This is a genomic window from Pseudomonas sp. Irchel s3b6 (genome assembly GCF_900187415.1).
Taxonomy (GTDB): Bacteria; Pseudomonadota; Gammaproteobacteria; order Pseudomonadales; family Pseudomonadaceae; genus Aquipseudomonas.
Genome location: NZ_FYDM01000006.1, coordinates 112,896 through 226,679 on the forward strand (window position 1 = coordinate 112,896; position 113,784 = coordinate 226,679).

Sequence of the window (113,784 nt, forward strand, 5' to 3'; positions counted from 1 at the left end):
AAGGTTTTCAGGTGGCCGGTGAGGGCCGCCATGCGGGTCAGCATGTCGTCCAAAGGTTTCAATGCTTTGTAGGCATCATCGACCCGCCCATGCTCAAGCAGTAGGCGCAAGGTTGCCAATTGCATGCGCTGAGCGGTCAGCGGCTGGTTGATTTCGTGGGCCAGGGCCGCCGACATCTGCCCCAACGCGGCGAGTTTGGCCGACTGCACCAAGCCGTCCTGCGCGGTGCGCAGGTCACGGGTGCGCTCTTCGACCAGGCGTTCGAGTTCTTCGCGGCTGCGCTGGCGCAACTTGGCCAAGCGCCAGCGCTGACTGAGAAACAACAGCAGGAACACCAGGGTCAGCCACAGTCCGGCGGCGGCCAGCCCCGCGTTACGCAAGTCCTCGAACGTGACCTGGGGGCGGCGCAACAGGTGCAGGGTCCAGCCTTCGGTGCTCAGTGGCAGTGACTCCCACAGGTACTCGGCCGAACCCTGCGGGCTATCGACACGGGCCAGGTAGCTGTTGTCGTCAAACCGCCGGATCATTTGATGGGCCAGCGGGACGAGCGCTTGCTTGTCGTACTGGCGCGTGGCCTTGAGCTCGGCACGATCGGTGTCCGACAGGGTTTCCAGCAGGCGATAGCGCCAGCCCGGCTGGTTGGCGATAAACACGATGCCGCGGGCATCGCTTACCAGCAGCGTGTCGGTGCCCTGGCGCCATTCGCGCTCCAGTTCCGGAAATTCGAGCTTCACCACCATGGCGCCGAGAAACTCGCCGCTATCGTTGGTGACCGCACTCGACAAAAAGTAGCCGGGAATCCCGCTGGTTACACCCACCGCATAGAAGCGCCCGGTACCCTGGCTGCGAGTTTGGCTGAAATAGGGGCGAAAGCCGTAGTTGTGGCCGACGTAGCTGCTGGGCAAGCGCCAGTTGCTGGCGGCCACCGCAAGGCCGGTGCGATCGAGCAACTCGAGGGTGGACGACTCTGCCGCGCCGTTGATTTTTTCGAGTTTGCGGTTCAGTGATTCCTGTTGCTGCGCACTCACCGGGCCATCCAGGGCCGAACGCAGCTCCGGGTCCAGTGCCAGTACGGCGGGCAGGGCGCGGTAACGTTCGATCAGGGTGTGCAGGGAGTTGGCGTACAGCGCCAGTTGCTGATTGGCGCGCTCGGCGTCGTCTTCCTGGGCCTGGCGCTCGGCGTGGCGCATGGCAGCGCTAGCCATCAGGACGGTGCCGGCAACGATGAGCAGGATGTAGAGCGTCAGGCGCAGGGGGCGAAAAAGGGTCGGCATGCTGTTGGCACAGGCTACAGGTTCGGGGTGCGCACGATAGCATGCAGTGCTCCATCAGCACTTGACCGAAGTCGCTGGAGAACCATTCAGAAACCTTTGCCTGGTTGAAAGGCTATTGATGTGTTGGAACGGATTGAGTCCTGAGGTGGGTTTACACCGAAACTGCCTGGGAAAACGCAACAAGACCCTGTGGGGTGACGGGGCTACAGAGGCGCATAAAAAAACCGCGCTGTTTTTGCAAACAACGCGGCTTCCTTGTTCCAGGGGTTAAGTGCTTCTTACTGCACTTCTACCGCCAGGCTTTCACTGATTTTCTGCTGCCAGATGGCCGGGCCGGTGATGTGCACCGACTCGCCCTTGCTGTCGACCGCAACGGTCACTGGCATGTCCTTGACGTCGAACTCGTAGATGGCTTCCATCCCCAGCTCGGCGAACGCGACAACGCGGGACTTCTTGATCGCTTGCGCCACCAGGTAAGCCGCGCCGCCCACGGCCATCAGGTAAACGGCTTTGTGGTCCTTGATCGCCTCGATGGCGGTCGGACCGCGCTCGGATTTGCCGATCATGCCCAGCAGGCCGGTCTGGTCGAGGATCTGGCGGGTGAACTTGTCCATCCGAGTGGCCGTTGTCGGGCCTGCCGGGCCAACCACTTCGTCGCGCACCGGATCAACCGGGCCGACGTAGTAGATGAAGCGACCCTTGAGGTCTACCGGCAGGGTTTCGCCCTTGTTCAGCATCTCGACCATGCGCTTGTGCGCCGCGTCGCGACCGGTGAGCATCTTGCCGTTGAGCAGGACGGTTTCGCCCGGCTTCCAGCTCTGTACTTCTTCCGGGGTCAGGGTGTCGAGGTTGACGCGACGGGCCGACGGGCCGGCTTCCCAGACGATTTCCGGGTAGGCGTCCAGCGGTGGCGCTTCCAGGGACGCCGGGCCGGAACCGTCGAGCACGAAGTGCGCGTGACGGGTCGCGGCGCAGTTCGGGATCATGCACACCGGCAGGGACGCGGCGTGGGTCGGGTAGTCCATGATCTTCACGTCGAGCACGGTGGTCAGGCCACCCAGGCCCTGGGCGCCGATGCCCAACTGGTTGACCTTCTCGAACAGCTCCAGGCGCATTTCTTCAATGCGGTTCTGTGGGCCACGGGCCTTGAGCTCGTGGATGTCGATGGATTCCATCAACACTTCCTTGGCCATGACGGCGGCTTTCTCGGCGGTGCCGCCGATGCCGATGCCGAGCATGCCTGGTGGGCACCAGCCGGCGCCCATTTCCGGGACGGTTTTCAGCACCCAGTCGACGATCGAGTCGGACGGGTTGAGCATGGCCATTTTCGACTTGTTCTCGGAACCGCCGCCCTTGGCCGCCACGTCGACTTCCACGGTGTTACCCGGGACGATCGAGTAGTGGATCACTGCCGGGGTGTTGTCCTTGGTGTTTTTACGAGCGCCCGCCGGGTCGGCGAGGATCGAGGCACGCAGGACGTTTTCCGGCAGGTTGTAAGCGCGACGCACGCCTTCGTTGATCATGTCGTCCAGGCTCATGGTCGCGCCATCCCAGCGCACGTCCATGCCCACGCGGACAAACACGGTGACGATACCTGTGTCCTGGCAGATCGGGCGGTGGCCGGTGGCGCACATGCGCGAGTTGATCAGGATCTGCGCGATCGAATCGCGGGCTGCCGGCGACTCTTCGCGCAGGTAGGCCTCGTGCATCGCCTGGATAAAGTCCACGGGGTGGTAGTAGGAAATGAACTGCAGGGCGTCAGCAACGCTCTGAATCAGGTCGTCTTGCTTGATCACGGTCATGAGTCGCGCTCCTCTAAAAGACGGGAACATTTAATAAAGGTGCTTGCAGTTGGGGTGCATCGGTCGGCTGCAAACACCTTTCAAGGCACGCCGGGGTTGCTGGCGCGACGCTAAAAAGGCGCGGCAGTATACCGCGCATCAAGGCCGGGCACACCCGCCGGCAGTCAAACGAAGGTCGCATGCCTGGATCGCGGGGGCGAGGGGGGGGCCTCGAAAATTGAATGGTCATTTTCGAGCAGCAACACTAAAGTGACAGCAGGCCTTTTAGGGTAGGACACTCTTATCAGCCATCCTCTGCACGGTGAGTCAACGATTGGCCCATAACGCGATCCAGAGTCTTTTGCTCAAGCGCTTTATTCTGGCGACGGGCACGTATGCGCTGGCGTTACTGCTGCTGTGGCTGGCCGTTCTCAGCGGGCATTACCAAGGCTCTGTACTGGGCGCGGTGATCGGCACGGTGTTGGTGATGGCCTGTCAGTCGCTGCTGTTTACACTGTTCTATACCGGGCGCAACCTGCGCTTTGCCGATCCCAGCCTGACTGAAGTCCAGGTGCTGCTGGGGATCGGTTGGCAGAGCTGGCTCATCGCCTACCTGGACTCGGCCCGTGGTGCCTTCCTGGTGTTCTACGTCCTGATTCTATTGTTCGGACTGTTCCATTTGCCGCGCCGAACGTTTGTCCGCTGTGCGGCCCTGGTGTTCTTCAGCTTTGCCGGCATCAACCTCTGGGAAGGTTATCACTTTGAGTTGGCGGACCCGACGCTGGCGGCGCTGCAAGTCTGTGTACTGTTTATCGTGCTGGTCTGGCTGGCGCTGTATGCCAGTTATGTTCAGGCCTCGCGCCTGCGCATGCGGCAACGACGATTTGCCTTGCAGGCGCACCAGGACACCTTGCGCGGGATGATGCGCCAGCTCGAAGACCTGGTGGCCACCGATGAGTTGACCGGGTTGTTCAATCGACGGCATTTTCTGCGCCTGGCGACCCGCGAACTGCAGCGCATGGAGCCTGGCGTCGCGCATGGCCTGGCGCTGATTGACCTTGATCATTTCAAACGCATCAATGATCTCCACGGTCATGCGGCCGGCGATCAGGTGTTGCAGGCCTTCGCCGCTGTCGCCACCGCCTGTCTGCGCGATGGCGATGTGGTGGCGCGTTATGGCGGAGAAGAGTTTGTGTTGTTGCTGCCCGATTCTGATCCCGAACGCCTGACGACCTGTTGCGAGCGCCTGCGCGTTGCTTTCACCGGCGTCGAGTTGGTCGGCCTGAACGTGCGGGATTTGAGCCTGTCCGCCGGCATGACCCTGCTTGAGGCGGAGGAGGATCTGGACGACGCGCTGCACCGCGCCGACCAGGCGTTGTATCGCGCCAAGCGCGATGGCCGTAACCGCTGCGCCGCGGCTTGGGAAAGTGCCGATGCCTGAGTTGCGCGTGGGCGAACAGCAATGGACGGTGGCGGCTGGCAGCAACCTGCTCGATGCCTTGAACCGCAACGGGATGCAGGTGCCTTACAGCTGTCGCGCGGGCAGTTGCCATGCCTGCCTGGTGCATTGCCTGCACGGCGAGGTCAGTGATCGCCGACCGGATGCGCTGAGTGCGGATCAGCGCCAGCGAGGCTGGCGGTTGGCCTGCCAGTGCGAGGTGGTCGATGATCTGCAGGTGGCGGTGTTCGATCCCGTGCGCGACGGCTTGCCTGCCGTTGTCCAGGCCGCAGACTGGCTGAGCCCCACCGTCCTGCGCCTGCGCTTGCAACCCGAGCGACCGCTGCGTTATCAGGCCGGGCAGCATCTGGTGCTGTGGGCCGGTCAGGTGGCCAGGCCCTACTCACTGGCCAGCCTGCCGCAGGAAGATCGTTTTCTCGAGTTTCACTTGGATTGCCGCTTGCCGGGGGCCTTCAGCGATGCGGCGCGTTTGCTGAAAATCGGTGACCCGATCCGCCTGGGTGAGCTGCGCGGCGGTGCGCTGCATTACGATCCCGACTGGCAAGCCCGACCACTCTGGCTACTGGCCGCCGGCACAGGACTGGCCCCATTGTTCGGGGTGTTGCGCGAGGCATTGCGCCAGGATCACCAAGGCCCGATCCGGGTCATTCACCTGGCCCATGACGCCAGCGAGCACTACCTGGCCAAACCCTTGGTGGCGCTGGCGGCGAGCCGTGAAAACCTTAGTGTCGAACTGCTGACGACGGCCGAGCAGTCAGCGGCTTTGGCGCAATTGCGCCTTGTTTCCCGGCAGACCCTGGCTTTACTCTGCGGTCACCCTGACAGCGTCGACGCCTTTGCCCGGCGCCTGTACCTGGCGGGGCTACCGCGTAATCAACTGCTGGCCGATGTGTTCCTGCCCCGTGGTTGAACGCTGATTTTCTTTTCATGAGATTCACCATGACCGACGCCATTTTGATAGAGCGCGAGCACGGCCTGCTGACCTTGCGCCTGAACCGCCCGGACAAGAAAAACGCCCTGACCCGTGCGATGTACAGTCAGTTGGGCGAAGCCCTGCAGCAGGCTGACGCCGATCCGCAGATTAAGGCGATACTGATTACCGGCAGCCACGAGTGTTTTACCGCCGGCAACGACATCGCGGACTTCATCCAGGAGCCGCCCAGCGACCTCGACAGCCCGGTGTTCCGGTTCATGCGCAGCCTGCTGGAATGCCGCAAGCCGGTGGTCGCCGCCGTGGCCGGTGCCGCGGTGGGCATTGGCACGACGCTGCTGCTGCATTGCGATCTGGTTTATGTCAGCGCGGATGCCAAGCTGCGCATGCCATTCGTCAACCTGGGGCTGTGCCCCGAGTTTGGCTCAAGTCTGATCCTGCCGCGACTGCTCGGCCAGGCCAAAGCCGCCGAACTGTTGCTGTTGGGTGAAAGTTTCAACGGCGAGCAGGCTGCCGCCTGGGGCATTGCCACCCAGGTATTGCCGAACGCAGAGGCTACCTTCGCCAAGGCCCGCGAGATGGCGTTGCGTTTCGACAAGCTGCCACCGGAAGCGGTGCGCATCAGCAAGCAGCTGATGAAAGCCCCCGACCGCGAACGGCTGCGTGCGGTGGTCGAGGAGGAGGGCAAGTTGTTTGTCCAACGGTTGCGCTCGCCGGAAGCGATTGCCGCGCTGTCGGGGTTTATCAACCGACATTGAGTTTGCGGTGGCTGGACTTGCCCGCGATGAGGCCCGATCAGGCAATCCGTTTGTTGGATCAGAAAGCAAAAAGCCCCGCCATTCTCATGGCGGGGCTTTTGTTTTTCAGCAACCGATCACTCAGACCATCTTGTCGCCAACGTGCAGGATCTTCATGCCGTTGGTGCCGCCGATGGTGTGGTAGCTGTCGCCCTTGGTCAGGATGACCCAGTCGCCTTTCTCGACCACGCCACGTGCCAGCAACTCGTCGATGGCGGCCTGGCTGACTTGCTCAGGCGGCAAGGACGCCGGGTCGAACGGTACGGTGTAGACGCCGCGGAACATGGCCGCGCGGGCCTGGGTTTCGCGGTGCGGGGAGAACGCGTAGATCGGTACCGAAGAGCGGATACGCGACATGATCAGGGGGGTATAGCCACTTTCGGTCAACGCGATGATCGCCTTGACGCCCGGGAAGTGGTTGGCCGTGTACATGGCGGCCAGGGCGATGCTCTGGTCGCAGCTTTCGAACACCTTGCCGATGCGATGGCTGGAGGTTTTGCTGGTCGGGTGCTTTTCGGCGCCGACACAGATGCGCGCCATGGCTTGCACGGCTTCCAGCGGGTACAGGCCCGCGGCACTTTCGGCCGAGAGCATCACGGCGTCGGTGTAGTCGAGCACGGCGTTGGCCACGTCGGACACTTCAGCACGGGTCGGCATCGGGTTCTGGATCATCGACTCCATCATCTGGGTCGCCACGATCACCGCTTTGTTGTGACGGCGTGCGTGCAGGATGATCTTCTTCTGAATGCCCACCAGTTCGGCGTCGCCGATTTCCACGCCCAGGTCACCACGGGCCACCATGACGGCGTCGGACGCTTTGATCAGGCCGTCGAGGGTTTCGTCGTCGGCCACGGCTTCGGCGCGTTCGATCTTGGCCACCAGCCAGGCAGTACCGCCGGCTTCGTCGCGCAGTTGACGGGCGTACTCCATGTCGGCGGCGTCACGCGGGAAAGACACGGCGAGGTAGTCGACCTGCATTTCGGCGGCGAGCTTGATGTCGGCCTTGTCTTTTTCAGTCAGGGCCGGAGCGGTCAGGCCACCACCACGACGGTTGATCCCTTTGTGGTCCGACAGCGGGCCGCCGATGGTCACGGTGCAGTGCAGTTCGGTGGCGGTGGCGGTATCAACGCGCATCACTACGCGGCCGTCGTCGAGCAGCAGCTCATCGCCCACGCCGCAATCCTTGACCAGGTCCGGGTAGTCGATGCCGACCACTTGCTGGTTGCCTTCGGTCAGCGGATGGCTGGTGGAGAAGGTGAACTGATCACCAATCTTCAGCTCGATGCGCTTGTTGGCGAACTTGGCGATGCGGATTTTCGGGCCTTGCAGGTCACCCAGCAGGGCAACGAAGCGGCCGTGCTTGGCGGCGAGGTCACGGACCAGTTGGGCGCGAGCCTTGTGCTCGTCGGGGGTGCCGTGGGAGAAGTTCAGGCGGGCAACGTCCAGGCCAGCCAGGATCAGCTGTTCGAGAACTTCCGGCGAGTTACTGGCCGGGCCAAGGGTGGCGACGATTTTGGTACGACGGACGGACATGCAAAGACTCCTGAGTTCAAGCGCTGAGTGAGGCTACTATGCTGCGAAGTTGTAGTCATTGTTCGTTTGCACTACTTATCGCTTTCTTTATTGAACAAGCCGCACTGAAGATTTTTGACGCCGGGTCGATACAGAGCTCAAGACAGGAGAACCCCCATGCGATTCGTGCTCATAGCTGCCCTTGCCCTCAGTGCCGTGGGTTGCACCCGTTGGTCGATGGACCATCACCTGAACACCGCCTACCGCGCCTATGACGCCGGCAACTGCGAGCGTGTCATGCTCGAACTGTCCCAGGTCGACCGTGACAGCCGCGCGCGGCGTTATATTCAGCCTGAGGTATCGATGCTGCGCGGGCAGTGCCTGGAACGTCAGAAACTGTACGTCGACGCCGCCCATACCTACCAGTTCATCATGGCCCAGTATCCCGGCAACGAGTACGCCTACCGTGCCCGCGCACGGCTGGAGACCCTGCAGTCGTTGGGCTGGTATCCAGCACGAAGCAGTGCCAGGAGCACGCCCGCGCCTCTGTGATGTTGATTATCATTTGAAGGCTGGTCGTGCGCCGTCCTTGAGCTAGTATTCGATCAAGACGTTTGGAGTATTCTCCCTGAATGTCGTTGATACCTGTGAACGGCAGAGGTCATGCGAGCACCTCGATAGCAAGGGTGTTCGCCCCCGGAATCAGGCACAGCGAGCCAGCGATGCGGGCTCGTTGCGAAGCATTAATGCGACCCTGCCCAAGGGTCCTGGCAAAGCGATACCCAGCATGTTCACAGAACGCCGGATCGAGCGGCACCAGTTGCCGTGTTTTCTGAAAGTATTCAACAGCGTCACCGACAAGCCCATGGGCTCTATCGGCAGTGTCTGCGAAGACGGGCTGATGCTCATCAGCCAGTTGCCGATGATGGTGGGCGCGGTGTTTGATTTGCGCTTGAAGATCCCAGTCAGCGACGGCGTCGCGCAGGTGATCGACCTGCGGGCCTGTTGCTTGTGGTGCCATGAAGATGCGACGCCCCATCATTATGATGCCGGGTTCCTGATAGAGCATGTGCCGCCTGAATATGGGCAGCTGGTGAGTGCCTTGCGGCACTATTTCAGCTTTTATCCAGTGTCGGCATCGGTGTGATGTTCAGCTGTCATGAGGGTCGGTTGCTTCGCCCGGGAACGAGATAACTCTGTCTGACAAGGTGTTGGCGATAACGGCTTGAATGACAAGATGACTGGTCGGCGCAGCGCTTGAGCGCCTAGACTTCGCCGGTCTCAAGTTCAGGAACAGCCCGTGACCTCCATCTTCTGGTACGACTACGAAACCACTGGCATCACACCGCGCTGCGACCGACCGCTGCAAGTGGCCGGTATTCGCACCGATTTCGACCTCAATGAGATCGATCAGCCGGTCAACCTCTATTGCCAGCCCAGCGACGACATCCTGCCTCACCCGGCGGCGTGCGTGATCACCGGGATTACCCCGGGCCGGCTGGCCGGTCAGGGGTTGTGTGAAGCCGATTTCATGACCCGGGTTCATGGGCAACTCGCGGCCCCCGGAACCTGTGGCGCTGGTTACAACACCTTGCGCTTTGACGATGAAATGACCCGCTACAGCCTCTACCGCAATTTTTTCGATCCCTATGCGCGAGAGTGGCAGGGCGGTAACAGCCGTTGGGACCTGATCGATGTCGTGCGTGCAGCCTATGCGTTGCGCCCGGACGGTATCGTCTGGCCGCAGGAGGATGGCCGCGTCACGTTGAAACTCGAGCGCCTGACAGCCGCCAATGGCATCGACCATGGTCAGGCCCACGATGCATTGTCCGATGTTCGCGCAACCATTGCCCTGGCGCGGTTGATCCGGGACAAACAGCCCAGACTCTACGACTGGCTGTTCAAGTTGCGCAGCAAGCAGAAAGTCATGGATCAAGTTCGTCTATTGCAGCCGATGGTGCATATTTCCGGACGCTTTTCGGCTGCCCGCAGTTATGTGGGGGTTGTCCTTCCACTGGCCTGGCATCCGCGCAATCGCAATGCCTTGATTGTCTGTGACCTGCATCTGGATCCGCAGGGGTTGCTGGATCTGGACGCCGAGACCTTGCGTAAGCGCCTATATACCCGTCATGAAGACCTTGGCGAGGGTGAGTTGCCGGTGCCGCTCAAGTTGATTCAAATTAACCGTTGTCCGGTGGTGGCACCGTTATCGGTGTTGCGCGACGAGGATCAGCAACGGCTGCAACTGGATATGGCGTTGTATCAGGCACGGGCGCTGCGGCTAAGTGACGCACAGACACTATGGCGAGACAAAGTTTCGGCCATTTATGCCCGTGATGATTTCTCGCCGAGCGAGGATCCCGAGCAACAGTTGTACGACGGCTTCATGGGTGATCGGGATCGACGTTTATGCGAGCAAGTCAGAGCGGCCGATCCGCAGCAATTAGCACAAGAGCAATGGCCGTTCGATGATGAGCGTTTGCCGGAATTATTATTTCGATATCGCGCACGCAACTTCCCCGATACGTTGAGTGCGTCGGAGCAAGAGCGCTGGAAATTATTCTGCCAGCAACGATTGTCGGACGCTCGATGGGGTGCCCCCAATACCTTGCAGGACTTTTATGAAGCGATAGGGCAATGGGCGCTTAGTGCCACGAATACTCAGCGCCAGGTGCTGGATGAGTGGCGTGAGTACGCAGACAAATTATGCAAACGTTTGGGTCTTTGAAAACACGCCATGAAGCCGGCGAATGCCGGCCATAAAAAAACGCCAGCATTCGCTGGCGTTTTTGATGTTCGCAAGTGAACCTGCGATACGTGTCGAGGCTTAGCCCAGCAGGGTCGCCCAGCTTTCAACCACGTCACCGCCCCACTTGGCTTTCCACTCTTTCAACGTTTTGTGGTTGCCACCTTTGGTTTCGATGACTTCGCCGTTGTGCGGGTTTTTGTATTGTTTAACCTTGCGAGCACGTTTGGTGCCGGTAGTTTTGACTGCGCCGCGTGGGGCTTTAACTTTCGATTCCGGATCCAGCAGGGCGATGATGTCGCGCAGGGATTTGGAGTATTCGCCCATCAGGGTGCGCAATTTGCCTTCGAATTCCAGCTCGGTTTGCAGTTTGTCGTCTTGGGACAGGTTCTTCAAACGGGCCTGCAGCTCTTTGATTGCTTCTTCGGTGGCGCGGTATTCGTTGATCAGGGACATGAGGATTACCTTATGTTGGTCGCTGAGTAGCGGGGAGACAGTGGCGCAATAATAATCAGGGTGTTTCATCAAGTAAACATTAAAGCAAACTTTAATTTGCGGTGATTAATGTCAATGGCATGAAAAAATGACTGAGAATTAAACTTCTGTGGGGAGGGTTACAGTTATTCACACAACCATTTTTGTCTGTTTTTCAAAGACGCCGGCATCGGATTCGAGCATGGAAAACCGGCTCGATTAGGCCCGACCACGGGGCGGGCACATCTCGCGATTGTTCGGGAGTACTGCAGTTTTGCTGCGTAATCGCTAGAATGGCGGCCTTTGCGAAGTTCTGGAGTTCTCCCCCCATGCGCACTTTTCGGCTAGTGATTGCTTGCCCGGACCGCGTCGGCATCGTTGCTAAAGTCAGTAACTTTCTGGCGTCACACAATGGCTGGATCACTGAAGCGAGCCATCACTCGGACAATCTCAGTGGCTGGTTCTTCATGCGTCACGAAATTCGTGCCGATTCGCTGCCATTCGGCCTTGAGGCATTCCGCGAGGCGTTTGCGCCGATTGCCGAAGAGTTCTCGATGGACTGGCGCATCACCGACACCGCGCAGAAAAAACGCGTAGTCCTGATGGCCAGTCGTGAGTCCCACTGCCTGGCAGACTTACTGCACCGCTGGCACAGCGACGAACTGGACTGCGAAATCGCCTGCGTGATTTCCAACCATAACGACCTGCGTAGCATGGTCGAGTGGCACGGTATTCCTTATTACCATGTGCCGGTTGACCCGCAGAACAAAGTGCCTGCGTTTACCGAAGTCTCGCGCCTGGTCAAACAGCACGATGCTGAAGTCGTGGTGCTGGCGCGCTACATGCAGATCCTGCCGCCTGAGCTGTGCACTGAATACGCACACAAGGTCATCAACATTCACCACAGCTTCCTGCCGTCGTTTGTGGGGGCCAAGCCTTACCACCAGGCTTCGATGCGTGGCGTGAAGCTGATCGGCGCCACCTGCCACTACGTCACCGAAGAGCTGGATGCCGGCCCTATCATCGAGCAGGACGTGGTTCGCGTCAGCCACAGCGACAGCATTGAAGATATGGTGCGCTTCGGCCGTGACGTCGAGAAGATGGTGCTGGCCCGTGGTTTGCGTTATCACCTGGAAGATCGCGTGCTGGTGCACGGCAACAAGACCGTGGTGTTCTGACCGGACGCGGCGGTTGTAAAGACAAGGGCCTGAGCGTTCAATCGCTTCAGGCCCTGATCGTTCCCTCGCTCTGCGTGGGAATGCAGCCTGTGACGCTCTGCGTCACTCGGTCTGGGGGAGGCAGGGAAAATGACTGATCCACTGGATAAAGCAACCGCCAGGGCACCCTCGACCCTGGGTGAGGGGTGTTTGAGTCGTTACGACCCGGATGAGCTGAGTGTCGAGGACGGCACCGAGTTTCCCGGTGCCGCCGAACTCTGGGAGCAGTTGCAGGAGGTGTCCGCGCCGACGACTGCTGGCACGGACTTGCCGACAAGCAAGCCCTGAAGGGCCTTAAATCCGGAAGCTGCCGACCAACTGCTTGAGTCGCGCCGCCTGTTGTTCCAGGTCGGAGCACGCGCGCAAGGTGGATTGCAGGTTTTCCACGCCTTCCTGATTCAGGGTGTTGATCTCGGTGATGTCCATGTTGATGGACTCCACCACGGCGGTCTGCTCCTCGGTCGCGGTGGCCACCGACTGGTTCATGCCGTCGATCTCGCCGATACGCAACGTGACGCTGTTCAGGCGTTCACCGGCCAGGTTGGCGATCTCTACACTGTCCTGGCTATGCCGCTGACTGTCTCCCATGGTGCTGACCGATTCGCGAGCGCCGACTTGCAACTCCTCGATCATGGTCTGAACCTGTTGTGCCGACTCCTGGGTGCGGTGTGCCAGGTTGCGCACTTCATCGGCCACCACCGCAAACCCGCGTCCGGCTTCACCGGCCCGTGCCGCTTCGATGGCGGCGTTGAGCGCCAGCAGATTGGTTTGCTGGGAAATGCTGGTGATCACTTCGAGAATCTGCCCGATGTTCACGGTTTTGCTGTTCAGCGACTCGATATTGGAGCTGGAGGCGCTGAGCATGTTCGACAGTTGATTCATCGCCGCGATGCTACGGTCGACCACTTGCTGGCCGTCTTCGGCCAGGCTGCGGGCGTCGCTAGCCTGGTGCGAGGCTTGCGCCGCGTTCCGGGCGATTTCCTGGGCGGCGGCGCCCAGCTGATTGATCGCGGCGGCCACGCTGTTGGTACGGCTCGATTGTTCGTCTGAGTTGAGCATCGAGGAGTTGGAGGCGCTGACCACCCGCAAAGCGACTTCGTTGACCTGTTCGGTGGCCGACGAGACTTCGCGGATCGAGCCGTGGATGCGTTCGACAAAACGGTTGAAGGCGTTGCCGAGCTGGCCGAATTCGTCCTGGTTCTGGATGCTCAGGCGGCGGGTCAGGTCGCCTTCACCGTCGGCAATGTCCTGCATGGCGCGGGTCATGACGTGCAGCGGCTGGATCAGGATACGGATCAGCATGCCCAGCAAGGCAATGATGATGGCGACCGCGATCACCGTGGCCACGATCGCCGAGGCGCGGAAATCGTTGAGCATGGCGTAGGCTTTGTCCTTGTCCACCGACAGGCCGATGTACCAGTTGACCGATGGCAGGCCTTTGATGGGGGTGAAGGTGACAATGCGCGTATTGCCATCGACCTCGACTTCGGTGAAGTCGCTGCTGATGCGCGGGGTGTTATGTGGGAAGGCCTCGGTGAGGGACTTCATCACCAGGGCTTTGTCCGGGTGCACCAGGATCTTGCCGTCGGCGCTGACCAGGAAGGCATAGCCCATGCCGTCGAAGTCCAGGGCCTTGAGGTTGTCGATCAGGGTCTGCAGGCTCAGGTCGCCCCCCACGACACCCACGCTTTTACCGGCTTTTTTCGAGGCCGTGGCGATGGAAATAATGGTCTGGCCGGTTGCCGCATCGACATAGGGTTCGGTCAGGGTAGCCATGGGGCTGTTTTCAGCGCCTTTGTACCAGGGGCGAACACGCGGGTCGAAGCCATCCGGCATTTTCACGTCCGGGCGGATGGTGAAGCTGCCACCGGCGTCACCCAGGTAGGACGCCATGAAAGTCGACGTCAGGGCTTTCTGTTCCAGCAGTGCGGCAACCTGGGTGTCTTCGGCGTCGATGGCGATGTTCTGGGCCAGGTTTTCGACCAGAAGAATGCGCCCGGTCAGCCAGGTCTGGATGTTGCTCGCCGTGACATCGCCCATTTCATGCAGGTAATTGTCGAGGTCCTGGCGAATCGCATTGCGCTGCAGGTAGTCGTTGTACAGCGTAAATGTGGCGAACGCGGCAATGACGATGAGGGCGGCGGCAAGCAGGATTTTGTGGCTGAAGCGCAGATTTTTATTCATGGCTTGTGGTGTCCGCTAAGGTCTTATTGTGTGGGGCGTGTTGCGATAAAAAGCGCGCAAAATAGGCGCTGGTTCACGTAAGTTGATATTTCCGTCTTTCCTTAGGGAATTATCGGACCTGATTTTCAGTCTGGTCTCTCGCTTATCTCTATCGGCTGTGTAGGACCAAAGCTTAACCATGGGTGACAAAATGCCTGACTCATTGCAACTCGTTATCGGTGCAGACCTGAAGGGGCAACCGATTGCCCAGGCGATGCGCCTGGCAAATCGCCACGGCCTGGTGGCCGGTGCCACAGGGACCGGGAAAACGGTCACCCTGCAACGCTTGGCTGAGTCCTTCAGTGATGCCGGCGTGGCGGTATTTGCCGCGGACATCAAGGGTGACTTGTGTGGGCTGGGGGCTGCGGGCAATCCACAGGGCAAGGTGGCCGAGCGGATCGCCGGCATGCCGTGGCTCGATTACTCGCCCGCGGCCTATCCGGTCACGCTGTGGGATATCCATGGTCAGTCCGGCCATCCATTGCGCACTACCTTGAGTGAAATGGGGCCGTTGCTGTTGGGCAGCCTGCTGGAGCTGACCGACAGCCAGCAGTCGGCGCTCTATGCCGCGTTCAAGGTGGCGGACCGCGAAGGGTTGTTGTTACTGGACCTCAAGGACCTCAAGGCGCTGCTCAATCACCTCAAGGACAATCCCGAGTTGCTGGGCGATGACGCCGCGCTGATGACCACCGGCTCGAGCCAGGCGCTGTTGCGGCGCCTGGCGACGCTGGAACAGCAGGGCGCCGAAGCGCTGTTCGGTGAGCCTGCGTTGCAACTGCAAGACATTCTGGCGCCCGCCAGCGATGGTCGAGGGCGGATTCACCTGCTCGATGCCAGTCGCCTGGTGCACGAAGCGCCCAAGGTCTACGCGACCTTTCTGCTATGGCTGCTGGCCGAGTTGTTCGAGCAATTGCCGGAGCGCGGCGATGCCGATAAACCGCTGCTGGCGCTGTTCTTCGATGAGGCGCACTTACTGTTCGCCGACACCCCCAAGGCCTTGCAGGAGCGCCTGGAGCAGGTGGTGCGCCTGATCCGCTCCAAAGGCGTCGGCGTGTACTTCGTCACCCAGTCACCGGGCGACTTGCCGGATGACGTGCTGGCGCAACTGGGGTTGCGTATCCAGCACGGCCTGCGGGCATTCACCGCCAAAGAACAGAAATCCCTGAAGGCAGTGGCCGATGGCTTCCGGCCTAACCCGGCATTCAGCGCCCTTGAGGTGCTGACGGAGTTGGGGATTGGCGAGGCACTGGTGGGGACGCTGCAGGACAAAGGCACGCCGGAAATGGTCCAGAGGGTCCTGGTGGCACCGCCGCAATCGCGGATCGGGCCGTTGAGCGAATCCGAGCGCGCGGCCTTGATCACCAGTTCACCGTTGGTCGGACGGTATGACAAACCGATCGATCGAGAGTCGGCGTATGAAGTGCTGATGGGGCGCAAGGGCCTGGCGCCCGACGCTGAGGCCGAGGCCGTTCCGGGCAAGTCGGCTGCGCAGGAGCCGAGTTTCACCGAACAGGCTGGCGAGTTCCTGGGCACGGCGGCCGGGCAGGCGCTGAAATCCGCGATGCGTCAGGCGGCCAACCAGTTGGGGCGGCAACTGGTTCGCGGTTTGATGGGTTCGTTGCTTGGCGGCAGCAAACGCCGTTGACGGCAGGCACGGTCTTCTAGTGTGGGAGCTCGCTCCCACAGTATTGGATTCCGAGATCAGCTTTTGGGTTTGGCGTGAGCCGCCAACCGTTCCAGCGCTGCCCGCAGGCTGGGATCGCTGATGCCGTCGGCGGTGGCCTGGATGGTGGCCGCGGCATCGGTCGACAGATCCATGGTGTGGCCGGCCGCCCCGTGCTGCACGGTAGGCGGTTGAACCTTGAACAGAATCCGCGTCAGGCTGGCGAACTCGTCGAAGGCCTGCAGTTGCCGTTGCAGGCGTTTTTGCTGATAGCGCAGGCGGGTGGCCCAGTGCCCGTCGGTGACGATCAGCAGCAAGCTGCCTTCGCGCCAGGACGCCACATGACAGTGTTCACGGGCGGCCGGTTGCAGTTGGCTTTCGAGCAACCGTTGCAAGTGACCCAAGCGTTGCGCGTGACCAAGGATGGCTTTTAACGGTTTGGCTTCGCGTAGCAGAACGGCGGGTGCTCTGGCCGTAAGAGGGCGAAATGCCATGATCAGACACCTGAAGTAACAGAGCCGCCATGGTAGCAGAAAGCACGGGAAGCACTCGCCCCATTGCTTTGTTGGCGCTTTACTCATTAAATCAATGAGTAACTTCTGCCTTGGGTGGCTTGAAGTTCAGTAAAAAGCCCTTATTTTAAGTGAGCCCCCTCACAGCGCTGTGCCAGCATCGTGGAATAACGCCACTTTCCTCACCACCGTTTCCGGGTAGAATGCTCGTTCGCATGCGGCCATGAGGGCTGCTCGGGCGACTCACGGGGCCGCCCTCCATCCCTTTAGTGTGGAAGATCCTGCCGATATGTTTGCGCCTTTGTTAAAGAAACTTTTTGGAAGCAAGAACGAGCGTGAAGTCAAACGCATGCTCAAGACGGTGCAACTCGTCAATGCCTTCGAAGAGCAAATGGTGGCCCTTTCGGACGATCAATTGCGTGCCAAGACCGACGAATTCAAGGCCCGCATCGCCAAAGGGGAAAGCCTCGACAAGCTGTTGCCAGAAGCCTTTGCGGTAGCCCGCGAAGCCGGCAAGCGCGTCATGGGCATGCGCCACTTCGACGTTCAGTTGATCGGCGGCATGACACTGCACGAAGGCATGATTGCCGAAATGCGTACCGGTGAAGGCAAGACCCTGGTGGCGACACTGGGTGTTTACCTCAACGCGCTGTCGGGCAATGGCGTGCACGTCGTAACCGTGAACGACTACCTGGCTCGTCGTGACGCCAACTGGATGCGCCCGCTCTATGAATTCCTCGGTCTGACGGTCGGCGTGGTCACGCCGTTCCAGCCGCCGGAAGAGAAGCGTGCCGCCTACGCCGCCGACATCACCTACGGCACCAACAACGAATTCGGTTTCGACTACCTGCGCGACAACATGGCGTTCAGCATGGAAGAAAAATTCCAGCGCGAACTCAACTTTGCCGTGATCGACGAAGTCGACTCGATCCTGATCGACGAAGCCCGTACCCCGCTGATCATCTCCGGTCAGGCCGAGGACAGCTCCAAGCTGTATATCGAGATCAACAAGCTGATCCCGCAACTGGAGCTGCACGTCGAGGAAGAGGAAGGCGTCGTCACCAAGGCCGGTCACTACACCGTTGACGAGAAGACCCGTCAGGTCGAGCTCAACGAAGCCGGTCACCAGTACATCGAAGAAGTACTGACCCGCATCGGCCTGCTGGCTGAAGGCGAGAGCCTGTACTCGGCGCACAACCTGAGCCTGCTGACCCACGTCTATGCCGGCCTGCGTGCGCACAAGCTGTTCCATCGCAACATCGAATACATCGTGCAGGACGGTCAGGTAGTGCTGGTCGACGAGCACACCGGGCGTACCATGCCGGGCCGTCGTCTCTCCGAAGGCCTGCACCAGGCCATCGAGGCCAAGGAAAACCTGAACATCCAGGCCGAAAGCCAGACCCTGGCGTCGACCACGTTCCAGAACTACTTCCGCCTGTACAACAAGCTGTCCGGCATGACCGGTACCGCCGACACCGAAGCGTTCGAGTTCCACCAGATCTATGGCCTGCAGGTCATGGTCATTCCACCGAACAAGCCGCTGGCGCGTAAAGACTACAACGACCTGGTGTTCCTCACCGCGGACGAGAAATACGCCGCCATCGTTGCCGACATCAAGGAAAGCATGGCTGCGGGTCGCCCGGTTCTGGTGGGCACCGCGACGATTGAAACGTCGGAGCACATGTCCCGTCTGCTCGAAAAAGAAGGCATCGAGCACAAGGTCCTGAACGCCAAGTTCCACGAAAAAGAAGCCGAGATCATTGCTCAGGCCGGTCGTCCGGGTGCCCTGACCATCGCCACCAACATGGCCGGTCGTGGTACCGACATCCTGTTGGGCGGTAACTGGGAAGTGGAAGTGGCCTCCCTGGAAAACCCGACACCTGAACAGATCGCCCAGATCAAGGCCGATTGGCAGAAGCGTCACCAGCAGGTGCTCGAATCGGGTGGTCTGCAGGTCATCGCTTCCGAGCGTCACGAATCGCGCCGTATCGACAACCAGCTGCGTGGCCGTGCCGGCCGTCAGGGTGACGCCGGTTCCAGCCGCTTCTACCTGTCGCTGGAAGACAGCCTGATGCGCATTTTCGCCTCTGACCGGGTGAAAAACTTCATGAAGGCCTTGGGGATGCAGCCTGGCGAAGCGATCGAGCACCGCATGGTGACCAACGCCATCGAAAAGGCCCAACGCAAGGTTGAAGGCCGTAACTTCGACATTCGCAAGCAACTGCTTGAGTTCGACGACGTCAACAACGAACAGCGTAAAGTGATCTATCACATGCGTAACACGTTGCTGGCCGCCGACAACATCGGTGAAACCATCGCCGACTTCCGTCAGGACGTGCTCAACGCTACCGTCAGCGCACACATTCCTCCGCAATCGTTGCCTGAGCAGTGGGACGTTGCCGGTCTGGAAGCGGCCCTGGAAAGCGACTTCGGGGTGAAGCTGCCCATCCAGCAATGGCTCGACGAAGACGATCACCTCTACGAAGAGACCCTGCGCGAGAAGCTGATGCAGGAGCTCATGGCGGCGTACAACGAGAAAGAAGACCAGGCGGGCGCCGAAGCGCTGCGCACCTTCGAGAAGCAAATCGTTCTGCGCGTGCTGGACGACCTGTGGAAAGACCACCTGTCGACCATGGACCACCTGCGTCACGGCATCCACTTGCGTGGCTATGCCCAGAAAAACCCGAAGCAGGAATACAAGCGCGAGTCGTTCGCCCTGTTCTCCGAGCTGCTGGATTCGATCAAGCGCGACTCGATCCGTGTGCTGTCTCACGTTCAGGTTCGCCGTGAAGATCCGATCGAAGAAGAAGCGCGTCTGCGCCAGGAAGCCGAGGCACTGGCTGCACGCATGCAGTTCCAGCACGACGAAGCCCCTGGCCTGGAGCAACCGGAGTTGATCGGTGAAGAGGTCGATGTTGCCCTCGCCACCGCACCGGTACGTAACGAGCAGAAGCTGGGTCGCAACGAGCTGTGCTACTGCGGTTCGGGCAAGAAATTCAAGCATTGCCACGGGCAGATCCAGTAAAGCCCGTTTCATACGCTGAAATACCCGCGCCGCGACCGGCATCAGCCGTCGCGGCGTTTTACCATTCAAAACACCGTCGTGGCGACGGTGCAGACATCACCTATTGAGGAGCGCATTCATGGCTGTTGGTCTTGGTCCTTTGCCAACGTTGCACCCGGTTGCCGGTTTTGAACTCGGTATCGCCTCGGCTGGCATCAAGCGTCCCGGGCGCAAGGATGTTGTGGTCATGCGCTGTGCTGAAGGCTCGACCGTTGCCGGTGTGTTCACGCTGAACGCCTTTTGCGCGGCACCGGTGATCCTGGCCAGGCAACGCGTGCAAGGCCCGGTGCGCTACCTGTTGACCAACACCGGCAACGCCAATGCTGGTACCGGTGAGCCGGGCCTGGCCGCCGCCGAGCGCACCTGCGCCAAGCTGGCGGAACTGACGGGTGTCGATGCAAGCCTGGTGTTGCCGTACTCCACGGGCGTGATTGGCGAACCGCTGCCGGTCGAGAAGATCGAAGGCGCCCTGCAAGCGGCGCTGGACGACCTGTCGGAAAACAACTGGGAAGCCGCGGCCACCGGGATCATGACCACCGACACCCTGCCCAAGGGGGCGAGCCGCCAGTTCCAGCACGAAGGCGTAACCGTCACCGTGACCGGCATCAGCAAAGGCGCCGGCATGATTCGCCCGAACATGGCGACCATGCTCGGCTACATTGCCACCGACGCCAAGGTCTCCCGCGAGGTGTTGCAGAACCTGATGCTGGACGGCGCGAACAAGTCGTTCAACCGCATCACCATCGACGGCGATACCTCGACCAACGATTGCTGCATGCTGATTGCCACCGGCAAGGCCGCGTTGCCGGAAATCACCACCGCCGAAGGTCCGTTGTTCGCGGCGCTCAAGCAGGCAGTGTTCGAGGTGTGCATGGACGTGGCGCAGGCCATCGTGCGTGACGGCGAAGGTGCCACCAAGTTCGTCACCGTCGAAGTCAACGGCGGCGGTAATCACCAGGAATGCCTGGATGTCGGCTACACCGTGGCACACTCGCCGTTGATCAAGACCGCGCTGTTTGCCTCCGATCCGAACTGGGGCCGCATCCTGGCGGCTGTGGGTCGTGCCGGTGTGCCGAACCTGGACGTGAGCAAGATCGACGTGTTCCTGGGTGAAGTGTGTATTGCCAGCCGAGGTGCCCGTGCGGCGACCTACACGGAGGCCCAAGGCTCGGCCGTGATGCAGCGTGAAGAAATCACCATTCGTATCGAACTGGGTCGCGGTGATTGCAGCGAAACCATCTGGACCACCGACCTGTCCCACGAATACGTGAAAATCAACGCCGAATACCGGACGTAATCACGCTTGGATCGTGTCGCCCCAATCGCGAGCAGACGGAGCGCCGCCTGCTCGCGATGGCGGTTTGTCAGTCGCTAACTAGACTGGCATGTTTCCTACTTCAAAAGGTCCCGAACATGAGTTATCACCTGATCATCGGCGACAAATTGCACTCATCCTGGTCCCTGCGCGCTGCACTGGCCCTGGACCTGGCCGGCGCCAGCTACACCGAAGAGCTGATCAAGCTCAACCAGCCCGATACCCGCGAGCAACTGCTCAAGCATTCGCCAACCGCCAAGGTTCCCTTGCTGAAAACCGAGCACGGCACCATCGCCGACTCGCTGGCCATCGCCGAATACCTGGTCGAACGTTTCCCGAGTGCCAGTCTCTGGCCCAAGGACATCGCCGCCCGTGCCCAGGCGCGTTCAGCCTGTGCGCAAATGCACAGCGGTTTCTTTGCCATGCGCGGCAACATGCCGTTCGACCTGAGTCGCGACGCACCGCTGTCGCCGATGCCGCCTGAAGTGAAGACGGAAATCGAGCGCATGCTGGCACTGTGGGCCGAATGTCGCGCAGCCTCGAGTGAAAGCGGTCCGTTCCTGTTCGGTGAGGTGAGCCTGGCCGATGCCTTCTTCGCACCGATTGCCGTGCGCCTGCGCACCTATCAGGTCGAGTTGCCAGCGGTCGATGCGGCGTATGTCGAGACGATTTACCAATGGCCAGCCTTCAAGGTCTGGCAGAAAGCCGGTCTAGAGGAAGCAGGGCGGTGAAACGAGTTCATGTAGCGGCAGCGGTCATCCGTGATGCCGGTGGCAAGATCCTGATCGCTCGGCGTGCTGATGCCCAGCACCAGGGTGGATTGTGGGAGTTTCCCGGCGGCAAGGTCGAGGAGGGCGAAGCCGTGCAGGTTGCGCTGGCCCGCGAACTGCACGAAGAGCTGGGGATTGTGGTCACGGCAGCACGACCGCTGATCACGGTTCACCATGACTACCCGGACAAGCAGGTGTTGCTGGATGTCTGGGAGGTCTCGGCGTTTACTGGCGAGCCCCACGGCGCTGAAGGCCAGCCATTGGCCTGGGTGACCGGGCGTGAGCTGGGCAGCTACGAGTTTCCGGCTGCCAACCAGCCGATCGTCGCGGCGGCCCGTTTGCCGAGTGAGTACCTGATCACCCCGGATGATCTGGAAACCCCGATGATGCTGCGAGGTATCCAAAAGGCCATTGCTGGTGGGATCAAGCTGATCCAACTGCGCGCGCCCAACGGCTACGATCCCAAGTATCGCGATCTGGCGGTGGATGCGGTGGGGCTGTGTGCCGGCAAGGCGCAACTGATGCTCAAGGGGCCGTTCGAGTGGCTGGGCGACTTCCCGTCCGCGGGTTGGCACATCACGGCGGCTCAGTTGCGCAAGTACGCCAGCGCCGGGCGTCCACTGCCCGCGTCGCGCTGGCTGGCGGCGTCCTGCCACAACGCTGAGGAGTTGAGCCTGGCCGAACAGATGGGAGTGGATTTCGTCACCTTGTCGCCGGTCCAGCCGACCCAGACTCACCCCGATGCAGTACCGCTGGGATGGGAACAGGCCTCACAGCTGATTGCCGGGTTCAGCAAGCCGGTGTTTCTGCTGGGGGGAGTTGGCCCTGCCGAACGGCAAAAGGCTTGGGAGACAGGCGCACAGGGCGTGGCGGGGATCCGGGCGTTCTGGCCTGAGGCTTGAATACGCGGTCTGATCGTTCCCACGCTCCCGCGTGGGAATGCATCCCGTGACGCTCTGCGTCACATCCAAAGCGGACGCGGAGCGTCCGTGGCGGCGTTCCCACGCAGAGCGTGGGAACGATCATCAAGTCTTGGGTTTTGCCGCTGCCTGCCAAAGAATCTCGGCAATGCCTTGGCGCTTGGCAATCAACCGTGCCGCTACAAACAACAAATCCGACAAGCGATTGATGTAGGCCAGTCCCACGCCGGCCAACGGCTCGACAGCATTCAAGTGCTGGCAGCGGCGCTCGGCACTGCGGGCCAGGCTGCGGCAAACATGGGCCTGAGCGATCAGCGCCGAGCCACCGGGCAGAATGAAATTCTCCAACGGCCCCAGCTCTTCGTTCCAGGCATCGATGGCCACTTCCAGGCGTTCGACTTCCGCCGCATTCAGCGCTTGATACACCGGCATCGCCAGTTCGCCGCCCAGGTCGAACAAGCGGTGCTGGCAAGGCTCCAGCACGTCGCAGATCTCTTGCAGGCCGGGATGGGCGCGACGGCTTTCGGCCAGACCGGCCAGCAGCAGCCCCAGTTGGCTGTTCAGTGTGTCGACTTCGCCGATGGCCTCGACCCGTGGATGGTCCTTGGGGACCCGGCGACCATCGCCAAGCCCGGTTTCACCTTTGTCGCCGGTGCGGGTGTAAATCTTCGACAGGCGAAAACCCATGCTTAGCGCTCCAGTTGTCTGAGTTCGTGGGGGGCGAGCGGGGCGCTCGCGACTAATGGCAGGCGCAAGGTAAAGCAGGTGCCCTGGCCCAGGGTCGATTGCACTTCCATCTGACCCTTGTGGTTGTTGGTGATGATGAAGTACGACACCGAAAGCCCGAGGCCCGTGCCCTGGCCGATTTCCTTGGTGGTGAAGAACGGTTCGAAGGTGCGCTTGCGCACGCTCTCGCTCATGCCGATACCGTTGTCCTCGACCTGGATTTCTGCCCACGGCGGGTTCAGCCGCGTGCGCAGGATGATTCGTCCGGGTTCGTGGTCGTCCTCGCGCTGGTGGATCGCCTGGGCCGCATTTTTCAGCAGGTTGAGCAGCACTTGTTCCAGCTCGTTGGCGGTGCCGGGGACAGGGCCCAGTTGCGGGTCGAACTGACGAACGATGGCCTGGCCCTTGAAGTCGAAGCCAATGGTCAGGTCGAAGTCATTGCTGGCGATCTCCACGGCCTGGTCGATCAGCGCCGGCAAGTCGCACGGCGCCATTTGCCGGTTGCTGCGGCGGCTGAAACTGAGCATATGGGTGACGATCTTCGCCGCCCGGGCGCCGGCCTGCTGGATGCCGTCGAGCAATTGCGGCACTTCGCGGCTTTGCAGGTACTGATTGACGCTGTCCAGTTCCAGGCTCAACTGTTCGGCGGTTTCGATGTTCTTGGGCAGGTCGGCGGACAAGCGCCGGCGAATGTTCTGCACGTTGTGCAGGATAGCGCCCAGAGGGTTGTTGATCTCATGGGCCATGCCGGCCGCGAGGCCGCCCACCGAGAGCATTTTCTCCGACTGCACCATCATTTCTTCCAGGGACAGGCGCTGGGTGATGTCGTCGATCCGGATCACCACGCCGCGTCCGGCACCGCCCATCAATGGGTAAAAGGTCAGCGCGTAGTGTCTGGCTTCCTCGTCACGGGTCCAGGTCACGCGTTCGATCTTGACCACGCTGTGCTGTTCGACGGTCTCCCGAAGTTGCGGCAGAAACGGCTTGAGCGGTTCAAAGGCGAGAAAAATCGGCTGGTTCAAGGCCTCATCCAGGCGTGTGCCGGACAGGGCGCTGGCTTCCTGGTTCCACTGGGTCACGTACAGCTGTTCATCCAGGGCAATCAGGGCTGACGGCATCGAGTCGATGATGCTGTTGAGGTAGTTCTGAAAGCCCGTGAGCTTCTTCTCGATCTTGCTGCGCACCTGGACTTCCAGCTCCAGCTTGCGGTTAGTGTGACGGGTTTCTTCAGCCAGACTCTGGGCCTGGTCGTAGGCGGCCTGGGAGTCGTCGCGGGCGCGCTTGAGTTGCTGCTCGCGGGCTTCGATGCGCGAGAGCATGGTGTTGAAGGCTTCAGCGAGGCTGCCGATTTCGTCGTGGTTACCGCGAGCGGCACGCAGGGCGTAGTTTTCTTCGCGAGTCACCTGCCGGGACAGTACTTCGAGCTGATGAATCGGTTGGGTAATCAGGCGTTTGATCTGCTGGGCAATCAGCATCCACAGCAGCACGCTGAAAATCAGGATCCCCAGGCTGGCTGTCAGGGTGCCGGTATAGAACGCGACCGGCAACTCACTGCTGGCGACCAGCAGCAGATGGCCGGGGGCCTGGCCCGGGCGTGGCAGTGTGATCAGTTGATTGCTGCGAAACTCCGTGGCCTGCCAGGTTTCGATGTGCCGAAAGTGTCTGGGCAGTTCAAGCGTGTCGCCATGCTGCACCTGGGCCAGGCGCTGGCCTTTGCCGTCGTAAAGGGCCGCTGCCCGTAACGGGGTGTAGCTGTTGAGCTCGTTGAGCAGGTTTTCAGCGTCTTGTGGCGAATTCAATGACTGGCTGGCAAGCGCCGGGTTGGAGACCAGCCGGCCGATGGTCTGCAGGGCTTGCGGTGCCATGCTTTCCTGGGAAATCCAGTAGGCGGCGCTGATAAAGGTCAGGTTGGCCACCAGTAACACGGTGATCAACAGCACCAACAGGGCGGCCAGCAGTTTCTGGCCGACCGGAAGGTTTTCAAGGCGCTGGCGCAAAGGCATGGGGGTCGTCGCTAAAGAAGAACAAGAGGCCAGCGTAGCCGCTGCTCAGTCGCTGGGCAATCCACGGGTGCGCAGGTGCGCAATCAAGCGTTGCTGGAGTTGGTTGAGGTGCGGTAATACCAATTGATGCCGCGAGGCGACAACGCAGGCATAACCCAGCAGGTAGCTGATTTCGGTCCGGCGCTGGTTGGCCACATCCTGGTACATGGATGAGTAATTGGCTGCCGTCGCCAGGATCACCCGCTCGACTTCCTGCTGCAGGTCGTGGGCAGCGGCGGGCTGGCCGCAATGTTCCAGCAACGCGCTCAGCTCGGCGCACAGGGTGGCGACTTCGCAATGGTGCTGTTGCAAGCCGCCGTTGCGGCAATCGTGCAGGACGGTCAGCGGATTGATCGCGCAATTGAGTGCCAGCTTGCGCCAGAGTCGAGTCAGGATGTCCGTGCTCCACTCATGAGGGATGCCCGCCGCGCTCATGTCCTCCAGCCAGACCGGTGCCATCGGTTGACGGGCGTCGCCTAGCCAGGTGTAGCCGTGGCCGGCGAACACCACGCGCCAGTCGCCATCGCGAAAGGCGCCTTCGGTACTCGAGGCAAAAATGCAGCGAGCATGAGGAACGCGCGCGGCCACGGCATCCTGGCTACCCAGGCCGTTCTGCAGCAGGATCAATTCGGCGTCGGGTGTCAGGCGCCTCGCCAATTGCGCCACGGCGCCTTCGGCATCGTAGGCCTTGCAGGCGACCAGCAAGCGATCGATCGGGCCGACGCGCTCGATGGTGGTCGCGGGGATCGCATAGTGCTGCGCTTCACCTTGCTCGACCAGGGTCAATCCACCTGCTGCCTGATAGGCCTGCAATCGCGCGGCATCGCGCAGTATCAATTGCACGGGGAGCCCGGCCCTTGCCAGGCGCGTGGCCCACAGGGTGCCCAGGCTGCCGGCGCCGAGGACGTGCCAGGTAGTCGACATCAGTTTTTTGCTCGGATTGGCAGGCGCATGTGAGGCTCGCAGCGTAGAAGGGGAAAGACCCGTTATAATCAGCGCGGATTTTAACCGCAAGCCAGGCGTGCTCCATCTTTATTGCGCGCGCCCTTTTTTACTGGAGAGACTACATGCCGTCGTTCGACGTGGTATCCGAACTGGACAAACACGAACTCACCAACGCGGTCGAGAACGCCGTCAAGGAACTCGACCGTCGTTATGACCTGAAAGGCAAGGGCAGCTTTGAGTTCAAGGAAAAGGACCTGACCGTCAACCTGACCGCCGAGGCCGGCTTCCAGCTGGAAGCGATGATCGAGATCCTCAAGCTGGCGCTGGTCAAGCGCAAGATCGATGTGCAATGCCTTGAGGTCAAAGAGGCCTACGCTTCCGGCAAGCTGATGAAGCAGGAAGCCGTTCTCAAGGAAGGCATCGACAAGGAGCTGGCGAAGAAGATCGTCGCTCACGTCAAGGATGCCAAGCTCAAGGTCCAGGCCGCCATTCAGGGCGAGCAGGTCCGCATCACCGGCAAGAAGCGCGACGACCTGCAAGAGGCCATCGCGGCCTTGCGCGGCAAGGAATTCGGCATGCCGCTGCAGTTCAACAACTTCCGCGACTGATCAGTCTTCGGGGGAACCTCTCGGCGTTATTGACGTCCGAGGCCCAAGCAACGGCAGAAATGATCGAGCCTCGAGGGGCATGATCTTTCTGCTGCTTGGTTTTTATGTGCCGGGTAGCCGGGAATCAGGAGAGAAAATATGGATTTGAACGCTGAAGTGGACAACCTGGTGAAGGCTTCCCAGGCCTGGATCCCGATGATCATGGAATACGGCAGTCGTGTGCTGCTGGCGGTCGTGACACTGGCCATTGGCTGGTGGCTGATCAACAAGCTGACCCACAAGGTTGGCAAGCTGTTGGCGCTGCGCAATGCCGATCTGGCCCTGCAAGGGTTCATCAGCAGCCTGGCCAACATCGTGCTCAAGGTGCTGTTGGTGGTGAGTGTCGCGTCGATGATCGGCGTTGAAACCACCTCGTTCGTGGCCGCCATCGGTGCCGCGGGTCTGGCCATCGGCCTGGCCTTGCAGGGCAGCCTGGCGAATTTCGCGGGCGGCGTGCTGATTCTGTTGTTCCGTCCGTTCCGCATTGGTGACTGGATTGAAGCCCAGGGCACGGCGGGTACCGTCGACAGCATCCAGATCTTCCACACGATTATTCGCACCGGCGATAACAAGACCGTCATCGTGCCGAACGGCGTGCTGTCCAATGGCATCATCACCAACACCAACCGTCAGCCTACCCGCAAAGTAGTGTTCGACGTTGGCGTGGACTACAACGCCGATTTGCAGAAGGCCCGTGCGGTGCTGCTGGAACTGGCCAATGATGCGCGTGTACTGGCCGACCCTGAGCCAGTGGCGGTGGTTTCTACCCTGGGCGATAGCTCGATTACGCTTTCGCTGCGCGTCTGGGTGAAGACGGCGGACTATTGGGATGTGCTGTTCCACTTCAACGAGCACTCCCGCGATCGCCTGAAAGGGGCGGGTATAGATATTCCGTTTCCACAGCGTGTGATTCGCATGGTTCAGGAAACCGCCTAATACATCGGCTGGGTGCTCGGCGTTGTAGAACGAGTATCAGTGTTTGACTCAAGGGGCCAATTGGCCCCTTGAGTGTTTTTACAAAGCGGGAAGCTTAATAGTGCGCTAACTTATTATTAGCTTGCTACTAAATGTTCCGCGGCACTTCCTTTGTTTGCAACTGTCATCAAACAGTAACAAAAAAGCCCCTCACCTTATTCGGGTGAGGGGCTTTTTAGTTGAGCCAGGCTCTAGACGCTATTGAAAGCCGCTGATTACAAGATGCTCAGAGGGTATTCAACGATGATACGTACGTCGTTGTTGTCAGCCGTGTACTCTTCGTTGTAAGCGGTGTTGGCGCGGTAGATGGCGCTACGCAGACGCAGCGACAGATCCTTGGCCGGACCTTCCTGGAACACGTACTTGGTTTCGAAGTTGAACTCGTGCTCCTTACCTTCGGTACCGGAATCGGTCTCGATGTTGTCACCGTAAACATAACGGCTCATGAAGCTCAGGCCTGGTACGCCGTAGGTGGCCATGTTCAGGTCGTAGCGACCCTGCCAGGATTTCTCTTCACGACCGATAAAGTCGGAGATCTGGATGGAGTTGGCGACGAAGATCGTGCCATTACCGTCAACGCCGTACAGGTAGTTGGTGTCGCCGGACGACTGCTGGTAACCCAGGGTGAACTTGTGTGCGCCGAGGCTGTAGGCAGCTGCCAAGCTCCACAGTTTGTTGTCCTGCGCGCCGTACAGCGCCTGGCCCTGGTCCTTGGTCTTGTACGCGTTCAAGTCGAAGTTCAGCGATTGATCTTCGTTGATCGGCAGGGTGTAGTTGGCGTTGATGTACTGCTTCTTGAAGTAGTCTTCAACGTCGGATGCCGCGATGCCTGCCACGAAGTTGTCGGTGAACTGGTAGGTGGCGCCAGCGATGTTGGCGCTGGTCAGGCCAGGGTTGCCTGCACCGTTGATGCTGTCCTTGCCCATGCCGGTTTGCGAGCTGAGAGCGGTGAAACGACCTGCACTGACTTCCAGGCCTTTGATCTCTTTGCTGGTGAGGTAGGTACCCTCAGCAACTTCTGGCAGCAAGCGGCTGTCGTCGGTCGCGAATACCGGGCTGGCAACGAACTGGCGGCCGTACTTCAGGGTGGTGTCGGAGAGGCGGAACTTGACTGCGGCACCGGATTTGCCTTGTGCGTCTTCAGGTTCGCCAGCGCCGTTGCGGGCGAACATGCCGTTGCCGGAGCGACCTTCACCGCCATCCAGCTTGGCGGTACCCATGACCATTGCGTCCACGCCTACGCCGATGAGGCCTTGAGTGAAACCGGATTCGTAGGTAACCAGTTCGCTGATACCGGTGTCCTGACGATAGCCGCTTTTGTAGCCGCCACCGGACTTGGCAATGTTGCCAGCACCGTTCCTGAAGTCGCGGTTCATGTACTCGATACGAGTCTTGGCATTCAGACTTTGGTCTTCAATAAAGCCTTTGGCTTCGTCCTGAGAGGACGCGATTGCGAACTGCGAGGTGCCTGCTGAAACAGCCAGTGCGATCATGCTCCACTTCATCACGCGCATCGTGATTTGCTCCTTTGGTTTTTTTGAAGAGTTCTGCCGTCCCACCTGATTTATTATCTGGGCGGCTCTTTCTTTTTGTGTCGGCGCAAACTTATATCACGCCGACAATGTTGGCGATACTTGCGCTTTCATCCTTTCTGCATCTGTACGGGCCTGTCGCAAAATGCTCGCTCGAGGTCGTAATTCTGCAAATTCTGTGCATTCGGACCGACAACTTCAGCGTTGTTTGGCAAGGCTTGGGTGTCAGAAAAAAGAGTCCTTGTCCCGCACTTGAATCTCCTTGGGCTACCTTGCCGCTATTTTTTTATGGCCTAAAGGTTTCCACTTCCGGTGGACGCCTTATAGACGATGTGGGAATGAATGCAACAAACGTGCACAAATCGGCTTTTCGTTCCCTGTTTTTTCAGAAACCATTGTCCTAGTGAGCAAACCCTCGTGAATACAGGGCTTTTAAGGCCCAGTTGTTGATGCTTGACTCCCAGGCAGTTCTGGTGTTGCACCAAGATTGGGCAAAGTATTCAGCACAAAATGTTACCGGTTCACCCTTTCAAGTGAGTAAACGGCGGATGCTTGAGGGACTCAGCGTAGACGCATTTCAGATTCGTGCCGCAAAAACTCTGTAAATTTTAATCAGGTCAGCGAGCCAGAGGGCTTGGGCTCGGGCGTTTGCCCGCGATGGACGGGGAGAGTGGTCGACCTGGAGCCTGTACGTCCGTACCGGATTGGTGCGTGGGAAGGTGAAATTGTTCCGTGGTGGGGCGTAGTTGTGCGCGGCTGGTTCCCTCGTGAAGTGACCTTGGTCGAGGGGGTGACATTGGTCGTGAACCGCGCCCGGTTCGCGGGTATGCTGGTCTGGTATGGCATGCGCCGCAGTCTCGAAGGCCGGGCGTTTGGCAAAACTCATTGAATATGCGGGAGTGTGTGCGGTGTTCGCTTTAGATCCACGACTTGAACAAGACACCCTGCCGATCGGGGACTTCCCTCTCTGTCGGTTGTTGTTGTCCAACGATTCGAATTACCCCTGGTTCATCCTGGTGCCGCGACGGGCGGATATCAGCGAGCTGTTTCAACTGGACAGTCAAGACCAGGCGCAGTTGTGGCGAGAAACTACAGGACTTGCCGAGTTGCTCAAGGACTCGTTCGATGCCGACAAGTTGAATGTCGCGACCTTGGGCAATGTGGTCAGTCAGTTGCACATGCATGTCATTGTACGTAAACGCGAGGATGCGGCCTGGCCAGCGCCAGTCTGGGGCAAGCACCCGGCCAAGCCTTACACGGCCGAGCAGGTGGCGGTGATTCGAGAGCGGTTGCGTTTGGTGTTGACCGATGATTTCACGTTTCTGGAGGGTTGAGTCATGAGCCTGGAAGAGCGCGTTATGGATCTTGAAAGTCGTCTGGCTTTCCAGGACGACACCATTGAGGCGATGAACGACGTGCTGGTGGCACAGCAACGGGTCGTGGAGCGCTTGCAGTTGCAGATGACCGCGTTGCTCAAGCGGCAGGAGGAAATGGCGGGGCAGTTTGAGTCCTTTGAGGAGGAAGCTCCGCCGCCGCACTACTGAGTATTGCTGTGTGCCGCCTGTCGGCGGGCAATAAAAAAACCGCGAGCAGCCTGGCTGCTCGCGGTTTTTTTTAGCGTGGTCGCGTGGCTGGAATCAGCGGCGCGGTAACGCTGCGATCACATCCTCGGCTTGCAGGCCTTTATCCCGGTTCATGACCGAGAACTCCACGCGCTGGCCTTCGACCAGGACACGGTGACCTTCGCCGCGAATGGCGCGGAAGTGCACGAAAATATCATCTCCCGAGTCGCGAGAGATGAAGCCGAAGCCCTTGGAGGTATTGAACCACTTGACGGTCCCGGTATCGCGGTTGGTCATGTCATAGTTTTGATGAGTGGCGACTGCTGGCGAGGACTTGTAGAAGCTGACGGCCAGATGCAGTACTACCGCAACCAGGGCGACGATAAGGCTGAACAGGACGGCGGGATGACCGCCAATTTCCGGCATGGGTGCCAGAAGTGTCAGGGTTTGCAGGACGACAGTGAGCACCAGCAAGGCGCTGACCAGATTTTGCAGTTGCTGACGAACGCCTTTGCTCCAGTACGGAATCACCGGCGCGAGGGTCAGGTTGAGCAGGCCGAAGAACGCCAGGTACAGCGCGTCAGGTTGTTGCAGGTAGGGTATGGCTTCGGTTCGCAGGCTAGGGATAAAGGACAACAGCAAGGCTGCTGCGCCCGTTAGCAGGTGGACGATTTTCAACATTTTGATTGACTCACGTTAAGACGGATCGCAAGGAAGAGCTGATTGAGCGCGGTTCGCTTCTGAACAATGGGAGGCGTTGGACACGCGCCCGCTATCAGCCTATGCACGGCACGCCAGAAAAGAGCGGCAGTGACACATCGCCTATTTAACAGCAAAGACCGTACCTTCTCAAATCAGCGCGGGCGGCGTGTGACGAAGGGCGCGGAGCAATCTGCGCGGGAGCTGTACCCAGTGCCGCCTGAACGCTTGTTCTAGAGGGTTTTCCCGGTTTTTGGGGGGCTTGAGCGGAGTGCCGTCAGCCAATCCGGAATAGGGGTGGCAATCTGTCGCGGGAGGGGGCGTGAAGCGAGTCTGCGAGCTGCGGGGGCTCTTGCTACAGTGGTAGCGCACCTGTGGAATGGATTCATCACCATCAAGGGGAAAGGCATGGCCATTGATATCGGTATCAGCGAGGCAGATCGCAAGTCCATCGTTGACGGGCTTTCGCGACTGTTATCGGACACGTATGTACTTTATCTGAAAACCCATAATTTTCACTGGAATGTGACGGGGCCGATGTTTCGCACCCTTCATTTAATGTTTGAAGAGCAATATAACGAGTTGGCACTGGCGGTGGATCTGATTGCCGAGCGTATTCGTGCACTGGGTTTTCCGGCACCGGGCGCATATTCGATCTATGCGCGTCTTTCTTCCATCAAGGAAGAAGAGGGCGTGCCAAGTGCCGAGGACATGATCAAGCAACTTGTCCAGGGGCAGGAAGCGGTCACTCGCACCGCGCGAAGTCTGTTTCCCCTGCTGGATAAAGTCAGTGACGAGCCCACGGCGGACCTGCTGACGCAGCGCATGCATGTTCATGAAAAGACCGCGTGGATGCTACGGTCGCTGTTGGATAATCAGTAGTCGTTCGTTGGCTGATGGCGTCCTGCGGCGCCATCAGTGTTTTCCGCTCTCTGGGGAGGGGGGGCGATCCTGATCGCTTGCAACGCTTTTACGTGCGTGGATATTGAATCTCCCTGCGTGCCTGTTCTGTTTTATAGATGAACTCAGGGCCGTATCTGTATTCCCCTTTCTTTAGTTGGTTTGTCCTACATGTGTGGTTATAAAAGCATCTAGAAATACCGGTCGGCTTGCGCTTATATAAGGGAACGGATTGTTGTTTCTGTTATGGAGCTAAGGCAAGGGAGTGTCGAGGGTATGGCTCGAGTATCGGGGCGGGGTGCAAGTGAGGTTGTCAGGTTTCCAGATATAAGGATTGATCCCTTTGTTCGGGAGTTTGATATGGGGTTGGTGCGCCCGTTGTCGCGATCGGTTCGGTTGAACGGATTCGCGACGTGCTTGAGATTGGAGCAGGTCTACTGGGATATTCTGGCCAATATGGCAAGGCTCAATGATTGTTCGGTAAGCGCACTGCTTTCTTATGTCGATCGGGAGGTGCACCTACGTCATGGCGGTGTGAAGAATTTCAGTGGGTTGGTCCGGGTGGTGTGTGTTGTGCACAGCTTGAGTGAGGACGGCCATCACCCGCGGTGATCGGTGGATTGCCGGTCTGGACGGCTCCGTGCTCAGGCGCCTGCCGGTGGTAGACCCGACTGAGCGCGTGCCCGTACAGCGTTACGGCTGCACAGGCTCGATTTAATGGATATAATCCCGCTCTTTGCCGCGAAACCGAATGTTTACGCGGGAATTATCTGATTGCCGAGACAACCCCATGCCGATGTACGACTATCAATGTGCTTCCTGTGGTCATCAGTTGGAAGCCATTCAGAAGATCAGCGCAGCACCGTTGGTCGACTGCCCTGCCTGCCAGGCACCCGAACTGAAAAAAATGCTGTCGATGCCAGGCTTCCGCCTGAGCGGTACCGGCTGGTACGAAACCGACTTCAAGACCGGTTCGAAGAAAAATCTGGCTGGCGGCGACAAAGCTGACTGAGTTGAACGACACACCGGGCTCTTGCATTATCTGACGCTTCATTCAAATGCAGCGGTCGGCAAGACCTCCCATCGAATTTCGAATTACGAGAAGTGAAACCACTACCATGATGCGCAGCCATTATTGCGGCCAACTGAACGAAAGCCTGGAAGGTCAGGAAATTACCCTTTGCGGATGGGTCCATCGTCGTCGTGACCACGGCGGGGTGATTTTCCTCGATATCCGTGATCGTGAAGGTCTGGCCCAGGTGGTGTTCGATCCGGATCGCGCCGAAACCTTCGCCGCCGCTGACCGCGTGCGCAGTGAATACGTCGTCAAGATCACCGGCAAGGTGCGTCTGCGTCCGGCGGGTGCCGGCAACACCAACATGGCTTCGGGCATGATCGAAGTGTTGGGTTATGAGCTGGAAGTATTGAACGAAGCGGAAACTCCGCCGTTCCCGCTCAACGAGTTCTCCGACGTTGGCGAGGAAACCCGCCTGCGTTATCGCTTCATCGACCTGCGTCGTCCGGAAATGGCCGAGAAGCTGCGCCTGCGTTCGCGCATGACCACCAGCATCCGCCGCTACCTGGACGAGAACGGCTTCCTCGATGTCGAAACGCCGATCCTGACCCGTGCGACGCCTGAAGGCGCACGTGACTACCTGGTGCCGAGCCGTACTCACGCGGGCTCCTTCTTCGCCTTGCCGCAATCGCCGCAGCTGTTCAAGCAACTGCTGATGGTTGCCGGCTTCGATCGTTACTACCAGATCGCCAAGTGCTTCCGCGACGAAGACCTGCGTGCCGACCGCCAGCCGGAATTCACCCAGATCGACATCGAAACCAGCTTCCTTGATGAAAAAGACATCATGGGCCTGACCGAAGGCATGATCCGCAACCTGTTCAAGGAAGTGCTGGGTCTGGAATTCGGCGAATTCCCGCACATGACCTGGGAAGAGGCCATGCGTCGTTACGGTTCCGACAAGCCGGACCTGCGTAACCCGCTAGAACTGGTTGACGTTGCCGACCAACTGAAAGAAGTCGACTTCAAGGTGTTCAGCGGCCCGGCCAACGACCCGAAAAGCCGTATCGCTGCTTTGCGCGTTCCGGGCGGGGCGAGCATGCCGCGCAGCAAGATCGACGACTACACCAAGTTCGTCGGTATCTACGGTGCCAAGGGCCTGGCGTACATCAAGGTCAACGAGCGTGCCAAGGGCGTTGAAGGCCTGCAGTCGCCAATCGTCAAGAACATCCCTGAAGCCAACCTCAATGTGATCCTGGATCGTGTTGGCGCGGTTGATGGCGACATCGTGTTCTTCGGTGCCGACAAGGCCAAGATCGTCAGCGAAGCCCTCGGTGCGCTGCGGATCAAGGTCGGTCACGACCTGAGCCTGCTGACGTGCGAGTGGGCACCGATGTGGGTGGTCGATTTCCCGATGTTCGAAGAGAACGACGACGGCAGCTTCACCGCCTTGCACCACCCGTTCACCGCGCCGAAGTGCACGCCAGAAGAGCTCGAGGCCAATCCGGCAACCGCGCTGTCCCGTGCCTACGACATGGTGCTGAACGGTACTGAGCTGGGTGGCGGTTCGATCCGTATCCACCGCAAGGAAATGCAGCAATCGGTATTCCGCCTGCTGGGTATCAGCGAAGCGGAACAGGAAGAGAAGTTCGGCTTCCTGCTCGACGCCCTGAAATACGGTGCGCCACCGCACGGTGGCCTGGCATTCGGCCTGGACCGTCTGGTGATGCTGATGACCGGCGCCCAGTCGATCCGTGAAGTGATCGCCTTCCCGAAAACCCAGAGCGCGGCTTGTGTCATGACTCAGGCACCGGGTCTGGTGGATGCCAAGGCGTTGCGCGAACTGCACATCCGTTTGCGCGAACAGCCGAAGGCTGAGTAAGGCTTGATCGCCGTGGCGCATCGCTGGATGCACCACGGGGTGTCAGAGCAGATTACGTTGCCCGCTCGCCTTCCAGGGCGTGCGGGCATTGTTTTTTAAGAGAATTCGGAGCGAGTTATGGCAGGTCATTCCAAGTGGGCGAACATCAAGCACCGCAAAGAACGTCAGGATGCCAAGAAGGGCAAGATTTTCACCAAGTGGATTCGTGAGCTGACTGTCGCGGCCCGTCAGGGTGGCGGTGATCCGGGCTCCAACCCGCGCTTGCGGCTGGCGCTGGACAAGGCCCTTGGCGCGAACATGAGCCGCGACATCATCGATCGTGCCGTTGCCCGTGGTGCCGGCGCTGCCGACACCGATGACATGGTCGAGCTGAGCTACGAGGGTTACGGCCCGGGTGGCGTGGCTGTGATGGTCGAGTGCATGACCGACAACCGCAATCGTACCGCTGCAGCAGTACGCCACGCGTTCAGCAAGTGTGGCGGCAATCTGGGGACGGACGGCTCGGTGGCGTACCTGTTCGAGCGCAAGGGGCAGATTTCCTTCGCCCCGGGCATCGATGAGGACGCGCTCATGGAGGCGGCGATGGACGCCGACGCCGATGACGTTGTGACCAACGAAGACGGCTCGATTGATGTGTTCACCTCGTTCGCCGGTTTCTATGCTGTGCGTAACGCGCTGGAAGCAGCGGGTTTCAAGGCCGATGATGCCGAGATCGTGATGTTGCCGACCACCAGTGCCGAACTGGACCTGGAAGGCGCCGAGAAAGTCCTTAAGCTGATCGACATGCTTGAAGACCTGGATGACGTGCAGAACGTCTATTCCAACGCGGACATCCCCGAGTCGGTGGCCCAACAGCTCGGTTGATGCGCCCTTTGTAGAAGCGAGTGTGCTCGCGATGAGCCCGAGAGCGGCGCGCTGATTCAAGTGATCAGCGTTATCGTTAACGACCATCGCGAGCACGCTCGCTCCTACAGGGGAGGCTGGTGTCTTGCTACAGTACTGTGGACTCGAGACGTACTTTTCCTATAACCCGCAGGCGTTATGACTTTAATTCTTGGTATCGACCCCGGTTCACGCATCACCGGTTATGGCGTGGTGCGCGATACTGGTCGTGGCTGCGTGTATGTGGCTTCGGGATGTATTCGTACCGGCAGCGGCGAGTTACATGAGCGGTTGCAAATTGTTTATCGCGGCGTGCGCGAAGTCATCCAGACTTATGGTCCAGTGACCATGGGCATCGAAAAGGTTTTCATGGCGCGTAACGCCGATTCGGCCCTGAAGTTGGGGCAGGCGCGTGGCGCTGCCATTGTCGCCGGGGCGGAAGAAAGCCTGGAAATCGCCGAATACACCGCGACCCAGGTCAAGCAGGCGGTGACCGGGACCGGCGGGGCGAATAAAGAGCAGGTGCAGATGATGGTCATGCACATGCTCAAGCTCACCAGCAAGCCGCAAATCGACGCCTCGGATGCCCTGGCCATCGCCATTTGCCATGCCCACACCCGGTCCAGCCTGTTACCTCATGGCTTGGGCACTGCTCGCAGTCGCGGCGGTCGTCTTCGTCTGTGATCTGATAGCATCGGCGCACGTGTTTTTTTCGTTGAGCGTTTTGCGCCTGTCCCGTCGGCGATCACGCTCACTTTGGTACCCGAAAGCCAGATCTGGCCAACGCTTAAGGATTTGAAACGTGATTGGACGTTTACGCGGCACCTTGGCTGAGAAGCAGCCGCCGCACCTGATTCTGGATGTAAACGGCCTGGGCTATGAGCTGGAAGTGCCGATGACCACCCTGTACCGATTGCCGTCGGTCGGTGAGCCGATCACCTTGCACACCCATTTGGTGGTGCGCGAGGATGCCCAGTTGCTCTATGGTTTTATCGGCAAGCGCGAACGTGACTTCTTCCGTGAGTTGATCCGCCTCAATGGCGTGGGCCCGAAGCTGGCGCTGGCCTTGATGTCGAGCCTTGAGGTCGATGAGTTGGTGCGCTGCGTCCAGGCGCAGGATACCTCGGCGCTGACCAAGGTGCCGGGTGTCGGGAAAAAGACCGCCGAGCGATTACTGGTGGAACTCAAGGATCGCTTCAAGGCCTGGGAGACCGTGCCGAGCATGTTCGCGCTGGTGCCGAACCAGCCGGATGCACCGGCGCCGCTGCACAGTGCTGAAAACGATGCGGTCAGCGCGCTGATTTCCCTGGGTTACAAGCCGCAGGAGGCCAGCAAGGCGATCGCGGGGATCAAGGAGAAAGGCTTGAGCAGCGAAGACCTGATTCGTCGTGCCCTGAAGGGAATGATCTAAGTGATTGAAGCTGATCGTCTGATTGCCGCCACCGGTGGCCCGCGTGAGCGCGAAGAAGTCCAGGACCGGGCGATTCGTCCGGTCAGCCTGGCCGAGTACATCGGCCAGCCAACCGTTCGCGAGCAAATGGAGCTGTTTATCCAGGCTGCCCGCGGGCGTAATGAATCCCTGGACCATACGCTGATCTTCGGACCGCCCGGGCTGGGTAAAACCACGCTGGCCAACATCATCGCCCAGGAAATGGGGGTGTCGATCAAGAGCACCTCCGGGCCGGTGCTAGAGCGGCCGGGCGACCTGGCGGCGCTGTTGACCAACCTGGAGCCTCACGATGTGCTGTTCATCGATGAAATCCATCGCCTGTCGCCCATTGTCGAGGAAGTGCTGTACCCGGCCATGGAGGACTTCCAGCTCGACATCATGATCGGTGAGGGGCCGGCTGCCCGTTCCATCAAGCTCGACCTGCCGCCGTTCACCCTGGTGGGGGCGACCACGCGCGCGGGGATGCTGACCAATCCGTTGCGTGACCGTTTCGGTATCGTCCAGCGTCTGGAGTTCTATAGCACGGCGGACCTGGCGACCATCGTCAGCCGTTCGGCCGGCATTCTCGGGCTGCCGCTGGACCCGGAAGGTTCTTTCGAAATTGCCCGGCGAGCACGTGGCACGCCGCGTATTGCCAACCGCTTGTTGCGTCGGGTGCGCGATTTTGCCGAAGTTCGGGCCAAGGGGCATATCACCAAGCCGATTGCCGACCTGGCGTTGAACCTGCTGGACGTCGACGAGCGTGGCTTCGATCATCAGGACCGGCGCTTGTTGCTGACCATGATCGAGAAGTTCGATGGCGGACCGGTGGGGGTGGACAGCCTCGCGGCGGCGATCAGTGAAGAGCGGCACACCATCGAGGATGTGCTCGAGCCGTACCTGATTCAGCAAGGCTATATCATGCGCACGCCCCGTGGCCGGGTGGTCACGCGGCACGCGTATCTGCATTTTGGATTGAACATTCCGTCGCGCATGGGTGAGATGCCCGTGGCAGACGAGTTTCTGGATGCAGTGGACGATTAATAAACGGTCTGCGCCGATTTTTTCGGGTTTTGCGCTGTCCCAAGTGGCTGCGAGACCCTTCTTTGCCAGGAAAGGCGCAGAAGTATGAAAAACAGTTGCCTGGCGGATTGGCAACCTGAGGAGTAAGCACTAGAGTATGCGCGCGCAAAACGGGCTAGAGCCATTCGCACATCGTTGTCGCGTTTATTACGAGGACACCGATGCCGGCGGCATCGTGTATTACGTTAATTACCTCAAGTTTATGGAACGGGCTCGAACCGAGCGGCTTCGTGAGCTGGGCTTTGCCCAGTCGCAGCTGGCAGGTGAGGACCTGTTGTTTGTCGTGCATTCCAGCGAAGCGCGCTACCACGCGCCGGCGCGACTGGACGACGAGCTTCTGGTAAGTGCGCAAGTAATTGAATTGAACCGCGTCAGCCTGCGCTTTAAACAGCAGGTCAGGCGTGCCGCGGATAATGCACTGCTCTGCGAAGGGCAGTTTTTGGTGGCCTGTGTGCGCACCCATAGTTTGAAACCCCGGGCCATTCCCGAAGCTCTACGCGCGGCTTTTGCCGGCGAGAGCGGCGCGGGTACACACTCAGAGCAGGAGATAAAGCGTGGAAGCTAACGTCGTCGACCATTCCTCCATGTGGAGCCTGGTCAGCAATGCCAGTATCGTTGTGCAACTGGTAATGCTGATCCTGGTAGCCGCATCGGTGACCTCATGGATCATGATCTTTCAGCGCAGCAACTTGCTGCGTGCCGGTCGACGTGCCCTGGAGAGCTTCGAGGAGCGCTTCTGGTCCGGTATCGACCTGTCCAAGCTGTACCGTCAGGCCGGCAGCAATCCGGACCCTGATTCGGGCGTGGAACAAATCTTCCGTGCCGGCTTCAAGGAGTTCTCCCGCCTGCGCCAGCAGCCGGGCGTTGACCCGGAAGCGGTCATGGAAGGTGTGGCCCGTGCCATGCGCGTGGCCATTTCCCGCGAGGAAGAAAAGCTCGAGCAGAGCCTGCCGTTCCTGGCCACCGTCGGTTCCGTGAGCCCGTACATCGGTCTGTTCGGTACGGTCTGGGGCATCATGAACTCGTTCCGCGGCCTGGCCACTGCCCAGCAAGCGACCCTGGCCACCGTGGCTCCAGGCATCGCCGAGGCATTGATCGCCACGGCGATCGGTCTGTTCGCCGCCATCCCGGCCGTTATCGCGTACAACCGTTTTGCGGCGCGCAGCGAAACCCTGACCAGCCGTTACTACACCTTCGCCGATGAGTTCCAGGCGATCCTGCACCGTAAAGTGCACACCAGCGAAGAATAAGCAGGTATTTCCCAATGGCTTTAATCGCTCGAGCTCGCAAAAAGCGCAAGCCGGTTGCCGAGATGAACGTGGTGCCTTACATCGACGTGATGCTGGTACTGCTGGTCATCTTCATGGTGACCGCGCCGATGCTCAATCAGGGCGTGAAGGTTGATCTGCCCAAGGTTTCCAGCGAAGCCTTGCCGCAGGACAACAACACCCAGGTCCTGACCATTTCGATCAAGGCTGACAAGACCTATTACTGGAACCTTGGCAGCGAAGTCGACACCGACAAGCAACAGGACCGGGCAATGACCCTGCCGCAGATGACCGACGCGGTGACCAAGATCATTCGCGCCGGCACCGAAGGCGGCAAGCGCACCCAGGTATTCATTCGCGGCGACAAGACCGTCGACTATGGTTCCGTCATGGGCGCCATGGGTGGGTTGCAGAAAGCCGGGGTCGGTAACGTTGGCCTGATTACCGAGGCGCCCTGATGCAGCAACAGCGAGAGCCAACAGCCTCGGAAAGCTACTTCTGGCCTAGTGTCTGGGCGATTGCCCTGCACATTCTGGTGTTTGGCATGCTGTTCGTCAGTTTTGCCTTTACCCCGGAATTGCCGCCGGCCAAGCCGATCGTCCAGGCGACCCTGTACCAGTTGAAATCGAAAAGTCAGGCGACCACCCAGACCAATCAGAAGATTGCGGGTGAAGCGAAGAAATCCGCTGCGCGCCAGACCGAAGTCGAACAGATGGAGCAGAAGAAGGTCGAGCAGGAAGCGGTGAAGGCTGCGGAACAAAAGAAGGAAGAGGCGGCTCAAAAGGCCGAGGAAGCCAAGCAGGCCGACGAGTCGAAGAAAGCCGAAGAAGCGAAGAAGGCTGATGAAGCCAAAAAAGCCGATGACGCGAAGAAGGCCGCCGAAGCCAAAAAGGCAGAAGAGAAACAATTGGCTGATATAGCCAAGAAGAAGTCCGAAGAAGAAGCCAAGAAAGCCGCTGAAGAAGAGGCCAAGAAAGCGGCCGCTGAAGCAGCGAAGAAAAAGATAGTCGAAGACGCGAAGAAAAAAGCCGCGGAAGACGCCAAGAAGAAAGCTGAAGCTGAAGAGGCGAAGAAGAAAGTCGCCGAAGATGCGAAGAAGAAAGCTGCTGCCGATGCTGCGAAGAAGAAATCGCAGGAAGCGGCACGTAAATCCGCCGAAGAGAAAAAGGCCCAGGCCTTGGCTGATTTGCTTTCCGACACGCCGCAGCGCCAGCAGGCCTTGGCCGATGAGCAGGGCGATGAAGTCGCGGGCAGTTTCGACGATCTGATTCGTGCTCGGGCAGCGGAAGGCTGGGCTCGTCCTCCTTCGGCACGCAAGAACATGACGGTCGTGCTGCAAATTGGCATGTTGCCAGATGGCACGGTGACTTCGGTCAGCGTGGCCAAGTCCAGTGGCGATGGTCCGTTCGACAGCTCGGCTGTGGCGGCGGTCAAAAACATTGGTCGTTTGACGGAAATGCAGGGAATGAAGCCAAGCGACTTCGCTCCCTATCGTTCATTCAAGATGACATTCACACCTGAGGATCTAGCCTTGTGAGAAACCTTCTTCGAGGAATGCTTGTCGTTATTTGCTGCATGGCAGGGATAGCGGCGGCGGATGAAAAAAACATTCTGGTCACCAGCGGTAGTGACCGGGCAACCCCGATTGCAGTCGTGCCGTTTGGCTGGCAGGGCGGTAGCGTCCTGCCGGATGACATGGCGGAAATCATCGGTAACGACCTGCGCAACTCGGGTTACTACTCGCCGATTCCAAAGCAGAACATGATCAGCCAGCCAACCCAGGCCAGCGAAGTCATCTACCGCGACTGGAAGGCCTTGGGCGCCCAGTACATCATGGTCGGCAGCATTGTTCCGGCGGGCGGTCGCCTGCAGGTGCAGTACGCCCTGTTCAACGTCAATACCGAGCAGCAAGTGCTGACCGGTAGCGTGTCGGGCGGTGTCGATCAGCTACGCGACATGGCGCACTACATCTCGGACCAGTCGTTTGAAAAGCTCACCGGCATCAAGGGCGCGTTCTCCACGCGTCTGTTGTACGTCACGGCCGAGCGTTTCTCCGAGAAGAACACCCGCTACACCCTGCAACGTTCGGACTATGACGGTGCTCGCGCGGTGACCCTGCTGCAATCGCGTGAACCGATCCTGTCGCCGCGTTTCGCGCCCGATGGCAAGCGCATCGCTTATGTCTCGTTCGAGCAGAAGCGTCCGCGTATCTTCATGCAGAACATCGACACCGGTCGTCGTGAGCAGATCACCAACTTCGAAGGCCTGAACGGCGCGCCAGCCTGGTCGCCAGACGGTTCTCGCCTGGCGTTCGTGCTGTCCAAGGACGGCAACCCGGACATCTATGTGATGAATCTGGGCTCGCGCCAGATCACTCGTGTCACGGCAGGTCCGGGCATCAACACCGAACCGTTCTGGGGCAAGGATGGTTCGACCATCTACTTCACCTCCGATCGCGGTGGCAAGCCACAGATCTACAAGACCAGTGCCAGTGGCGGCGGTGCCGAACGTGTGACTTTCGTCGGTAACTACAACGCCAACCCGAAACTGTCGGCCGATGAAAAGACCCTGGTGATGATCCATCGTCAGCAAGGCTTCACCAATTTCAAGGTGGCTGCCCAGGATTTGCAGCGCGGTAGTGTAAAGATACTCACTGATAGCACTCTGGACGAGTCGCCTACTGTTGCGCCCAACGGCACCATGGTAATCTACGCCACCCGCCAGCAGGGCCGGGGAGTCTTGATGCTCGTGTCCATCAATGGACGCGTAAGGCTCCCACTTCCTACCGCACAAGGCGAAGTCAGAGAACCTTCCTGGTCCCCTTACCTGAACTGACGCGGCGCAACACGTATTACATAACACATTGGGGTTCATTAGGAGTTTCACGATGGAAATGCTGAAGTTTGGTAAATTTGCTGCGCTGGCTCTGGCCATGGCTGTAGCTGTAGGTTGCTCGTCCAAAGGCGGCGACAATGCCGGTGAAGGCGCAGTAGATCCAAACGCTGGTTACGGTGCTAACACTGGTGCTGTTGACGGTTCCCTGAGCGAAGAAGCTGCTCTGCGCGCAATCACCACCTTCTACTTCGAATACGACAGTTCGGACCTGAAGCCAGAAGCCATGCGCGCTCTGGACGTTCACGCCAAAGACCTGAAAGCAAACGGCGCTCGCGTTGTTCTGGAAGGCAACACCGACGAACGTGGTACTCGTGAGTACAACATGGCACTGGGCGAGCGTCGTGCGAAAGCCGTTCAGCGCTACCTGGTACTGCAAGGCGTTTCCCCAGCTCAGCTGGAACTGGTTTCCTACGGCGAAGAGCGTCCAGTTGCTACCGGCAACGACGAGCAGTCCTGGGCTCAAAACCGTCGCGTCGAACTGCGTAAGTAATTCGTCATGCGAACGTGCCGTCGTGCTGTAACTGTCTTGGCTCTCAGTCTCGCGCCGCTTGCGGCGTGGGCTGCGGTTCCTGTGGTCGATAACGATTCCGGTTATAACAATAGCGGGAGCAGTTATCCGCCTGCAGGTTACGGTACGAGCGGCGCCTATGCCGGGGGAGGGGTTTCGACCCCTGTCTCGGCACAGGGCGAGCTGTTCAACCAACTGCAACAAATGCAGGAACAGATCGCACGCCAACAAGGCGTGATCGAAGTTCTGCAAAACGATGTTGCGCGCATGAAGCAAGAAAGCCTGGAGCGATACCAGGATCTTGATCGGCGTATTGGAACCGGCGGTGCATCCGCTGCGGCTCCTGAAAATTCTCCAGCCGGTGGCGATGCCGCCGGTGCAGCGGCAGGCGCGGGTGCTGCAACCCAGGCGCCAGCGGCCAGCAGTGAACCGGGTGATCCGGCGAAGGAAAAGCTCTATTACGATGCAGCCTTCGACCTGATCAAGGCCAAGGACTTCGACAAGGCCAGCCTGGCGTTTACCGCATTCCTGCGCAAGTACCCCAACAGCCAGTATTCGGGCAACGCCCAGTACTGGTTGGGCGAAGTGAACCTGGCCAAAGGCGACCTGCAAGGTGCTGGCCAGGCATTCGCCAAGGTCTCGCAGTTGTATCCCAAGCACGCCAAGGTGCCGGATTCGCTGTACAAGCTGGCTGATGTAGAGCGCCGCCTGGGTCATACTGACAAGGTCAAGGGCATTCTGCAGCAGGTCGTTTCCCAGTATCCAGGGACTTCCGCCGCTCAGTTGGCCCAGCGCGATCTGCAGCGCATGTAAGGTTGTTTGACCGGCTTTACAAGAAATCCGCGCTTGCCGCGGGTTTTTTCGTTAGAATTCACGCCCTTTTTAGAAACACCGCTTTTTGGGATCTGCGCGTTGGCGGGGTTCCATCAAGTGCCTGACGGAGGCGGACAGCCTGTTTAGCTGTTACGCCCGTGGCGACTATGCAAGACACATTGAGAATTACCGAAGTTTTCTACTCGTTGCAGGGTGAAACGCGGACTGCCGGGCTGCCCACCGTATTCGTGCGCCTGACCGGTTGCCCATTGCGTTGCGGTTACTGCGACAGTGCCTACGCGTTCAGTGGTGGCACGGTTCGATCCCTCGACGACATCCTCGAGCAGGTTGCCGGCTTCAGGCCCCGTTACGTCTGCGTGACCGGCGGCGAACCCCTGGCGCAACCCAATGCCATTCCTTTGCTCAAGCAACTCTGTGATGCCGGCTACGAGGTGTCGCTGGAAACCAGCGGCGCCCTGGATATCAGTGCGGTTGATCCACGGGTCAGTCGCGTCGTCGACCTGAAGACCCCGGGTTCCAAGGAAGCGCACCGTAACCGCTATGAGAACATCGAGCTGCTGACCCCCAACGATCAGGTCAAGTTCGTGATCTGCTCGCGGGAGGATTATGACTGGGCGGTGTCCAAGCTGATCCAGTACGGCCTCGACCAGCGTGCCGGTGAGGTGCTGTTCTCGCCGAGCCATCACGACCTGAATGCACGCGACCTGGCGGACTGGGTTGTCGCGGACAACCTGCCGGTGCGCTTGCAATTGCAGCTGCACAAATATCTTTGGAACGACGAGCCGGGGCGCTGAGATGACTGAACAACTGAATCAAGTAGAAAAACGTGCTGTCATTCTGCTGTCCGGCGGGCTGGACTCGGCGACCGTTGTGGCCATGGCCCGCGCTGAAGGTTACAGCTGCTACACCATGAGCTTCGATTATGGCCAGCGTCACCGTGCCGAGTTGCATGCGGCCGAGCGTGTGGCGCGCGATCTGGGCGCGGTCGAGCATAAAGTGATCGGCCTGAACCTGAACGGCATTGGCGGTTCGGCACTGACTGACAGTTCCATCGACGTCCCTGAGGCGCCGAGCGAAGGCATTCCGGTGACGTATGTGCCGGCCCGCAATACCGTATTCCTTTCGTTGGCGCTGGGCTGGGCCGAAGTGCTCGGTGCGCGGGATATCTTCATTGGCGTCAACGCCGTGGACTACTCCGGTTACCCGGATTGCCGTCCCGAGTTCGTCGAAGCCTTTGAACGCATGGCCAACCTGGCGACCAAGGCCGGGGTGGAAGGGCAGGGCTTCCGTATCCAGGCGCCGCTGCAGAACCTGAGCAAGGCGCAAATCGTTCAGGCCGGCGTCAAGCTCGGCGTCGATTATGGGCTGACCGTATCCTGCTATCAGGCGGACGATAACGGCCGTGCCTGCGGCAAGTGCGACAGCTGCCGCCTGCGCGCGGAAGGCTTCGCGGCGGCCGGGATCAGCGACCCAACACCTTATTTTTGAATTATTTTCAAAAAGGTGTTGAATAGTCCTTAAAAATCAGTATTATACGCGCACCACACAGCGGGTCGTTAGCTCAGTTGGTAGAGCAGTTGGCTTTTAACCAATTGGTCGTAGGTTCGAATCCCACACGACCCACCATATTTGGCGGTTTAGAAAATCCGGAAGGCCCACGCAAGTGAGGATTTCCGGGTTTTTTTTTGCCTGCGATTTGAGCGGATGCCGTCGAAGGTGTTGCGCTGCGTGACTCAGGTCAGAAGGGTCTTTTGCATGTCGGGGATATTCTGTAGCCTTGCCCGGCTTCAATGTTGTCCGTGCCTGATGACTACTCACTCTCCCGGCGGTGCCCCGAAAGGTCCGGAGCCGGGTGTATACTTGACTCTCGCGCGAAAGCGCCCGCAGGTCTTGCGATCATGACGCAAATTTCCGAACGCCTTCTTGTACAAGCTCACCTCGATGCCAAGCAGCCCAAGCCGCTGACCGCCGAAGAGCAAGCCCATTACCGCAGTGCCATCGCCGCCGAGCTCAAGGCTCAGGACGCGGTGCTGGTTGCCCACTTCTATTGTGACCCGATCATTCAGGCCCTGGCCGAAGAAACCGGTGGCTGCGTTTCCGACTCCCTGGAAATGGCCCGCTTCGGCAATGCACACCCGGCCAAGACCGTAGTGGTGGCGGGCGTGAAGTTCATGGGGGAGACGGCGAAAATCCTCAACCCGGAAAAGCGCGTGCTGATGCCGACCCTGGAGGCGACCTGTTCGCTGGACCTGGGGTGCCCGGTAGACGAGTTCTCGGCGTTCTGTGACCAGCATCCGGAGCGGACGGTGGTGGTGTATGCCAACACCTCGGCAGCGGTGAAAGCGCGAGCGGACTGGGTCGTGACCTCCAGTTGCGCGCTGGAAATCGTCGAAAGCCTGATGGACAACGGTGAGACGATCATCTGGGGCCCGGACAAGCACCTGGGCACCTACATTCAGCGCAAGACAGGCGCCGACATGCTGCTTTGGGACGGTGCGTGCATCGTTCATGAAGAGTTCAAGGCCAAGCAGCTGGAAGACATGAAGGCGCTGTACCCGGATGCGGCCATCCTGGTGCACCCGGAGTCGCCAACGGCGGTGATCGAGTTGGCCGACGCGGTGGGTTCCACCAGTCAGTTGATCGCAGCGGCGCAAAGCCTGCCGAACAAGACCCTGATCGTGGCCACCGACCGCGGCATTTTCTACAAGATGCAGCAGCTGTGCCCGGACAAGGTGTTTATCGAGGCGCCTACGGCCGGCAACGGCGCGGCATGCCGCAGTTGCGCGCATTGCCCGTGGATGGCGATGAACACCCTTGAACGCACGCTGCAGTGCCTGCGAGAGGGTTCAGGCGAGATCTTCGTCGAGCCGGCGCTGATCCCCCAGGCGATTCGCCCGCTCAAGCGCATGCTCGACTTCACCGCGGCTGCGCGGATGAAGCTGGCGGGTAACGCCTGATCGTCTACTTTGATCGCCTGGTAAAAAAAACGCCCCGATGGTTCGGGGCGTTTTGGTATCTGGCAGATCACTTTTTCTTCTTCGGAATCCGCACCAGCTGGCTGTTGGAGTACATGTCGTGCCAGCTGCGTTTCTGTTTGTCGAAGAGCATCCAGAAGAAGCCCAGGCCGACGCACAGCAGTGACGCAATCGAGACCACAAAGCGCAGCAGCGCCTGCCACAGGCTGATGGCCGAGCCGTCGGCGTTCTGCACACGGATGCACCAGACCTGCATGCCCAGGGTCTGGCCGGAATAGGTCCAGAACTTGGCGAAGAAACCAAACAACACGAACAGCAAGACGGTGGAGAGCAGAGGATCGCCGTCCAGTGCGCCGGCATCGGTCAGGGCGCGCATCCGCTCTTCGCCGATGATTGCCATCTGGATCATCTTGTACACGCCGCCTGTGACGATCAGCAGGGCGGTGCACAGCAGGAAGTCGTAGAACATCGCTGCCAGGCGACGGCCCAGGCCGGCGATGGGGAATTCACCCTGGGGGCTGAGCAGGTGTTTCGACATGGAATGGCTCTCGACTGATAAAAAGAAGCCATTTTACGGAATTGCGCGCACAAAAAAGCCCCTGATGTCAGCATCAGAGGCTTTTTAGTAACAGAAGATCAGCCTTCTGCTTGAACTTCGTCAGCTTGCATGCCTTTTTGGCCTTGCACAGCGATGAAGGTCACTTTCTGGCCTTCTTTCAGGCTCTTGAAACCGTTGCCCTGGATGGCACGGAAATGTACGAACAGATCCGGGCCGCTTTCTGGAGTGATAAAACCAAAACCTTTTTCGTCGTTAAACCACTTGACGGTGCCGCTCTGACGTTGGGACATTTCTTATTTCCTATGACGCAAAAATTGATGGCAGCCTCTTTCTCATGAAAGAGTACTGGGGCTGGTTGCAGGAAAGTAGAAAGACGTAGAACGGGTGTAGCAAACTTGTTGGCTACTGCCCAGGTCACGATTCCAAGCGACCCATGCAAACACAGTGAACAAACTCTACGCCAACTACGAGAGAAAAAACAAGCCCCCCTGTAAGCCTTGTTCCGCCGGGCTTGTGGCGGGTTCGTCGGGTTTTCGGCGCGGCTTGATCGATACCGTTGTTCACATGTTTTCGAACGTTATAACGCAAGTTCATTATCGAAGCTTAGAGTCAAACGTTTGCACTGTTTTATGGCGGTTGCGTGACAGATTAGTGCGTTGTTACGCAACCGCGTTACTTATTGGAACAGTCAATCAACCGCGGTAGTAGCGCTGCGGAACAAATGGCATTTTGCTTACAAGCAAAGGCACCTTTTTCCCACGCACGATCGCCCAGACTTGGGTATCGAGTGCGATGTACGCACTGTCCAGGTAACCCATCGCCAAGGGACCACCCAGGGTAGGTCCGAAGCCGCCACTGCAGACGCTGCCGATGATCTCGCCCGCTTCGTTGACGATCTCCGCGCCTTCGCGCACCGGTGTGCGTTCCTGAGGCAGCAGGCCGACGCGTTTGCGGCTGACGCCGTTCTGTTGCTGGGCAAATACGCTTTCAGTCCCCGGGAAGCCGCCGGCACGGGCACCATCGGCACGCCGAGGCTTGGAGATGGCCCACAGCAGGCTCGCTTCGATCGGGGTGGTCTCGGTGTTCATGTCATGGCCGTAGAGGCACAGGCCGGCTTCCAGGCGCAACGAGTCGCGGGCACCCAGGCCAATGGCGGCGACTTCCGGTTCGGCCAGCAGGGCGCGGGCCAGGGCCTCGGCATTGGCGGCGGGTACGGAGATTTCAAAACCATCTTCGCCGGTGTAGCCCGAACGGCTGACAAAGCACTCGACACCCAGCAAGGTCACGCGGGCGAACTGCATGAAGGTCATTTTCGCCACTTCAGGGGCCAGGCGGGCGAGCACGGTCACTGCGGCCGGACCTTGCAGGGCGAGCAGGGCGCGCTCTTCGAACAGCGGCTCGATGCTGCACTGCCCGCCGAGGTATTTGCGCAGGTGCGCAAGGTCCTGGTCCTTGCAGGCGGCGTTAACCACCAGGAACAGTTCGTCGTTACCGAGGTTGGCGACCATCAGGTCGTCGAGGATGCCGCCAGCTTCGTTGGTGAACATGGCATAGCGCTGCATGCCCACGGGCAGGTCGATGATGTCCACCGGCACCAGGGTTTCCAGGGCCTTGGCGGCCTGGGCACCGGTCAGGCGGATCTGGCCCATGTGCGAGACATCGAACAGGCCGGCCTGCTCACGGGTGTGCTGGTGCTCCTTCATCACGCCGAGCGGGTACTGCACCGGCATGTCGTAGCCGGCGAAGGGCACCATGCGGGCGCCGAGTTCGATGTGCAGTGCGTGCAGCGGGGTTTTCGACAAGTTTTCGGTGGACATAGACAACTCCTGGAAAATGTACTGGGGCAGACGGGTATGCCTCAGCACTCGATAATGTTGACCGCCAAACCGCCACGGGCGGTTTCCTTGTATTTGCTTTTCATGTCGGCGCCGGTCTGGCGCATGGTGCGGATGACCTTGTCGAGGGAGACGAAGTGCTGACCGTCGCCACGCAGGGCCATGCGTACCGCGTTGATGGCTTTGACCGAACCCATGGCGTTGCGCTCGATGCAGGGCACTTGCACCAGGCCACCAATCGGGTCGCAGGTCAGGCCAAGGTTGTGTTCCATGCCGATTTCGGCGGCGTTCTCCACTTGCTGGACACTGCCGCCCAGCACCTCGCACAGGGCACCGGCGGCCATGGAGCAGGCCACGCCGACTTCACCCTGGCAGCCGACTTCGGCGCCGGAGATCGAGGCGTTTTCCTTGTACAGGATGCCGATGGCGGCCGCCGTGAGTAGGAAGCGCACTACACCGTCTTCATTGGCGCCGGGGATAAAGCGCATGTAGTAATGCAAGACGGCCGGGATGATCCCCGCTGCACCGTTAGTGGGCGCGGTCACCACGCGCCCGCCGTTGGCGTTTTCTTCGTTGACGGCCAGGGCGTACAGGTTCACCCAGTCCAGCACGGACAGCGGGTCGCGCAGCGAGGACTCCGGGTTCTTGCACAGTTGCCGGTGCAACGCCGCCGCGCGCCGCTTGACCTTCAGGCCACCGGGCAAAATTCCTTCGTTGCGACAGCCGGCGTCGACGCAGTCCTGCATCACTTGCCAGATGTTCAGCAGGCCCGCGCGGGTCTCGGCTTCCGGGCGCCAGGCGCTTTCGTTGGTCAGCATCACCTGGCTGATGGACAAACCGTAGGTGCTGCAATGACCCAGCAGGTCCTTGGCGCTTTTGAACGGGAAGGTCAGGGGCGTGGCGTCTTCGACGATGCGGTCGGCGCCGGCGGCGTCTTCGTCGACCACAAAGCCACCGCCCACCGAGTAGTACTCGCGGCTGCGGATTTGCAGGCCGGCGGTATCAAAGGCGCGAAAGATCATGCCATTGGGGTGATAGGCCAACGGCTTGCGGATCATCGCCAGATGGAGTTTTTCATTGAATTCGATCGGGTGCTCACCGAGCAGGTTCAGGCGCCCATTGCTGCGGATGTCGTGCAGGCGGGCGGCTATGTTCTCGGTGTTCACGGTGTCCGGGTGTTCACCTTCCAGGCCCAGCAATACCGCCTTGTCGCTGCCGTGGCCTTTGCCGGTGGCGCCGAGCGAGCCGTAGAGCTCGACTTTGACGCAGGTGGTGTCCTTGAGCAGGTTCTCCCGACGCAGGCCTTCGACAAAGCGTGCCGCGGCGCGCATCGGGCCAACCGTGTGGGAGCTGGAGGGGCCGATGCCAATCTTGAACAGGTCGAACACGCTTAACGACATGGTTGTTCTCCGGTTTCTTGTTATGAGGATCGACGCAGATCGATCGTTCCCACGCTCCCGCGTGGGAATGCAGCCCGTGACGCTCTGCGTCACAAAGCCGACGCCGAGCGTCCTGAGAGGCATTCCCACGCAGAGCGTGGGAACGATCATTGTGGTGGTGATTTAAGCGTAGCTTTCGATCGACGGGCAGGCGCAGATCAGGTTGCGGTCGCCAAACACGTTGTCGACGCGACCGACCGGTGGCCAGTACTTGCCTTCGATCAAGGACTCCACCGGGTACACCGCCTGTTCACGGCTGTAAGGGTGCGACCACTCGCCAACGATTTCCGCCGCGGTGTGCGGGGCGTTCTTCAGCGGGTTGTCGTCCTTGTCCAGGGTGCCGTTTTCCACCGCACGGATTTCTTCGCGGATGCGGATCATGGCCTCGCAGAAACGGTCCAGTTCTTCCTTGGATTCGCTTTCGGTCGGTTCGATCATCAACGTGCCCGCCACCGGGAACGACATGGTCGGGGCGTGGAAACCGAAGTCGATCAGGCGCTTGGCCACGTCATCGACGCTGATGCCGCTGCTGTCCTTGAGCGGACGCAGGTCGAGGATGCATTCGTGGGCCACCAGGCCGTTGCTGCCGGTGTACAGCACCGGGTAGTGCTCTTCGAGGCGACGGGAGATGTAGTTGGCGTTGAGGATCGCCAGCTGCGAAGCACGCTTGAGACCGGCACCACCCATCATACGAATGTACATCCAGGTGATCGGCAAAATGCTCGCGCTGCCGAACGGTGCTGCGCAGACCGCGCCTTCCTTGCGTTCCATGGCCGCGTGACCCGGCAGGAACGGGGTCAGGTGGGATTTCACGCCAATCGGGCCGACGCCCGGGCCGCCACCGCCGTGAGGGATGCAGAAGGTCTTGTGCAGGTTCAGGTGGGATACGTCGCCGCCGAACTTGCCCGGGGCGCACAGGCCGACCATGGCGTTCATGTTGGCGCCGTCGATGTACACCTGGCCGCCGTTGTCATGAATGATGCCGCAGATTTCGCGGATACCTTCCTCGAACACGCCGTGGGTGGACGGGTAGGTGATCATCAGCGCGGCGAGGTGTTCGCGGTGCTCGATGGCCTTGGCGCGCAAGTCTTCGATGTCGACGTTGCCACGGGCATCGCAAGCGGTGACCACCACGCGCATGCCGGCCATGTTGGCGGTGGCCGGGTTGGTACCGTGGGCCGAGGAGGGAATCAGGCAGATGTCGCGACGGTCTTCGCCACGGCTCTGGTGATAGGCACGAATCGCCAGCAGGCCGGCGTATTCACCCTGGGAGCCTGCGTTCGGTTGCAGCGAGATCGCGTCGTAGCCGGTGGCGGCGCAGAGCATCGCTTCCAGTTCGTCGGTCAGCTGTTGGTAGCCGGCACTTTGCTCGGCCGGGGCGAACGGGTGCAGGGCGCCGAATTCGGCCCAGGTCACGGGGATCATTTCGCTGGCGGCGTTGAGTTTCATGGTGCACGAGCCCAGCGGGATCATAGTGCGATCCAGGGCCAGGTCCTTGTCCGCCAGTTTGCGCAGGTAGCGCATCAACTCGGTTTCCGAGTGATAACGGTTGAACACTGGATGGCTGAGGATCGCCGATTGGCGAATCAGCGACGCCGGGATGCGGCTGTGGATCGAGGCGGCCAGTGCGGCGAAGTCCGGCAGCGACTTGCCGTCGGCCAGCAGGCTCCACAGGGTTTCGATGTCGGCCTGGGTCGTGGTTTCGTCCAGGGACAGACCCAGGCGCTGGTCATCGACCACGCGCAGGTTGATGCGCTGGGCGCGGGCCTTGTCGTGCAGGGCGGCGGTTTGTGCACCCGTGGCCAGGGTCAGGGTGTCGAAGAAGCTGTCTTGCTCGACGTTCAGGCCCAGCGCGCCCAGGCCCTTGGCCAGGATCGCGGTCAGGTGATGAATGCGCGTGGCGATCTGCACCAGGCCTTTGGGGCCGTGGTACACCGCGTACATGCTGGCGATGTTGGCCAGCAGTACCTGGGCGGTGCAGATGTTGCTGGTGGCTTTCTCGCGACGGATATGTTGTTCGCGGGTCTGCATGGCCAGGCGCAGGGCCGGCTTGTCGAAACGGTCTACCGACACACCGACCAGACGGCCCGGCATGTCGCGCTTGAACGCGTCCTTGGTGGCGAAGTAGGCGGCGTGCGGGCCACCGAAGCCCAGCGGCACGCCGAAGCGTTGGGCGCTGCCGATGGCCACGTCGGCGCCGAATTCGCCTGGCGGGGTCAGCAGGGTCAGGGCCAGCAGGTCGGCTGCGACGGCGACCAGGGCATTGGTGGCGTGGAAGCGCTCGGTCAGTTCGCGGTAGTCGAACAGGTCACCGTTGCTGGCCGGGTATTGCAGCAGCGCACCAAAGAACGGGCTGACGTCGGTCAGTTCACGCTCATCGCCCACCACTACGTCGATGCCCAATGGCTCGGCACGGGTGCGCAGCACGTCGAGGGTTTGTGGGTGGCAGTGGCTGGAGGCGAAGAACGCATGGCTGCCCTTGTTCTTGCTCAGGCGCTTGCAGAAGGTCATGGCTTCGGCGGCGGCGGTGGCTTCGTCCAGCAGCGAGGCGTTGGCGATCGGCAGGCCGGACAGGTCGCTGATCAGGGTCTGGAAGTTCAGCAGCGCTTCCAGGCGGCCTTGGGAGATTTCCGGCTGATACGGGGTGTAGGCGGTGTACCAGGCCGGGTTTTCCAGCAGGTTGCGCAGGATCGGCGAAGGTGTATGGCAGTTGTAGTAGCCCTGGCCGATGTAGGTCTTGAACAGCTGGTTCTTGCCGGCGATGGCCTTGATCGAGGCCAGGGCCTCGGCTTCGCTCTGGCCGTCGCCCAGGCCCAGTACGCTGGTGCCCTTGATGCTGTCGGGGATGACGCTGGCGCTCAGGGCTTCCAGGGAATCAAACCCCAGGCTGTTGAGCATGGCTTGCTCGTCGCCCGAACGCGGGCCGATGTGACGCGCGATGAATTCGTTGGCAGTGCTCAGGTTGACTTGAGTCATGTGCGGTCTCCTCAGGCTTCGGCTTGGGCTTTGATCAGGCGGTCGTAGGCGTCCTGGTCCAGCAGTTGGCCGACAGCGCCGGCGTCCGCCGGAATGAAGCGGAAGAACCAGCCTTGGCCCAGCGGGTCTTCGTTGACCAGCTCAGGGTTGCCTTCGAGTGCCGAATTGGTTTCGACGACTTCACCGGTCAACGGCATGTACACGCCGCTGGCGGCCTTTACCGATTCAACGGTGGAGGCTTCGGCGCCTTGCTCGTAGGACTGCAGCTCTGGCAGTTGTACGTAAACAACGTCCCCCAGGGCGTTCTGCGCGAACGCGGTGATGCCGACTGTTACGCTGCCGTCAGCTTCGGTACGCAGCCATTCGTGATCTTCAGTAAAACGCAACTCGCTCATGGAAACTCCTCAGGGGGCCAGACTTGTCTGGTGGACGCGATGGATTGTTCGGGCAAAGCCCTGTTTTATGAGTGGTTACAAAGCAATATCGCGGCCAATGTTTTTAAATTGTTTAAAATCAATAGGTTACGAGTTGTTTTCGGGTGGCGGACGAATGCGCCTGTAGCGAAATCGCTACAGATCAAGGCGTGGAAAAAAGCCTATGGGGATCAAAGCCTTGCGTAGCCGCGCTGAAGGGGGTGTGTAGCGATATCGTTCCGCTGTAGCGCTTTCAGTACAGGTAGAGGTCGCTTTTGGCGCGAAGAATGGGTGCCTTGCGGTCAATTGTGGCGAGGGAGCAAGCTCCCTCGCCACGGGGCCGTTATCGGGGCTCAGGCTTTGCCGGGAATCCCGTACTTGCGTAGCCGATGAGCGATGGCGGTGTGAGAGGTTTGCAGGCGGCTGGCCAGTTGGCGGGTCGAGGGGTAATTGACGTAGAGCTTTTCCAGCAGGGTCTTTTCGAACGACTCCATGGCCTGCTCAAGGCTGTCGACCTCGCTGTCGCCTTGCCGCGCCACGGAAGTGCCGGCGATATCCAGGTCGCCGATGTCCACCAGGCTGCTTTCGCAGATCGCGGCCGCGCGGAAAATCACGTTCTGCAACTGCCGCACATTGCCCGGCCAGCGGTTGCCGAGTAGGGCCGGGTAGGTGCCGGGCGCCAGGCGGCAGACCGGGCGCTGGATCTGCGCACAGGCCTGCTGCATGAAGTAGCGCGCCAGCAACAGAATGTCCTGGCCGCGCTCGCGCAGCGGCGGCACTTCGACGTTGAGCACGTTGAGGCGGTAGAACAGGTCTTCGCGGAACTGGCCCTCGCTGACCATTTTTTCCAGATCACGGTGGGTCGCACTGAGGATCCGTACATTGACCTTGATCTCACGATCACCGCCCACCCGGCGGAAGCTGCCGTCGTTGAGGAAGCGCAGCAACTTGGCCTGCAGGTACGGCGACATCTCGCCGATCTCGTCGAGAAACACCGTGCCCTGGTTCGCCAGCTCCATCAGCCCCGGCTTGCCGCCCCGTTGCGCGCCGGTGAAGGCGCCGGGGGCATAGCCGAACAGCTCGCTTTCGGCGAGGTTTTCCGGCAATGCCGCGCAGTTCAATGCCAGGAATGGCGCGTTGTACCGGGCGCTGATGGCGTGGCAGGCGCGGGCCACCAACTCCTTGCCGGTACCGGTTTCACCCTGGATCAGCAGCGGCGCATCGAGGGCCGCGACCCGTTGCGCACGGGCCTTGAGGGTGCGAATGACCGGGGACTCGCCAAGCAAGGCGTCGAACCCTTCGGCGTGATCGTGGTGCAGTGCCGAGAGTTGTTCGCCAATGCGGTTGGGTTGGTACAGGGTCAACAGGGCGCCGGCATCGGTGATCGGTGTCGCGTCCAGCAGCAAGGTCTGGCCATTGACCGTGATCTCGCGCAGCGCCAGGCGAAAGCCGTGTTCGAGCAGGGCGTCGAGCAACGTTGGGTCGGCAAACAACTCGGTCACGCTTTCCCCGGCCGGCTCACGGCCGTACAGGGCAATCAGTGCCGGGTTGGCCAGCAGGATGTTGCCGGCACTGTCGAGGGCCAGCACCGGGTCGGTCATGGCCGCCAGCAATGCATCGAGTTGCAGGTGCCGACGCTGGCCGGGAAGGATGTCGACCACGGTGACCGCTTGCACGCCGCGCACGCTGAACAGCGCATCGCGCAACTCTTCAAGCACTTGAGGGCTGAGGGTCGGGGCATCGATGTAAACGTTCGGCGGGACCATTTCCACCGCATCCAGGTTGAGATTTCGCCCACCAAGCAAGGCCAGGACTTCCTGGGTAATGCCGACGCGGTCGATGAAGCTGACGTGGATACGCATGGGGCGGTTTTAGGGTCTGCAGTGCGAAGGGGGGCAAGTATGCCTTGGCGCGGGGGGGAAGGTGAAATCCAGTGCAGGACTTCGGGTCAACGCGGATCCCTGAGGGAGCGGTCAAACCGCTCCCTCAGGTCGCTGGGTTATTCGAAATGTTCGGGGTTTACCGGGTCGCCCGATTTCATATTCAACTGCACCCGTATGTCTTCAAACATCAAATCGTAATGTTTGTGAACCGAGCCGATCTGGCTGTGTGTCTTTGGAATGCCGTACTTCTCGGCGATTTTTGTCACGTTGTTGGCGAAATTGTAGGCCTCCTCCTTGGGCAGGAAGAACGACTCGCTCATGTCCTTGCCCTGAATGCTGCCATGCATGGTGAACTGAATGCCTTTTTCGCCCTTGGGGTTCTTGCTGACTTCATAGTCGAGGTGCAGGTTGTAGCTGACATCATCCGGGGTCAGTGCATGACGCTCGATGTGCAAGTGGCCTGGCTCAAACTGTGCCATAGACGTCTCTCCTTACAGGTAAGTAATGCCAGGCTTGGACGTACTGATACGGGTACCGGCCTTGCCCTGGACAATCGCTTCGATGTCCGAGAGTGAACCGATTACCGCGACTTTGCCAGTGTTGCGAGCGAACTCGCAGGCGGCTTGAACCTTGGGCCCCATGGAACCTGCCGCGAAGCCGAGTTTTTCCATTTCGTCCGGGTGTGCCTGGGCGATGGCTTTCTGGGTCGGCTTGCCGAAATCAATGTACGCGGCATTGACGTCGGTGGCGATCACCAGCAAATCACCTTCCAGCTGTTCGGCCAGCAGCGCCGAGCACAGGTCCTTGTCGATCACCGCTTCGATGCCCTTGAGCTTGCGGTTCTCGTCGTACATGGTCGGAATGCCGCCACCGCCGGCGCAGATCACGATGCTGCCCTGGTCCAGCAGCCACTTGATCGGACGGATCTCGAAGATGCGCTTGGGTTTCGGGCTGGCCACCACGCGGCGGAACTTGTCGCCATCGGGGGCAATCGCCCAGCCTTTTTCGGCGGCCAGTGCTTCGGCTTCGGCCTTGGTGTAGACCGGGCCGATCGGCTTGCTCGGGTTCTTGAACGCCGGGTCGTTGGCGTCGACTTCAACCTGGGTCAGGAGGGTCGCGAACGGCACCTCGAAGGCCAGCAGGTTGCCCAGTTCCTGTTCGATGATGTAGCCGATCATGCCTTCGGTTTCGGCACCGAGCACGTCCAGCGGGTAAGGGGAGACGGAGGTGTAGGCCGCAGCTTGCAGCGACAGCAGGCCGACTTGCGGGCCATTACCGTGAGCGATCACCAGCTGATTGCCAGGGTGGATCTTGGCGATCTGCTCAGTGGCGATCCGGATATTGGCGCGTTGATTGTCCGCAGTCATGGGTTCACCACGACGCAGGAGGGCGTTACCGCCCAAGGCAACGACGATACGCATAATTGCAGTCCTTCCCAGAGTGATCGTTCCCACGCAGAGCGTGGGAACGATCGGGTACGTTAAAGATCAGCCAGGGTCGATACCAGGATCGCCTTGATGGTGTGCATGCGGTTTTCCGCTTGCTCAAAGGCGATACAGGCCGGCGATTCGAACACGTCGTCAGTGACTTCGATACCGTTGGCCAGATGCGGGTATTGCTCGGCGATCTGTTTGCCGATCTTGGTGTCGCTGTTGTGGAAGGCCGGCAGGCAGTGCATGAACTTGGTGCGTGGGTTGCCGGTGGCTTTCATCAGTTCAGCGTTGACCTGGTATGGCAGCAATTGCTTGATACGTTCGGCCCAGGCTTCAACCGGTTCGCCCATCGAGACCCAGACGTCGGTGTGGATGAAGTCCACGCCTTTGACCGCGGCTTTCGGGTCTTCGGTCAGGGTGATGCGGGCGCCGCTTTCTTCTGCGTATTGCTTGCAGCGAGCGACCAGGTCGTCCGCCGGCCACAGGGCCTTGGGTGCGCAGATACGTACGTCCATGCCCAGCTTGGCGCCGACCAGCAGCAGCGAGTTACCCATGTTGTTACGCGCGTCGCCCAGGTAGGCGTAGCTGATGTCGTGGATCGGCTTGTCGGCGTGCTCACGCATGGTCAGGACGTCGGCGATCATTTGGGTCGGGTGGTACTCATCGGTCAGGCCGTTGAACACCGGTACACCGGCAAACTTGGCCAGTTCTTCGACGATTTCCTGCTTGAAGCCACGGTATTCGATAGCGTCGTACATGCGCCCCAGAACGCGGGCGGTGTCCTTCATGCTTTCTTTGTGGCCGATCTGCGAGGAGTTCGGGTCGATGTAGGTCACGTTGGCGCCCTGGTCATAGGCCGCGACCTCGAACGCACAGCGGGTGCGGGTCGAGGTCTTTTCGAAGATCAGCGCGATGTTGTTGCCTTTGAGGTGTTGCTGCTCGGTACCGGTGTACTTGGCGCGCTTGAGGTCGCGGGACAGGTCGAGCAGATAGCGCAATTCGCGAGGGGTGTGGTGTTCCAGGCTCAGCAGATTGCGGTTATGAATATTGAAAGCCATTTTGGATCTCCTTGGGTTTCGGTTATCCCCAAGGCCCCGCCGGATAGGCGCGGGCCTTGGCTAAAGGTTAGTAATCGATTGGGTCGCGCACGATCGGGCAGGTCATGCAGTGGCCGCCGCCACGGCCGCGGCCGAGCTCGCTGGCGCTGATGGTGATGACCTCGATCCCGGCCTTGCGCAGCAGGGTATTGGTGTAGGTGTTGCGGTCGTAACCGATCACCACGCCAGGCTCCACGGCCACCACGTTGTTGCCGTCGTCCCACTGCTCGCGTTCGGCGGCGAAGCTGTTGCCACCGGTTTCAACGACGCGCAGGGTCTTGAGGTTGAGGGACTCGGCAACCACTTCGATGAAGGTTTTGTTTTCCCGGCGCACGTCCATGCCATAAGGCTTGCTGCTGTCAGGACGAATCACGAACGGCACGATTTCCTTGACCACTTCAGGGAAGACAGTGACCAGGTCGCGGTCGCAGAAGCTGAACACGGTGTCCAGGTGCATCGCCGCGCGGGATTTCGGCAGGCCGGCGACCACGACTTTCTCAACGGCGCCTTTGGCGAACAGCGACTGGGCCAGTTGGGCGATAGCCTGGCGCGAGGTCCGCTCGCCCATGCCGATCAACACTACGCCATTGCCGATAGGCATGACGTCGCCGCCTTCGAGGGTGGCCTGACCGTGATCCTTGTCCGGATCGCCGTACCAGACTTCGAATTCGGCACCGATGAACTCAGGGTGGAATTTGTAGATGGCGGTCGTCAGCAGGGTTTCCTGGCGTCGTGCCGGCCAGTACATCGGGTTGAGTGTCACGCCGCCATAGATCCAGCAGGTGGTGTCGCGGGTGAACTGGGTGTTGGGCAGCGGCGGCAGCAGGAAGCTGGAGTGACCCAGGTAGTCGCGATACATCTTGATGATGCTGGAACCTTCGCTGTCCGGCAGGTCTTCACCGGCCACACCACCAATCAGGTACTCGGCCAGCTTGCGTGGCTCAAGGCCTTCGAGCCAGCTGCGTACTTCGTTGCACAGGCCGACACCTACGGTGTCCGGGGTGATCTTGCGGTCCAGAATCCACTTCAGGGCTTCCGGGTTCTGGATGGTCTCGGTCAGCAGGTTGTGCATTTCCAGGACTTCGACACCGCGCTCACGCATCTTGGTCACGAAGTCGAAGTGGTCACGCTTGGCCTGGTTGACCCAGATAACGTCATCGAAAAGCAGCTCGTCACAGTTGTTCGGGGTCAGCCGCTGGTGGGCCAGGCCCGGGGAGCAAACCATGACTTTGCGTAGTTTGCCGGCTTCGGAATGTACGCCGTACTTAACTTTTTCCGTGCTCATTACAGTGATCCTCCAGATGACAAAACAAACTTGGTGTTACAGGGTCAGGAAGCCGTCGTAGAGACCGTAGGCTGCCACCAGGGCGCCAACGACCACCATGGCGAAAATCAGCTTCTCGACGTTGGTGAAAACCGGTTTGCCCAACTCGTGCTTGGCCTTGGCGAACAGGATCACGCCAGGGGCATAGAGCAAGGCGGACAGCAGCAGGTACTTCAACCCGCCGGCATAAATCAGCCAGACCGCATAGACCAGGGCGATGCCGCCGATGATCAGGTCCTTCTTGCGCTCGGCCAGGGCGTTCTCGTATGTCTCGCCGCGCACCGCCAGCAGCAGGGCGTAGGCCGCCGACCACAGGTAAGGCACCAGGATCATCGAGGTGGCGAGGTAGATCAGCGACAGGTAAGTACTGGCCGAAAACAGGGTGATGATCAGGAACACCTGCACCATCACGTTGGTCAGCCACAAGGCATTGACCGGTACGTGGTTGGCGTTTTCCTTTCTCAGGAACTCCGGCATGGTGTGGTCTTTGGCGGCGGCGAACATGATCTCCGCACACAGCAGGACCCACGACAGCAGTGCGCCAAGCAGGGAGATGATCAGGCCGACGCTGATCAGCACCGCACCCCAGTGACCGACCACATGCTCAAGCACGGCGGCCATCGACGGGTTCTGCAGTTTGGCCAGTTCCGGTTGGGTCATGATGCCCAGCGACAGTACGTTCACCAGCACCAGGAACAGCAGCACGGTGATGAAGCCGATCACGGTGGCTTTACCGACGTCAGAACGCTTTTCGGCACGGGCGGAGAAGATGCTCGCGCCTTCGATACCGATGAACACCCAGACGGTGACCAGCATCATGTTGCGCACCTGGTCCATTACGCTGCCCAGGTCAGGGTTTTTCAGGCCCCAAATGTCGGCGGTGAAGATATCCAGCTTGAACGCGAACACCGCGATCAGGACAAACAGCAACAGCGGTACGACCTTGGCGACGGTGGTCACCAGGTTGATGAACGCCGCTTCCTTGATCCCCCGCAAGACGAGGAAATGCACGGCCCACAACAGCACCGAGGCACCGATCACAGCGGCTACGGTATTGCCCTCCCCAAAAATCGGGAAGAAGTAGCCCAAGGTGCTGAACAGCAGCACGAAGTAACCGACGTTCCCCAGCCAGGCACTGATCCAGTAGCCCCAGGCGGAAGAGAAACCCATATAGTCGCCGAAACCGGCCTTGGCGTAGGCGTAGACACCGCCGTCCAGGTCAGGCTTGCGATTGGCCAGTGTCTGGAAGACAAATGCCAGGGTCAACATACCGACAGCGGTGATTGCCCAACCAATCAGGACGGCACCGACATCGGCACTTGCCGCCATGTTTTGTGGCAAAGAGAAGATCCCGCCACCAATCATTGAGCCGACCACCAGCGCGACTAAGGCACCAAGTCGTAGTTTTCCGGGAGATTCAGACATTGCGTGACTCCAATGCAGGAGAAGTGAGACCACAGAGTAGAACTGCTTGCGTTTCCATCAGCTGACGTAGATCAGTTCATTGCGACATTCCATTGTTAATGAGTGACTTATGAATGCTTGCGGAACGGACTGAGAAGCCTCTCCCAGAGGCCTCGGATGGATTGGAACGGGAATTGTTGCTATTGCTGCAGGTTATGAAGCTAGTTCGTTTTCCAGAATCTGCAAATTTTTGGCGTCTGTTTTCAGTACAGCATGGATTTATCTGGAATAAGCCATAAAACTGGCGAAAATACCCAGGCGGCATAGATGAGACAGTTCTAAAAGCGGTCTATTTTTTATCCGTGTCTGATAAACGATATGTCGCGCTGGATAATTAATCGGGTGAACCCTTGTTATGGTTCGCCAACATGACAAACAGTCGATTTGAGAGGTGACGATGTCGCAACCGGCGCAAAAGCTACGACTCAGTGCGTTGATCGCCCTGGTGGTCGGCTCAATGATTGGCGGGGGGATTTTCTCCTTGCCACAGAACATGGCGGCTCGCGCTGACGCCGGGGCGATCCTGATCGGTTGGGCCATCACGGCCGTGGGCATGTTGACCCTGGCGTTTGTCTTCCAGACCCTGGCCAACCGCAAGCCCGAATTGGACTCCGGGGTCTATGCCTACGCCAAGGCCGGCTTTGGCGACTACATGGGGTTTTCATCCGCGTGGGGCTACTGGATCAGTGCCTGGCTGGGGAACGTCGGCTACTTCGTGCTGCTGTTCAGCACCCTGGGCTATTTCTTTCCGGTTTTCGGCCAGGGCAACACGCCGATTGCCATCGGCTGCGCTTCGCTGTTGCTGTGGGCCGTGCATTTTCTGGTGATGCGGGGGATCAAGGAGGCGGCGTTCATCAACCAGGTGACCACCGTCGCCAAGATCGTGCCGCTGGTGATGTTCGTCGTGATTGCCGCGGTGGCGTTCAAGGCGGATGTCTTCACCCGTGACATCTGGGGCCACAGCAACCCGAACTTCGGCAGCGTGATGGATCAGGTGCGCAACATGATGCTGGTCACGGTGTTCGTGTTCATCGGCATCGAGGGCGCAAGCGTCTACTCGGCCCGCGCCGAAAAGCGTTCGGATGTGGGCCGGGCCACGGTCATCGGTTTTATCGGGGTGCTGGCCTTGCTGGTGCTGGTCAACGTGTTGTCGCTGGGCATCATGACCCAGCCGGAACTGGCCAACCTGCAGAACCCGTCGCTGGCGGCGGTGCTCGAGCACATTGTCGGGCCCTGGGGAGCGTTGCTGATCAGCCTCGGCCTGGCGGTTTCCCTGTTAGGCGCTTTGCTATCGTGGGCGTTGCTGTGCGCCGAGATCTTGTTCGCCACGGCCCGGGACAAGACCATGCCGGCATTCCTGAGAAAGGAAAACGCCAACCACGTGCCGGTCAATGCCTTGTGGCTGACCAACGTGATGATCCAGATCTTCCTGCTGATCACCCTGTTTTCCGAAGGCACCTACACCAGCCTGATCTATCTGGCCTCGTCGATGATCCTGGTGCCCTACCTGTGGTCGGCAGCGTATGCGGTGTTGTTGAGCGGGCGTGGCGAAACCTATGAACACGCGTCCGCCGAGCGCACCAAGGACCTGATCATCGGTGCCATCGCACTCAGTTACGCGGTCTGGTTGCTGTACGCCGGCGGGGTCAAGTACCTGCTGTTGTCGGCGCTGCTGTATGCGCCGGGGGTGATTCTGTTCGCCAAGGCCAAGCGGGAGCAGGGCCAGCCACTGTTCACCCACATCGAGAAGGGTATCTTTGCCTGCGTCATCGCGGGCGCCGGGTTGGCGGCCTATGGACTGTACAGTGGTGTGCTGTCGTTGTGAGGCTGCGGCTCGACTATCAGGGGGCCTATGACTGGCCGGCGATGCTGGGGTTTCTAGCGGCCCGGGCGATTGCCGGGCTGGAGACGGTGGTCGATGGCGTGTATTCGCGCAGCATCAGTCTGGATGGTGTGCACGGCACGTTTTCGATCACCCAGGCGCAGGGTGACGCCCTGGACGTCGTGCTGCGGTTTCCTGACATTTTTGCAGTACCGGAAATTGTACGGCGGCTGCGGCGGATGTTCGATCTGGACGCCGACTTGCCCGGGATTCATCGGCACCTGTCGACGGACCCGCTGATGGCGCGGTTGATTGCCAGGCATCCCGGTCTGCGGGTGCCCGGGGCCTGGGATGGCCTGGAGCTGGCGATTCGCGCAGTGCTGGGGCAACAGATCAGCGTCGGCGCGGCGATCAGGCTGGCGGGCAAACTGGTTGCGCAGTATGGCGAGCGTCTGCAGCCGTCATTCGCGCCGCTGACCCATGTCTTTCCGTCGAGCCGGGTGCTGGCCGAGGCGGATCTGGCGGCCCTCGGTATGCCCCGAAGCCGTGGGCGGACCTTGTCGGGGGTGGCGCAGGCATTGCTCGACGATCCCCGGTTGTTCGAGCCCAAAGGTGATTTACCCGCCTGCACCACGCCATTGCTGGCGCTGTGGGGCGTCGGCGACTGGACGGCGCAGTACATCGCCTTGCGGCAGATGCGTGAAGCCGATGCCTTTCCTTCAGGGGATGTGGGCTTGATCAACGCACTGACGGCGCTGGAAGGCGGGCCGGTGACGCCGGGCGGGTTGTTGGCCCGCGCCGAGACCTGGCGGCCGTACCGGGCGTATGCGGCGCAGGTGTTGTGGACGTCGTTGAGTCGAGCCGACTGAGTTTCAAGCGGTCATCGCGAGCACGTTCGTGGAGTGATCCTCACCACTGTGCCCGATGGGCGCCCAGTTCCCCGGCCGGTATTGCCCACTGCAACGGCGTTGCGCTGATCTTCAGCGGTACGTGCAAGCGATGCGCCGGGCCCCAGGCCGTTTGCTCGATCAGCGAGCCCCGATCACGAGCGTCTTCAGCCCGCAGCGGCGCCCCGGTCCCGGGGCCTTGTTCAATCAGCAATTTCGCTGTTCGCGCCAATGACAAGCGTGCCGCAGCCCCTTGTCCGGTTTTCAGGCGCTGGGTCAGTGCCATGATCGCGCTGGCGGCCATCAAGTAGCCGGTGGCGTGGTCGAGTGCTTGAACGGGCAGCGGGGTGGGTGTGCCAGCATGCTTCCAGTGCATGCCGGCCTCAGCGATGCCGCAGCTCATTTGCACCAAGCTGTCGAAGCCCCGACGATGCTGCCACGGGCCGCTCCAGCCGTAGGCATTGAGGCTGATGTCGATCAAGCCCGGGGCGAGTTTCTGTCGTTCGCTGGCGCCGTAACCGAGGCGTTTCAGGGCGTCGGCACGGTAGCCATGCAGCAGGACATCGGCCTCCTTGAGCAGGTGTTCAAATACCTGGCGTTCGCTACTGTCGTGCAGGTTCAGGCGCGCGCAGCGTTTGCCGAGGGTGACTTCCGGAATTACACCGGGTTCGTTCCAGTGCGGTGGATCGATACGCAGCACATCGGCGCCCAGGCCCGCGAGGAATCGGCTGGCAATGGGGCCGGCCAGCACGCGGGTCAGGTCCAGTACCTTGATGCCCGCCAAGGGTTGCGCGACCGAGCCTTGCCAGGCTGGCGAACGTGCGCTGCCAGCGGTTGGGCGATCAATCAGCGGTTCTGCGTTGACCGCTATCCCTTGGGGGTGCGCCTGCCAGGCTTGCCATGAACGCATTTGCGCGGCGCAACCACCGGCTTCGACCACCGCACGCTCCAGATCGTCTTTCGCCCATTGCGCGACCTTGGCGGCCATCGACTTACGGTCGGCACAGGCACCGAGGACCGATTCGGCGGCGGCACGATGGTGCGGGGCGTTGGTGTGCAGGCGGATCCAGCCATCGTGGGCCGCGTAGTCACCCGCGATCGGGTCCCACAGCGGCGGCACGCTCCAGCCCAGTGGGCGCAGCGAGGTGGAAAACCAGAACGAAGCGAGGCGACGGTCGACTTCAAGGGCCGGCAGGCGCCCGGTCTGTTGCCGCAGCAGTTCGCTGACGGCCTGGCCGGCCGCCGCGATGCTGGCGCAGGCCAGGTCGGTGACGGCAAACGCCGAGGGCAGGGCGCCGTCGGCGGTGAACGTGATGGCGGTCGCAGGCAACCCGAGCGCGGCTTGAATGGACGTCAGGAAATCGGTCATCGAAGGCCCTCCGCAAGAGAGGGCTGAGCATAGAGCAATTGTGGCGAGCGAGCCTGCTCCCTCGCCGCAGGGGAGCATTCAGCCTTTTATACCCGGAACTGATCCATCAGTTTCATCTGCTGGGTGGCCAGTGAGTTCAATTGGCTGCTGATCTGCGCCGACTCGGTGGCTTGTTCGGTCAGGGTTTCGGTGACGGTGCGAATCGCCGAGACATTGCGGTTGACCTCTTCGGCCACGGCGCTCTGCTGTTCGGCGGCGCTGGCGATCTGCAGGTTCATGTCGCTGATCACCGTGACCGCTTCGCTGATCTTGCCCAATGCCTGCACAGCTTGCTGGATCTGCCCGGCGTTGCTGTGGGCCTGGGTCTGGCTTGAGTGCATGGTGGCGACCACGCCGCGGGTGCCGCTCTGAATCCGTTCGATCACCAAGCGAATTTCCTCGACCGAGTCCTGGGTACGCTTGGCCAGGTTGCGCACTTCATCGGCCACTACCGCAAAACCACGACCGCTTTCCCCGGCGCGGGCCGCCTCGATGGCGGCGTTGAGGGCCAGCAGGTTGGTCTGTTCAGCGATGCTGCGGATCACCTCCAGTACCGAACCGATCTGCTCGCTGTTCACCGCCAGCGCTTCGACTTCGGTCACGGCCTTGCTGACTTCCTCGGCCAGTTGGTTGATGTCGCGGGTGCTGCGTTCGATGATCGCCATCCCGTCACGGGCCGATTGGTCAGCCCCCTTGGCGGCGTTGGCGGCATTCGAAGCGCTGTTGGCCACGTCATGGGCGGTGGCGCTCATTTCATTGGACGCCGTGGCGACCTGGTCGATTTCGCGGAACTGCACCTGCATGCCTTCGCTGGTCTGGCGTGCGATTTCCGAAGACTGGTCGGCGGTGCCACGGGCGTCGGTGATGCTTTGCTTGATCTGCGCGATGGTGGGTTGCAGCTTGTCGAGGAAACGGTTGAACCAGCTCACCAGTTCGCCCAGTTCGTCTTGCTTGCTGTAGTTCAGGCGTTGGGTCAGGTCACCGTCGCCGCTGGCAATGGCCTTGAGCATGGTCGCGACGCTGTTGATCGGCCGGGTCACGCCGGAGGCGGTCAGCCAGATCAGCAACAGGCCGAGCACCCCGGCACCAATGGCCACGGCCAGGGTTTTGAAGGTGCCGCTGTTTTGGGCGTCGTCGAGCACGGCTTGCAGTTTGACCGAGTCGGCTAGCAGCACCTGCCGTGGCAGGTCGATCACCACGCCCCAGGCCTTGGTGTCGGCAATCGGGCTGACCGGGAACACCGCGCGAATCAGCTCGCCCTGCCTGAGGATGTTCGGGCTACCGGCCGCGAGCTGTTGCAGCACCGCCTTGCCGTCGCTGCCGAGGGTATCGCTGATGCTTTTACCGACGTGTTTGGCGTCGGTGCTGTAGGCGGCCAGTACCCCGCTGCCGGACACGATCAGCATGTGCCCGGCACCGTTGAACAGTGCGTGCTGGGCGTTGACGGCAGCCGCTTGCAACGCGTCGAGGGCGATGTCGATACCGATCACGCCGATGGCTTTGCCATCGACCAGCAGCGGTATGGAAATGGTGGTCATCAACATTTCCTTGCCGTTGACGGTGTCGGCGTAAGGGTCCAGCAGGCAGGTGCGTTTGCTGTCGCGTGGGCAGGTGTACCAACTGTTGTAGGGCGTGCCACTGAGGTTCAGGGTGGTTTTGGTCATGTCGTCTTCGACCATGACCGTGTTGATCCCCTGACCTGCGGCGCGGCTCCAGTAGCTGGCAAAGCGTCCGGCCTCGTTGGACACCCGGGCGGCGTCGTTGGCGAACTCGCTGTCCTTGCCGTCCAGGGCGTTGGGTTCGTAGGCCAGCCAGATACCCAGCACCCCAGTGTTGCGTTCGAAGGCGGTTTTCAGGCTCTGGTTCAACGCCTCACGCAGGGCCCCGGCGTCGAGCGAGCGGTGAGCGGCCATGGCGCGCAGGTCCGCCACTTGATCGGCGAGGGCGGTCACCACCAACAGGCTTTCGCCGAACGTCTTCTGTACCCGTACCGCTTGCTCTGCGGCCCTGGCCTGCAGCAGGTTCTCGACACTGGCGGTCAGCATGCGTGTGCTGGAGGTGCTGACAAGCTCATCGTTCTGATTGGTCTGGTAGATGTTCATACCGACAATCAGCCCGACCACACCCAGCAGGCACAGTCCGGACAACAGCACGATTTTAAGGCGGATGGAAAGAGAGTCGAACATGGGGCGATCTCGCGAATGGATGACTGGTTGGCATCGGGTCGGTGTCGACCTCTTCGCCAAATCCATTCAGCGCCATGTTTGTCACATCGGCTTACTGTTAGCGGGCATGAATTGAAACCGATGAACGGTCATGTGTTTGTCATGAATAGCGGATGTTTTGGCAGGATCAGTGGCTTATCGAGCTGTTTTTAGCGCGTTTTCGTTGAGAAAAATTAACGCGTGATCTCAGGTCGTGGGTGCCAGGGACTCCGGCCGGGACCAGATCCACAGATTGCCCAGGCTCATGCCGGCGATGGCCAGGTAGACCGGCCAGCCATGGTCGAGCATCACCAGCATCAGCCCGGCGCACAGCAACATGCTGACGGTGGCGCTGACTTTGGCCCGGCGGGCGATGATTTTGCCGTTGCGCCAGTTGCTCAGGATCGGTCCGAACAGGCGATGGTTTTCCAGCCACGCACTCAAGCGTGGTGAGCTTTTGGTCGCCGCCCAGGCGGCCAGCAGGATGAACTCGGTGGTGGGCAGGCCGGGGATGACGATGGCCAGCAGACCGATGCCCAGGCTGACGTAGGCCAGCAGGCCGAAGAGGATGCGGGCGAGTTTGGAGGTGGCGAGGTGAGACATGGGACTCATGGTGACGAGTGGGGCGTTCGGTCGGCAAGGGCCGGTTCGGTTGTGCGCGGGGCACCTGTCCCGGTGGGAGCGGGCAAGCCCCAATGCCGGTCAGTTAGGCGAACGCCGACCTTTGTAGGAGCGAGCATGCTCGCGATGAACTCAAGAACAACGCGTTCAATCAGAAAGCACGCGTTATCGTTAACGTCCATCGCGAGCACGCTCGCTCCTACCGGCATTGGGGCAAGCCCGTTCCCTCATGAGTCAGGCCAATTCAGGTGCGGTGGCGTACGCCTGTTCCAGCAGCACGGTGAAACGGTTGAACGCGTCAATCGCGCCTTTCTCTACCGCCGCTTCTTCTTCGGCGCTGAACGCCAGGCCGTCGAGGGTCTTGACGAAGCTCTTCCAGCCTTCGGCGCGACCACCGGCCGGCTCGCCCAGGTGACGGGCACCGAAGGTTTCGCTCAGGCCCAGGCCAACTGCACGCTTGATCAGGAATGCCGCACCGAGTTTCGAACCTTCGGAAACGAAGACCCAGCCCAGGGCCTCGGCCTTGCCCGGGTTTTTCACGGCGCCGGCCACTGGCGCTGGAACCTCGGTTTCCAGGTCGGCCAGGTCAGCCTTGGCCGCCTCGGCGCGGCAGCGTTGCGGCAGGTCGGGCACGATGGCGGTCAGATCCGCATCGTTGTACAGCGACACCAGTTCCGACTGGAACAGGTACTGGGCCACGACGAAACGAGCAAAGTTGGCCTGGGTTTCAAAGGGCGCATGGGCTTTGACCAGGGCATCGAGTTTGGCGTGCGGCTCGTGGGTGATCTGGTTCAGGCGTTGTGAGCGCAGGCTCGCGCATTGGGTGGTGTCGACAGCAGTCATGTAGAAGTCCTTGAGAATGAGATGCGCTTGGTAACTAGACGAACCAGTGAGCGCTGCACAGTAAAAATCCTCACTGCGCCTTGTATAGAAAACGCAGTGAGTGACCTTTCACGGTGTGGTGATCAGATATCCCAGATCAGGTTGATCGCGAAGTTGCGGCCTGGCTCGGTCAGGCGGTCCAGGTTGGCCGGGCTGAGCATGGCGGCCTCACCCACGCTGTCGTAGCCGCGTACGTTGTCCCACTGCCAGTACTTCTTGTCGGCCAGGTTGTACACGCCCGCACTGACTGTCACGTCGTCGGTGACCTTGTAGAAACCGGCCAGGTCGAGCACACCGTAGCCGGGGGTCTTGAACTGGCTGCTGACGCCGTCCGGCGACTTGAAGCTGCTGTCGTCGACCAGGTTTTTCTTCTGCACCAGGGTCCAATTGAGCAAGGCGCCGTAGCTGTCCTGCTCATAACCCAGGCCGAACACGCCGGTCATCGGGTTGATGGAGTTCAGTGGCTCGCCGGTGTCGTCGTTGCGCCCGTGGGCATAGGCAATCGAGCCTTGGGTGTAGAGGCCCTGGGGTGCGCCGAAGACGTCCAGGTTCAGGCGGCCCTTGAGTTCCACACCCTTGATGGTCGCATGCTTGATGTTGTTGCTCTGGAAGGTCAGCTCGTTGTAGCCGGGGGAGACGGCGTCTTCGTTGATGAAGTCGCGGTACTTGTTATAGAACACCGCCACATCGAAGTTGCCCGCCTCGAAGTTGCCGCGCAGGCCGGTCTCGTAGCTCTGGCTTTTTTCCGGTTCCAGGTCCGGGTTCGGCGCGATGTTGTAGCCGATGGTGCTGTTCTCGAAGCGACCGTACAGCGCCTTGGCCGTTGGGGTGCGGAAGCCTTCGGCGTACTGGCCGTACCAGGTGTAGTTGTCGGTCAGGGCGTAGGTCAGGCCGAACTTGGGCGAGACGCGGTTCCAGGTCTTGTTCTCGTCGCTGACCGTGCCACGTCCGTCGGGGGACACGGTGTTGAGGAACTCTTGGGTGACGTGCGGCTTGAGTTCGGTGTAGTCGTAGCGCAGGCCCGGCAGGAAGGTCCAGTTGTTCCAGCTGATCTGGTCCTGGGCGAACAGGCTGTAGGTGTTGATGGTCGGGTCCGGGAAGTCGCTGGACTTTTTCAGGACATCGGCGGGGCTGATGGCACCGATGGCGCTGCAGCCACCTCCTACCGCCAGGCAGTAGCCGCTACCGCTGCGCGAGCCGGTGACTTTCTCCTGCTTGAGGGTGGTGCCGTAGGTCAGTACATGACCGGTTTCGCCAAGGGCAAACGCCTTGTCCAGTTGCGCATCGAATACCCATTGTTTTTCTTCATACAGGGTTTCGCGGGTCCGCATCACGTGGCGGATGATCGGAAAGTAGTTTTCCAGGGTGCTCTGGTCGGTCTTGGCGATCTGATAGTTCAGCGTCCATTTGACGTTGTCGGCCAGCAGGGAATCGAGGGCGAAGGTGTTTTCCAGGCCATAGCGTTCGCGGGTAATGGTGTCGTTTCCGGTGCGCGAGCGGTACATGCCCATTGGCTGGCCGTTGTTGAACGGTCCGCCGATGGCGCTTTGCTGGTCGGTGTCGCGGTCGTCCTTGTACTTCTCGTACGTCAGGCCCAGGCGTGCATCGTCGGCGTAGTTCCAGCCGGCCTTGGCCAGCACGTTGGTGGTGCGCACGTCTTCCGGGTTGGCGGCGGTACGGTCCAGGCCGGTGCCGTTGTAGTGGTCGTAGGACTCGGTTTCATGACCGTCGCGCTGGCTGAAGTGCAGCAAGCCGTCGAACTGCTCGGCGCGACCTGCGACGGTGGCGGATTTCAACCAGCTATCATCGGCGGAGCTGTAGCCGGTTTTCAGGCGGGCACCGGTGTCCTGGCCAGGCTTGATGATGTCGTCCGGGTCGAGGGTGAAGTAGCTCACCGCACCGCCGATGGCGTTGCTGCCGTACAACACCGAGGCCGGGCCGCGCAGGATTTCCACGCGCTTGACGATTTCCGGGTCCACGTAATTGCGCTGGGTCTTGGCATAGGGGCCGTTGAAGAAACCGTTGGGAATCTCGACACCGTCGACCTGGGTCAGGATCCGGTCGCCGTCGATACCCCGGATGTTGTAGCCGCTGATGCCGCCCCGGGTGCCGGTGCCGCCGACCGAAACACCCGGTTCGTAGCGCACCAGATCCTTGATGGTATTGACGTTGTTGCGGTCCAGTTCTTCGCGGGTGTGCACGGTGACAGTGGCCGGCACGCTGTCGACACTCTGCTCCTGGCGCGTGGCGCTGATGGTCATCTGTTGCAGGGCAACGGTGCCACCGAGGTTGCGCTTCTCCAGCACGATGTTGTTACTGCCCAGCTTGCGATAGCTCAGGTTGGTCCCCGCCAACAGGCGATCCAGGGCTTTTTCCGGTGTCAGTGCGCCCTGAACCCCCTGCGAGGCAACACCTTCGGCCAGCTCAGCCGACAAGCCGACCTGCCAGCCCGTGACGGTGGTGAAGGCGTTGAGGGCCGACACCAGTGGCTGCTGGGCAATGGCGAAGGTGTAGTCGCCCATGTTGCGGCTGGGCTGTTGGGTCGCAGTGGCGGCCATGACAGGCGCCGCTTGCGCCCCGGCCAGCAGGATAGCCGCGGTCAGCAGGGACAGCGTGCAGTGCTGCACGCGAGCGGAAGGTGACGAGGATCGGTGGGTGAGGCGAGGGGACATCGAGAGCGCTCCGTGTCGCACGAATCGTATAGGTGCAGATCGGCATCAATGATGCGAATCAATTGCATTGGCTAAGACGAGACGTACAGGGCTGCGCTATCGAGTAAAAATAATTCTCATTCAGTACGTGGCGGGTTAATTCAGGATCACCAGCGCCGGAAACTCCTGGAGCCTGGCCGAGGTGATGTGGGCCAGCGAGCGGACCACGTCCAGCGGTTGGTCCAGCCGGTAATTGCCGGTCACCGCGACGTTGGCCAGTTGTTCGTTGGTGTTGATGATCCAGCCCGGGTAGTAGCGACGCAGTTCGGCCAGCACCTGGTTCAACGGGCAGTTTTCAAACACCAGTCGCCCCTGGACCCAGGCCAGGTCGGTCGCCGGGTCGAGCCTGGCCGGCTGGTCGAAGCCATTGGGGCCGATCCGGATGCTTTCGCCCGCGCTCAGGCGGACACGGGCGTCGCTGTGGGCACTGCGCAAGTCGACATCGCCGCGTTGCACGCGGACCTGGGCGATACCGTCCAGGTAACGCACGGCAAACGTCGTGTCGCGCACGCTGGCGGTGACAGGCCCTGCATCGATCTCCAGCGGCAGGCCGGGATTGGCGGCGACCTCGAAGTAGGCTTCGCCCTGATACAGGCGGGCAACACGTCGCTGATCGTCGATGGTGCTGGAGAACGCCGAGTTGGTGTTGAGCAGTACTTTTGAACCGTCCTCGAGCTGCAAGCGCTGACGCTCGCCGATCACGGTCAGGTGATCGGCCTGCAGGCGCATCGGCAGGTTGCTGAAGCTGAACAAGCCGAGGATCAGCACCGCCGCCGTGGCCAGCGGTTTCCAGTGCGGGCGCAGGCGCCCGAGCACGCTGACTTTGTGCTTGGCGGTATTGAGGGTCTGGGCGCACTGCGCGACCTGCGGGCCTTCCCAGATGGCCTGGGCCCTGGCGAACGCCTCGGCGTTGCACGGGGCGGCGGCGAGCCACGCCTGGAACTCGCGGGTTTGCGCTTCGCTCGGACTGTCCAGCACGATCAGCCAGTCCAGCGCCTGATCCATCGCGCGGGTACTGGCAGCGTCCCGCGCCGAGGCTGGCGGGTGGGAGGGCGGGGTGTCCGTCACGGGTGTTCCTCGACCGCGTCTGCGCACGGCTGGTTTTTAATTGGGGTGATGCAAGCGTCGGCCAAGGGTAACAAAGCCTGCGTCCTGACGCAGTCGTGCAAAACCATTGTCCGACAGAATCAATGGCGGTTATGGCGATCAGCCACGCCGACACAGATTGCCATGATCAGCTTCAGGTCTTTTTGCACGGTGCTCAGAGAGACGCCAAGCTTCTCGGCAATTTCCAGATAGCTGTGGCCGTGCAAGCGGCTGAGGATGAAAATCTGCTGCTGGCGCGGGGTCAACTGGTTAAGGCTGACGTTCAGGCGTTCGAGCATCTGTTCGGCATGGGCGGCATCCTCGGCACTGCTTAGTGGTGCGGCGACGTTTTGCACGACCTCCAGCGGAACGTCTTCAATCATGGTTCGCGATTGGATGCGGCGTGCGCGCAAATGGTCCAGCGCCAGGTTGCGGGCGGTTTGAAACACGAACGGTTCCAGGTGTTCGATGGCCCGCTCACTCAGTGCCCGGGTCACGCGCAGGTAGGTTTCCTGCAAGAGGTCCTCGGCGGTGCTGTGGTTGTTGACCATCCGCTCCAGGGTGCGCAGCAGCGAGACGCGCTGAGCGAGGAAGACATGATTGAAGCGCGACTGACTCACAGTAGGACCTGATCCATTTCAAGCGAATGATAATGCTTATCATCTGTATAAAAGGTCAAGCTCTACTTTGAGCAATTATCTGCGCCCCTGCAGGTACGCCGGGTAATCGGGAATCCGGTACTCGTGCGGCTGATCCATCAAGGGGCTGCTGAGCAGGTAGTCGGCGCTGCATTCATTGCAGGCCACCGGAATGTTCCACACCGCCGCCACGCGCAACAGCGCCTTGATGTCCGGATCGTGAGGTTGTGGCTCGAACGGGTCCCAGAAGAACACCAGCATGTCCACCCGCTGCTCGGCGATTCGCGCACCGAGCTGTTGATCGCCGCCCAGCGGGCCGCTGATCATGCTTTCAACCGGCAGGTCCAGGCGTTTGCTCAACAACAGGCCGGTAGTGCCGGTGGCGACCAGTTCATGTTGCGCGAGCTTGTGCTTCTGGCGTTCGACCCAGTCGAGCAAGAACACCTTGCAGTGGTCATGGGCGACCAGGGCGATGCGTTTGCGCGCCGCCATGGTGGTGTGGGTAAAACTGATACCAATCATTGGCGGCTCCACGGCAACGGGGTTCATTCGGCGTTGCACAGCGCCAGGCAGTTATCGAGCATGCGGTTGGAGAAGCCCCATTCGTTGTCGTACCAGGCCAGGACCTTGAGCAGCCGGCCACTGCACTTGGTGTGGTTAGCGTCGAAAATCGATGACAGCGGGTTGTGGTTGAAATCGCTGGAGACCAGCGGCAGGGTGTTGTAGCCGAGGACTTTGGAGTGCTGGCTGGCTTCCCTGAGCAGTTCGTTGACCTCATGGGCCGTGACGTCGTGCTTGAGCTGCACGGTCAGGTCCACCAGTGACACGTTGATCACCGGTACGCGCACGGCCATGCCGGTCAGCTTGCCCGCCAGTTCCGGCAGCACCAGGCCCACCGCTTCAGCGGCACCGGTCTTGCTCGGGATCATGTTCTGGGTGGCGGAGCGGGCGCGGTACGGGTCGCTGTGATAGACGTCCGTCAGGTTCTGGTCGTTGGTGTAGGCGTGGATGGTGGTCATCAGGCCGCTCTCGATGCCCAGCTCGCGATGCAGCACCTGGGCCACCGGGGCCAGGCAGTTGGTGGTGCACGATGCATTGGAGATGATCTGGTGCGACTGGCGCAGAATGTCGTGGTTGACCCCGTACACTACCGTGGCATCGGCGCCCTTGGCCGGTGCCGAGATAATCACTTTGCGCGCACCGGCGGTAAGATGCGCGGCCGCTTTGGCACGGTCGGTGAACAGGCCGGTGCATTCGAATACCACGTCGACTCTCTCCGCGGCCCAGGGCAAATCGGCGGGGTTGCGAATGGCGCTGACGGCGATCCGGTCGCCATTGACGGTCAGGCTTTCAAGGTCATGCTGCACATCGGCATCGAAGGTGCCGTGTACGGTGTCGTACTTGAGCAAGTGGGCGTTCATTGCACTGTCGCCCAGATCGTTGATGGCAACGATCTGCAAATCCTGGCGATAACCTTGGGAATACAGGGCGCGCAGGACATTGCGGCCGATACGGCCAAAACCATTGATTGCGATTCGAAGAGTCATTTTTAACTGCGCCGCCGTCGTTTTGTTATTGGAATTACAAGATTATTCGCAAAAAAATAGAAAACAAGCCTTTTTAGTGGCAATATTTTGTCTTATCTACAACGAGCGACCTGAATCAACTGGTCCGAGTGGTCAAGAAAACCGTTTGTCATCCCAATCACAACGGCCTTTGATCAGCATAGACAATCAGGTCGCCACATCCGTTAGCCTGGAGTTCTACACATGCATCCCCGCGTCCTTGAGGTCACCGAACGGCTTATCGCCCGCAGCCGCGCCACGCGTGAGGCATACCTTGCACTGATTCGCGGTGCGGCGAGCGACGGTCCCGTGCGCGGCAAGCTGCAGTGCGCCAACTTCGCCCATGGCGTGGCCGGTTGCGGCAGCGAAGACAAGAACAGCCTGCGGATGATGAACGCCGCCAACATTGCGATTGTTTCGTCGTATAACGACATGCTCTCGGCGCATCAGCCTTACGAAGTCTTTCCTGAGCTGATCAAGAAAGCCCTGCGCGAGATCGGCTCGGTCGGCCAGTTCGCCGGCGGCACACCGGCCATGTGCGATGGCGTGACCCAGGGCGAGCCGGGCATGGAGTTGAGCCTGCCGAGCCGCGAAGTGATCGCGCTGTCCACCGCCGTGGCGCTGTCCCACAACATGTTCGATGGTGCGCTGATGCTCGGTATCTGCGACAAAATCGTGCCCGGCCTGATGATGGGCGCGTTGCGCTTCGGTCATCTGCCGACGATCTTCGTCCCGGGCGGGCCGATGGTTTCAGGGATCTCCAACAAGCAGAAAGCCGACGTTCGCCAGCGCTACGCCGAAGGCAAGGCCAGCCGCGAAGAGCTGTTGGAATCGGAAATGAAGTCCTACCACAGCCCAGGCACGTGCACCTTCTACGGCACGGCCAACACCAACCAGCTGTTGATGGAGGTGATGGGCCTGCACTTGCCGGGTTCCTCCTTCGTCAATCCGAACACCCCGTTGCGCGATGCCCTGACCCGTGAGGCGGCGCACCAGGTGACTCGCCTGACCAAGCAGAACGGCAACTTCATGCCGATCGGCGAAATTGTCGACGAGCGCGCGCTGGTCAACTCCATCGTGGCCCTGCACGCCACGGGCGGCTCGACCAACCACACGCTGCACATGCCGGCCATCGCCATGGCCGCGGGCATTCAACTGACCTGGCAGGACATGGCCGACCTCTCCGAGGTGGTGCCGACCCTGAGCCACGTTTACCCGAACGGCAAAGCCGACATCAACCACTTCCAGGCCGCCGGCGGCATGTCGTTCCTGATCCGCGAGTTGCTGGAAGCCGGGCTGCTGCACGAAAACGTCAACACCGTGCTGGGTCACGGCCTGAGCCGCTACACCCAGGAGCCGTTCCTCGACAACGGTGAGCTGGTGTGGCGCGAAGGCGTGACCGAAAGCCTCGATGAAACCATCCTGCGCCCCGTTGCCCGTGCGTTCTCCGCCGAAGGTGGCCTGCGCGTGATGGAAGGCAACCTCGGTCGCGGTGTGATGAAGGTCTCGGCGGTGGCCCTGGAAAACCAGATCGTCGAAGCGCCGGCCATGGTGTTTCAGGATCAACAGGACCTGGCCGACGCGTTCAAGGCCGGTCTGCTGGAGAAGGATTTCGTCGCAGTGATGCGCTTCCAGGGCCCGCGTTCCAACGGTATGCCGGAGCTGCACAAGATGACCCCATTCCTCGGTGTGCTGCAGGATCGGGGCTTCAAGGTCGCGTTGGTGACGGACGGGCGCATGTCCGGCGCCTCGGGGAAAATCCCGGCGGCCATTCACGTCAGCCCCGAGGCCTATGTGGGCGGCGCTTTGGCGCGGGTGCAAGAGGGCGATATCATCCGCGTCGACGGCGTCAAAGGCACCCTGGAGCTGAAGGTGGACGCCGACGAATTCGCCGCGCGCGAGCCGGCCAAGTGCCTGTTGGCGGACAACGTCGGCAGCGGTCGCGAACTGTTTGGTTTCATGCGCATGGCCTTCAGCTCGGCAGAGCAGGGCGCCAGCGCCTTTACCTCTGCTCTGGAGAGCCTTAAGTGAAGCTAGCGCTGGTCGGTGACATCGGAGGGACCAACGCGCGGTTTGCGTTGTGGAAGAACCGGCAACTGGAATCGATCCAGGTGCTGGCCACCGCCGACTATGAGTGCCCGGAAGACGCCATTGGCGTTTACCTGGCCGGTCTGGGCCTGGCTCCGGGCGCGATTGGCTCGGTGTGCCTGTCGGTGGCCGGCCCCGTCAGTGGTGACGAGTTTCGGTTTACCAACAACCATTGGCGGCTGAGTCGCCGGGGATTTTGCCAGACCTTGCAGGTCGACCGGCTGTTGCTGGTCAATGACTTCTCGGCCATGGCCTTGGGCATGACGCGCCTGCAACCGGGTGAGTTCCGGGTGGTCTGCGAAGGCACTCCCGAGCCGTTGCGCCCGGCGGTGGTGATCGGCCCCGGCACTGGCCTGGGGGTTGGTACCTTGCTTGATCAGGGTGATGGTCGCTGGAGCGCACTGCCGGGGGAGGGCGGGCATGTCGACCTGCCATTGGGCAGTCCGCGTGAAGTCCAGCTGTGGCAGCACCTCTTCAACGAGATTGGCCATGTCAGTGCGGAAACGGCCCTCAGCGGTGGCGGCTTGCCGCGTGTCTATCGGGCGATCTGCGTGGTAGACGGGCATGCGCCAGTACTCGACACGCCCGAGGCGATCACCGCGGCCGCTCTGGCGGGTGATCCGATTGCCCTGCAAGTGCTGGAGCAATTCTGCTGCTGGCTGGGGCGCGTGGCTGGCAACAACGTGCTGACCGCCGGTGCGCGCGGCGGGGTGTACATCGTCGGTGGGGTGATTCCGCGGTTCGCCGAGGTCTTCCTCCAAAGCGGTTTCGCCCGCTGCTTCGCCGACAAAGGCTGCATGAACGATTACTTCAAGGGCATTCCAGTGTGGCTGGTGACGGCACCGTATTCCGGTTTGACGGGGGCGGGTGTGGCGCTGGAACAGGCACAGTAAAGATCGATCATTGCGTGAGGCATAATCCGCCCCATCCATAACAACAAGGACGCCACCCCGTGAGCTCAGTCAACAAGTCGATTTTGTTGGTCGATGACGATCAAGAGATACGTGAGTTGCTGGACACCTACCTCAGCCGAGCCGGGTTTCAGGTGCGCACCACGCCCGATGGCGCGGGGTTTCGCCAGGCACTGAACGAGGCACCGAGCGATCTGGTGATCCTTGATGTGATGCTGCCGGACGAAGACGGCTTCAGCCTGTGTCGCTGGGTGCGCCAACACCCGCGCCAACCCCATGTACCGATCATCATGCTCACTGCCAGTTCCGACGAAGCCGACCGGGTCATTGGCCTGGAGCTGGGGGCCGATGACTACCTGGGAAAACCCTTCAGTCCCCGTGAATTGCAGGCGCGGATCAAGGCCCTGTTGCGCCGGGCGCAGTTCGGCCAGGACCGCCCTGGCGGTGAGGTGCTGGCCTTCGATGAGTGGCGCCTGGACATGGTCAGTCACCGCCTGTTTCACACCGACGGCGAAGAGGTGATTCTCTCCGGCGCCGATTTCGCCCTGCTCAAGCTTTTTCTCGATCATCCGCAGGCAATCCTTGATCGCGACACCATCGGCAATGCCACCCGGGGTCGCGACCTGATGCCCCTGGACCGCATTGTCGACATGGCGGTCAGCCGCTTGCGCCAGCGTCTGCGCGATACCGAGAAACCGCCACGCCTGATTCGCACCGTGCGCGGCAGCGGTTATCAGCTGGCCGCCAGTGTGGTCGCCAGCAATGGTCACTGAAGCCTTCACCCGGCTGATCCGCAAGGTGCCGGTGCCGCGCTCGCTGCTTGGGCGCATGCTGTTGCTGACCTTGTTGGCGGTGTTGTTTGCCCAGGCGCTGTCGAGCGTGATCTGGGTGTCGCAATTGCGCGCCACGCAGCTGGAAGGCCTGGTGACAGCCGCCCGCAGCCTGGCCCATTCGATGACCGCCAGTGTCAGCTACTTTCGTTCGTTGCCGGTGGCCTATCGGCCGTTGGTGCTTGATCAGCTGCGCAGCATGGGCGGTACCCGGTTCGTGGTGACCCTCAACGACAAGCCGCTGGACATGCAACTGCTGCCGGCGACCCCGCGCAAGCAAGCGGTGCTGGCGGCGGTGGATGAGGTGCTGCGCAAGTCGTTGGGGGTCGATACCGATCTCTCGGTGCAATTTGTCAGCCCGGACGACCTGCGTATTTTCAACGGCGGCTTGAAGCTCGATGAGCTGCCGCGCTCCTGGGCCCATTACGCGCTGACCCTGGAGCCGGTCAACCCGCCGGTGCTGGTCACCCAGATCAAGCTGGCCGAGGGGGAATGGCTGTACATCGCCTCCCTGTTGCCAGAGCCCTATACCAGTCTTGAAGAGCAGGGCCTGCCCTCGCAGCAGGTCTGGTTCATTGTGCTCACCAGCGGCTTCTTGCTGTTGTTCATCGGCCTGTTGGTGCACTGGCAAAGCCGGCCGCTCAAGCGCCTGGCGCGGGCGGCGCGGGACATGTCGCTGGGGGCCGAGGTGGAGTCGGTGGCCGAGGGCGGCGGCAGTGAAGTGGTCGAGGTGGGGCGCGCGTTCAATGCGATGCGCGAGCGCATCAGCCGCTACCTGACCGAACGCAGCCAGTTGTTCAGTGCGATTTCCCATGACTTGCGCACGCCCATCACCCGTCTGCGCCTGCGCGTCGAACTGCTGGAAGACGAACAGCTGCAAGCCAAGTTCGGGCGTGACCTGGATGAGCTGGAACTGTTGGTCAAAGGCGCGCTGCAATGCGTCAAGGACACCGACATCCACGAGAACATCGAGCCGGTGGATCTCAATCATGTGCTCGATTGCCTGGTGGAGCCTTACCTGGCACCCAACGGCAATGGCCGCGTGACCCAACAGGGGCGGGCGCTGGCGCCGTATCCCGGCAAGCCGTTGGCGCTCAAGCGTTGCATCGGCAACCTGATCGACAACGCCCTCAAGTACGGGCAGAACGCTCACCTGCACATCGATGACGACGACAGTGCGTTTATCCTGCACGTCGATGACGAAGGGCCGGGCGTGCCTGAGCAGCGCCTGGAGCAGGTGTTCGAACCGCACTTTCGCCTGGCCGGGCAACAGCAGGGGTATGGCCTGGGATTGGGTATCGCCCGCAACATCGCCCATAGCCATGGCGGTGAAGTCAGCTTGCAGAACCTGCGTGAGGGCGGGTTGCGGGTGACCTTGCAGTTGCCGCGCTCTCTTGACTGACTGGCACCGATCCTGTGGCGAAGGAGCTTGCTCCCGTCGGCCGGTCCGCGTTCGGGCGCAACCGTTGATCGTTCCCGCGCGGGAGCGTGGGAACGATCAATCAAGCTCCCTCGCCACAAAAGCTCCGAGCATTTGTCACACGTCAGTGACACACCCAGCCCCCTTCGTTACCTGCACCTTCCTCCACGTTGTTTAGACTCCCTCACCGTCATAACAACAAAAACAGGTTCCCCATGAACACCTCCCAACCTGCGTTCAGCAGCTGGCTGAACGCACCTGCCCATCAACAATGGCTGGCCGATGAAGGCCTGCGCCTGCTCGCGTTCGCCAAGGCCTCGAAGCTGCCCGAGGGTTTCGGCAATCTGGACTCCCACGGTCAATTGCCGGCCGATGCCCAGGCCCACACCCTGACTACCGCCCGCATGACCCACTGCTTTGCCATGGCCCATATCCAGGGGCTGCCGGGGTTTGCCGAGCGGGTGGATCATGGGCTCGATGCCCTCATGGGCCCCTTGCGTGACGCCAGGTTCGGTGGCTGGTTCGCCGCGCCCGAGTACCCTGGTGGCCACACGGACAAGGCGGCGTACCTGCACGCATTCGTCGCGCTGGCGGCCAGCTCCGCGGTGGTCGCTCGGCGACCGGGCGCCGAGGCTTTACTCATGGAGGCGGTCAATGTCATCGACCAGCATTTCTGGAGCGAGGAGGAGGGCGCCCTGCGCGAATCCTTCAACCGCGACTGGAGCGTCGAGGAGTCCTATCGCGGTGCCAACAGCAACATGCACGCCACCGAAGCCTTCCTCGCCCTGGCTGATGTCACCCAGGACAATCGCTGGCTGCACCGCGCGTTGCGGATTGTCGAGCGGGTGATCCACGGTCATGCGGCGGCTGACGACTATCGGGTCGTCGAGCATTTTGACCGACAGTGGCAGCCGTTGCGCGAGTACAACCAGGCCTGTCCGGCCGATGGTTTCCGACCCTACGGCACCACGCCAGGCCATGGCTTTGAATGGTCGCGGTTGTTGTTGCACCTTGAGGCGGCGCTGGTTCTGGCGGGCATGCCGGCCCCTGGCTGGCTGGTGGTCGACGCGCAAAGACTGTTTGCCAGCAACTGTCTTCACGCCTGGCACGTCGATGGCGCGCCAGGCCTGGTCTACACCCTCGACTGGGGCAACCAGCCGGTGGTGCGCCAGCGCTTGCATTGGGTTCACTGCGAGGCCAGCGCGGCGGCCAGCGCCTTGCTCAAGCGCACGGGCGAGGCGCAGTACGAAACCTGGTACCGGTGTTTCTGGGAATACAGCGAACGCTACCTGATCGACCGAACCCATGGCAGCTGGCACCACGAACTCGACCCCTTCAATTGCCCGAGCGCCGAGATCTGGGGAGGCAAGCCGGACCTGTATCACGCCTGGCAAGCGGTGTTGATTCCACGCCTGCCGCTGGCGCCGAGCCTGGCCAGTGCATTGGCCCGGGCGTCTATCCCGGCGGCTATGTAACCATATGGTGACATTTTGCCGTCGCTTCGTTACCTGCCGGGCGCGCGACGCTGTTTAAACTCGTTTGCAGCGCAAGCACCAGACTTGCATGCATAACAACAAGAAAGGTACTTCAGATGAATGGGATTTCCCGCCTCGCCACGGTCATTACTCTCGCCTCGTTGTTTCCTCTGAGCGCCCATGCCGCCGATTCCAAAGGTGCCGTGGAAGTCGTGCACTGGTGGACGTCCGGTGGTGAAAAAGCCGCCGTCGATGTCCTCAAGGCGCAAGTCGAAAAAGACGGCTTTACCTGGAAAGACGGTGCGGTCGCCGGTGGCGGTGGCGCTACCGCCATGACCGTCCTCAAGAGCCGCGCGGTAGCGGGCAATCCGCCGGGCGTTGCCCAGATCAAAGGCCCGGACATCCAGGAGTGGGGCAGCACCGGCCTGCTCAGCACCGACGCCCTGAAAGACGTTTCCAAAGCGGAAAACTGGGACGGCATGCTGTCGAAGAAAGTCTCCGACACCGTCAAGTATGAAGGCGACTATGTGGCCGTCCCGGTGAACATTCACCGCGTCAACTGGCTGTGGATCAACCCGCAAGTCTTCAAGCAAGCCGGTATCGACAAGGCCCCGACCACCCTCGAGGAGTTCTACGCCGCTGGCGACAAGCTCAAGGCCGCCGGCTTCATCGCCCTGGCCCACGGCGGTCAGCCATGGCAGGACAGCACCGTGTTTGAAGACGTGGTGCTGTCGGTCATGGGCACGGACGGCTACAAGAAAGCCCTGGTTGACCTGGACCAGAAAACCCTCTCCGGCCCGGAGATGGTCAAGTCTTTCGCCGAACTCAAGAAGCTCACCGGTTACATGGACCCTAACCGTGCGGGCCGTGACTGGAATATCGCCGCCGCCGAAGTGATCAATGGCAAGGCCGGCATGCAGATGATGGGGGACTGGGCCAAGAGCGAATGGACCGCCGCCAACAAGATCGCTGGCAAGGACTACCTGTGCGTACCGTTCCCGGGGACTGAAAAAGCCTTCGCCTACAACATCGACTCCCTGGCGGTGTTCAAGCTCAAGGCTGATCGCAAGGGTGACATCGCGGCTCAGCAGGACCTGGCCCGGGTTGCGCTGGGCAAGGACTTCCAGAAGGTCTTCAGCATCAACAAGGGCTCGATCCCGGTTCGCACCGACATGCTCGGCGACATGAGTGCCCTGGGCTTCGACGCCTGTGCCCAGGCCTCGGCCAAGGACTTCCTGGCAAGCGACAAGTCCGGCGGCCTGCAGCCGAGCATGGCCCACAACATGGCCACGTCCCTGGCCGTGCAAGGTGCGATCTTCGACGTCGTGACCAACTTCATGAACGACAAGGATGCTGACCCAGCCAAGGCCAGCGCCCAACTGGCATCGGCCGTCAAGGCCGCCCAGTAATACCAAGGCCGCCGCGGGCCCGGCCTGCGGCAAACCCCTGATCGTCGTCTCCCTGCACGGGCCATGGTTCGTGTGACGGGGGCGTTCGGCCCGGATTTCATTTCTTCACCTGGATAATCCCGATGAGCTCTGTGGCGGTTTTCAGCAAAGCCTCACCGTTCGACGCACTGCAGCGCTGGCTCCCCAAACTGGTTTTGGCGCCGAGCATGCTGATCGTCCTGGTCGGCTTCTACGGTTACATCCTCTGGACATTCGTCCTGTCCTTTACCAACTCCAGCTTCATGCCGAGCTACAAGTGGGTCGGCCTGCAGCAATACGTGCGCTTGCTGGACAACGACCGTTGGTGGGTCGCCAGCAAGAACCTCGCGGTCTTTGGTGGCATGTTCATCGCCATCAGCCTGGTGCTGGGGGTGTTTCTGGCGGTGCTGCTGGATCAGCGCATCCGCCGGGAAGGCTTCATCCGCACGGTCTACCTGTACCCGATGGCGCTGTCGATGATCGTCACCGGTACTGCCTGGAAGTGGCTGCTCAACCCGGGCCTGGGCCTGGACAAAATGCTCCGTGACTGGGGCTGGGAAGGCTTTCGCCTGGACTGGCTGGTGGATCAGGACCGGGTGATTTACTGCCTGGTGATCGCTGCCGTGTGGCAAGCCTCCGGGTTTGTCATGGCGATGTTCCTGGCGGGGCTGCGCGGTGTCGATCAGTCGATCATCCGTGCCGCCCAGGTCGACGGTGCCAGCCTGCCGACCATCTACCTGAAGATCGTCCTGCCGAGCCTGCGCCCGGTGTTTTTCAGTGCCTTCATGATCCTGGCGCATATCGCGATCAAGAGCTTCGACCTGGTGGCGGCGATGACGGCGGGGGGGCCGGGCTACTCCTCCGACCTGCCGGCGATGTTCATGTACTCCTTCACCTTCAGCCGTGGCCAGATGGGCATCGGTTCGGCCAGCGCGATGATGATGCTTGGTGCGATCCTGGCGATTCTGGTGCCGTACCTGTACTCCGAACTGCGGGGCAAACGCCATGAGTAATCCACTCGCCAGACCCACCCTGAGCTTCAGCCGCATCGCCATCTACGCGACGCTGCTGCTGGCAGCGGCCGTGTACCTGATCCCGCTGGTGGTGATGCTGCTGACCAGCTTCAAGTCCCCGGAAGACATTCGCACCGGCAACCTGTTGAGCTGGCCGCAGGTGATCGACGGCATTGGCTGGATCAAGGCCTGGGACACCGTGGGTGGCTACTTCTGGAACTCGGTGAAAATCACCGTGCCGGCGGTGCTGATCTCCACCTTCGTCGGTGCAATGAACGGCTATGTGCTGTCGATGTGGCGCTTCCGCGGCTCGCAACTGTTCTTCGGCCTGCTGCTGTTCGGCTGCTTCCTGCCGTTCCAGACCGTGCTGCTGCCAGCTTCGTTCACCATCGGTAAGCTGGGCCTGGCCAACACCACGACCGGGCTGGTGCTGGTGCACATCGTCTACGGGCTGGCATTCACCACGCTGTTCTTTCGCAACTACTACGTGAGCATTCCCGATGCACTGGTCAAGGCGGCACGCCTGGATGGCGCGGGCTTCTTCACCATCTTCGGCAAGATCCTGCTGCCGATGTCGATCCCGATCGTGATGGTCTGCCTGATCTGGCAGTTCACCCAGATCTGGAATGACTTCCTGTTCGGTGTGGTCTTCGCCAGCGGCGATGCGCAACCCATCACCGTGGCCTTGAACAACCTGGTCAACACCAGCACCGGGGCCAAGGAATACAACGTTGATATGGCGGCGGCGATGATCGCCGGGTTGCCGACACTGCTGGTCTACATATTCGCTGGCAAGTATTTCCTGCGCGGGCTGACGTCCGGCGCGGTCAAGGGGTAGAACAACATGGCAACGCTCGAATTACGCAACGTCAACAAAACCTACGGCGCCGGCTTGCCGGACACCTTGAAGAACATCGAACTGAAGATCGATGACGGTGAATTCCTGATCCTGGTCGGGCCGTCCGGTTGCGGCAAATCGACCTTGATGAACTGCATCGCCGGCCTTGAGAACATCAGCGGCGGGGCGATCCTGGTGGATGACGCCGACATCAGCGGCATGAGCCCCAAGGATCGCGACATCGCCATGGTGTTCCAGTCCTATGCGCTGTACCCGACCATGAGCGTGCGCGACAACATCGCCTTCGGTTTAAAGATTCGCAAAATGCCCGCCGCCGACATCGACGAAGAAGTGGCGCGGGTGTCCAGGCTGCTGCAAATCGAACACCTGCTCAGCCGCAAGCCGGGTCAGCTCTCGGGGGGGCAGCAACAGCGCGTGGCCATGGGCCGGGCATTGGCGCGGCGGCCGAAGATTTATCTGTTCGATGAACCGCTCTCCAACCTCGACGCCAAGTTGCGGGTCGAGATGCGCACCGAAATGAAACTGATGCACCAGCGCCTGAAAACCACCACGGTCTACGTGACCCACGACCAGATCGAAGCCATGACCCTGGGCGACAAGGTGGCGGTGATGAAGGACGGGATCATTCAGCAGTTCGGCACCCCGAAGCAGATCTACAACGACCCGGCCAACCTGTTTGTGGCCAGCTTCATTGGCTCGCCGCCGATGAACTTCATTCCCCTGCGCCTGCAGCGCAAGGACGGCCGCCTGCTGGCGTTGCTCGACAGTGGCCAGGCGCGCTGCGAGCTGCCGTTGGGCATGCAGGACGCGGGGCTTGAGGATCGAGAAGTGATCCTGGGCATGCGCCCGGAGCAAATCGTGCTGGCGAACGGCGAGGCCAATGGCCTGCCGACTATTCGGGCCGAAGTACAGGTCACCGAGCCCACCGGGCCCGACACCCTGGTGTTCGTCAACCTGAACGGAACCAAGGTCTGCTGCCGCCTGGCGCCGGACGTCGCGCCGGCCGTGGGCGAGACCCTGACGCTGCAATTCGACCCATCGAAAGTGCTGCTGTTCGATGCCAGGACCGGGGAGCGTTTGGGGGCTGCCGGTCAACCACAAACCGAATTGCACACAGCCAACGTCGCCCAATTCAAAGGCCGCTGAAAATCAAAACTGTAGGAGCGAGCTTGCTCGCGATGGACGTTAACGATGACGTGCGCCGTCTGGGTGAACGCGGTGCATTTGAGACCATCGTCGGAACGCCGCCCGGAGCAAGCTCGCTCCTACAAGGGGGATATCCGTGACGGACGGCCTGTCGTCCGACACCACCGTTGTAACCGCGTTAGAAAAAGAAAAGTTAATAACAATAAGACGAGGATGTAGGGATGAAGAAGAACAACACCAGTGCCCGGTTTATCTGCCAGCTGTCAGCGATTGCGGCGATGAGCCTGGCCGGTAGCGTGCATGCCGCTGAGGCGTTCAGTGCAGATTCCAAGTGGATGACGGGCGACTGGGGCGGCGAGCGGACCAGGCTGATCGATCAAGGCATCGACATCAAAATGGACTACGTCGGTGAAGTGGGCGGTAACCTCCACGGCGGTTACAACGACGACAAGACTGCGCGTTACGCCGACCAGTTTGGCCTGGGCGCGGCGCTGGACCTGCAAAAATTGCTCGGCTGGGATAACACCCAGGCCAAGATCCAGCTCACCAACCGTAACGGCGAGAACATCTCCAATGACCGTATCGGCGACCCGCGTGCCGGCACCTTGAGCTCCTCCCAGGAAGTCTACGGCCGTGGCCATATGGTCCGCCTGACCCAGTTGTGGATCCAGCATCAGTTTTTCGACAACAAACTGGACGTCAAGGCCGGTTACTTCGGTGAAGGCGAGGACTTCAACACCTTCCCGTGCGAATTCCAGAACCTGGCGTTCTGCGGCTCCCAGGTGGGTAACTGGGCTACCAACATCTGGTACAACTGGCCGGTCAGCCAGGCGGCGATCCGCGTGAAGTACAACATCTCGCCCGAGTGGTATGCGCAGATCGGAGCGTACAACCAGAACCCGTCGCAACTGGAACACGGCAACGGCTTCAAACTCAGCGGCAGTGGTACCGAAGGCACTGTCCTGCCGGTCGAACTGGTCTGGTTGCCCAAGCCTGGCAACCTGCCAGGCGAATACCGTGTCGGTTACTACAAAAGTACGGCCAAGGCCGATGACGTCCGTGAGGATGACAACGGTAATGATGCGGCCACCAGCGGCAACGCCTATCGCAGCCACAGCAGCAAGCACGGCTACTGGTTCGTTGCCCAGCAACAACTCACCAGCCACAACGGTGACGCGTCTCGCGGTCTGAACATTGCGGCCAACGCCACTTTCCACGACAAGGACACCAACATCGTCGACAACTACCAGTCGCTGATGTTTGTGTACAAGGGCCCGTTCGATGCACGTCCAAAAGATGACGTCGGCATCGGTTTCGCCCGTATCCACGTCAACGATGACGTGAAAAAAAACGCCGAGCTGACCAACACCGCCAACGGTGTCACCCACTACGAGGATCCGCTGTTCTCGCCGCTGCGTGACACCGAGTACAACTACGAACTCAACTATGGTTTCCACGTTACCAACTGGTTGACCGTGCGTCCTAACCTGCAATACGTCACCCACCCAGGTGGCGTGGATGAAGTCGACAACGCTTTGGTCGCCGGCCTGAAAATTCAGTCGGTGTTCTAACGCTGGTGCGATAAGCTCCTTCCCATGTGCGCATTTTTGCGGACGGCCCAGGCTGTCCGCTTTTTTTTGGGGTGGCGCGCCCCTTGGTGATCGCTGATTTTCAGGACCGTGGCACATGCCAGAGCATCCGCTACAACGTTTCTTCAAGTCCTTGCGCGAGCGTCCGGTATTCGCGTGGGAGCGCTATCAGAAGCGCGACGTGTTGGTGATCGATCATCCGCTGTGCCAGGCGGTGTTCAGTCGCCAGGGCGCGCAGTTGTTGCACTTCCAGCCCACAGGCCAGAAACCCTGGTTGTGGTGCGCGGCGAAGTGGCCGCAGGTCGGCGCCATTCGCGGCGGAGTCCCGGTGTGCTGGCCGTGGTATGGCCGGCATCCGAGTGAAAACGCCTGGCCATCCCATGGCTGGGCACGGCTGCTGGACTGGAAGCTGATCGACAGTCGCAGCGATGACGACGGCGTGCACCTGCACTGGCAGTTACAGCTGTGCGATTGGCAAGTCGAGCTGCACGCGCACTTGGGCGAGCGTATGGAGCTGCGCCTGAGCACCGAGCACCAGGACAGCCTGCCGTGCCAGTTGAGTCATGCTTTGCACGCCTATTGGCGTATTGGTGACGTCGGTGAGGTAGCGCTGTCTGGGCTGGATGGCGCGCAGGGTTATGACCAGCTAAAGCGTGAGGCGTGCGAGCAAAAAGGCGAGTTGCGGGTCGAGGGTGGCTGCCAGCGCGTGTTTCAGCACGAGGGCGAGCTACAGCTCAAGGACCGTGCCTGGCAGCGCCAGTTGTGCATCGATACCGGCGACAGCGCGGACACCGTGGTCTGGCACCCCGGATCGCGCCCGCTGCTGGGGGTGAGCTGGAATGAGGTGAGCGAGTTTGTCTGCGTGGAAGCGGCCAGCGGTGGCACCGACAGCCTGAGCCTGGCCCCGGGGGAGCGGGCGCATTTGAGTTTGCAGGCGTGGGCGGCGGCGTGATGCTCATTCCCACGCAGGGCGTGGAAATGAGCGGGGCGAATCAGTTGAACTCATCTCCCACCGGATAGCGGCTGGCGTTGAGGCTTTCCTTGATTTTGCGCAGGTGCGGCTGGAAGTCGACGCCGCGGCGCAGGGTCATGCCGGTGGCGAGTACGTCGAGCACGGTCAACTGAATGATCCGCGAGGTCATCGGCATGTAGATGTCGGTGTCTTCCGGCAACGGGATGTTCAGGCTCAGGGTGCTGGCCTTGGCCAGTGGCGAGCCTTCGGCCGTCAGGCCAAGTACCGAGGCACCGTTCTCGCGGGCAATGCGCGCCACTTCCACCAGTTCACGGGTGCGACCGGTGTAGGAAATGATCACGAACAGTTCACCAGTATGGGCCACGGAAGCAATCATGCGCTGCATCAGCACATCGGCGTGGGCGGTAACGGCCAGGTTGAAGCGAAAGAACTTGTGCTGGGCATCCAGCGCGACCGGTGCTGATGCACCGAGACCGAAGAAGTGGATCTGCCGGGCCTGGATCAGCAAGTCCACGGCGCGGCTGACCAGGTTCGGGTCCAGGGCCTGGCAGGCGCTGTCCAGCGAGGCGATGGCGCTGCCAAAGATCTTCTGGGTGTAGGCCTCCGGGTTGTCGTCGGCTTCCACCGCGCGGCTGACATAGGCGGCACCACTGGCCAGGCTTTGGGCCAGCTGCAGCTTGAGCTCCGGGTAACCGCTGACGCCGAACGAGCGGCAGAAACGGTTGACCGTCGGTTCGCTGACCGAGGCGGCCTGGGCGAGGGCGGCGATGCTGAAGCGAGTCGCCTGCTGCGGGTTGAGCAGGATGACTTCGGCGACTTTGCGCTCAGCCTTGTTCAGGTCGGCAAGGCGATTCTGGATCTGTTCCAGTAAATTTCGCACGCGGTCCATAAATGTTTCCTTAGAGCGGCTGCTATGCCAGCAGACTCGCTGCTTGCAAGTAAAGGCTCGGCTATGAAAATCGGGCCTTTGGTAAGGCCCTTTGCGGTGGCCTATCCTACTGGTGGCCCTGACTGACCACCACCGGGAATCTGTATTTTGGAATAATGTTGTGGTTATTACTACATTTTCCCTTGAGTGATGCCTTGAAAAAAGGTATTTGTAGCTTAACTTGATAAAAGAACAAACATCATGCCTTCGATTACGGTTGAACCGTGCACCTTTGCCTTGTTCGGCGCCTTGGGCGATCTGGCCCTGCGCAAGCTGTTTCCTGCCTTGTACCAACTCGATGGTGCAGGCCTGCTGCATGAGGAATCGCGCATTATCGCACTGGCCCGTGAGCCGGGCAGCGCGCAGGAGCACCTGGCCTTCATCGCCCGGGAGCTGCGCCACTATGTGGCTGCCAAGGAACTGGACGAAGCCGTGGTCGATCGCTTCCTGGCGCGGCTGACGTACCTGCATGTCGACTTTCTCAAGACCGATGACTACGTGGCCCTGGCTGAACTGGCCGGCACGACGCAGCGGATGATTGCCTACTTCGCCACGCCGGCGGCGGTCTACGGGGCAATCTGCGAGAATCTGGCGCAGGTTGGCCTGGCTGAAAACACCCGCGTGGTGCTGGAAAAACCCATCGGTTCGGACCTGGAATCGTCACGCAAGGTCAACGACGCCGTGGCCAGGTTTTTCCCGGAAAACCGCACCTACCGTATCGACCACTACCTGGGTAAGGAAACGGTCCAGAACCTGATTGCCCTGCGTTTCGCCAACAGCCTGTTCGAAACCCAGTGGAACCAGAACTACATTTCCCACGTGGAAATTACCGTTGCCGAGAAGGTCGGGATCGAAGGCCGTTGGGGCTATTTCGACAAGGCCGGGCAGTTGCGGGACATGATCCAGAATCACCTGCTGCAGCTGCTGTGCCTGATCGCCATGGACCCTCCGGCGGACCTGTCGGCCGACAGCATCCGCGACGAGAAAGTCAAAGTGCTCAAGGCGCTGGCACCGATCAGTCCGGAAGGCCTGAGCACTCAGGTGGTACGTGGCCAGTACATCGCCGGGCACAGTGAAGGCAAGGCGGTGCCGGGTTACCTGGAGGAAGAAAACTCCAATACCCAGAGCGACACCGAGACCTTCGTCGCCCTGCGCGCCGACATCCGCAACTGGCGTTGGGCCGGTGTGCCGTTTTACCTGCGTACCGGCAAGCGCATGCCGGAAAAGCTGTCGCAGATCGTCATCCACTTCAAGGAACCGTCGCACTACATCTTCGCCCCCGAGCAGCGCTTGCAGATCAGCAACAAGCTGATCATCCGCCTGCAACCGGACGAAGGCATTTCCTTGCGGGTGATGACCAAGGAGCAAGGCCTGGACAAGGGCATGCAGCTGCGCAGCGGGCCCTTGCAGCTGAACTTTTCCGATACCTGGCGCAGTGCGCGGATCCCCGACGCCTACGAGCGGTTGTTGCTGGAAGTGATGCGCGGCAATCAGAACCTGTTTGTCCGCAAAGATGAAATCGAAGCCGCGTGGAAATGGTGCGACCAGTTGATCGCCGGATGGAAGAAATCCGGTGATGCGCCCAAGCCGTACGCGGCTGGGTCCTGGGGGCCAATGAGCTCCATTGCACTGATCACGCGGGACGGGAGGTCGTGGTATGGCGATATCTAAATTGAAACTGCCTCGGGGCGTCAGCGCCCATGAGTTCAAAAGCCCGGTGCTGCTGGCCGAAGGCCTGGCACTGAAGGTGGCCAAACAACTGAGCGATGCGCTCGACGCCACGGGCACGGCAACGCTGGTGGTGTCTGGTGGGCGCAGCCCGGTGGCGTTTTTCCAGCACCTGGCCAAGCAAAAGCTGGACTGGTCGAAGGTGGTGGTCAGCCTGGCTGACGAGCGCTGGGTGCCCGTCGAACACGCCGACAGCAATGCCGGTCTGCTCAAGCGTTACCTGCTGCAAGGCCCAGCGGCCCAGGCGCAATTTCTGAGCCTGTACAGCGCCTGCGCCAACCTGGAACTGGCCGCCGAGCAGGCGGATCGTTTGCTCGCCGAGCTACCAAGGATTGACGTGCTGGTGCTGGGGATGGGCGATGACGGTCACACCGCCTCGCTGTTCCCGGACAGTCCGAATCTTGCGCAAGCGTTGCAGGCCGACGGTACACGCCGTTGCTGGCCAATGCTGGCGCCCACTGTGCCGCATCAGCGCCTGACCATGAGTCGTGCATTGCTGGCGTCGGCGACGCACACCGTTCTATCGATTTCCGGTCAGTCCAAGCTGACCACCTTGAGCGCCGCACTGGCCGGTGACGATGTCGCCGCAATGCCGATTCGCGCGTTTCTGCAACCCACGTTAGAGATTTACTGGTGCCCATGAGCCAAGGATCATCCGCTATGACAACCCCATCCCTTGCCGTTTCCATGGCGGATAAAGTTGCCCTGATCGACAGCCTCTGCGCCAAGGCGCGGATTCTGCCGGTCATCACCATCGCTCGTGAACAGGACGTACTGCCGTTGGCCGATGCCCTGGCAGCGGGTGGCCTGACGGCCCTGGAAGTGACCCTGCGCTCGCAGTTCGGCCTCAAGGCCATCCAGATTCTGCGTGAACAGCGTCCGGAGTTGCTCACCGGTGCCGGCACCGTGCTGGATCGCACCATGCTGGCCGCCGCGGAAGCGGCAGGCTCGCAGTTCATTGTCACGCCAGGCATCACCCGTGACTTGCTCGAAGCCAGCGTGGACAGCCCGATTCCGCTGTTGCCCGGCATCAGCAACGCCTCCGGCATCATGGAGGGCTATGCCCTGGGATACCGCCGCTTCAAGCTGTTCCCGGCGGAGGTCAGCGGTGGCGTGGCGGCGATCAAGGCCCTTGGCGGCCCGTTCGGCGAAGTGAAATTCTGCCCCACCGGTGGCGTGGGCCCGGCCAACATCAAGAGCTACATGGCGTTGAAAAACGTGATGTGCGTGGGTGGCAGCTGGATGCTGGATCCGGAGTGGATCAAGAACGGCGACTGGGCACGCATTCAGGAGTGCACCGCCGAGGCGCTGGCGCTGCTGGACTGACGGGGTTACCCGCAGGGTTTTACGAAGAATTGTAGTAGTTGCGTTCTACGGCTTTTCGGCGCACTTGGTCGGTGCGCCGTTTTTTTTGCCTGGCGAAAAGTGCCGCCCCGTTGCATTCAAGGGGCGGCGGGCCTCAACTCAGTTCGATCAGCGCCTGCGCCATCAGGTGCATGTCCGCTGCCGTGCTGATCAGGCCGGGGGTGATGCGTATGCACGGCCCACAGGCCGAACCGCTGCGGGTCACGGTGAACAGGTTGTAGTCGCTGAGCAGGCGGTCGACCATCGCCTGCTGGTCGGCCTGGCGAGTGAAGCGCATCGAGGTGATGCCGCAATACAGGCGCGGGTCATTCGGAGTCATGACCTCAATGCCTGGCGCGTCTTGAACGGCGTCGACCCACAGATTGCGCAGGTAGTTGAGCCGGGCGCCCTTGGCGGCCGCACCGCCGATGGCGCGATGTTCTTCGAATACCAACGGCAAGGTCAGCAAGGCGGGAATATTCGGCGTGCTGTACGGCGTGCGTGAGCGGGTGTCGGTGGCCGGGAAATGAAACTCGCCCATGTCTGGATCGATGTCGGCCAGGCGTTGCGGGGCGATGTAGAGGAAGCCCAGGGTCAGCGGTGCACCGATCCATTTGTGCAGGTTGTAGCCGGCAAAGCTGATGCCCAGTTCCTCGAGGTCGAATTCGATCTGGCCCAGGGCATGGGCGCCATCGAGGATCACGTCGATCCCGTGCTCACGGGCACAGGCGGCAATGGCCTTGACCGGCATCACGAGGCCGGTGCGGTGGGTGACGTGGGTCAGGGCCATGAGTTTGATTCGCGGGTGCTGCTCGAACGCTGCGCGATAGCTCGCCACCAGGCTGTCGAAGCTGGCGGGGTGGGGGTGCTCGATTTCGATCACCTCGACCCCACGATAGCGTGCCAGCCAGCGCATCGCACTTTTGACCGTGTCGTATTCCAGGTCGCAGATCAGTACCTGATCACCCGGCTGCAAGCGGTTGTAGTTGCGAATCAGCGATTGCAGCGCGTCCGAAGCATTGCGGGTGAGGGCCAGGGCTTGCGCGGGGACTCGCAGCAAGTCCGCCAGTTGCCTGCGAATCTCCACGCTTTCGAGTTTTTCGAAGCGTTGACGCACGTGCACCGAGTTGCTGCTGTTGATCAGTTCGATGTTGCGTTGGTATTCCTCGATGACCGTGCGCGACATGCGGCCGAAGTAACCGTTTTCCAGGTTGATGGGGCCAGGCTGGACATCGTAGCGATCGGCAAAGGTCCGCCAGAAGGCTTCATCATGGGCGCGGAAGGTGTTATCGGGCATGGGGAGAACTCGGTCTGGATTCGGTGGTTCAGTGGCGAGGCTTGGGTTTGCCGTGCTTGGCGCGCAGCGGGTCGAGCAGGTCGGACAAACCGTTGTGATCGATTTCCTGCATCAGGGCCAGCAGGCCACCCAGTTCACCGTGGGGGAAGCCCTGACGGGCGAACCAGTTCAGGTACGGGCCGGGCAGGTCGGCAATGATGCGCCCTTTGTATTTGCCAAAGGGCATTTCTCGGGTGACCAGCAGTTCAAGCGTTTCGGGGTTCATCGGTCAGTCGTCTTGATTCATACAGTCCGGAAAATACAGGCATTGCGCAGGCACGCCAATCGACAGATCCTGCCAATAACCAGCATACAGATGCTTGCGGGTGATGTAGCGGACAGCTCCATGGCGATTGTGCGCTGTTCACGGCGACGTGCGGGCGGCGCAGCCAGGAGCGCGCCCGTTCGCAAGCGTTGAACAATCGTAAAGGGGCTCGGCCTTGTGGCGAGCGAGCGTGCTCCCTCGCCACCGGTGAGCGGTCAATCAGCCGATGCTGATGGTCGGCAAGGTAGGCAGGGTCACGGTCTGTTGCTTGCGGGGCGCGAGGATCTCGGCTTCGCCATCAACCACCAGCTCATCACGCTGGTTGAACACGCGGGTGGCAATGCGCACGCGGAACTTCGGCAGTTTCTCGAGGATTTCCAGGCGCACGGTCAGGGTGTCGCCGATCTTCACCGGCTTCTGGAAACTCATCTGCTGGCCGAGGTAGATGGTCCCGGGCCCAGGCAGCTCGCAGGCGACCGCGGCACTGATCAGTGCGCCACTGAACATGCCATGGGCGATACGCTCCTTGAACATGCTCGCCGCTGCGAATTCGGCATCCAGGTGCACCGGGTTATGGTCGCCGGACATGGCGGCAAACAGCTGAATGTCGCGCTCTTCGACGGATTTGCTGTAGCTGGCGGTCTGGCCGACTTCGAGGGCTTCGTACGGCGTGTTGGTAACCTGGGTCATGTGTCTTGAATCCTGTGACGAGTTAAGTGTAATAACCAAACGTTATTCGGTTCTGGGTGGCCGGCGGTGGCTCAATGCCTGGGCCAGCCAGGTGAGCAGGTCCGCGGTCACTTCATCGCGGTTGCTTTCGTTGAACAGTTCGTGCCGTGCCTGCGGGTAGATCGTCAGTTGCAGGCACTGGTTGCCGGCCTGGCGCAGTGCATCGGCCAACGCCTTGAGACGCTTGCCTTCACTCACCGGATCACATTCTCCGCCAATGACCAGCAACGGCAGGCCCGGATCGATCTGCGCGAGATTGGACGCTTTGCTGATCTGCTGCAAGCCGCCGAGCATATCGATCCACAACTGGTTGGTGCAGCGGTAGCCGCAGAGTGGATCGTTGACGTACTTGTCGACTTCCGCCGGGTCGCGGCTGAGCCAGTCGAACGGGGTGCGGTTGGGTTTGAACGCCTTGTTGAACGAGCCGAACGACAACCACTCGATCAGCGCACTGCGACCAGTCGCGCCTTGGCGCCAGCGTTCGAGGCGGGCAATCAGGCGCGCCATGCGATACAGCGCCACGGGCTGGAAATTCGAGCCGCTGAGTACGGCGCCATACAGGCTGGCGCTGTGGTGCAGCAGATAAGCCTGGGCAATGTAGCTGCCCATGCTGTGGCCCAGCAACACAATCGGCGTGCCCGGATGCTGCTGGCCGATGTGCTGATTCAGGCTGGCCAGGTCACCGACCACTTTGCGCCAGCCATCCTTGTCCGCGTAGTGCCCTAGCACGCCGTTTTCGGCGGTTTTGCCATGGCCGCGCTGGTCCAGCGCATAGACGCCGTACCCTTGGTTACACAATACCTGCGCCAGGCGCTCGTACCTTGCGCTATGTTCCGCCATCCCGTGGGACAGCAGGATCACCGCGTTGAGCGGGCTTTCGGGTAACCACTGGTTGACGAAAAGCTGGCTGTGGTCATTCGCGGTCAACCAGAACGTGTCGTGGATCATGGCGATTCCTTTGCGCTGAGTCGTTGCATTGTATAGCTGATCAAGCGTCTGGCGTCCGATGCGGGCCTCCCAAGGCGGCAAGATTCACACTATCAATGACACTCGTGCTTATATTTGCCTGAATCGCCATAACTGCTAGTGTCCCAGAAGCTCCGCTTCTCAACATCGCAGAGAGGCGGCACGGACTCGCTCAGGTAAAGAGGACAAGAATAATGCAACCTGATTTCTGGAATGATAAACGCCCGGCCGGCGTACCCATTGATATCGATCTGGGTGGCTACAAGTCGGTGATCGAGGTGTTCGAGCGTTCCTGCAAGAAGTTCGCCGACCGTCCAGCGTTCAGCAACATGGGGGTGACCCTGACCTACGCTGACCTGGAACGCTACAGCGCAGCCTTCGCCGGTTATCTGCAAAGCCAGACCGATCTGGTGCCGGGCGATCGCATCGCGGTACAGATGCCCAACGTCCTGCATTATCCGATTGCCGTGTTCGGTGCGCTGCGTGCCGGGCTGATCGTGGTCAACACCAACCCGTTGTACACCGCGCGGGAGATGCGGCATCAGTTCAAGGATTCCGGTGCCCGGGCGCTGGTGTACCTGAACATGTTCGGGCAGAAGGTCCAGGAAGTGCTGCCCGACACCGATATCCAATACCTGATCGAAGCGAAGATGGGCGACCTGATGCCCGCCGCCAAGGGCTGGCTGATCAATACCGTGGTCGACAAGGTCAAGAAGATGGTCCCGGCCTACGACCTGCCACAGGCCACTTCCTTCAAGAGCGCGTTGCGCATGGGGCGTGGCCAGGGCATCAAGCCCTTGCAGGCCGGCCTCGACGACGTCGCCGTGCTGCAATACACCGGCGGCACCACCGGCCTGGCCAAGGGGGCGATGCTGACCCACGGCAACCTGGTGGCCAACATGCAACAGGCCCGCGCCTGCCTCGGCCAACACGGCAAGGATGGCCAGCCACTGCTGCGCGAAGGCCAGGAAGTGATGATCGCGCCGCTGCCGCTGTACCATATCTATGCATTCACGGCGAACTGCATGTGCATGATGGTGACCGGCAACCACAACGTGTTGATCACCAACCCACGGGACATTGCCGGCTTCATCAAGGAGCTGAAGAACTGGCGGTTCTCGGCACTGCTGGGGCTCAACACGCTGTTTGTCGCGCTGATGGATCACCCTGACTTCAAGACCCTGGACTTCTCCAGCCTCAAGCTGACCAACTCCGGCGGCACCGCCCTGGTGAAGGCCACGGCCGAGCGCTGGGAAGCCATGACCGGCTGCCGGATTACCGAAGGCTATGGCCTGACCGAAACCTCGCCGGTCGCCTGCACCAACCCCTACGGCGATCAGTCGCGCATTGGCTCCGTGGGCCTGCCGGTACCCGGTACCACGTTGAAGGTGATCAACGACGACGGTGTCGAACAGCCGCTGGGTGAGCGCGGCGAGCTCTGCATCAAAGGGCCGCAGATCATGAAGGGCTACTGGAACAAACCCGAAGCCACGGCCGAAGTGCTGGATGCCGAGGGCTGGTTCAAGTCCGGTGACATCGCGGTGATCGACCCGGACGGTTTTGTGCGCATCGTCGACCGCAAGAAAGACATGATCATTGTCTCGGGTTTCAACGTGTACCCCAACGAGATCGAGGATGTGGTCATGGCCCACCCGAAAGTGGCCAACTGCGCGGTCATCGGCGTACCGGACGACCGTTCCGGAGAGGCGGTGAAACTGTTCGTGGTGGCGCGCGAAGCGGGGGTCAGCCTTGAAGAATTGAAGGCGTACTGCAAGGAGAACTTCACCGCCTACAAAGTACCCAAGCACATCGTGTTGCGTGAGTCGCTGCCAATGACGCCGGTGGGCAAGATCCTGCGCAGGGAGTTGCGCGACATCGCGTAATGTTTTGTTAGCAGCGCGGTACCAAAAAGGGGCGCCCGAATCTGGGCACCCCTTTTTTTGTCTTGTGAATCTGGCGCGGTGGCCCGATTTAGAGCGTTTAAAGATTGCGTAGAATCTTTACTCTAAAACTGACTATTAAATAGTCTTGAGTCGCTAATGTGACTGTGCGGGCTTTCTTTGGCCCTAGTAGGGCTTTTGCAAAGCTGCTACTCTCGGCGCGCTTTGTGACTTCTCGGCCTTAAAGTTGTAAGCCAGATTCACCAAAAACACACACCAATAATAATCGCATCAAATGCGGTGAAGAATTCGCGTTGCTGAGGAGTGGGCTTCCATGATCGAAGACTTTTGGAAGGATAAGTACCCAGCTGGGATTGCTGCCGACATCAATCCAGACGAGTATCCGAATATTCAGGCAGTGTTGAAGCAGTCCTGCCAACGCTTCGCCAACAAGCCGGCCTTTAGTAACCTCGGCAAGACACTCACCTACGGTGAGCTGTACGAACTGTCGGGTGCATTTGCCGCTTATCTGCAACAGCATACCGATTTGCAGCCCGGTGATCGAATCGCCGTGCAACTGCCGAACCTGTTGCAATACCCGGTCGCCGTATTTGGCGCCATCCGCGCCGGCCTGATCGTGGTCAACACCAACCCGCTGTACACCGCGCGGGAAATGGAACATCAATTCAATGATTCCGGTGCCAAGGCGCTGGTGTGCCTGGCGAACATGGCGCACCTGGCCGAGGCCGTGGTGCCCAAGACGGGCGTCAAGCATGTCATCGTCACTGAAGTGGCCGACCTGCTGCCACCGCTCAAGCGCCTGCTGATCAACAGCGTCATCAAGTACGTGAAGAAGATGGTGCCGGCGTTCAATTTGCCCAAGGCCATCAAGTTCAATGACGTGTTGAGCAAAGGACACGGCCAGCCCGTGACCGAAGCCAGCCCGGCCAGCAGCGACGTGGCCGTGCTGCAGTACACCGGCGGCACCACCGGCGTGGCCAAGGGCGCGATGCTGACCCATCGCAACCTGATAGCGAACATGTTGCAGTGCAAGGCGCTGATGGGGTCCAACCTCAATGAGGGTTGCGAGATCCTGATCACGCCGCTGCCGCTGTACCACATCTATGCCTTCACCTTCCATTGCATGGCCATGATGCTGATCGGCAACCACAACATCCTGATCAGTAACCCGCGCGATTTGCCGGCGATGGTCAAGGAACTGTCGAAGTGGAAGTTCAGCGGTTTTGTCGGGTTGAACACGCTGTTCGTGGCGCTGTGCAACAACGAAGGCTTCCGCAAGCTGGACTTCTCGGCCATGAAAGTGACCCTGTCCGGTGGCATGGCCTTGCAACTGGCGGCTGCCGAGCGCTGGAAAGAAGTGACTGGCTGCCCGATCTGCGAAGGTTACGGCATGACTGAAACCAGCCCCGTGGCGACCGTCAACCCGATCCAGAACATCCAGATCGGCACCATCGGCATTCCGGTGCCTTCCACCCTGTGCAAGGTCATCGATGACGCCGGCGTTGAACAGCCGCTGGGCGCAATCGGCGAACTGTGCGTGAAGGGCCCACAGGTGATGAAGGGCTACTGGCAGCGTCAGGAAGCCACCGATGAAATGCTCGACAGCGAAGGCTGGTTGAAGACCGGTGACATCGCGCTGATCCAGGAGGATGGTTACCTGCGAATCGTCGATCGCAAGAAAGACATGATCCTGGTCTCCGGTTTCAACGTGTACCCGAACGAACTCGAGGACGTGCTGGCAGCAGTACCGGGTGTGCTGCAGTGCGCGGCCATTGGCGTGCCGGACGATAAGTCGGGCGAAGCGATCAAGATGTTCATCGTCGCCAAACCAGGTGTAACACTGACCAAGGAGCAGGTGATGACGCACATGCGCGCCAATGTCACCGGCTATAAGGTGCCCAAGGCCGTCGAGTTCCGCGATGCGCTGCCGACCACCAACGTGGGCAAGATCCTGCGTCGTGAACTGCGCGACGAAGAGTTGAAGAAGCTGGGCGTGAAGAAGTAAGGCGCCGATCACCAAAAAGCCCCGCGGATGCGGGGCTTTTTGTTATTTGCCTGTCAGGCGCGCTTCTGTACAGCCGGATTGGACTACAGGCGAAACTGCGCGAAATTCACATTGGTGCCTGCCGGGCGCATGTCCTGTAGGTACGAGTCCTTGTCGGCGCTCAGTTCCAGGCTCAGGGCCGCCTTGCGCTTGCCTTCGTTGCGCACCACCAGGCCTTCCAGCTTCTCGCGCAGAAACACCGTCGGCACTTTCAGGTGCAGCAGTTCGTCGGTATCGGGTGTGTGCATCAGCAGGTGGATCCACTCATACTGGCCAATGGCCAAGCGCGACACCGGGATATCAAACCACCAGATGTTGCGGTTGCGGTTCAATTCGGTGAAGTGACAGTTGTTCACACCCAGCACTGCACCGCCCAGTTCCTGGTTCCTGCGGGCAATGGCCTGCTTTTTATCGAGTTTCATAACGTTCCTACGGGATTGGTTCTTCAGTGCCATGGCCTGAATACGTGATGCATTCTCCCGGCAAAGCCTGCAAACATAAAGCCCAACCTGCATGGGCGGATGAAATGACCCGGCGAAAACAAATGAAACTCACCCCAGGGTTCGACGGTCAATCGCTGCGCACGGGGTTGACCCTGGATGTTCATCGCACACCACGGTGAGCCGTCCGGGTCATGGACGGATGGCGGTTTTGACGTCGGCTATTGTCTGGTGGTTGCTAGCCTTGAAACTGTTTCAAGGTCGCCAAGTAGGTTACTTTGATGCAACGAACGGCCCTTGAGTCGCCCCCCTGGCTTCAACCCTGTTGCGGCGAATGGAGACGCTATGTTTTTCCCGGATTTGAAAGGCTTGCCTTTGCACCGCGTGATGATGCGCACCGTCACGGAGTTCATCGCTGACGAGATGTCAACCTATGCCTCGGCGCTGGCCTATCAGATGCTGTTCTCGCTGTTCCCGTTCATCCTGTTCCTGATCGCGCTGATCGGTTTCCTGCACCTGCCGGACTTCTTTTCCTGGCTGCGCCTGCAGTCGGAGCTGGTGTTGCCACCCCAGGCACTGGAGCAGGTCAACCCGGTCATTGACCAGCTCCAGCAATCGAAGGGCGGATTGCTCTCGGTCGGTATCGTCATCGCTTTGTGGACGGCTTCGGCGGGTGTGCGGCTGATGATGAGTGCCATGAATGCGGCGTATGACGTGGTCGAGCGTCGCCCGATCTGGAAGCGCTTCCCGCTGTCGATTATCTACACCGTTGGCATCGCCGGCATGTTGCTGGTGGCTGCGGCCCTGATGGTGCTTGGTCCGCAGGTGATGGAGTGGATCGCCTCGCAGATCGGCATGCAGGAGGTCATTGTCACAATCTGGACGATTTTGCGCTGGCCGGCGATCGTGATTCTGTTGATGGTGGCCGTGGCGCTGACGTACTACGTGATGCCGGATGTGAAGCAGGAATTTCGCTTTATCACCCCCGGCTCCGTGCTGGCGGTGGTGGTGTGGATCATTGCGTCGCTGGGCTTTGGTTTCTACGTGAAAGCCTTCGCCAACTACAATGCCATGTATGGCAGTATCGGTGCGATCATCGTGCTGTTGCTGTACTTCTACATTTCCGCGGCGGTGCTGTTGCTGGGCGCGGAGATGAACGCGGTGATCGATCACATGTCGACCGAGGGCAAGGGGCCTGGCCAAGCGCCCCTCGGTGAACACGACACCCCCAAACAACACGTATCGGGATTGGGTCGGGATCACTCGCTCAAACCGACCTCTGACGAAGCCTGACGATGATCCGTGAAATTCTCAAAATGGGCGATGAGCGCCTGCTGCGTATTGCCCCGCCAGTACCGGACGAGATGTTCGACAGCCCTGAGTTGTGGCAGTTGATCGACGACATGTTCCAGACCATGGAAAGCGTCGGCGGTGTCGGCCTGGCCGCCCCGCAGATTGGCGTTGATCTGCAGCTGGTGATCTTCGGCTTCGAGCGCAGCGAACGTTACCCGGATGCTGAAGCCGTACCGCAGACGATCCTGATCAACCCGCTGATCACGCCCCTGCAGCCCACGCTGGAGGAAGGCTTCGAAGGTTGCCTGTCGGTGCCCGGGTTGCGCGGTGCGGTGGAGCGTTACCAGCACATCCGCTATGAAGGTGTCGATCCCAAGGGGCAACCGATCGTGCGTTTCGCGTCAGGGTTCCATGCCCGTGTCGTGCAACACGAGTGCGATCACCTGATCGGCCGGTTGTACCCGTCGCGAATCAGCGACTTTCGCAAGTTCGGCTTTACCGAGGTGATGTTCCCCGACCTGGACCCCGCGGCAGACGGTTAAGCCGCGTCAGTGACCAGGCCCCGCCCCATTGCAATCATCGGCTTGCTGCGGCTATAGCGCAGCAGGCGCTCGGCCAGTGCATAAGGCAGCTGCGGGCCGGCGGCGAAGCCGTTGCGTTCATAGAATTCGCGCAAGTCCGGGTGGCAGAACAGCCACACCGGGGCACTGATCGGTCGCAGCGCCTCGGCCATCAAGGCGCCCGCAATGCCTTGCCCACGACAGCCCGGGTCGACAAACAAGCCGGTCAGCCAGAACCCGTCCGCAATCGGTCGTAGACAGAGTCCGGCGATGATCTCGTCGCGTTTGCCAACCCACAATTGCGCATCGCGCACGGCCTTCATCGAAGACTGGTGCGTGCGGTAGAACTTGTTCATCAAGGGCCACAGCGGCTCATCGAGCCGGGTGTATCGGGTGTCGGGCATAAAGGGGGTCGCCAGTGCGCAAAGCCGGCGATTATAAAAGAACGCGCGCACCAGGATAGGTGTATACCTGATCTCACATCCCGCAAGAGTGGAGTACGTATCATGGCCAAAGGCATGGATTCAAAGAAAGCTGCGAAAAAAAAGCCGGCGAAAAGCGCCGATGAAAAACGCGCTGACAAGAAGGCCAAAAAGGTCGGGGTGTTCGGTCATTGAGCCTGCTTTGACGGAGCCCGGCAATCGGGCTCCGTTATCACATCCAAGCCAATAAGCATTCGATCTGCAAGATTTCCCTGCACCGTGCTCAGAAGGAGGCAGGGCCAACTTTAGTCTGTTGGCTTGCCCTTGTTCTGAATCGAGCAATGTCCCATTACCTTGATCCACACCTGCGTGGACAAATCGAAACCCTTCTCGCACCGTCACCTTTGTGTTGGCAATCTGTTCCCGGCTGAACCGTTTCTCGTCCAGAAGCGCTCGGTACTGCCCGGATAATGGCCTTGCGCCATCTGTTGTGCTGGCTATGCTCACCTGTAACTAACTATGTTGGCCGTCATGTAAGTGCATGCCGACCGCACAGGGATGTGTGGAAATTGTCGAGGTGGTGCGCAAGAACCACGATTTGTCCTTGAGTGCCGTGTCGAGCATGCAGTCGAGCTTGAGTCGCACCGGGCTGGGCGTGGAGTTGGCCAATGAGGCAGGGGAAGTGATCCTGGAAATCCAGCAGGGCTCACGGCATGTGGTGGATGCCATCAGCCAGTTCAATTCGACGTTGCAACTCAATTAACCCGGCCTGTCGCTAGAAGGCTTCTTGACCCGGCACTGGCGCTGGGTCGAGAAGCCTTTTTTGTGCCTGTCGCTCAGGCCGGGTCAGGCAGCGCCGACGCGGGCAAGCCGAAGGTGCGATCGAACAGCCAGTTGAAGGCAAAGGTATAGCAGGGGATGAAGATGATCAGTGCCAGGTCCAGCAGGAAGGCTTGCACCAGGCTGATGTCCATCCACCAGGCTATCAGGGGAATCAGAAACACGATCAAGGTCAGCTGAAAACCCACGGCGTGGGCGATGCGTCGCTGGACGGTGCGGGTTCGAGATGGTTGGCGGCTTTCCCAGCGCTCGAACAGCGAGGTGTAGATGAAGTTCCAGCTCACCGCGATGGTGGTGATGATCACGGCCAGCGGCCCGGTGCTGCTGGGAGCTGTGCCGGACAGCAGCGCCAGGCCAAGTGCGGAAAATGTCATGCCGATGACTTCGTACAGCGATACATAAACCAGTTTGCGTTTCACGCCTTGCATGGCCATTGCCCCTTCGTTCAGTGAGTGGCACCCGCCCTTTGTGGATCAGGGCTGGCGAAGGCGGCGAAAGATAGCTTCAATAGGCCTGACAGAAAAAGTTGGTAGCTTTCAGGTTTGTTGATAGGTGATGCGATGAGTTTTTCCAGCGACAGTATCGAGTTGTTCCTGGCCGTGATCGAACGCGGCTCCTTTTCGGCGGCCGCCCGCGCCCTTGGCAAGGTGCCGTCGGCGGTCAGCATGGGCATCGCCAATCTGGAGGCAGAACTCGGTTATCCGCTGTTCGACCGCCGTCATCGCGAACCGGTACCTACGGCCATGGCCACGTCGTTGGTGCCCCATGCGCGGCTGGCGGCCGAGCAGCTCAAACAGCTTCGGGTGCATGCCATCGAATTGTCCCTGGGGCTGGAAAGCAAGCTGTCGATCGGGGTGGTGGCGGACATCGACAAGACCCGTTTACTGGCGGCGATCAAGCACATCGCCGAGCGTTATCCGCTACTCGATATCGAGCTGCTCAGCGCCCCGCAGGATGATGTGTTGCAGCTGCTGCACAGTGGCCGGGTCAACGTTTGCCTGGCGTTCGCCGGGCTGAGTGTGAATGTGCTGGAGCGGTTCCAGTTCGTCGGAACCGAGCAGATGATCGCCACCATATCTCCGGTCAACACGGCCTTCCAGGCCCTGGGGGAGGCCCCCTATCTGGAAGACCTGGTGCCGGTGCGGCAGATCATCGTCGCCAGCCGCGACTTGCCGATCAGCGAAACCCGACCACTGCTCGGCGAATCCCATTGGCGCACCGATACCCTGGAAATGGCCCTGGAAATGGTCGAGGCGGGGATTGGCTGGGGCAACTTTCCGTTATCGGTGGTCGAGCCACTGCTGGCGTCCGGGCGGCTCAAGCGTTTGGGCTTCAGGAACATCGAAAATGGACTGGTGCTGCCGGTACATGCGGTGTGGCTCAAAAGCCAGCCGCTGCAAAAGGGCGCCCTGGCGTTTGTCGAATTGATGGCCGGGCAGGCCTGAGTGAGTGAACGGCATTTGTCGTGCCGGTGCCCACAGCCTGCGTCACTGAGCCGCTGTTACGTACTCTCGCGAACCTTGAGCTCGAAGCCCAGGTCGACCACTGGCCTGGCGATCGTGTTGCCGGCCATCAAGGTGAGCATATGCTCGGCCGCGCGGCGGCCAATGGCCTCGCGCGGGGTGCTGATGCTGCTCAGGCGCGGCACCATGTGTGCAGAGGCCGGCAGGTCGTTGAAGCCCAGTACGGCCACTTGTTCGGGGACCTTGATCCCGTGGCGCATGGCTTCGAGCAGGGCGCCGTGGGCCAGGTCGTCGTTGCCGAAGAAGATGGCGTCGACCTGCGGGTGGGCCGCCATCATGTGCAGGAACAACTCGCCGCCCAGGCCTACCGAGGAAGGACGCGGTGTCAGCAACTCGAGGGCCGGGTCGTAGAGGTTGGCCTGTTGCAGGGCTCGGCGAAAACCCTCGCCGCGCAGCAAGGTTCGCTGGTCGAGTTGTGCGCCGATGTAGGCCAGGCGCTTGCGGCCTCGCGAAATCAGATGCCGGGCAGCCGTTTCACCGGCACTGAGCTGCGAGAAGCCGACGCAATTCAGACCGGCACCGGGGTCCAGGTCCATCATATAGACGCAGGGGATGTTGCTGGTCTCGACCATGCGTCGGGCACTTTCAGTGCGATCAAAGCCGGTCAGCAACAGGCCACGCGGCTGATAGGCCATGTAGTTGCGCAGCAGGTTTTCTTCTTCATCGCGCGAGTAGTGGTAGTTGCCGATCAACACTTCGAAGCCTTTGGGGCGCAGTACCTGATGAATGGCTTCCAGGGTTTCGATGAACAGCAGGTTCGACAACGACGGCACCAGTACCACGACCGACTGGCTCTGGGCCGAGGCCAGGGCGCGGGCGGCGGGGTTGACCACGTAGTTCAGTTCCAGAGCGGCCTGCTGGACCTTTTCCACCAGTTCGGTGGCAACCGTACTGATGCCGCGCAAGGCCCTGGACGCGGTAATCGGACTGACCCCGGCCAGGCGGGCGACTTCGTTCAGGGTAGGGCGGCCAGTGGTGCGGGTATTTTTATCGTTTTTAGAGGAGGTCATCGGACGGCTTGCCAAACAAAATTCAAGGCACTAAGGTAGCGCTGTCTCGATGCGGCTGCAAATGCTTGAGCAGGGGTTGCCTGATCCCTGCTTTTTGGCGTTGGGAAAGAACCTGCTGCAACCCATAAAAATGACAAGAAGGCGTCGGCAATGCCTGCTTTTGCACGAGAGTTTCCATTGGCAAAGGTAGCGCTGTCTGCGCGCTGAGGTGTTAGATGAGTCAACCAATCACCGCCCTGGTCATCATGGGCGTGGCCGGCTGCGGCAAGTCCAGCGTCAGCGAGGCCCTGTGCCAGCTCAGCGGTGCGACCGGCATTGAAGGCGATAGCTTTCATCCTGCGGCCAATATCGAAAAGATGAGCGCTGGCATTCCCCTGAACGACGACGACCGTGCCGGCTGGCTCGACAGCCTGTGCGAAGAGTTGCGTCGTGTCGATGCCACGGGCGGGCACCCGGTGCTGACCTGTTCGGCGCTCAAGTATATTTACCGCGAACGCCTGCGCAGCGCTCTGCCTGGGCTGGGGTTCGTGTTCCTGGAACTGACCCCGGAAGTCGCCGCCGACCGAGTGTCCCATCGTCCCGGCCACTTCATGCCGTCGACCTTGATCGCCAGCCAGTTCGCAACCCTTGAATCACCCGTCGGGGAGCCGTTGACCCTGGCGCTGGATGCATCGACCCACAGTGTCGATGAATTGGCCGTGCAAGCGCACCACTGGTGGCTGGGCCATGGTTTGAAGCTCGCCATATGAATTTTGCTTTGAAAGGTAGCGCTGTCCTGATGGCTTACGTATTCCCTGCTTTCATAACAACAACAACCAGGAGACACCCCTAATGTTTGGCATGTCCCACGAGACGTTTCTGCTGCTCGATGCAGTGGTCACGGTGATCGGCTTGATTGTCCTGATCACCAAGTTCAAGCTTCACCCCTTTATTGCCCTGATCATCGCCGCCGCTTTCCTCGGGCTGACTTCGGGCATGCCGATCGGCACCATCATCAAGGCATTCCAGGACGGCTTCGGTGGCGTGCTGGGTTTTGTCGGCATCATCCTCGCGCTGGGTACCATGCTCGGCAAAATGATGGCCGAGTCGGGCGGGGCGGATCAGATCGCCCAGACCCTGATCCGCGCTTTCGGCAAGGACAAGGTGCAGTGGGCGATGATGTTCGCCGCGTTCCTGGTGGGCATTCCGCTGTTCTTCGAAATCGGCTTCGTGCTGCTGATTCCGCTGGTATTCATCGTTGCCCGGCGCACTGGAGTGTCGATCATCAAGATCGGTATCCCGCTGCTGGCCGGTCTGTCGGCGGTCCACGGTCTGGTCCCGCCACACCCGGGCCCGCTGCTGGCCATCGGCGTGTTCGGTGCCGACATCGGTAAAACCATTCTCTATGGCCTGATCGTGGCGCTGCCGACGGCCATCATTGCCGGCCCGATCTTCGGTACGTTCATCGCCAAGCACATTCCCGGTCATCCGAATCAGGAGCTGGTGGATCAACTGGTCCGTGAGTCGGATTCAAGCGAACTGCCGAGCTTCGGCATCACCCTGCTCACCGTGCTGTTGCCGGTGTTCCTGATGCTGCTCAAAACCTTTGCTGACGTGGCGCTGCCGGACGGCAACTTCTTCCGCACATGGATGGACATGATCGGCCACCCGATCTCGGCACTGCTGTTGGCGTTGCTGTTGTCGCTGTACACCTTCGGTTACAAGCAGGGCATCGGTTCCAGCCAGATGCTCAAATGGCTGGACGCGAGCCTTGCCCCGACCGCCGCGATCATTCTGATCATCGGTGCTGGTGGTGGCTTCAAGCAGATGCTGGTGACCAGCGGTGTGGGTGATGTGATCGGTCACATGGCGGTGAACGCGCAGATCTCGCCGATCCTGCTGGCCTGGCTGGTGGCGGCGGTGATTCGTATCGCCACCGGTTCGGCGACCGTGGCGACCATTACTGGCGCGGGTATCGTGGTGCCGGTGGTGGGGATGATTCCGGGTGTGAACCGTGAGCTGCTGGTGCTGGCCACCGGTGCCGGCTCGTTGATTCTGTCCCACGTGAACGACGCGGGCTTCTGGCTGGTCAAGCAGTACTTCAACATGACCGTGGCGGAAACCTTCAAGACCTGGACCGCGATGGAAACCATCCTGTCCGTGGTGGCGCTGGGCTTTATCCTGCTGCTGTCGATGTTCGTTTAAGCACCACGCGAAACACCTGTGGGAGAGAGCCGGGCGGCGTTCCGCTTGCCCGCTCCCACGGTGTCTTGTGTCAGGCGTTGGTCTTGCCGACCAACCCATCGGCCCGGAACATCCCGCGAATCCCGCGGACAGCCTGGCGAATCCGGTCCTGGTTCTCGATCAGCGCGAAGCGCACGTGATCATCGCCATACTCGCCAAAGCCAACCCCTGGCGAGACGCAGACCTTGGCTTCGGCCAGCAATTTCTTGGCGAACTCCAGCGAACCCAGGTGGGCATAGGCCTCGGGAATCTTGGCCCAGACGTACATTGAGGCTTTCGGGTTTTCGACCATCCAGCCCAGTTCATGCAAGCCCTTGACCAGCACGTTGCGACGTTGCCGATACTGCTCGGCGATATCCTTGACGCACTGCTGATCACCTTCCAGTGCCGCGATGGCAGCCACTTGTAGCGGGGTGAATGTGCCGTAGTCGTGGTAGCTCTTGATCCGTGCCAGCGCGTTGACCAGCTCCGGGTTACCGACCATGAAACCGATGCGCCAGCCCGCCATGTTGTAACTCTTGGACAGGGTGAAGAACTCCACGGCAATGTCCTTGGCGCCCGGCACCTGCATGATCGACGGGGCTTTCCAGCCGTCATAGACGATGTCGGCGTAGGCCAGGTCGTGGACCACCAGCACGTCGTACTGCTTGGCCAGGGCGATGACGCGCTCGAAGAAGTCCAGTTCCACGCACTGCGCGGTCGGGTTCGACGGGAAGCCGAGGATCATCATTTTCGGCTTGGGGATCGAGCCGCGAATGGCGCGCTCCAGTTCGGCGAAAAAGTCCACGCCAGGAATCAGTGGCACCGACCGCACCTGGGCGCCGGCAATCACGGCACCGTAGATATGGATCGGGTAGCTGGGGTTGGGCACCAGCACGGTGTCGCCCTGGTCCAGGGTGGCGAGCATCAAGTGCGCCAGGCCTTCCTTGGAACCGATGGTGACGATGGCTTCGTTTTCCGGGTCGATGTCGACCTCGTAGCGATCCTTGTACCAGCGCGAAATGGCCCGGCGCAGGCGAGGAATGCCTTTGGACGTGGAGTAGCCGTGGGTGTCTTCGCGCTGGGCGACCGTGACCATTTTTTCAACGATGTGCGGCGGGGTCGCGCCATCGGGGTTGCCCATGCTCAAGTCGATGATGTCTTCGCCACGACGACGGGCGGCCATCTTCAGCTCGGCAGTGATATTGAATACGTAAGGGGGGAGTCGATCTATGCGCGCAAAGCGGCGCGGCGAACCTTGGTCTGCCATTGTTGCCTCTGGAGTACGTAAGCGCCCGGAACCGTCCGAGCGACGCTGGCCACTGCGGTGGCCTGGACGCAAGATAAGGGCGCCGATGACGGCTTGTCCAGTAGCGAAGATCAACTTTTTTCGACGACACTGGCCCGCTCGCAGCGGATTGTTGCGGACAAAACACGTTCTTGCCTGCTTCTTGCATAGCTACGCGCCACTGACTCAACCACCTTCGAACGGGATGAAACATGGAGTTTTCCAGCGGCTTTTTGCTGAGCCTTTCACTGTGCCTGGACATCGGCGTGGCCAACATCGCGATGATCACCCTGGCCATGCAACGTGGGTATTTTCAGGGCTTCGCACTGGGGCTCGGGACCTGTGTTGGTGACCTGGTTTACGCGGTACTGGCGCTGGCCGGCATGACCGTGCTGTTGCAGTACTCGGCGGTGCGCTGGGTGTTGTGGGTCGGTGGCTCGGCGTTGTTGCTCTATTTCGCCGCCAGGATGATTTACTCGGCGATCCATCACAGTGTCGTGCTGGCGGAGGCGGGCGAGGTGAGTAGCGGTTCCCATCGTCGTGAGTTCTTTCGTGGGATCTTTCTGGCCATGTCCTCACCCAGCGCCATTCTCTGGTTCGCGGCCGTGGGCGGTACGCTGATCGCCCGTTCCGGGGGCGGCAGCCTGGCCAGCGCCGGGTTGTTCCTGGCGGGGTTCTTTTGTGCCGGGCTACTCTGGTGCGTTGCCTTGTGCCTGGCGGCGACCCAGGGAGGCAAGTTATTGGGCGATAAGCTGCTGCGGTATTCCTATATGGCATCTGCGGCGATCTTCTGCTATTTCGCGGTCTACGTGATCGTTTCTGGCTATCAGGAGTTCATTGGCTCGACGGGAGCCGCAGAACTTCCCGGGCTCTGATGGGGGGAGAATCCGGTTTGCCTTCTATACTCTCTGGCTGAACCCACCTTTGAGCGGCAGGAGTTGATTCATGGATGATCCAAAAAAGGGCGTCGTTGCCGAACCGCGCCTCGAAAAAGGGCATTTCTTGTTGATCGCCGGGCTAGGCGAACGGTTTACCCAGGAGACCACCGAAGGCATTCCCGCACTCTGGGATAAATTCATCCCCCATATCGGCAAGGTGCCTGGGCAAATGGGCGATGTGACCTACGGCATCTGCTGCAATCCAGATGGCAAAGGTGCTTTTGAGTACATCGCCGGTGTCGAGATCAGCAAGCTCGATGACCTGCCTGAACTGTACCGCTGGATCGAAGTGCAGCCCCAGCACTATGCGGTGTTCGAGCACAAAGGCTCGCTGGGCGACTTGCCCCGGACCTTTCAATACATCTGGAAAACCTGGCTGCCAGCCTCGGGCCGTGAGGCGGCGGACGCCCCGGAGTTCGAACGCTACAGCGCCGACTTCAATCCGCAGACGGGGGAAGGTGTGCTGGAAATCTGGTTGCCGCTCAAGGCTGACTGAATGGCGCGAGAGGCGGCGCAGTCAGCTGCCTCGCCTCTTTACCCTTACCGTTTGCCCTTGCTGGTACGGCGCGCCCTGATCACATCGATCATCAGGGAAATGAAGCCAAAAGCACTGATGGTGAACAGCATCAGCAGGCCAGCCTGAACGCTCGTCATGGTGAGATTCCCTGTGTGTGGTGAGAGACAGGGATTACCAATAGCCCGAAACCAGGGCGATATAAAGCCGCGATGCAAAGGCTATACGAAGGCTTTACGGCCGCGCGTATGATCGATATGCGGTGCTTATTCATTTATGATTCGCCCCCTCTTTTCTCGCTGATCGGGTCACGCCATGAACACCTCCACGACTGTCATACGCCAGGTCACGCCGGATGACCTTGATCGCTGTTTCACCATTGAAACCGAGGCGTATGAAGGCGATGAGGCGGCCACTCGCGAGAAAATCGCCACGCGCATCGATACCTGGCCAGAGGGGTTTATCGTGGCCGAGGTCGACGGTGTCGTGGCCGGGTTTATCAACTCGGGTGCGGCGTATCAGGTAGAGATGGCCGATGAGGCCTTCAAGGAAATGATCGGTCACGACCCGGACGGCCCACAGGTGGTGATCATGTCCGTGGTGGTGCACCCGGACTATCAGGGGCAAGGCCTGGCCAAACAGTTGATGACCGAGTTCATCGAGCGCATGCGGGAGATGGGCAAGATCCGTATCAACCTGATGTGCCGGGAACAGCACGTTGCCTGGTACGCCAGTTTTGGCTTTGCCTACCTCAAGGCCTCCGAGTCAGACCATGGCGGCTTGGCCTGGCACGAAATGGCCCTGGACCTGTAAGCCTCCCCGCCAGCAATAGGGGGCTCAATACAGGCTGTCGCGTAACCTCGCAGGCGCCTCCTGATCATAACATTCGGCATCGAACCGGCCATCGTTCAGGCGCTTGTGAAAGGCGCCCGCGGTGGGCAGTGCCGAGCGGTCCAGGTACTTCTGCGGGTTCCATAAGTCCGAACGCACGATCGCCTTTGAACAGTGGAAAAACGCCGCTTCCACCTTCACCACCATCACTGTTCGCGCCGGTTTGCCATTCACGGCAAAGCTTTGCAGCAGTTGCGGCTCGGCGCTGATGGTTGCCGTGCCGTTGACCCGCAAGGTCTCGCCGATACCCGGAATGATGAACAGCAACGAGATCCGCGAATCGAGGACGATATTGCGCAGCGTGTCGATCCGGTTGTTGCCCGGGCGGTCGGGGATCGCCAGGGTCCGTTCGTCAATGATCCGCACGAATCCCGGTGCATCGCCACGGGGTGAACAGTCCATGCCGTGCGGCCCGACCGAGCCGATGATCACCAGTGGCGAGGCTTGCACCATCGCTTGATAGTCGAGGTTCAGGCTGGGGATCTGCTTGTTGACGGCGCGGTTGTGGGGCAGGCCGTAGAGGGCTTCCAGTTGTTCGATGGTCGTGAGCATCGCTTGTATCATCCGTGACAGTGGGCGGGGAGTCAGAAGTCCAGGGTCATGCGCCGTTCATGGCCGATCCGGCCTTTATAGGCATGGCCGCTGTCGACCCAGCCTTGCTTGAGGTAGAGCCCCAGCGCCGCTTCGTTGTGCGCATCCACCGACAATTCCAGGCCCTTGATGTCCGGCCAGGCCTGGCGCGCGACTTCCGGCAAGGCTTGCAGGCAGGCGGTGCCGTAGCCCAGGCCCTGGCAGCGGTGGTCCACCTGCAGGGCGTGCAGGGTGGCGGTGTCTTCGTGGGCCCAGTCCGGCAGGAACGGTGGGCGCTTGAGCAGCAGGAAGGCGACAGGCCTCTCGTCCGCGATCAGGGCAAAGCCCCTGATGGCGTCGCCTGCGGTCGCGCTGAGCGAGTGCAGGGCACCGTGAATATCCCCGGAGAATGACTTCTGCGCCGGGTGGATCTCGATGTCTTGCACGCGCTCGCGCTGGCGGGGCGAAAGCTGTTCATAAGGAACGAGTTGAGTGGTCACCGACGGTGTCCGTATTCCGGCAAATGTGAGGTTCGGATTCTAGCCAGTTTGCCGCTTCGAGATTTTTTTATTTCGGCTGTCGATTTGCTTTTTGGTCAGTCGACTAAGGGTGTCCTCACA

Annotated in this window: 106 protein-coding genes, 1 tRNA gene and 2 pseudogenes (1 of these 109 cut by a window edge); 64 read left to right on the forward strand and 45 right to left on the reverse strand. The window is 60.5% G+C overall.

The genetic code is table 11. The annotated features are described in order from the left end of the window. On the reverse strand, positions 1-1,274 hold the 5' portion of the coding sequence (locus CKW07_RS12745; RefSeq protein WP_095145224.1) for an ATP-binding protein. 493 nt of this gene lie to the left of the window's left edge; the window shows 1,274 of its 1,767 coding nt (coding positions 1-1,274); its start codon is at positions 1,272-1,274; its stop codon lies beyond the left edge, outside the window. Positions 1,275-1,552: 278 nt separating this feature from the next. Further along, positions 1,553-3,076 (reverse strand): fumarate hydratase, encoded by a 1,524-nt coding sequence (locus tag CKW07_RS12750; RefSeq protein WP_095145225.1) that lies wholly within the window; start codon positions 3,074-3,076, stop codon positions 1,553-1,555. Between the two features lie 313 nt (positions 3,077-3,389). Here CKW07_RS12750 and CKW07_RS12755 point away from each other — a divergent pair, with 313 nt between their 5' ends. The 3 genes from CKW07_RS12755 to CKW07_RS12765 are packed head-to-tail and all read left to right on the forward strand — an operon-like array spanning position 3,390 to position 6,203. Further along, complete coding sequence (locus tag CKW07_RS12755; RefSeq protein ID WP_095145226.1) at positions 3,390-4,496, forward strand: diguanylate cyclase; 1,107 nt, start codon at positions 3,390-3,392, stop codon at positions 4,494-4,496. Then, entirely contained in the window at positions 4,489-5,424 is a 936-nt protein-coding gene (locus CKW07_RS12760; RefSeq protein WP_095145227.1) for an iron-sulfur-binding ferredoxin reductase, read from the forward strand. Before CKW07_RS12755 ends, CKW07_RS12760 begins: the two co-directional genes overlap by 8 nt. A gap of 29 nt (positions 5,425-5,453) precedes the next feature. Then, the gene (locus CKW07_RS12765) at positions 5,454-6,203 is read left to right on the forward strand and encodes an enoyl-CoA hydratase-related protein (protein ID WP_095145228.1); all 750 of its coding nucleotides are present in this window, start codon (positions 5,454-5,456) and stop codon (positions 6,201-6,203) included. Positions 6,204-6,323: 120 nt separating this feature from the next. Here the strand turns inward: CKW07_RS12765 and pyk are convergent, their stop codons facing one another. Then, positions 6,324-7,775 (reverse strand): pyruvate kinase, encoded by a 1,452-nt coding sequence (gene pyk, locus CKW07_RS12770; protein WP_095145229.1) that lies wholly within the window; start codon positions 7,773-7,775, stop codon positions 6,324-6,326. 156 nt (positions 7,776-7,931) lie between these two features. On the opposite strand from pyk, the gene CKW07_RS12775 reads away from it, so the two are divergent. The 3 genes from CKW07_RS12775 (at position 7,932) to sbcB (ending at position 10,482) form a co-directional block, all read left to right on the forward strand. Continuing rightward, positions 7,932-8,306 (forward strand): tol-pal system YbgF family protein, encoded by a 375-nt coding sequence (locus CKW07_RS12775; protein WP_095145230.1) that lies wholly within the window; start codon positions 7,932-7,934, stop codon positions 8,304-8,306. A 235-nt stretch (positions 8,307-8,541) separates the two neighbouring features. After that, positions 8,542-8,901: a pilus assembly protein PilZ gene (locus tag CKW07_RS12780; RefSeq protein ID WP_095145231.1), complete on the forward strand. Its 360-nt coding sequence runs from the start codon at positions 8,542-8,544 to the stop codon at positions 8,899-8,901. A 153-nt stretch (positions 8,902-9,054) separates the two neighbouring features. After that, on the forward strand, positions 9,055-10,482 hold the full coding sequence (sbcB, locus tag CKW07_RS12785; protein ID WP_095145232.1) for an exodeoxyribonuclease I: 1,428 nt from the start codon (positions 9,055-9,057) through the stop codon (positions 10,480-10,482). A gap of 99 nt (positions 10,483-10,581) precedes the next feature. Here sbcB and mvaT read toward each other — a convergent pair whose 3' ends face one another. Beyond that, a complete protein-coding gene (gene mvaT, locus CKW07_RS12790; protein ID WP_083356977.1) occupies positions 10,582-10,956 on the reverse strand; it encodes a histone-like nucleoid-structuring protein MvaT in 375 nt (124 codons plus the stop codon). Between the two features lie 347 nt (positions 10,957-11,303). Between mvaT and purU the strand changes: the two genes are divergently transcribed. Beyond that, positions 11,304-12,152, forward strand: a complete 849-nt coding sequence (gene purU, locus CKW07_RS12795; RefSeq protein WP_095145233.1) for a formyltetrahydrofolate deformylase — start codon at positions 11,304-11,306, stop codon at positions 12,150-12,152. Positions 12,153-12,281: 129 nt separating this feature from the next. Beyond that, a complete protein-coding gene (locus CKW07_RS12800; protein ID WP_095145234.1) occupies positions 12,282-12,479 on the forward strand; it encodes a hypothetical protein in 198 nt (65 codons plus the stop codon). A gap of 6 nt (positions 12,480-12,485) precedes the next feature. Here CKW07_RS12800 and CKW07_RS12805 read toward each other — a convergent pair whose 3' ends face one another. Further along, positions 12,486-14,375 (reverse strand): methyl-accepting chemotaxis protein, encoded by a 1,890-nt coding sequence (locus CKW07_RS12805; RefSeq protein ID WP_095145235.1) that lies wholly within the window; start codon positions 14,373-14,375, stop codon positions 12,486-12,488. A gap of 190 nt (positions 14,376-14,565) precedes the next feature. On the opposite strand from CKW07_RS12805, the gene CKW07_RS12810 reads away from it, so the two are divergent. Continuing rightward, complete coding sequence (locus tag CKW07_RS12810; protein ID WP_095145339.1) at positions 14,566-16,059, forward strand: helicase HerA-like domain-containing protein; 1,494 nt, start codon at positions 14,566-14,568, stop codon at positions 16,057-16,059. A 56-nt stretch (positions 16,060-16,115) separates the two neighbouring features. Here CKW07_RS12810 and CKW07_RS12815 read toward each other — a convergent pair whose 3' ends face one another. Further along, on the reverse strand, positions 16,116-16,571 hold the full coding sequence (locus CKW07_RS12815; RefSeq protein ID WP_095145236.1) for a DUF721 domain-containing protein: 456 nt from the start codon (positions 16,569-16,571) through the stop codon (positions 16,116-16,118). 307 nt (positions 16,572-16,878) lie between these two features. Between CKW07_RS12815 and secA the strand changes: the two genes are divergently transcribed. From secA to CKW07_RS12835, 4 genes are all read left to right on the forward strand, one after another. Beyond that, the gene (gene secA, locus CKW07_RS12820; RefSeq protein ID WP_095145237.1) at positions 16,879-19,614 is read left to right on the forward strand and encodes a preprotein translocase subunit SecA; all 2,736 of its coding nucleotides are present in this window, start codon (positions 16,879-16,881) and stop codon (positions 19,612-19,614) included. Between the two features lie 118 nt (positions 19,615-19,732). Next, a complete protein-coding gene (gene argJ, locus CKW07_RS12825) occupies positions 19,733-20,950 on the forward strand; it encodes a bifunctional glutamate N-acetyltransferase/amino-acid acetyltransferase ArgJ (RefSeq protein ID WP_095145238.1) in 1,218 nt (405 codons plus the stop codon). A 116-nt stretch (positions 20,951-21,066) separates the two neighbouring features. Beyond that, positions 21,067-21,699, forward strand: a complete 633-nt coding sequence (locus tag CKW07_RS12830) for a glutathione S-transferase (protein ID WP_095145239.1) — start codon at positions 21,067-21,069, stop codon at positions 21,697-21,699. After that, positions 21,696-22,640, forward strand: a complete 945-nt coding sequence (locus CKW07_RS12835; RefSeq protein WP_095145240.1) for a Nudix family hydrolase — start codon at positions 21,696-21,698, stop codon at positions 22,638-22,640. Before CKW07_RS12830 ends, CKW07_RS12835 begins: the two co-directional genes overlap by 4 nt. A gap of 123 nt (positions 22,641-22,763) precedes the next feature. On the opposite strand, the gene CKW07_RS12840 is transcribed toward CKW07_RS12835, so the two are convergent. Genes CKW07_RS12840 through CKW07_RS12850 form a run of 3 tightly spaced genes read right to left on the reverse strand, consistent with a single transcriptional unit; the run spans position 22,764 to position 26,350 of the window. Continuing rightward, positions 22,764-23,345 carry a cob(I)yrinic acid a,c-diamide adenosyltransferase gene (locus tag CKW07_RS12840; RefSeq protein WP_095145241.1) on the reverse strand — a complete coding sequence of 194 codons (582 nt, stop codon included), beginning with the start codon at positions 23,343-23,345 and terminating at the stop codon, positions 22,764-22,766. Positions 23,346-23,347: 2 nt separating this feature from the next. Beyond that, the gene (locus tag CKW07_RS12845; RefSeq protein WP_095145242.1) at positions 23,348-25,387 is read right to left on the reverse strand and encodes a HAMP domain-containing sensor histidine kinase; all 2,040 of its coding nucleotides are present in this window, start codon (positions 25,385-25,387) and stop codon (positions 23,348-23,350) included. A gap of 45 nt (positions 25,388-25,432) precedes the next feature. Beyond that, positions 25,433-26,350, reverse strand: a complete 918-nt coding sequence (locus CKW07_RS12850; protein ID WP_095145243.1) for a putative 2-dehydropantoate 2-reductase — start codon at positions 26,348-26,350, stop codon at positions 25,433-25,435. Between the two features lie 143 nt (positions 26,351-26,493). Between CKW07_RS12850 and CKW07_RS12855 the strand changes: the two genes are divergently transcribed. Both CKW07_RS12855 and CKW07_RS12860 read left to right on the forward strand, forming a co-directional pair. Then, a complete protein-coding gene (locus CKW07_RS12855; protein WP_095078564.1) occupies positions 26,494-26,979 on the forward strand; it encodes a YajQ family cyclic di-GMP-binding protein in 486 nt (161 codons plus the stop codon). A 138-nt stretch (positions 26,980-27,117) separates the two neighbouring features. Then, positions 27,118-27,954 (forward strand): mechanosensitive ion channel family protein, encoded by an 837-nt coding sequence (locus tag CKW07_RS12860; protein ID WP_095145244.1) that lies wholly within the window; start codon positions 27,118-27,120, stop codon positions 27,952-27,954. Positions 27,955-28,208: 254 nt separating this feature from the next. Here the strand turns inward: CKW07_RS12860 and CKW07_RS12865 are convergent, their stop codons facing one another. After that, entirely contained in the window at positions 28,209-29,507 is a 1,299-nt protein-coding gene (locus CKW07_RS12865; protein ID WP_095145245.1) for an OprD family porin, read from the reverse strand. Positions 29,508-30,195: 688 nt separating this feature from the next. Between CKW07_RS12865 and CKW07_RS12870 the strand changes: the two genes are divergently transcribed. The 3 genes from CKW07_RS12870 to CKW07_RS12880 are packed head-to-tail and all read left to right on the forward strand — an operon-like array spanning position 30,196 to position 31,069. Continuing rightward, complete coding sequence (locus CKW07_RS12870) at positions 30,196-30,414, forward strand: hypothetical protein (RefSeq protein WP_095145246.1); 219 nt, start codon at positions 30,196-30,198, stop codon at positions 30,412-30,414. A gap of 19 nt (positions 30,415-30,433) precedes the next feature. Further along, complete coding sequence (locus CKW07_RS12875) at positions 30,434-30,859, forward strand: HIT domain-containing protein (protein ID WP_095145247.1); 426 nt, start codon at positions 30,434-30,436, stop codon at positions 30,857-30,859. 3 nt (positions 30,860-30,862) lie between these two features. Next, positions 30,863-31,069, forward strand: a complete 207-nt coding sequence (locus CKW07_RS12880) for a SlyX family protein (protein ID WP_095145248.1) — start codon at positions 30,863-30,865, stop codon at positions 31,067-31,069. 93 nt (positions 31,070-31,162) lie between these two features. On the opposite strand, the gene CKW07_RS25850 is transcribed toward CKW07_RS12880, so the two are convergent. Then, positions 31,163-31,768 carry a cold-shock protein gene (locus CKW07_RS25850; protein ID WP_095145249.1) on the reverse strand — a complete coding sequence of 202 codons (606 nt, stop codon included), beginning with the start codon at positions 31,766-31,768 and terminating at the stop codon, positions 31,163-31,165. Positions 31,769-32,194: 426 nt separating this feature from the next. Here CKW07_RS25850 and CKW07_RS12890 point away from each other — a divergent pair, with 426 nt between their 5' ends. From CKW07_RS12890 to nadA, 19 genes are all read left to right on the forward strand, one after another. Next, positions 32,195-32,668 (forward strand): Dps family protein, encoded by a 474-nt coding sequence (locus CKW07_RS12890; RefSeq protein WP_095145250.1) that lies wholly within the window; start codon positions 32,195-32,197, stop codon positions 32,666-32,668. A 294-nt stretch (positions 32,669-32,962) separates the two neighbouring features. Next, positions 32,963-33,298: a ribbon-helix-helix domain-containing protein gene (locus tag CKW07_RS12895; RefSeq protein WP_095145340.1), complete on the forward strand. Its 336-nt coding sequence runs from the start codon at positions 32,963-32,965 to the stop codon at positions 33,296-33,298. 178 nt (positions 33,299-33,476) lie between these two features. Then, positions 33,477-33,698 (forward strand): FmdB family zinc ribbon protein, encoded by a 222-nt coding sequence (locus tag CKW07_RS12900; protein ID WP_010457489.1) that lies wholly within the window; start codon positions 33,477-33,479, stop codon positions 33,696-33,698. A gap of 106 nt (positions 33,699-33,804) precedes the next feature. Continuing rightward, positions 33,805-35,580: an aspartate--tRNA ligase gene (aspS, locus tag CKW07_RS12905; protein WP_095145251.1), complete on the forward strand. Its 1,776-nt coding sequence runs from the start codon at positions 33,805-33,807 to the stop codon at positions 35,578-35,580. A 117-nt stretch (positions 35,581-35,697) separates the two neighbouring features. Continuing rightward, positions 35,698-36,444 (forward strand): YebC/PmpR family DNA-binding transcriptional regulator, encoded by a 747-nt coding sequence (locus tag CKW07_RS12910; RefSeq protein WP_095145252.1) that lies wholly within the window; start codon positions 35,698-35,700, stop codon positions 36,442-36,444. 177 nt (positions 36,445-36,621) lie between these two features. Then, on the forward strand, positions 36,622-37,146 hold the full coding sequence (ruvC, locus tag CKW07_RS12915) for a crossover junction endodeoxyribonuclease RuvC (RefSeq protein ID WP_007897036.1): 525 nt from the start codon (positions 36,622-36,624) through the stop codon (positions 37,144-37,146). A 118-nt stretch (positions 37,147-37,264) separates the two neighbouring features. Beyond that, positions 37,265-37,873, forward strand: coding sequence for a Holliday junction branch migration protein RuvA (gene ruvA / locus CKW07_RS12920; protein ID WP_095078557.1), 609 nt, complete (start codon positions 37,265-37,267; stop codon positions 37,871-37,873). Next, on the forward strand, positions 37,874-38,935 hold the full coding sequence (gene ruvB / locus CKW07_RS12925) for a Holliday junction branch migration DNA helicase RuvB (RefSeq protein WP_095145253.1): 1,062 nt from the start codon (positions 37,874-37,876) through the stop codon (positions 38,933-38,935). Positions 38,936-39,071: 136 nt separating this feature from the next. Beyond that, complete coding sequence (gene ybgC, locus CKW07_RS12930; RefSeq protein ID WP_095145254.1) at positions 39,072-39,539, forward strand: tol-pal system-associated acyl-CoA thioesterase; 468 nt, start codon at positions 39,072-39,074, stop codon at positions 39,537-39,539. Then, complete coding sequence (gene tolQ / locus CKW07_RS12935) at positions 39,529-40,224, forward strand: protein TolQ (protein WP_095078554.1); 696 nt, start codon at positions 39,529-39,531, stop codon at positions 40,222-40,224. Before ybgC ends, tolQ begins: the two co-directional genes overlap by 11 nt. A 23-nt stretch (positions 40,225-40,247) precedes the next feature. Beyond that, positions 40,248-40,700 (forward strand): protein TolR, encoded by a 453-nt coding sequence (gene tolR, locus CKW07_RS12940; RefSeq protein WP_172736453.1) that lies wholly within the window; start codon positions 40,248-40,250, stop codon positions 40,698-40,700. After that, positions 40,700-41,779, forward strand: coding sequence for a cell envelope integrity protein TolA (tolA, locus tag CKW07_RS12945; protein ID WP_095145255.1), 1,080 nt, complete (start codon positions 40,700-40,702; stop codon positions 41,777-41,779). Before tolR ends, tolA begins: the two co-directional genes overlap by 1 nt. A 17-nt stretch (positions 41,780-41,796) precedes the next feature. Then, positions 41,797-43,077, forward strand: coding sequence for a Tol-Pal system beta propeller repeat protein TolB (gene tolB, locus CKW07_RS12950; RefSeq protein ID WP_176465312.1), 1,281 nt, complete (start codon positions 41,797-41,799; stop codon positions 43,075-43,077). Positions 43,078-43,129: 52 nt separating this feature from the next. Further along, on the forward strand, positions 43,130-43,627 hold the full coding sequence (gene pal / locus CKW07_RS12955; RefSeq protein WP_003178634.1) for a peptidoglycan-associated lipoprotein Pal: 498 nt from the start codon (positions 43,130-43,132) through the stop codon (positions 43,625-43,627). Between the two features lie 6 nt (positions 43,628-43,633). Further along, positions 43,634-44,458, forward strand: a complete 825-nt coding sequence (ybgF, locus tag CKW07_RS12960; RefSeq protein WP_095145257.1) for a tol-pal system protein YbgF — start codon at positions 43,634-43,636, stop codon at positions 44,456-44,458. 167 nt (positions 44,459-44,625) lie between these two features. Then, positions 44,626-45,273 carry a 7-carboxy-7-deazaguanine synthase QueE gene (gene queE / locus CKW07_RS12965; RefSeq protein ID WP_095078549.1) on the forward strand — a complete coding sequence of 216 codons (648 nt, stop codon included), beginning with the start codon at positions 44,626-44,628 and terminating at the stop codon, positions 45,271-45,273. Between the two features lies 1 nt (position 45,274). Continuing rightward, entirely contained in the window at positions 45,275-45,967 is a 693-nt protein-coding gene (queC, locus tag CKW07_RS12970; protein ID WP_095145258.1) for a 7-cyano-7-deazaguanine synthase QueC, read from the forward strand. A 62-nt stretch (positions 45,968-46,029) separates the two neighbouring features. Beyond that, positions 46,030-46,105: transfer RNA gene (locus tag CKW07_RS12975), tRNA-Lys, on the forward strand. Between the two features lie 272 nt (positions 46,106-46,377). Further along, positions 46,378-47,436 carry a quinolinate synthase NadA gene (gene nadA, locus CKW07_RS12980; protein ID WP_095078541.1) on the forward strand — a complete coding sequence of 353 codons (1,059 nt, stop codon included), beginning with the start codon at positions 46,378-46,380 and terminating at the stop codon, positions 47,434-47,436. 67 nt (positions 47,437-47,503) lie between these two features. On the opposite strand, the gene CKW07_RS12985 is transcribed toward nadA, so the two are convergent. The 12 genes from CKW07_RS12985 to arcD (CKW07_RS13040) form a co-directional block, all read right to left on the reverse strand. Continuing rightward, positions 47,504-47,992: an RDD family protein gene (locus tag CKW07_RS12985; protein ID WP_095145259.1), complete on the reverse strand. Its 489-nt coding sequence runs from the start codon at positions 47,990-47,992 to the stop codon at positions 47,504-47,506. Positions 47,993-48,090: 98 nt separating this feature from the next. Next, positions 48,091-48,303 carry a cold-shock protein gene (locus CKW07_RS12990; protein WP_007931076.1) on the reverse strand — a complete coding sequence of 71 codons (213 nt, stop codon included), beginning with the start codon at positions 48,301-48,303 and terminating at the stop codon, positions 48,091-48,093. Between the two features lie 402 nt (positions 48,304-48,705). Next, complete coding sequence (gene gcvT, locus CKW07_RS12995; protein WP_095145260.1) at positions 48,706-49,830, reverse strand: glycine cleavage system aminomethyltransferase GcvT; 1,125 nt, start codon at positions 49,828-49,830, stop codon at positions 48,706-48,708. Between the two features lie 41 nt (positions 49,831-49,871). Next, positions 49,872-51,248, reverse strand: coding sequence for an L-serine ammonia-lyase (locus tag CKW07_RS13000; RefSeq protein ID WP_095145261.1), 1,377 nt, complete (start codon positions 51,246-51,248; stop codon positions 49,872-49,874). Between the two features lie 162 nt (positions 51,249-51,410). After that, positions 51,411-54,263, reverse strand: coding sequence for an aminomethyl-transferring glycine dehydrogenase (gcvP, locus tag CKW07_RS13005; RefSeq protein ID WP_095145262.1), 2,853 nt, complete (start codon positions 54,261-54,263; stop codon positions 51,411-51,413). 11 nt (positions 54,264-54,274) lie between these two features. Continuing rightward, entirely contained in the window at positions 54,275-54,658 is a 384-nt protein-coding gene (gcvH, locus tag CKW07_RS13010; RefSeq protein WP_095078536.1) for a glycine cleavage system protein GcvH, read from the reverse strand. 371 nt (positions 54,659-55,029) lie between these two features. Beyond that, complete coding sequence (locus CKW07_RS13015) at positions 55,030-56,538, reverse strand: sigma-54-dependent transcriptional regulator (protein ID WP_095145263.1); 1,509 nt, start codon at positions 56,536-56,538, stop codon at positions 55,030-55,032. A 137-nt stretch (positions 56,539-56,675) separates the two neighbouring features. Continuing rightward, positions 56,676-57,038 carry a DUF5064 family protein gene (locus tag CKW07_RS13020; RefSeq protein ID WP_095145264.1) on the reverse strand — a complete coding sequence of 121 codons (363 nt, stop codon included), beginning with the start codon at positions 57,036-57,038 and terminating at the stop codon, positions 56,676-56,678. Between the two features lie 12 nt (positions 57,039-57,050). Then, entirely contained in the window at positions 57,051-57,980 is a 930-nt protein-coding gene (arcC, locus tag CKW07_RS13025) for a carbamate kinase (RefSeq protein WP_095145265.1), read from the reverse strand. A gap of 59 nt (positions 57,981-58,039) precedes the next feature. Continuing rightward, positions 58,040-59,050, reverse strand: coding sequence for an ornithine carbamoyltransferase (locus tag CKW07_RS13030; protein ID WP_095145266.1), 1,011 nt, complete (start codon positions 59,048-59,050; stop codon positions 58,040-58,042). A 67-nt stretch (positions 59,051-59,117) separates the two neighbouring features. After that, complete coding sequence (gene arcA, locus CKW07_RS13035; RefSeq protein ID WP_095145267.1) at positions 59,118-60,374, reverse strand: arginine deiminase; 1,257 nt, start codon at positions 60,372-60,374, stop codon at positions 59,118-59,120. Positions 60,375-60,410: 36 nt separating this feature from the next. Continuing rightward, positions 60,411-61,838, reverse strand: coding sequence for an arginine-ornithine antiporter (gene arcD / locus CKW07_RS13040; RefSeq protein WP_095145268.1), 1,428 nt, complete (start codon positions 61,836-61,838; stop codon positions 60,411-60,413). 436 nt (positions 61,839-62,274) lie between these two features. Here arcD (CKW07_RS13040) and arcD (CKW07_RS13045) point away from each other — a divergent pair, with 436 nt between their 5' ends. Together arcD (CKW07_RS13045) and CKW07_RS13050 are read left to right on the forward strand one after the other, a co-directional pair. Then, positions 62,275-63,702 (forward strand): arginine-ornithine antiporter, encoded by a 1,428-nt coding sequence (gene arcD, locus CKW07_RS13045; RefSeq protein ID WP_095145269.1) that lies wholly within the window; start codon positions 62,275-62,277, stop codon positions 63,700-63,702. Next, positions 63,699-64,568, forward strand: a complete 870-nt coding sequence (locus CKW07_RS13050; protein ID WP_095145270.1) for a DNA-3-methyladenine glycosylase — start codon at positions 63,699-63,701, stop codon at positions 64,566-64,568. The genes arcD (CKW07_RS13045) and CKW07_RS13050 overlap by 4 nt, the downstream gene beginning before the upstream one ends. Positions 64,569-64,608: 40 nt before the next feature. On the opposite strand, the gene CKW07_RS13055 is transcribed toward CKW07_RS13050, so the two are convergent. The 10 genes and pseudogenes from CKW07_RS13055 to gap form a co-directional block, all read right to left on the reverse strand. Further along, a complete protein-coding gene (locus tag CKW07_RS13055; protein ID WP_095145271.1) occupies positions 64,609-65,955 on the reverse strand; it encodes a CoA transferase in 1,347 nt (448 codons plus the stop codon). 86 nt (positions 65,956-66,041) lie between these two features. Continuing rightward, positions 66,042-66,797, reverse strand: a complete 756-nt coding sequence (locus CKW07_RS25965) for a methyl-accepting chemotaxis protein (RefSeq protein WP_371850654.1) — start codon at positions 66,795-66,797, stop codon at positions 66,042-66,044. 150 nt (positions 66,798-66,947) lie between these two features. Beyond that, positions 66,948-68,246 (reverse strand): annotated as a pseudogene (locus CKW07_RS25970) (chemotaxis protein); the annotation flags it as partial. 159 nt (positions 68,247-68,405) lie between these two features. Next, entirely contained in the window at positions 68,406-68,801 is a 396-nt protein-coding gene (locus tag CKW07_RS13065; protein ID WP_095145273.1) for a YbaN family protein, read from the reverse strand. A 252-nt stretch (positions 68,802-69,053) separates the two neighbouring features. Beyond that, positions 69,054-69,662 (reverse strand): biliverdin-producing heme oxygenase, encoded by a 609-nt coding sequence (locus CKW07_RS13070; protein ID WP_095145274.1) that lies wholly within the window; start codon positions 69,660-69,662, stop codon positions 69,054-69,056. A gap of 122 nt (positions 69,663-69,784) precedes the next feature. After that, positions 69,785-72,373 (reverse strand): TonB-dependent receptor, encoded by a 2,589-nt coding sequence (locus CKW07_RS13075; protein WP_095145275.1) that lies wholly within the window; start codon positions 72,371-72,373, stop codon positions 69,785-69,787. 135 nt (positions 72,374-72,508) lie between these two features. Beyond that, positions 72,509-73,480 carry a FecR domain-containing protein gene (locus CKW07_RS13080; protein WP_095145276.1) on the reverse strand — a complete coding sequence of 324 codons (972 nt, stop codon included), beginning with the start codon at positions 73,478-73,480 and terminating at the stop codon, positions 72,509-72,511. Between the two features lie 119 nt (positions 73,481-73,599). After that, positions 73,600-74,118, reverse strand: coding sequence for an RNA polymerase sigma factor (locus CKW07_RS13085; protein ID WP_095145277.1), 519 nt, complete (start codon positions 74,116-74,118; stop codon positions 73,600-73,602). 75 nt (positions 74,119-74,193) lie between these two features. Continuing rightward, positions 74,194-74,658, reverse strand: coding sequence for a methylglyoxal synthase (locus tag CKW07_RS13090; protein WP_095145278.1), 465 nt, complete (start codon positions 74,656-74,658; stop codon positions 74,194-74,196). Between the two features lie 23 nt (positions 74,659-74,681). Then, positions 74,682-75,683, reverse strand: coding sequence for a type I glyceraldehyde-3-phosphate dehydrogenase (gap, locus tag CKW07_RS13095; RefSeq protein WP_095145279.1), 1,002 nt, complete (start codon positions 75,681-75,683; stop codon positions 74,682-74,684). Between the two features lie 222 nt (positions 75,684-75,905). On the opposite strand from gap, the gene edd reads away from it, so the two are divergent. From edd to CKW07_RS13150, 11 genes are all read left to right on the forward strand, one after another. Next, a complete protein-coding gene (edd, locus tag CKW07_RS13100) occupies positions 75,906-77,732 on the forward strand; it encodes a phosphogluconate dehydratase (RefSeq protein WP_095078516.1) in 1,827 nt (608 codons plus the stop codon). Continuing rightward, positions 77,729-78,682 carry a glucokinase gene (locus CKW07_RS13105; protein WP_095145280.1) on the forward strand — a complete coding sequence of 318 codons (954 nt, stop codon included), beginning with the start codon at positions 77,729-77,731 and terminating at the stop codon, positions 78,680-78,682. Before edd ends, CKW07_RS13105 begins: the two co-directional genes overlap by 4 nt. A gap of 59 nt (positions 78,683-78,741) precedes the next feature. After that, positions 78,742-79,473, forward strand: a complete 732-nt coding sequence (locus tag CKW07_RS13110; protein ID WP_095078514.1) for a response regulator — start codon at positions 78,742-78,744, stop codon at positions 79,471-79,473. A 31-nt stretch (positions 79,474-79,504) separates the two neighbouring features. After that, positions 79,505-80,932, forward strand: coding sequence for an ATP-binding protein (locus tag CKW07_RS13115; RefSeq protein ID WP_176465315.1), 1,428 nt, complete (start codon positions 79,505-79,507; stop codon positions 80,930-80,932). A gap of 233 nt (positions 80,933-81,165) precedes the next feature. Next, the gene (locus CKW07_RS13120) at positions 81,166-82,425 is read left to right on the forward strand and encodes an AGE family epimerase/isomerase (protein WP_095145282.1); all 1,260 of its coding nucleotides are present in this window, start codon (positions 81,166-81,168) and stop codon (positions 82,423-82,425) included. Between the two features lie 116 nt (positions 82,426-82,541). Continuing rightward, positions 82,542-83,834, forward strand: coding sequence for an ABC transporter substrate-binding protein (locus CKW07_RS13125; protein WP_095145283.1), 1,293 nt, complete (start codon positions 82,542-82,544; stop codon positions 83,832-83,834). 122 nt (positions 83,835-83,956) lie between these two features. Beyond that, positions 83,957-84,865, forward strand: a complete 909-nt coding sequence (locus CKW07_RS13130) for a carbohydrate ABC transporter permease (protein WP_095078510.1) — start codon at positions 83,957-83,959, stop codon at positions 84,863-84,865. Continuing rightward, positions 84,858-85,703: a carbohydrate ABC transporter permease gene (locus CKW07_RS13135; protein WP_095145284.1), complete on the forward strand. Its 846-nt coding sequence runs from the start codon at positions 84,858-84,860 to the stop codon at positions 85,701-85,703. The genes CKW07_RS13130 and CKW07_RS13135 overlap by 8 nt, the downstream gene beginning before the upstream one ends. A 6-nt stretch (positions 85,704-85,709) precedes the next feature. Then, a complete protein-coding gene (locus CKW07_RS13140; RefSeq protein WP_095145285.1) occupies positions 85,710-86,870 on the forward strand; it encodes an ABC transporter ATP-binding protein in 1,161 nt (386 codons plus the stop codon). Between the two features lie 221 nt (positions 86,871-87,091). After that, positions 87,092-88,441 (forward strand): carbohydrate porin, encoded by a 1,350-nt coding sequence (locus CKW07_RS13145; protein ID WP_095145286.1) that lies wholly within the window; start codon positions 87,092-87,094, stop codon positions 88,439-88,441. Between the two features lie 115 nt (positions 88,442-88,556). Beyond that, positions 88,557-89,411 carry a D-hexose-6-phosphate mutarotase gene (locus CKW07_RS13150; RefSeq protein WP_095145287.1) on the forward strand — a complete coding sequence of 285 codons (855 nt, stop codon included), beginning with the start codon at positions 88,557-88,559 and terminating at the stop codon, positions 89,409-89,411. A gap of 40 nt (positions 89,412-89,451) precedes the next feature. Here the strand turns inward: CKW07_RS13150 and CKW07_RS13155 are convergent, their stop codons facing one another. After that, positions 89,452-90,312, reverse strand: coding sequence for a MurR/RpiR family transcriptional regulator (locus tag CKW07_RS13155; RefSeq protein WP_176465316.1), 861 nt, complete (start codon positions 90,310-90,312; stop codon positions 89,452-89,454). 249 nt (positions 90,313-90,561) lie between these two features. Between CKW07_RS13155 and zwf the strand changes: the two genes are divergently transcribed. The 3 genes from zwf to CKW07_RS13170 are packed head-to-tail and all read left to right on the forward strand — an operon-like array spanning position 90,562 to position 93,414. Beyond that, complete coding sequence (gene zwf / locus CKW07_RS13160; RefSeq protein WP_095145289.1) at positions 90,562-92,031, forward strand: glucose-6-phosphate dehydrogenase; 1,470 nt, start codon at positions 90,562-90,564, stop codon at positions 92,029-92,031. After that, positions 92,018-92,731, forward strand: coding sequence for a 6-phosphogluconolactonase (pgl, locus tag CKW07_RS13165; RefSeq protein WP_095145290.1), 714 nt, complete (start codon positions 92,018-92,020; stop codon positions 92,729-92,731). The genes zwf and pgl overlap by 14 nt, the downstream gene beginning before the upstream one ends. 17 nt (positions 92,732-92,748) lie before the next feature. Further along, positions 92,749-93,414: a bifunctional 4-hydroxy-2-oxoglutarate aldolase/2-dehydro-3-deoxy-phosphogluconate aldolase gene (locus tag CKW07_RS13170; RefSeq protein WP_095145291.1), complete on the forward strand. Its 666-nt coding sequence runs from the start codon at positions 92,749-92,751 to the stop codon at positions 93,412-93,414. A 133-nt stretch (positions 93,415-93,547) separates the two neighbouring features. Here CKW07_RS13170 and CKW07_RS13175 read toward each other — a convergent pair whose 3' ends face one another. From CKW07_RS13175 to CKW07_RS13190, 4 genes are all read right to left on the reverse strand, one after another. After that, complete coding sequence (locus CKW07_RS13175) at positions 93,548-94,729, reverse strand: aminotransferase class V-fold PLP-dependent enzyme (protein WP_095145292.1); 1,182 nt, start codon at positions 94,727-94,729, stop codon at positions 93,548-93,550. Positions 94,730-94,757: 28 nt separating this feature from the next. Beyond that, on the reverse strand, positions 94,758-94,994 hold the full coding sequence (locus CKW07_RS13180; protein WP_040070258.1) for a DUF3820 family protein: 237 nt from the start codon (positions 94,992-94,994) through the stop codon (positions 94,758-94,760). Positions 94,995-95,252: 258 nt separating this feature from the next. Continuing rightward, positions 95,253-95,723, reverse strand: a complete 471-nt coding sequence (locus CKW07_RS13185) for a MaoC family dehydratase (protein WP_095078500.1) — start codon at positions 95,721-95,723, stop codon at positions 95,253-95,255. 42 nt (positions 95,724-95,765) lie between these two features. Next, positions 95,766-96,710 (reverse strand): alpha/beta hydrolase, encoded by a 945-nt coding sequence (locus tag CKW07_RS13190; RefSeq protein WP_095145293.1) that lies wholly within the window; start codon positions 96,708-96,710, stop codon positions 95,766-95,768. A gap of 212 nt (positions 96,711-96,922) precedes the next feature. Here CKW07_RS13190 and fadD2 point away from each other — a divergent pair, with 212 nt between their 5' ends. Together fadD2 and fadD1 are read left to right on the forward strand one after the other, a co-directional pair. Next, positions 96,923-98,611, forward strand: coding sequence for a long-chain-fatty-acid--CoA ligase FadD2 (fadD2, locus tag CKW07_RS13195; RefSeq protein WP_095145294.1), 1,689 nt, complete (start codon positions 96,923-96,925; stop codon positions 98,609-98,611). 331 nt (positions 98,612-98,942) lie between these two features. Beyond that, a complete protein-coding gene (gene fadD1 / locus CKW07_RS13200; RefSeq protein WP_095078497.1) occupies positions 98,943-100,634 on the forward strand; it encodes a long-chain-fatty-acid--CoA ligase FadD1 in 1,692 nt (563 codons plus the stop codon). A gap of 83 nt (positions 100,635-100,717) precedes the next feature. Here the strand turns inward: fadD1 and CKW07_RS13205 are convergent, their stop codons facing one another. Beyond that, positions 100,718-101,095: a hypothetical protein gene (locus CKW07_RS13205; protein ID WP_095145295.1), complete on the reverse strand. Its 378-nt coding sequence runs from the start codon at positions 101,093-101,095 to the stop codon at positions 100,718-100,720. Positions 101,096-101,458: 363 nt separating this feature from the next. Here CKW07_RS13205 and CKW07_RS13210 point away from each other — a divergent pair, with 363 nt between their 5' ends. After that, the gene (locus CKW07_RS13210) at positions 101,459-102,406 is read left to right on the forward strand and encodes a YihY/virulence factor BrkB family protein (RefSeq protein ID WP_095145296.1); all 948 of its coding nucleotides are present in this window, start codon (positions 101,459-101,461) and stop codon (positions 102,404-102,406) included. A gap of 2 nt (positions 102,407-102,408) precedes the next feature. Beyond that, positions 102,409-102,948 (forward strand): peptide deformylase, encoded by a 540-nt coding sequence (gene def, locus CKW07_RS13215; RefSeq protein WP_095145297.1) that lies wholly within the window; start codon positions 102,409-102,411, stop codon positions 102,946-102,948. Here def and CKW07_RS13220 read toward each other — a convergent pair. Beyond that, on the reverse strand, positions 102,945-103,370 hold the full coding sequence (locus CKW07_RS13220; protein WP_095145298.1) for a GNAT family N-acetyltransferase: 426 nt from the start codon (positions 103,368-103,370) through the stop codon (positions 102,945-102,947). The genes def and CKW07_RS13220 overlap by 4 nt on opposite strands. 565 nt (positions 103,371-103,935) lie before the next feature. On the opposite strand from CKW07_RS13220, the pseudogene CKW07_RS13225 reads away from it, so the two are divergent. Then, positions 103,936-104,151 (forward strand): annotated as a pseudogene (locus CKW07_RS13225) (pili assembly chaperone); the annotation flags it as partial. Between the two features lie 73 nt (positions 104,152-104,224). Here the strand turns inward: CKW07_RS13225 and CKW07_RS13230 are convergent. After that, positions 104,225-104,656: a PACE efflux transporter gene (locus CKW07_RS13230; protein WP_095145341.1), complete on the reverse strand. Its 432-nt coding sequence runs from the start codon at positions 104,654-104,656 to the stop codon at positions 104,225-104,227. A gap of 132 nt (positions 104,657-104,788) precedes the next feature. On the opposite strand from CKW07_RS13230, the gene CKW07_RS13235 reads away from it, so the two are divergent. Then, positions 104,789-105,673, forward strand: coding sequence for a LysR family transcriptional regulator (locus CKW07_RS13235; RefSeq protein ID WP_095145299.1), 885 nt, complete (start codon positions 104,789-104,791; stop codon positions 105,671-105,673). A 56-nt stretch (positions 105,674-105,729) separates the two neighbouring features. Here CKW07_RS13235 and CKW07_RS13240 read toward each other — a convergent pair whose 3' ends face one another. Further along, complete coding sequence (locus tag CKW07_RS13240) at positions 105,730-106,761, reverse strand: LacI family DNA-binding transcriptional regulator (protein WP_095078492.1); 1,032 nt, start codon at positions 106,759-106,761, stop codon at positions 105,730-105,732. Positions 106,762-106,976: 215 nt separating this feature from the next. Here CKW07_RS13240 and CKW07_RS13245 point away from each other — a divergent pair, with 215 nt between their 5' ends. Both CKW07_RS13245 and CKW07_RS13250 read left to right on the forward strand, forming a co-directional pair. After that, positions 106,977-107,510 (forward strand): gluconokinase, encoded by a 534-nt coding sequence (locus tag CKW07_RS13245; RefSeq protein ID WP_095145300.1) that lies wholly within the window; start codon positions 106,977-106,979, stop codon positions 107,508-107,510. Positions 107,511-107,592: 82 nt separating this feature from the next. Beyond that, the gene (locus tag CKW07_RS13250) at positions 107,593-108,945 is read left to right on the forward strand and encodes a GntP family permease (protein ID WP_095145301.1); all 1,353 of its coding nucleotides are present in this window, start codon (positions 107,593-107,595) and stop codon (positions 108,943-108,945) included. A gap of 70 nt (positions 108,946-109,015) precedes the next feature. Here CKW07_RS13250 and alaC read toward each other — a convergent pair whose 3' ends face one another. Next, positions 109,016-110,233 (reverse strand): alanine transaminase, encoded by a 1,218-nt coding sequence (gene alaC / locus CKW07_RS13255; RefSeq protein WP_095145302.1) that lies wholly within the window; start codon positions 110,231-110,233, stop codon positions 109,016-109,018. A 230-nt stretch (positions 110,234-110,463) separates the two neighbouring features. Between alaC and CKW07_RS13260 the strand changes: the two genes are divergently transcribed. From CKW07_RS13260 to CKW07_RS13270, 3 genes are all read left to right on the forward strand, one after another. After that, positions 110,464-111,126 (forward strand): LysE family translocator, encoded by a 663-nt coding sequence (locus CKW07_RS13260; protein WP_095145303.1) that lies wholly within the window; start codon positions 110,464-110,466, stop codon positions 111,124-111,126. Positions 111,127-111,196: 70 nt separating this feature from the next. Continuing rightward, positions 111,197-111,685: a GyrI-like domain-containing protein gene (locus CKW07_RS13265; protein ID WP_095145304.1), complete on the forward strand. Its 489-nt coding sequence runs from the start codon at positions 111,197-111,199 to the stop codon at positions 111,683-111,685. A 333-nt stretch (positions 111,686-112,018) separates the two neighbouring features. Continuing rightward, positions 112,019-112,516, forward strand: a complete 498-nt coding sequence (locus CKW07_RS13270) for a GNAT family N-acetyltransferase (RefSeq protein WP_095145305.1) — start codon at positions 112,019-112,021, stop codon at positions 112,514-112,516. A 24-nt stretch (positions 112,517-112,540) separates the two neighbouring features. On the opposite strand, the gene CKW07_RS13275 is transcribed toward CKW07_RS13270, so the two are convergent. Both CKW07_RS13275 and CKW07_RS13280 read right to left on the reverse strand, forming a co-directional pair. Beyond that, positions 112,541-113,146 carry a pyridoxamine 5'-phosphate oxidase family protein gene (locus CKW07_RS13275; RefSeq protein WP_095145306.1) on the reverse strand — a complete coding sequence of 202 codons (606 nt, stop codon included), beginning with the start codon at positions 113,144-113,146 and terminating at the stop codon, positions 112,541-112,543. A 32-nt stretch (positions 113,147-113,178) separates the two neighbouring features. Further along, positions 113,179-113,664 carry an N-acetyltransferase gene (locus CKW07_RS13280; protein WP_095145307.1) on the reverse strand — a complete coding sequence of 162 codons (486 nt, stop codon included), beginning with the start codon at positions 113,662-113,664 and terminating at the stop codon, positions 113,179-113,181. Between the last annotated feature and the right edge of the window lie 120 nt (positions 113,665-113,784).

Coding starts and splice junctions, on each gene's coding strand:
- CKW07_RS12800 (WP_095145234.1), top strand. CDS start 12,282: ATGACTGATCCACTGGATAAAGCAACCGCCAGGGCACCCTCGACCCTG.
- arcA (WP_095145267.1), bottom strand. CDS start 60,374: ATGAGCACGGAAAAAGTTAAGTACGGCGTACATTCCGAAGCCGGCAAA.
- purU (WP_095145233.1), top strand. CDS start 11,304: ATGCGCACTTTTCGGCTAGTGATTGCTTGCCCGGACCGCGTCGGCATC.
- mvaT (WP_083356977.1), bottom strand. CDS start 10,956: ATGTCCCTGATCAACGAATACCGCGCCACCGAAGAAGCAATCAAAGAG.
- CKW07_RS13150 (WP_095145287.1), top strand. CDS start 88,557: ATGCCAGAGCATCCGCTACAACGTTTCTTCAAGTCCTTGCGCGAGCGT.
- pgl (WP_095145290.1), top strand. CDS start 92,018: ATGGCGATATCTAAATTGAAACTGCCTCGGGGCGTCAGCGCCCATGAG.
- pal (WP_003178634.1), top strand. CDS start 43,130: ATGGAAATGCTGAAGTTTGGTAAATTTGCTGCGCTGGCTCTGGCCATG.
- arcC (WP_095145265.1), bottom strand. CDS start 57,980: ATGCGTATCGTCGTTGCCTTGGGCGGTAACGCCCTCCTGCGTCGTGGT.
- CKW07_RS12910 (WP_095145252.1), top strand. CDS start 35,698: ATGGCAGGTCATTCCAAGTGGGCGAACATCAAGCACCGCAAAGAACGT.
- gcvT (WP_095145260.1), bottom strand. CDS start 49,830: ATGTCCACCGAAAACTTGTCGAAAACCCCGCTGCACGCACTGCACATC.
- arcD (WP_095145268.1), bottom strand. CDS start 61,838: ATGTCTGAATCTCCCGGAAAACTACGACTTGGTGCCTTAGTCGCGCTG.
- def (WP_095145297.1), top strand. CDS start 102,409: ATGATCCGTGAAATTCTCAAAATGGGCGATGAGCGCCTGCTGCGTATT.
- CKW07_RS13125 (WP_095145283.1), top strand. CDS start 82,542: ATGAATGGGATTTCCCGCCTCGCCACGGTCATTACTCTCGCCTCGTTG.
- CKW07_RS13265 (WP_095145304.1), top strand. CDS start 111,197: ATGGATGATCCAAAAAAGGGCGTCGTTGCCGAACCGCGCCTCGAAAAA.
- CKW07_RS12760 (WP_095145227.1), top strand. CDS start 4,489: ATGCCTGAGTTGCGCGTGGGCGAACAGCAATGGACGGTGGCGGCTGGC.
- ybgF (WP_095145257.1), top strand. CDS start 43,634: ATGCGAACGTGCCGTCGTGCTGTAACTGTCTTGGCTCTCAGTCTCGCG.
- CKW07_RS12865 (WP_095145245.1), bottom strand. CDS start 29,507: ATGCGCGTGATGAAGTGGAGCATGATCGCACTGGCTGTTTCAGCAGGC.
- CKW07_RS12845 (WP_095145242.1), bottom strand. CDS start 25,387: ATGCCTTTGCGCCAGCGCCTTGAAAACCTTCCGGTCGGCCAGAAACTG.
- CKW07_RS12830 (WP_095145239.1), top strand. CDS start 21,067: ATGAGTTATCACCTGATCATCGGCGACAAATTGCACTCATCCTGGTCC.
- CKW07_RS13205 (WP_095145295.1), bottom strand. CDS start 101,095: ATGAAACTCGATAAAAAGCAGGCCATTGCCCGCAGGAACCAGGAACTG.
- CKW07_RS13120 (WP_095145282.1), top strand. CDS start 81,166: ATGAACACCTCCCAACCTGCGTTCAGCAGCTGGCTGAACGCACCTGCC.
- CKW07_RS13140 (WP_095145285.1), top strand. CDS start 85,710: ATGGCAACGCTCGAATTACGCAACGTCAACAAAACCTACGGCGCCGGC.
- CKW07_RS13020 (WP_095145264.1), bottom strand. CDS start 57,038: ATGGCACAGTTTGAGCCAGGCCACTTGCACATCGAGCGTCATGCACTG.
- edd (WP_095078516.1), top strand. CDS start 75,906: ATGCATCCCCGCGTCCTTGAGGTCACCGAACGGCTTATCGCCCGCAGC.
- CKW07_RS13145 (WP_095145286.1), top strand. CDS start 87,092: ATGAAGAAGAACAACACCAGTGCCCGGTTTATCTGCCAGCTGTCAGCG.
- CKW07_RS13065 (WP_095145273.1), bottom strand. CDS start 68,801: ATGTCTCACCTCGCCACCTCCAAACTCGCCCGCATCCTCTTCGGCCTG.
- CKW07_RS13170 (WP_095145291.1), top strand. CDS start 92,749: ATGACAACCCCATCCCTTGCCGTTTCCATGGCGGATAAAGTTGCCCTG.
- CKW07_RS12850 (WP_095145243.1), bottom strand. CDS start 26,350: ATGTCGACTACCTGGCACGTCCTCGGCGCCGGCAGCCTGGGCACCCTG.
- CKW07_RS12840 (WP_095145241.1), bottom strand. CDS start 23,345: ATGGGTTTTCGCCTGTCGAAGATTTACACCCGCACCGGCGACAAAGGT.
- zwf (WP_095145289.1), top strand. CDS start 90,562: ATGCCTTCGATTACGGTTGAACCGTGCACCTTTGCCTTGTTCGGCGCC.
- tolB (WP_176465312.1), top strand. CDS start 41,797: ATGCTTGTCGTTATTTGCTGCATGGCAGGGATAGCGGCGGCGGATGAA.
- CKW07_RS12895 (WP_095145340.1), top strand. CDS start 32,963: ATGGCTCGAGTATCGGGGCGGGGTGCAAGTGAGGTTGTCAGGTTTCCA.
- CKW07_RS12765 (WP_095145228.1), top strand. CDS start 5,454: ATGACCGACGCCATTTTGATAGAGCGCGAGCACGGCCTGCTGACCTTG.
- tolA (WP_095145255.1), top strand. CDS start 40,700: ATGCAGCAACAGCGAGAGCCAACAGCCTCGGAAAGCTACTTCTGGCCT.
- nadA (WP_095078541.1), top strand. CDS start 46,378: ATGACGCAAATTTCCGAACGCCTTCTTGTACAAGCTCACCTCGATGCC.
- CKW07_RS12780 (WP_095145231.1), top strand. CDS start 8,542: ATGTTCACAGAACGCCGGATCGAGCGGCACCAGTTGCCGTGTTTTCTG.
- CKW07_RS13235 (WP_095145299.1), top strand. CDS start 104,789: ATGAGTTTTTCCAGCGACAGTATCGAGTTGTTCCTGGCCGTGATCGAA.
- CKW07_RS13000 (WP_095145261.1), bottom strand. CDS start 51,248: ATGTCGTTAAGCGTGTTCGACCTGTTCAAGATTGGCATCGGCCCCTCC.
- CKW07_RS13090 (WP_095145278.1), bottom strand. CDS start 74,658: ATGATTGGTATCAGTTTTACCCACACCACCATGGCGGCGCGCAAACGC.
- ybgC (WP_095145254.1), top strand. CDS start 39,072: ATGCGCGCGCAAAACGGGCTAGAGCCATTCGCACATCGTTGTCGCGTT.
- CKW07_RS13245 (WP_095145300.1), top strand. CDS start 106,977: ATGAGTCAACCAATCACCGCCCTGGTCATCATGGGCGTGGCCGGCTGC.
- CKW07_RS13130 (WP_095078510.1), top strand. CDS start 83,957: ATGAGCTCTGTGGCGGTTTTCAGCAAAGCCTCACCGTTCGACGCACTG.
- CKW07_RS13250 (WP_095145301.1), top strand. CDS start 107,593: ATGTTTGGCATGTCCCACGAGACGTTTCTGCTGCTCGATGCAGTGGTC.
- fadD1 (WP_095078497.1), top strand. CDS start 98,943: ATGATCGAAGACTTTTGGAAGGATAAGTACCCAGCTGGGATTGCTGCC.
- ruvC (WP_007897036.1), top strand. CDS start 36,622: ATGACTTTAATTCTTGGTATCGACCCCGGTTCACGCATCACCGGTTAT.
- gcvH (WP_095078536.1), bottom strand. CDS start 54,658: ATGAGCGAGTTGCGTTTTACTGAAGATCACGAATGGCTGCGTACCGAA.
- CKW07_RS13270 (WP_095145305.1), top strand. CDS start 112,019: ATGAACACCTCCACGACTGTCATACGCCAGGTCACGCCGGATGACCTT.
- CKW07_RS13030 (WP_095145266.1), bottom strand. CDS start 59,050: ATGGCTTTCAATATTCATAACCGCAATCTGCTGAGCCTGGAACACCAC.
- CKW07_RS12900 (WP_010457489.1), top strand. CDS start 33,477: ATGCCGATGTACGACTATCAATGTGCTTCCTGTGGTCATCAGTTGGAA.
- CKW07_RS13260 (WP_095145303.1), top strand. CDS start 110,464: ATGGAGTTTTCCAGCGGCTTTTTGCTGAGCCTTTCACTGTGCCTGGAC.
- CKW07_RS12810 (WP_095145339.1), top strand. CDS start 14,566: ATGCCTGACTCATTGCAACTCGTTATCGGTGCAGACCTGAAGGGGCAA.
- CKW07_RS13055 (WP_095145271.1), bottom strand. CDS start 65,955: ATGACCGATTTCCTGACGTCCATTCAAGCCGCGCTCGGGTTGCCTGCG.
- queE (WP_095078549.1), top strand. CDS start 44,626: ATGCAAGACACATTGAGAATTACCGAAGTTTTCTACTCGTTGCAGGGT.
- fadD2 (WP_095145294.1), top strand. CDS start 96,923: ATGCAACCTGATTTCTGGAATGATAAACGCCCGGCCGGCGTACCCATT.
- CKW07_RS12750 (WP_095145225.1), bottom strand. CDS start 3,076: ATGACCGTGATCAAGCAAGACGACCTGATTCAGAGCGTTGCTGACGCC.
- CKW07_RS12815 (WP_095145236.1), bottom strand. CDS start 16,571: ATGGCATTTCGCCCTCTTACGGCCAGAGCACCCGCCGTTCTGCTACGC.
- CKW07_RS13180 (WP_040070258.1), bottom strand. CDS start 94,994: ATGAACCCCGAAACGCTTGAACTGCTGGTCACCCGAGAAATGCCCTTT.
- CKW07_RS12890 (WP_095145250.1), top strand. CDS start 32,195: ATGGCCATTGATATCGGTATCAGCGAGGCAGATCGCAAGTCCATCGTT.
- queC (WP_095145258.1), top strand. CDS start 45,275: ATGACTGAACAACTGAATCAAGTAGAAAAACGTGCTGTCATTCTGCTG.
- CKW07_RS13015 (WP_095145263.1), bottom strand. CDS start 56,538: ATGCGTATCCACGTCAGCTTCATCGACCGCGTCGGCATTACCCAGGAA.
- argJ (WP_095145238.1), top strand. CDS start 19,733: ATGGCTGTTGGTCTTGGTCCTTTGCCAACGTTGCACCCGGTTGCCGGT.
- CKW07_RS13070 (WP_095145274.1), bottom strand. CDS start 69,662: ATGACTGCTGTCGACACCACCCAATGCGCGAGCCTGCGCTCACAACGC.
- CKW07_RS12880 (WP_095145248.1), top strand. CDS start 30,863: ATGAGCCTGGAAGAGCGCGTTATGGATCTTGAAAGTCGTCTGGCTTTC.
- CKW07_RS25965 (WP_371850654.1), bottom strand. CDS start 66,797: ATGCAGGTGCAGTTCCGCGAAATCGACCAGGTCGCCACGGCGTCCAAT.
- secA (WP_095145237.1), top strand. CDS start 16,879: ATGTTTGCGCCTTTGTTAAAGAAACTTTTTGGAAGCAAGAACGAGCGT.
- pyk (WP_095145229.1), bottom strand. CDS start 7,775: ATGTCCGTCCGTCGTACCAAAATCGTCGCCACCCTTGGCCCGGCCAGT.
- CKW07_RS13185 (WP_095078500.1), bottom strand. CDS start 95,723: ATGACCCAGGTTACCAACACGCCGTACGAAGCCCTCGAAGTCGGCCAG.
- arcD (WP_095145269.1), top strand. CDS start 62,275: ATGTCGCAACCGGCGCAAAAGCTACGACTCAGTGCGTTGATCGCCCTG.
- CKW07_RS13075 (WP_095145275.1), bottom strand. CDS start 72,373: ATGTCCCCTCGCCTCACCCACCGATCCTCGTCACCTTCCGCTCGCGTG.
- CKW07_RS13210 (WP_095145296.1), top strand. CDS start 101,459: ATGTTTTTCCCGGATTTGAAAGGCTTGCCTTTGCACCGCGTGATGATG.
- CKW07_RS13220 (WP_095145298.1), bottom strand. CDS start 103,370: ATGCCCGACACCCGATACACCCGGCTCGATGAGCCGCTGTGGCCCTTG.
- alaC (WP_095145302.1), bottom strand. CDS start 110,233: ATGGCAGACCAAGGTTCGCCGCGCCGCTTTGCGCGCATAGATCGACTC.
- gap (WP_095145279.1), bottom strand. CDS start 75,683: ATGACTCTTCGAATCGCAATCAATGGTTTTGGCCGTATCGGCCGCAAT.
- CKW07_RS13175 (WP_095145292.1), bottom strand. CDS start 94,729: ATGCCCGATAACACCTTCCGCGCCCATGATGAAGCCTTCTGGCGGACC.
- CKW07_RS13230 (WP_095145341.1), bottom strand. CDS start 104,656: ATGCAAGGCGTGAAACGCAAACTGGTTTATGTATCGCTGTACGAAGTC.
- CKW07_RS12860 (WP_095145244.1), top strand. CDS start 27,118: ATGGATTTGAACGCTGAAGTGGACAACCTGGTGAAGGCTTCCCAGGCC.
- CKW07_RS25850 (WP_095145249.1), bottom strand. CDS start 31,768: ATGTTGAAAATCGTCCACCTGCTAACGGGCGCAGCAGCCTTGCTGTTG.
- gcvP (WP_095145262.1), bottom strand. CDS start 54,263: ATGACTCAAGTCAACCTGAGCACTGCCAACGAATTCATCGCGCGTCAC.
- CKW07_RS13135 (WP_095145284.1), top strand. CDS start 84,858: ATGAGTAATCCACTCGCCAGACCCACCCTGAGCTTCAGCCGCATCGCC.
- CKW07_RS12775 (WP_095145230.1), top strand. CDS start 7,932: ATGCGATTCGTGCTCATAGCTGCCCTTGCCCTCAGTGCCGTGGGTTGC.
- CKW07_RS13190 (WP_095145293.1), bottom strand. CDS start 96,710: ATGATCCACGACACGTTCTGGTTGACCGCGAATGACCACAGCCAGCTT.
- CKW07_RS12805 (WP_095145235.1), bottom strand. CDS start 14,375: ATGAATAAAAATCTGCGCTTCAGCCACAAAATCCTGCTTGCCGCCGCC.
- aspS (WP_095145251.1), top strand. CDS start 33,805: ATGATGCGCAGCCATTATTGCGGCCAACTGAACGAAAGCCTGGAAGGT.
- CKW07_RS12985 (WP_095145259.1), bottom strand. CDS start 47,992: ATGTCGAAACACCTGCTCAGCCCCCAGGGTGAATTCCCCATCGCCGGC.
- CKW07_RS13240 (WP_095078492.1), bottom strand. CDS start 106,761: ATGACCTCCTCTAAAAACGATAAAAATACCCGCACCACTGGCCGCCCT.
- CKW07_RS13275 (WP_095145306.1), bottom strand. CDS start 113,146: ATGCTCACGACCATCGAACAACTGGAAGCCCTCTACGGCCTGCCCCAC.
- CKW07_RS12990 (WP_007931076.1), bottom strand. CDS start 48,303: ATGTCCCAACGTCAGAGCGGCACCGTCAAGTGGTTTAACGACGAAAAA.
- CKW07_RS12855 (WP_095078564.1), top strand. CDS start 26,494: ATGCCGTCGTTCGACGTGGTATCCGAACTGGACAAACACGAACTCACC.